General features: G+C 39.4%; 81 protein-coding genes (1 of these 81 only partly in view). 32 read left to right on the plus strand and 49 right to left on the minus strand.

Going from position 1 to position 99,663, the window contains the following annotated elements:
• The 10 genes from ABD676_RS17435 to ABD676_RS17480 all read right to left on the minus strand — a co-directional run.
• Window positions 1–1,717, minus strand: partial view of a DUF3857 domain-containing protein gene (locus ABD676_RS17435; protein ID WP_344675953.1) — the 5' portion only. Its footprint begins 875 nt before the window's first position; the window shows 1,717 of its 2,592 coding nt (coding positions 1–1,717); its start codon is at window positions 1,715–1,717; its stop codon lies off the left edge, out of view.
• 569 nt (window positions 1,718–2,286) lie between these two features.
• Entirely contained in the window at window positions 2,287–3,159 is an 873-nt protein-coding gene (locus ABD676_RS17440; protein WP_344675954.1) for a glycerophosphodiester phosphodiesterase family protein, read from the minus strand.
• A gap of 24 nt (window positions 3,160–3,183) precedes the next feature.
• The gene (locus tag ABD676_RS17445; RefSeq protein WP_344675955.1) at window positions 3,184–3,780 is read right to left on the minus strand and encodes a histidine phosphatase family protein; all 597 of its coding nucleotides are present in this window, start codon (window positions 3,778–3,780) and stop codon (window positions 3,184–3,186) included.
• Window positions 3,777–5,213, minus strand: coding sequence for an FGGY-family carbohydrate kinase (locus ABD676_RS17450; protein WP_344675956.1), 1,437 nt, complete (start codon window positions 5,211–5,213; stop codon window positions 3,777–3,779). Before ABD676_RS17450 ends, ABD676_RS17445 begins: the two co-directional genes overlap by 4 nt.
• A complete protein-coding gene (locus tag ABD676_RS17455; protein WP_344675957.1) occupies window positions 5,214–6,662 on the minus strand; it encodes an FGGY-family carbohydrate kinase in 1,449 nt (482 codons plus the stop codon).
• 1 nt (window position 6,663) lies between these two features.
• Window positions 6,664–7,674, minus strand: coding sequence for an NAD(P)-dependent oxidoreductase (locus ABD676_RS17460; RefSeq protein ID WP_344675958.1), 1,011 nt, complete (start codon window positions 7,672–7,674; stop codon window positions 6,664–6,666).
• 32 nt (window positions 7,675–7,706) lie between these two features.
• A complete protein-coding gene (locus ABD676_RS17465) occupies window positions 7,707–8,951 on the minus strand; it encodes an MFS transporter (protein ID WP_344675959.1) in 1,245 nt (414 codons plus the stop codon).
• A gap of 180 nt (window positions 8,952–9,131) precedes the next feature.
• A complete protein-coding gene (locus ABD676_RS17470) occupies window positions 9,132–10,058 on the minus strand; it encodes an endonuclease/exonuclease/phosphatase family protein (protein WP_344675960.1) in 927 nt (308 codons plus the stop codon).
• 17 nt (window positions 10,059–10,075) lie between these two features.
• Window positions 10,076–11,461 carry an FAD-dependent oxidoreductase gene (locus tag ABD676_RS17475; RefSeq protein WP_344675961.1) on the minus strand — a complete coding sequence of 462 codons (1,386 nt, stop codon included), beginning with the start codon at window positions 11,459–11,461 and terminating at the stop codon, window positions 10,076–10,078.
• A gap of 49 nt (window positions 11,462–11,510) precedes the next feature.
• A complete protein-coding gene (locus ABD676_RS17480) occupies window positions 11,511–12,785 on the minus strand; it encodes an MFS transporter (RefSeq protein ID WP_344675962.1) in 1,275 nt (424 codons plus the stop codon).
• 150 nt (window positions 12,786–12,935) lie between these two features.
• Between ABD676_RS17480 and ABD676_RS17485 the strand changes: the two genes are divergently transcribed.
• Entirely contained in the window at window positions 12,936–13,700 is a 765-nt protein-coding gene (locus ABD676_RS17485; protein ID WP_344675963.1) for a DeoR/GlpR family DNA-binding transcription regulator, read from the plus strand.
• Window positions 13,701–14,305: 605 nt separating this feature from the next.
• Here the strand turns inward: ABD676_RS17485 and rplT are convergent.
• The 4 genes from rplT to thrS form a co-directional block, all read right to left on the minus strand.
• A complete protein-coding gene (gene rplT / locus ABD676_RS17490) occupies window positions 14,306–14,650 on the minus strand; it encodes a 50S ribosomal protein L20 (protein ID WP_344675964.1) in 345 nt (114 codons plus the stop codon).
• Window positions 14,651–14,753: 103 nt separating this feature from the next.
• A complete protein-coding gene (rpmI, locus tag ABD676_RS17495; RefSeq protein ID WP_344675965.1) occupies window positions 14,754–14,954 on the minus strand; it encodes a 50S ribosomal protein L35 in 201 nt (66 codons plus the stop codon).
• A gap of 37 nt (window positions 14,955–14,991) precedes the next feature.
• Window positions 14,992–15,555, minus strand: coding sequence for a translation initiation factor IF-3 (gene infC / locus ABD676_RS17500; RefSeq protein ID WP_344675966.1), 564 nt, complete (start codon window positions 15,553–15,555; stop codon window positions 14,992–14,994).
• Window positions 15,556–15,572: 17 nt separating this feature from the next.
• Entirely contained in the window at window positions 15,573–17,498 is a 1,926-nt protein-coding gene (gene thrS, locus ABD676_RS17505; protein ID WP_344675967.1) for a threonine--tRNA ligase, read from the minus strand.
• A 316-nt stretch (window positions 17,499–17,814) separates the two neighbouring features.
• On the opposite strand from thrS, the gene ABD676_RS17510 reads away from it, so the two are divergent.
• A complete protein-coding gene (locus tag ABD676_RS17510) occupies window positions 17,815–18,438 on the plus strand; it encodes a 7-carboxy-7-deazaguanine synthase QueE (protein WP_344676033.1) in 624 nt (207 codons plus the stop codon).
• Between the two features lie 437 nt (window positions 18,439–18,875).
• On the opposite strand, the gene ABD676_RS17515 is transcribed toward ABD676_RS17510, so the two are convergent.
• The 3 genes from ABD676_RS17515 to ABD676_RS17525 are packed head-to-tail and all read right to left on the minus strand — an operon-like array spanning window position 18,876 to window position 22,628.
• Window positions 18,876–20,276 (minus strand): arylsulfatase, encoded by a 1,401-nt coding sequence (locus tag ABD676_RS17515; RefSeq protein WP_344675968.1) that lies wholly within the window; start codon window positions 20,274–20,276, stop codon window positions 18,876–18,878.
• 2 nt (window positions 20,277–20,278) lie between these two features.
• Window positions 20,279–21,352 carry a Gfo/Idh/MocA family protein gene (locus ABD676_RS17520; protein WP_344675969.1) on the minus strand — a complete coding sequence of 358 codons (1,074 nt, stop codon included), beginning with the start codon at window positions 21,350–21,352 and terminating at the stop codon, window positions 20,279–20,281.
• A 19-nt stretch (window positions 21,353–21,371) separates the two neighbouring features.
• Window positions 21,372–22,628 carry a Gfo/Idh/MocA family protein gene (locus ABD676_RS17525; RefSeq protein ID WP_344675970.1) on the minus strand — a complete coding sequence of 419 codons (1,257 nt, stop codon included), beginning with the start codon at window positions 22,626–22,628 and terminating at the stop codon, window positions 21,372–21,374.
• A gap of 116 nt (window positions 22,629–22,744) precedes the next feature.
• Between ABD676_RS17525 and ABD676_RS17530 the strand changes: the two genes are divergently transcribed.
• Window positions 22,745–24,016 carry a DUF819 family protein gene (locus ABD676_RS17530; RefSeq protein ID WP_344675971.1) on the plus strand — a complete coding sequence of 424 codons (1,272 nt, stop codon included), beginning with the start codon at window positions 22,745–22,747 and terminating at the stop codon, window positions 24,014–24,016.
• A 761-nt stretch (window positions 24,017–24,777) separates the two neighbouring features.
• Here the strand turns inward: ABD676_RS17530 and ABD676_RS17535 are convergent.
• Both ABD676_RS17535 and ABD676_RS17540 read right to left on the minus strand, forming a co-directional pair.
• Window positions 24,778–25,830: a phytase gene (locus tag ABD676_RS17535; RefSeq protein WP_344675972.1), complete on the minus strand. Its 1,053-nt coding sequence runs from the start codon at window positions 25,828–25,830 to the stop codon at window positions 24,778–24,780.
• A gap of 18 nt (window positions 25,831–25,848) precedes the next feature.
• Entirely contained in the window at window positions 25,849–28,641 is a 2,793-nt protein-coding gene (locus tag ABD676_RS17540; protein WP_344675973.1) for a TonB-dependent receptor, read from the minus strand.
• 1,339 nt (window positions 28,642–29,980) lie between these two features.
• On the opposite strand from ABD676_RS17540, the gene ABD676_RS17545 reads away from it, so the two are divergent.
• The 5 genes from ABD676_RS17545 to ABD676_RS17565 all read left to right on the plus strand — a co-directional run bounded on the left by ABD676_RS17545 (window position 29,981) and on the right by ABD676_RS17565 (window position 34,751).
• Window positions 29,981–30,424 carry an acyl-CoA thioesterase gene (locus ABD676_RS17545; protein ID WP_344675974.1) on the plus strand — a complete coding sequence of 148 codons (444 nt, stop codon included), beginning with the start codon at window positions 29,981–29,983 and terminating at the stop codon, window positions 30,422–30,424.
• Window positions 30,425–30,496: 72 nt separating this feature from the next.
• Window positions 30,497–31,162, plus strand: coding sequence for a 16S rRNA (cytidine(1402)-2'-O)-methyltransferase (gene rsmI, locus ABD676_RS17550; RefSeq protein ID WP_344675975.1), 666 nt, complete (start codon window positions 30,497–30,499; stop codon window positions 31,160–31,162).
• A 44-nt stretch (window positions 31,163–31,206) separates the two neighbouring features.
• Window positions 31,207–31,953 (plus strand): PH domain-containing protein, encoded by a 747-nt coding sequence (locus ABD676_RS17555; protein WP_344675976.1) that lies wholly within the window; start codon window positions 31,207–31,209, stop codon window positions 31,951–31,953.
• A gap of 3 nt (window positions 31,954–31,956) precedes the next feature.
• Window positions 31,957–33,588: an apolipoprotein N-acyltransferase gene (gene lnt, locus ABD676_RS17560; protein WP_344675977.1), complete on the plus strand. Its 1,632-nt coding sequence runs from the start codon at window positions 31,957–31,959 to the stop codon at window positions 33,586–33,588.
• Between the two features lie 14 nt (window positions 33,589–33,602).
• On the plus strand, window positions 33,603–34,751 hold the full coding sequence (locus tag ABD676_RS17565; protein WP_344675978.1) for a cysteine desulfurase family protein: 1,149 nt from the start codon (window positions 33,603–33,605) through the stop codon (window positions 34,749–34,751).
• Between the two features lie 218 nt (window positions 34,752–34,969).
• Here ABD676_RS17565 and ABD676_RS17570 read toward each other — a convergent pair whose 3' ends face one another.
• The 4 genes from ABD676_RS17570 to ABD676_RS17585 form a co-directional block, all read right to left on the minus strand.
• Window positions 34,970–35,530 (minus strand): hypothetical protein, encoded by a 561-nt coding sequence (locus ABD676_RS17570; RefSeq protein WP_344675979.1) that lies wholly within the window; start codon window positions 35,528–35,530, stop codon window positions 34,970–34,972.
• Between the two features lie 267 nt (window positions 35,531–35,797).
• Window positions 35,798–36,367, minus strand: a complete 570-nt coding sequence (locus tag ABD676_RS17575) for a hypothetical protein (protein WP_344675980.1) — start codon at window positions 36,365–36,367, stop codon at window positions 35,798–35,800.
• A 142-nt stretch (window positions 36,368–36,509) separates the two neighbouring features.
• Window positions 36,510–36,926, minus strand: coding sequence for a copper resistance protein NlpE (locus tag ABD676_RS17580; RefSeq protein ID WP_344675981.1), 417 nt, complete (start codon window positions 36,924–36,926; stop codon window positions 36,510–36,512).
• Window positions 36,927–36,998: 72 nt separating this feature from the next.
• On the minus strand, window positions 36,999–37,331 hold the full coding sequence (locus ABD676_RS17585; RefSeq protein ID WP_344675982.1) for a tetratricopeptide repeat protein: 333 nt from the start codon (window positions 37,329–37,331) through the stop codon (window positions 36,999–37,001).
• A 292-nt stretch (window positions 37,332–37,623) separates the two neighbouring features.
• On the opposite strand from ABD676_RS17585, the gene ABD676_RS17590 reads away from it, so the two are divergent.
• The 4 genes from ABD676_RS17590 to ABD676_RS17605 all read left to right on the plus strand — a co-directional run bounded on the left by ABD676_RS17590 (window position 37,624) and on the right by ABD676_RS17605 (window position 41,497).
• Complete coding sequence (locus tag ABD676_RS17590) at window positions 37,624–38,355, plus strand: electron transfer flavoprotein subunit beta/FixA family protein (RefSeq protein WP_344675983.1); 732 nt, start codon at window positions 37,624–37,626, stop codon at window positions 38,353–38,355.
• Window positions 38,356–38,377: 22 nt separating this feature from the next.
• The gene (locus tag ABD676_RS17595; RefSeq protein WP_344675984.1) at window positions 38,378–39,352 is read left to right on the plus strand and encodes an electron transfer flavoprotein subunit alpha/FixB family protein; all 975 of its coding nucleotides are present in this window, start codon (window positions 38,378–38,380) and stop codon (window positions 39,350–39,352) included.
• Window positions 39,353–39,456: 104 nt separating this feature from the next.
• Window positions 39,457–40,104: a bifunctional nuclease family protein gene (locus ABD676_RS17600; protein ID WP_344675985.1), complete on the plus strand. Its 648-nt coding sequence runs from the start codon at window positions 39,457–39,459 to the stop codon at window positions 40,102–40,104.
• A 31-nt stretch (window positions 40,105–40,135) separates the two neighbouring features.
• The gene (locus ABD676_RS17605; protein WP_344675986.1) at window positions 40,136–41,497 is read left to right on the plus strand and encodes a nucleoside permease; all 1,362 of its coding nucleotides are present in this window, start codon (window positions 40,136–40,138) and stop codon (window positions 41,495–41,497) included.
• Window positions 41,498–42,058: 561 nt separating this feature from the next.
• Here the strand turns inward: ABD676_RS17605 and ABD676_RS17610 are convergent.
• Together ABD676_RS17610 and ABD676_RS17615 are read right to left on the minus strand one after the other, a co-directional pair.
• Window positions 42,059–43,279, minus strand: coding sequence for a hypothetical protein (locus tag ABD676_RS17610; RefSeq protein ID WP_344675987.1), 1,221 nt, complete (start codon window positions 43,277–43,279; stop codon window positions 42,059–42,061).
• Between the two features lie 72 nt (window positions 43,280–43,351).
• Window positions 43,352–46,066 carry a TonB-dependent receptor gene (locus tag ABD676_RS17615; RefSeq protein ID WP_344675988.1) on the minus strand — a complete coding sequence of 905 codons (2,715 nt, stop codon included), beginning with the start codon at window positions 46,064–46,066 and terminating at the stop codon, window positions 43,352–43,354.
• A gap of 206 nt (window positions 46,067–46,272) precedes the next feature.
• Between ABD676_RS17615 and ABD676_RS17620 the strand changes: the two genes are divergently transcribed.
• From ABD676_RS17620 to ABD676_RS17630, 3 genes are read left to right on the plus strand one after another with little or no spacing between them, the layout of a single operon-like run.
• The gene (locus ABD676_RS17620) at window positions 46,273–46,920 is read left to right on the plus strand and encodes an ABC transporter ATP-binding protein (RefSeq protein ID WP_344675989.1); all 648 of its coding nucleotides are present in this window, start codon (window positions 46,273–46,275) and stop codon (window positions 46,918–46,920) included.
• 1 nt (window position 46,921) lies between these two features.
• A complete protein-coding gene (locus ABD676_RS17625) occupies window positions 46,922–48,418 on the plus strand; it encodes an ABC transporter permease (protein WP_344675990.1) in 1,497 nt (498 codons plus the stop codon).
• Window position 48,419: 1 nt separating this feature from the next.
• Window positions 48,420–48,902 carry a hypothetical protein gene (locus tag ABD676_RS17630; protein ID WP_344675991.1) on the plus strand — a complete coding sequence of 161 codons (483 nt, stop codon included), beginning with the start codon at window positions 48,420–48,422 and terminating at the stop codon, window positions 48,900–48,902.
• Here ABD676_RS17630 and ABD676_RS17635 read toward each other — a convergent pair.
• From ABD676_RS17635 to ABD676_RS17680, 10 genes are all read right to left on the minus strand, one after another.
• Complete coding sequence (locus ABD676_RS17635; RefSeq protein ID WP_344675992.1) at window positions 48,899–49,618, minus strand: 16S rRNA (uracil(1498)-N(3))-methyltransferase; 720 nt, start codon at window positions 49,616–49,618, stop codon at window positions 48,899–48,901. The two genes, ABD676_RS17630 and ABD676_RS17635, sit on opposite strands and share 4 nt — an antisense overlap.
• Window positions 49,619–49,629: 11 nt before the next feature.
• Window positions 49,630–50,943 (minus strand): hemolysin family protein, encoded by a 1,314-nt coding sequence (locus tag ABD676_RS17640; protein WP_344675993.1) that lies wholly within the window; start codon window positions 50,941–50,943, stop codon window positions 49,630–49,632.
• Window positions 50,933–51,499: an inorganic diphosphatase gene (locus ABD676_RS17645; protein WP_344676034.1), complete on the minus strand. Its 567-nt coding sequence runs from the start codon at window positions 51,497–51,499 to the stop codon at window positions 50,933–50,935. The genes ABD676_RS17640 and ABD676_RS17645 overlap by 11 nt, the downstream gene beginning before the upstream one ends.
• Window positions 51,500–51,560: 61 nt before the next feature.
• A complete protein-coding gene (locus tag ABD676_RS17650) occupies window positions 51,561–52,103 on the minus strand; it encodes an inorganic diphosphatase (protein ID WP_344675994.1) in 543 nt (180 codons plus the stop codon).
• A gap of 6 nt (window positions 52,104–52,109) precedes the next feature.
• Window positions 52,110–52,766 (minus strand): DedA family protein, encoded by a 657-nt coding sequence (locus ABD676_RS17655; protein WP_344675995.1) that lies wholly within the window; start codon window positions 52,764–52,766, stop codon window positions 52,110–52,112.
• A 50-nt stretch (window positions 52,767–52,816) separates the two neighbouring features.
• Complete coding sequence (locus tag ABD676_RS17660) at window positions 52,817–53,233, minus strand: HIT family protein (protein WP_344675996.1); 417 nt, start codon at window positions 53,231–53,233, stop codon at window positions 52,817–52,819.
• A gap of 487 nt (window positions 53,234–53,720) precedes the next feature.
• Entirely contained in the window at window positions 53,721–54,194 is a 474-nt protein-coding gene (greA, locus tag ABD676_RS17665) for a transcription elongation factor GreA (protein WP_344675997.1), read from the minus strand.
• Between the two features lie 142 nt (window positions 54,195–54,336).
• Window positions 54,337–55,044, minus strand: coding sequence for a response regulator transcription factor (locus ABD676_RS17670; protein WP_344675998.1), 708 nt, complete (start codon window positions 55,042–55,044; stop codon window positions 54,337–54,339).
• Window positions 55,045–55,066: 22 nt separating this feature from the next.
• Complete coding sequence (locus ABD676_RS17675; protein WP_344675999.1) at window positions 55,067–56,725, minus strand: sensor histidine kinase; 1,659 nt, start codon at window positions 56,723–56,725, stop codon at window positions 55,067–55,069.
• A 7-nt stretch (window positions 56,726–56,732) separates the two neighbouring features.
• Window positions 56,733–58,619 (minus strand): S9 family peptidase, encoded by a 1,887-nt coding sequence (locus ABD676_RS17680; RefSeq protein WP_344676000.1) that lies wholly within the window; start codon window positions 58,617–58,619, stop codon window positions 56,733–56,735.
• A gap of 95 nt (window positions 58,620–58,714) precedes the next feature.
• Between ABD676_RS17680 and ABD676_RS17685 the strand changes: the two genes are divergently transcribed.
• Window positions 58,715–59,008 (plus strand): DUF4286 family protein, encoded by a 294-nt coding sequence (locus tag ABD676_RS17685; protein WP_344676001.1) that lies wholly within the window; start codon window positions 58,715–58,717, stop codon window positions 59,006–59,008.
• Between the two features lie 58 nt (window positions 59,009–59,066).
• Here the strand turns inward: ABD676_RS17685 and ABD676_RS17690 are convergent, their stop codons facing one another.
• The 5 genes from ABD676_RS17690 to ABD676_RS17710 form a co-directional block, all read right to left on the minus strand.
• On the minus strand, window positions 59,067–59,351 hold the full coding sequence (locus ABD676_RS17690; protein WP_344676002.1) for a hypothetical protein: 285 nt from the start codon (window positions 59,349–59,351) through the stop codon (window positions 59,067–59,069).
• Window positions 59,352–59,383: 32 nt separating this feature from the next.
• Window positions 59,384–60,082, minus strand: a complete 699-nt coding sequence (locus tag ABD676_RS17695) for an RluA family pseudouridine synthase (RefSeq protein ID WP_344676003.1) — start codon at window positions 60,080–60,082, stop codon at window positions 59,384–59,386.
• 89 nt (window positions 60,083–60,171) lie between these two features.
• A complete protein-coding gene (locus ABD676_RS17700) occupies window positions 60,172–61,164 on the minus strand; it encodes an MlaD family protein (RefSeq protein WP_344676004.1) in 993 nt (330 codons plus the stop codon).
• An 8-nt stretch (window positions 61,165–61,172) separates the two neighbouring features.
• Complete coding sequence (locus tag ABD676_RS17705; RefSeq protein WP_344676005.1) at window positions 61,173–61,949, minus strand: ABC transporter ATP-binding protein; 777 nt, start codon at window positions 61,947–61,949, stop codon at window positions 61,173–61,175.
• Window positions 61,950–61,952: 3 nt separating this feature from the next.
• Window positions 61,953–62,711 carry an MlaE family ABC transporter permease gene (locus tag ABD676_RS17710; RefSeq protein WP_344676006.1) on the minus strand — a complete coding sequence of 253 codons (759 nt, stop codon included), beginning with the start codon at window positions 62,709–62,711 and terminating at the stop codon, window positions 61,953–61,955.
• Window positions 62,712–62,928: 217 nt separating this feature from the next.
• Between ABD676_RS17710 and ABD676_RS17715 the strand changes: the two genes are divergently transcribed.
• The 4 genes from ABD676_RS17715 to ABD676_RS17730 all read left to right on the plus strand — a co-directional run bounded on the left by ABD676_RS17715 (window position 62,929) and on the right by ABD676_RS17730 (window position 68,739).
• On the plus strand, window positions 62,929–64,455 hold the full coding sequence (locus ABD676_RS17715) for a DUF6600 domain-containing protein (protein ID WP_344676007.1): 1,527 nt from the start codon (window positions 62,929–62,931) through the stop codon (window positions 64,453–64,455).
• 954 nt (window positions 64,456–65,409) lie between these two features.
• Window positions 65,410–66,588 (plus strand): nicotinate phosphoribosyltransferase, encoded by a 1,179-nt coding sequence (gene pncB, locus ABD676_RS17720; RefSeq protein ID WP_344676008.1) that lies wholly within the window; start codon window positions 65,410–65,412, stop codon window positions 66,586–66,588.
• The gene (locus tag ABD676_RS17725) at window positions 66,581–67,282 is read left to right on the plus strand and encodes a class I SAM-dependent methyltransferase (protein ID WP_344676009.1); all 702 of its coding nucleotides are present in this window, start codon (window positions 66,581–66,583) and stop codon (window positions 67,280–67,282) included. Before pncB ends, ABD676_RS17725 begins: the two co-directional genes overlap by 8 nt.
• A 962-nt stretch (window positions 67,283–68,244) precedes the next feature.
• The gene (locus ABD676_RS17730; RefSeq protein ID WP_344676010.1) at window positions 68,245–68,739 is read left to right on the plus strand and encodes a hypothetical protein; all 495 of its coding nucleotides are present in this window, start codon (window positions 68,245–68,247) and stop codon (window positions 68,737–68,739) included.
• Between the two features lie 425 nt (window positions 68,740–69,164).
• On the opposite strand, the gene serS is transcribed toward ABD676_RS17730, so the two are convergent.
• A complete protein-coding gene (gene serS, locus ABD676_RS17735; RefSeq protein ID WP_344676011.1) occupies window positions 69,165–70,436 on the minus strand; it encodes a serine--tRNA ligase in 1,272 nt (423 codons plus the stop codon).
• 118 nt (window positions 70,437–70,554) lie between these two features.
• Here serS and ABD676_RS17740 point away from each other — a divergent pair, with 118 nt between their 5' ends.
• A complete protein-coding gene (locus ABD676_RS17740) occupies window positions 70,555–71,097 on the plus strand; it encodes a hypothetical protein (protein WP_344676012.1) in 543 nt (180 codons plus the stop codon).
• A 3-nt stretch (window positions 71,098–71,100) separates the two neighbouring features.
• On the opposite strand, the gene tamL is transcribed toward ABD676_RS17740, so the two are convergent.
• Complete coding sequence (gene tamL, locus ABD676_RS17745; protein WP_344676013.1) at window positions 71,101–73,404, minus strand: translocation and assembly module lipoprotein TamL; 2,304 nt, start codon at window positions 73,402–73,404, stop codon at window positions 71,101–71,103.
• Between the two features lie 52 nt (window positions 73,405–73,456).
• Between tamL and ABD676_RS17750 the strand changes: the two genes are divergently transcribed.
• The 5 genes from ABD676_RS17750 (at window position 73,457) to ABD676_RS17770 (ending at window position 80,970) form a co-directional block, all read left to right on the plus strand.
• Entirely contained in the window at window positions 73,457–74,218 is a 762-nt protein-coding gene (locus ABD676_RS17750) for a TrmH family RNA methyltransferase (RefSeq protein WP_344676014.1), read from the plus strand.
• The gene (locus tag ABD676_RS17755; protein WP_344676015.1) at window positions 74,211–75,419 is read left to right on the plus strand and encodes an MFS transporter; all 1,209 of its coding nucleotides are present in this window, start codon (window positions 74,211–74,213) and stop codon (window positions 75,417–75,419) included. Before ABD676_RS17750 ends, ABD676_RS17755 begins: the two co-directional genes overlap by 8 nt.
• 6 nt (window positions 75,420–75,425) lie before the next feature.
• Complete coding sequence (locus tag ABD676_RS17760) at window positions 75,426–76,712, plus strand: AI-2E family transporter (protein WP_344676016.1); 1,287 nt, start codon at window positions 75,426–75,428, stop codon at window positions 76,710–76,712.
• A gap of 182 nt (window positions 76,713–76,894) precedes the next feature.
• A complete protein-coding gene (locus tag ABD676_RS17765) occupies window positions 76,895–77,842 on the plus strand; it encodes an endonuclease/exonuclease/phosphatase family protein (RefSeq protein ID WP_344676017.1) in 948 nt (315 codons plus the stop codon).
• A 200-nt stretch (window positions 77,843–78,042) separates the two neighbouring features.
• Window positions 78,043–80,970 carry a DNA polymerase III subunit alpha gene (locus tag ABD676_RS17770; protein ID WP_344676019.1) on the plus strand — a complete coding sequence of 976 codons (2,928 nt, stop codon included), beginning with the start codon at window positions 78,043–78,045 and terminating at the stop codon, window positions 80,968–80,970.
• Between the two features lie 22 nt (window positions 80,971–80,992).
• Here ABD676_RS17770 and ABD676_RS17775 read toward each other — a convergent pair whose 3' ends face one another.
• Window positions 80,993–81,961, minus strand: a complete 969-nt coding sequence (locus ABD676_RS17775) for an endonuclease/exonuclease/phosphatase family protein (RefSeq protein WP_344676020.1) — start codon at window positions 81,959–81,961, stop codon at window positions 80,993–80,995.
• Between the two features lie 205 nt (window positions 81,962–82,166).
• Here ABD676_RS17775 and ABD676_RS17780 point away from each other — a divergent pair, with 205 nt between their 5' ends.
• From ABD676_RS17780 to ABD676_RS17790, 3 genes are read left to right on the plus strand one after another with little or no spacing between them, the layout of a single operon-like run.
• A complete protein-coding gene (locus ABD676_RS17780) occupies window positions 82,167–83,342 on the plus strand; it encodes a glycosyltransferase family 4 protein (protein ID WP_344676021.1) in 1,176 nt (391 codons plus the stop codon).
• Window positions 83,339–84,364: a lysylphosphatidylglycerol synthase transmembrane domain-containing protein gene (locus tag ABD676_RS17785; RefSeq protein ID WP_344676022.1), complete on the plus strand. Its 1,026-nt coding sequence runs from the start codon at window positions 83,339–83,341 to the stop codon at window positions 84,362–84,364. The genes ABD676_RS17780 and ABD676_RS17785 overlap by 4 nt, the downstream gene beginning before the upstream one ends.
• Window positions 84,321–85,577, plus strand: a complete 1,257-nt coding sequence (locus ABD676_RS17790; RefSeq protein WP_344676023.1) for a glycosyltransferase family 4 protein — start codon at window positions 84,321–84,323, stop codon at window positions 85,575–85,577. The genes ABD676_RS17785 and ABD676_RS17790 overlap by 44 nt, the downstream gene beginning before the upstream one ends.
• Here ABD676_RS17790 and dinB read toward each other — a convergent pair.
• Entirely contained in the window at window positions 85,549–86,742 is a 1,194-nt protein-coding gene (gene dinB, locus ABD676_RS17795; protein ID WP_344676024.1) for a DNA polymerase IV, read from the minus strand. The genes ABD676_RS17790 and dinB overlap by 29 nt on opposite strands.
• 299 nt (window positions 86,743–87,041) lie before the next feature.
• On the opposite strand from dinB, the gene ABD676_RS17800 reads away from it, so the two are divergent.
• Window positions 87,042–89,774, plus strand: coding sequence for a DNA gyrase/topoisomerase IV subunit A (locus ABD676_RS17800; RefSeq protein ID WP_344676025.1), 2,733 nt, complete (start codon window positions 87,042–87,044; stop codon window positions 89,772–89,774).
• 76 nt (window positions 89,775–89,850) lie between these two features.
• On the opposite strand, the gene ABD676_RS17805 is transcribed toward ABD676_RS17800, so the two are convergent.
• From ABD676_RS17805 to ABD676_RS17820, 4 genes are all read right to left on the minus strand, one after another.
• Window positions 89,851–91,284 carry a SusD/RagB family nutrient-binding outer membrane lipoprotein gene (locus ABD676_RS17805; RefSeq protein WP_344676026.1) on the minus strand — a complete coding sequence of 478 codons (1,434 nt, stop codon included), beginning with the start codon at window positions 91,282–91,284 and terminating at the stop codon, window positions 89,851–89,853.
• Window positions 91,285–91,296: 12 nt separating this feature from the next.
• Complete coding sequence (locus tag ABD676_RS17810) at window positions 91,297–94,518, minus strand: SusC/RagA family TonB-linked outer membrane protein (RefSeq protein WP_344676027.1); 3,222 nt, start codon at window positions 94,516–94,518, stop codon at window positions 91,297–91,299.
• 401 nt (window positions 94,519–94,919) lie between these two features.
• Window positions 94,920–95,972, minus strand: a complete 1,053-nt coding sequence (locus ABD676_RS17815; protein WP_344676028.1) for a dipeptide epimerase — start codon at window positions 95,970–95,972, stop codon at window positions 94,920–94,922.
• A gap of 5 nt (window positions 95,973–95,977) precedes the next feature.
• Window positions 95,978–97,192 carry a C40 family peptidase gene (locus ABD676_RS17820; protein ID WP_344676029.1) on the minus strand — a complete coding sequence of 405 codons (1,215 nt, stop codon included), beginning with the start codon at window positions 97,190–97,192 and terminating at the stop codon, window positions 95,978–95,980.
• A 172-nt stretch (window positions 97,193–97,364) separates the two neighbouring features.
• On the opposite strand from ABD676_RS17820, the gene ABD676_RS17825 reads away from it, so the two are divergent.
• Together ABD676_RS17825 and msrA are read left to right on the plus strand one after the other, a co-directional pair.
• Window positions 97,365–98,405: a glycosylasparaginase gene (locus ABD676_RS17825; RefSeq protein WP_344676030.1), complete on the plus strand. Its 1,041-nt coding sequence runs from the start codon at window positions 97,365–97,367 to the stop codon at window positions 98,403–98,405.
• A 45-nt stretch (window positions 98,406–98,450) separates the two neighbouring features.
• Window positions 98,451–98,966: a peptide-methionine (S)-S-oxide reductase MsrA gene (msrA, locus tag ABD676_RS17830; RefSeq protein ID WP_344676031.1), complete on the plus strand. Its 516-nt coding sequence runs from the start codon at window positions 98,451–98,453 to the stop codon at window positions 98,964–98,966.
• A 487-nt stretch (window positions 98,967–99,453) separates the two neighbouring features.
• Here msrA and ABD676_RS17835 read toward each other — a convergent pair whose 3' ends face one another.
• Complete coding sequence (locus ABD676_RS17835; protein ID WP_344676032.1) at window positions 99,454–99,594, minus strand: hypothetical protein; 141 nt, start codon at window positions 99,592–99,594, stop codon at window positions 99,454–99,456.
• Window positions 99,595–99,663 lie beyond the last annotated feature (69 nt).

The following is a 99,663-nucleotide window of genomic DNA, read 5'->3' on the forward strand; positions in this document are numbered from 1 at the left end:
TGTCTTTATTCGTTATTTTTATGATATGATCTATCCGCAACGGGTAGTTCAATTGAATTGGGGATAAACGGTTATTATTAATTTCAGGAACCCTATTGATTATTTCTGAACTATAGGCAGGAATAAATTTCTGATTTAATTCATCAGAAAACATGAAATCCTTTAATGTATAGAATTCATAGACTTTGAAAATATTTTCTTCACGATTATCTTCAAACTTGATATCATCTATTCGTTCTACAGATTTGTAAATCTTATTATAAAATTCCTCATAATTTTTTTGGAGTTGATTCTTGGCAGTTTGTTTAAAAGAGGCACGAATCACATCTGCCTCAGCTCCGAAATAGGTGGTTATTACTTTCAACTGCGCTTTTTTATTATCCAAAACAGTAATAAAATCCTCGATAATAATTTCACTTACACTAGCTTCTTCAACAGCCACCAAAGAACCTTCACCTTGGATAGGTAATACTTTGCCATATTTAGGGAAATATCGGTTTTTTACTGTATTTCCTTGGTAACTTATGGTAGGATCTAAAAACTTAAACTCTCCATCAATATGCACCGCTATGACCATATGATTAAATGCCAATGGATTGGCTTGAAATTTCCCAAGAAAGGGATCAGTATAGGTGTTTGCCAGCACCAAGGAATTAGGAATTGCTTGGTGGTTTAACATGGTTGACAAGAGATAGGATTTGTCTTTACAATCTCCAAATCGTTGGGCAAATATTTTCTCAGGATGATGCGGACGGTGAGAATTTTCCCCCATTTCGAAACCGGTATAACGAACTTCATCTTGAACAAAGTCTAAACAATAGCCAATAAATCGCTCTTTATTGCCTTCAGCTTTGTCCCAAAGCTTATCTACAAATTTCGCTAATTCAGATTCTGGCTTCAAATAAACAACTGGACTGAGTCTTCTCGCCCATTTGTTCACTTCAAGCCATGTGGAGAATTCAGAAACTTGAATCCAATCTTCTGTAGAATACCAGGCAGGTAAATAATCCTCATACTCCGTATTGAATTCTGGCGTATAATCCCAGAATAGGTAAGTTAAACCATCCTTCTCCATTCGCTTTTCCACTGGAGTAGAACCGTGTCTCTTAATATTCAGTATACGACCATTAGGAACGATGTAGTTAAGCAAAACTTTCCCGTAAGGCTCTCCTCCATTCAAATAATAATTGCCACTAAATTTTCCTTCAAAAACAGGATTAAAACCAATCAGGGAATAGGAAAATACCAATTTATCACCTTTACGCAGATCATCTACCACATAATGGGCTGAGTAGGTCCCATCATAAATGAAGTTACTCAAGTTGCGCTCTGTTGCTAGAAGCTTAAATTTATTCAAGTCAAGACGGTCTAGTTCCTGCCCATTACGGATAATTTTTAACTCATGAAATTGAAGTTTCTGTATACTAGGATCATAAACAACATAAATCTGACCAGCATTTTCAGTACCAGACTCTTCCGTAATTACGCGAATAGTTTTATAATATGCTGTCTGAAGACCTAAATGAGTTTGATTTTCATATAAATCAATGTAATAGCCATCATTGATATCATCTAGATCAACTTTTTTGGGCTGTACGGTTGACTTATAAAGCCATGCTGGTGTTTCAGACCTTGTAATCCTAGGTGTTGTTTGGGCAAATAGAACTGATAACCCTACAAAAAATAGACTTATCGCTAAAAGTATCTTTAATCTCATAAAAGTATAACCGGTCCTTAAAGTTATTAAATAAATTGGGATGAAAGAGGTAGAATAAAAATTAAAAAAGAATGTTATTATCAAATATTTTGAAGTAAAGAGAAATATTTTGATCATAATATAAACGCCTCACTTTCTCACCGCAGCACTAAGTATTACCTGCGCTAGGCGGATATAAAGCACATAATAGCGAAAGTCAAGGTAGCACCTAAGGTAGGCGCTACTGAGTAAGCTTGAGGGAAGGGGAATTATTCTCGTTGAAAACGAACGGCATGTCCACCCGATTTCTTTAATAACGAACTACCTTACCTCGTAAATATTTTGACTATATAGATTGCTTAGATTGTTTGGCTACATAGGTTGAAGATCATGCACCTTCGATGCATGATGACGTGTTCTGGAGGTGAGAATTGAGACTCCTCGCTTCGCTCTGAGTTGGAAGTGGTGTTATTTCTTAAAATCGGTCGAAGCATGCTTCGACCGTCTATAAAGCTCCATAAAATCTAATCCGCCAATAGGTCTAAATACTCTGTACTAAATACTAAATACTATAAAAAACCGGTCTCCCGCTACTTCACAGCCTGACTCACTTCAATTGGCAAATCTGACTCCAATACAGTAGCACCATCGGCAAATACAGCACGATATTTAGCTGCTCGTTCTTCTTTGCTGGCTAACTTATCGTACGTTGGAGCGGAGGAAATCATACACAATACGCCTTTCTCTTTAAAGAAATTATACATGGCTTGATTGGTCTCTTTGATTTCAGGACCGATGTAAACAATCATTCGGTTGTATGGAAGTCCAGATGCTTTAAATGCTTCTAAGTCCTTTTGGGTTTTGATATGCATGGAAAGATACTGCTTTGGGTTTTTATCCAAATAGAATTTTGCTTGTTCTACATTGTGAACAGTTACCCATACCCAAGCATAAGCATCATGCTTACGGATAATCTCTGCGGTCATTTCCATTGGGAGATCTTTCTTATCTAAGTTTAAGATGGTCTTTCCCTTAGCCCATTTGATCATTTCATCCAGGGTATTGATCTTATATTTTGTCGGCTGACCATGATGATCCTTTAACCGCAGTTTCTTCAACTCCTTGTAGGTGTAATCAATCACTTTACCTTTTCCAGTTGTAGTACGGTCAAGCGTAGCATCATGAACCATAACGGGGATACTATCTTTACTTAATCGGGGATCGATTTCAAATATGGCAACCGTATGCTTTAGTACAGATTTCATAGCAGGAATAGAGTTCTCGGGCATGCCATTCTCTATCGTTCCACGATGACCTGAAATCACCTTTTTTCCTGGAGCATATTGAAAATATTGATACATGGATTCAACCGTAGGAAAATTCAAGGTCTGTAATTTCTGCGCCTGACTGGCAAATGGCAACAGGAAAAAACATAATGCAGCAATACGGATTGATTTATTCATAAGTGTTTAAGTTGATGGTCGAAATTAAGCATTCAGTTTTAATAAATTAAAACCTTTATGTTTATCTAATGTTATCAAAGTCAGTGCAGAGTTCTCCTGAACAATCTTTCGGTAATTTTTTAATGGCATCCCCAATTGGCTTGACATAAACAAGCGGTTTACACCATTATGTCCAACTACTAAGACCGTTTTTCCATCGTATTTATCCATTAACTCATCATAGAAATTATTCAGCCGATTTAATACTTGCTGTCCAGTTTCACCGATATTTCCTGCGCGAAATGCGCTTGGATCAGAAAGCCAATTGAACCAAGAATTCGGATCATCTGCAATAAATTCATCGGAAGTCTTTCCTTCCCATTCTCCAAAATTCACCTCTATAAGTCGATCATCCACTTTTACATCTTCACTTCTTCCTGAGGCAATTTCTGCAGTTGTTTTTGCACGTTGGAGTGGGGAACTGAACACTGCATCAAATTGAAAATCTTTCAACAGTTCTTGCATTCGATTTGCCTGTGCTATTCCCCTTTCTGTTAATGGGATATCTGTTCGTCCACAGTATTTATTCCCTTCTGCATTGTATGCGGTTTCGCCATGTCTCAATAGACAGATTGTGATCATGAAATATAATTTAGTTCTTTTAGTTTAAGTTTGAATTGTTGGTATTGAATCTCATATTGAGCATGCAATTCCGGGTCGGGTAATACTTCCTTTTCCACCTTAGCCATTGCAGCTGCAGCGTCCATAAGGGAAGAATAATAGGTATTGGAGGCGGCCATAATAGCTGCACCAAAAGCCCCACTTGCTTCTTTACACTTGTAGGTAGGCACATTCATCACTGAGGCTCGGATTTTCAACCAAATAGCTGAATTTGCACCACCACCTGCGGAATAAATTGCTGCAACTTTTTCTCCTGACAGCTCCTCAATAATTTCATAAGCCAATCGTTCTATAAAGGCAACTCCTTCTAAATTTGCAGCATATAACATTTCCTGCGATAAGTCACTTGGCGCAAATCCTCTCGCTAGAGGAGCCATTATCGGATATCGCTCACCCTCTTGCTTCAATGGCCAGGCTAACAAACCAGTTGGAATCAAGCCTTCTGCGGCTTTATTCAACATATCTAAATCTGTTGGAAAGTCTAAGGAAATCCAATCGGCTCCGGTATTACTTGCTCCTCCCGGCATCCAATATCCTTGAGGATGTCTATGCGAATACAAGCGACCTAATGGATCCACTAATTTTTTTTTGGTGACTCCTTTGATGACTAAGGTTGTTCCAATTGTGGTATTCCAATCGCCCGGTTTAACTGCTCCTGATGCCATTTGTGTAGCACATCCATCGGTCATTCCTACAACTACATCAATTTGCGGAATCCCCCATTCGATAGCTAATTCTTTATTTAACTTGCCGATAACAGAACCAGAAGGCACTACTTCCTGCATCCAGGATTCTTGTAATCCTAATTCTTCAAATAAGTATTTCGGCCATCGAAAATATGTTAAATCATATCCAGTCTTTAATACATTCGTATAATCTGTGGCATGGTAATTCCCGGAAAGTTTGCCCACTAGGTAATCGGAGGCATGAATCCACTTAGCGATATGCTTGGCATTTTCAGGATAGGTCTCCACAAACCAGAGTATCTTTGAAATACCGCTTGATGCATTAAACCCCGTATAGCCATCTTTAACATGTTTTAAAGCTACTTCACGACATCGCTTACCTTGTTCGGCGGAACGACCATCACTATACATAATAGCGGGGTGTAGCGGCTTATTTTTAGCATCAAGGGGTATGACTGTTCCAGATGTGGAAGTAACTGAAATTGCCCTAATTTGATTTTTATCAATATCGTTTGTTCGCTGTTGGAATAAATTTCTTAGCATTTCATAGCAATCCTTCCACCAGATTGCTGGTGATTGCTCCTCGCGGAAGTGCTCATCCAACATAAACTTGCGTGCATCCGAGGCAATCAGTTCACCATTCTGGTTCACCAAAATTACGCGTGCACCTTGCGTCCCTACATCTAATCCAATAAAATATTGATCCATTTATTGACTAACCTGTTTAAATGTTTTACGGGCATTCTTCCATTCCTGGTATAGTTTCTCAAACTCCTCATGATCCTTTGGATGAACTTCATCCAGTAACTCCGGCGTTTTATTCGCAATCCCTAATGCATCATTACAGATGAACACACCGCCTAAAACCGAAGCTTGACGGAATGTATCGCGAATACGGATACTCTTCCCAAATAGGTTGGCAATAAATTGACGAAGCTTGCGACTCTCCACTCCTCCTCCACAAGCCCATATATAGGATTCAGCATGGGGAGATACGGCGCATAAGAACTTATAATTTTCATAGATACTGCACGCAATATCCCAAAGAATCGCAAAAACAAAACTTCCACGAGTTAATTGATGCGACACTGGCGCATTGAAAATAAAGCCACCTTTGGTTAATGGTTCTTCTTCATCTGCAATTAAAGACCCTAAAGATGCAACACATTGCGAATAAGTTGCATCTTCTAGTTCCTTTTCAATCACCTCATAACCCTCATTGGGATAAAAAATCTCTTTTAAGCGTTGGTAGTTTAAGCCGGTTACTCCAGCGTTGGCTTCTAAGATATAATTATCAGCATCAATATGCCTGCTGGTCCAAGTGCGTTGTTCCTCATCCTTTTCATAGGTAGAAACTATCTTGATAATAGGAGTTGTCGTACCGGAAACAATAACCACATCATTCGCCGAAGGATCCATACTACGAATGGCCAATTGCGTATCCCCTCCTCCTACGACAACGACAGCCTCTGTACTGATACCAAATTCCTTAGCAACATCAGGCTTAACTTGACCTAAAATACTGCCTGAATCATAGACCGGAGGTAATATATCTGTGGATATCTGAAATAATTCTGCTAATTCAGCAGACCATTCTTTCTTCTCCACATCATAGAGCAAGGTCTCTGATGCTTGTGAAGGTTCATAGCATGGCTTTCCGGAAAATTGGTATTGAATCCAATCACTAATACTCATCACGTAAGCAATTTGATTGTATATTTCAGGATACACTTCACGTACTCCAACTAATTTGAAAGCCGAAAAAAGTGATGTCGGGTATCTCCCAGAAAGGTTATAAACCGTATCTTTATCGATTAGATCTTTCTCCCAAGCTCGCCCACGATGGTCAATATTAGGCATTCCCAACAAAGCTTTTCCTTCTTTATTGACTATTACAATTCCTTCGCGCTGACTGGTTGCAGTAATTGCCTTAATATCAATAGCACCCGTTTCTGCCAATGCAGCTTTACTAAGTCTGAGGATTTGTTGCCATAGTTCATCCGGATTAAGATAGATGGAATCTTCATATTGATGGTCTGTTTCATAATGAACATTTTCTCGCTTGATGCTCCAAAGTGCCCCATCAATACCTGCGGTTGCCACGCGTGCATTACCAGTCCCGATATCAACAATTAAATATCCTTCTTTGTGTGCCATATTAGCCTATCGTAATTTTATCCAATACTTGCTTATTGACCAATTGCTTTATGGTCATATTTCCCTTCTTGAAGAATTCTCGAAGGTTGTTATTCATGATAAATGCGTGATGATCTTCTACTTCATGGGTAGCACCAGCGATATGCGGCGTAGCTAAAACCCTTTTATTAAGAATCATCTTATAATCCAACTCGTCAGGTGGTTCATTGTAAAAAACATCAAGAACCGCACCACGGATTTTCTCCTCTTCAATGATTTCTAAAAGGTCCATTTTATTGACAACTACTGCCCTTGCTGTGTTAACAAATATGGCGTCTTCCTTCAGAAGCGAGAGGTATTTTTTGTCGATTAGATTTTCTGTCTCCGGAGTAACTGGCAGATGTATTCCCACAACATCACATTCCTTGAACAGTTCATCCAAGCTTACTTTTTTATAGTCTTTGTTTTCATCGGTATAGTAGGGGTCAAAATAGTAGATTTCAGCAGGGAAATTTTGAAGCATTCGAGCAATATGTTGCCCTACAGCACCAAATCCAACCATGCCTACCTTTTTACCAGCTAGTTCATTCCCCTTAAACTGCAGGTAGGAAGTATGTGCTCCTTCTCCCCAATTTTTGCCTTCCAACCATTGCATTGCTGGCAAGGTATTGCGCATGATGGTGATCACATTGGCAATAAACATCTCAGCAACGGCTTGGGCATTCCTTGCCGGTGTATTAAAAACTGGTATTCCCAATTCTGTTGCTACATCCAGATCGATGTTTGAGGGTGTACCACGGCAAATGCCTACAAACTTTAAATCAGGATGCTGACGTAAAACATCCTCCGTTATTTCATCGTGCTCCGATATTAATGCTTCTGCACCAGTCTCGTTCAACAAGGCACTTATTTCGGTTGGGTTATATGCTCTGCCATGGGGTTTCCATGAACGATAGATTACCTCATCAAATAGCCCCTCCAATTCACGCAAGGCTTTCTCGTTCTCATAAGGTGCAGTTAATAAAACCTTCATATGCTAATTTTACTTTTATGTGTTCAATAAATTTAATTCTCCAGTACAGGTAGCTCCTCTACTTGTTTAGGGATACTGATAAACTTGGTTAATATTGCAGAAATGATATATAAGCCTGCAAGTACCCAGATAACACCTTCTGATCCGATGCTACCGATTAATAAACCTACTATGGCTGGTCCAACAAATACTGGTAATCCTGCTCCAAGGTTTAAAATGGCCATAGCGGCTCCTTTATCCTCTTTTACTAGCGATGGTACCAATGCCGATAATGGAACATAACCTGCTAACAAGGCGCCCCATGCAATACCTGCCGCCATCACTGCCCAATAACTTCCATCAAACCAGATTGGCGAATAATAAAACAATACGGTACTGATGGCACAGCCTACGCCTCCAAACCACATAATGGTATTTTGCCATCCTAAACGATCGCCTACAAAACCGAAAATGAGATTAAATGCTATGTTACTGGTGAAAATAGTACCCCAGATTTGTAGCCATTCTTTGGTATCAAATCCGTGTTCTGCCATGTATAGTGGAAGGAAAACAGGAAAGGCAAATTGAGCGGTTGTATTAATTACCCGTACTATGCCTCCAATTAATACTTTTGGTTCTTTGTTGACAATGGTTAGCCCATTTACTAATTCTTTCACCTTGGACTCCTTAGATGCCTTGGTTTCGAATTTATCCCGGTTCAATACCAAAGCAAAGAATGCCCCGATTAAAACCCATAAAATGGAACTCCATAAAGTGTTCTCATAGCCGTAACGTTCCAATGCCCAGCTGGAATAATAGGCACCAAGAACATTTAATCCGCCAGTAAAGACAAACCAAAACCAACCTACTGCTCGTCCCAACATATTATTCGGCGTTCGGTAGTTAATCCAAACCATAAAGGAATATGCAAATAGTGGGTATCCAAATCCTCGGATGGCATAGAATAGCAACATGGCATTGTAATCAAGCTTAGCCATTCCCATGGAAATAAAACCTATGGTTCCAATAATGTATAAAAGCAAGCCCATAACCATGGATTTCCTTGGACCATAGCTTTCCGCTAATACCCCCGAAAACCAAGATGATATGGCAATTGTAATCCCATAAACGGTGAATAAACTTGCTGACTGTTCTACAGTCATTCCATGTTCAATGAGGTAAGGACTTAACCAACCTTGCTCCACACCATCCCCCATCATGAAGATTAATATACCGAGATATCCCCATGCCAGATTGCTTGGAATTCCAAGCTTGTTGGATAAATTGTCTTGTGCCATATGGATTTATTTTGTTTTAGATTATATAAATTGGTTCTCTAAAATAAATAAAAATTAATAAAATATAACATTTTTAAAGTAATTGTACCTAAAAAAAGAACAGTACTCCGCACTATCCTTATTTTTTAGACAATAAATGCTGTTAACTTGTTATCAATTTTTAATCGAATTCTAACTTGTTTAGGTATAATGCAGCAGGGCATCCACGAAATAATGGTCGCTAGGTTGTATCTGTTTATAGGTATTCTTGATAATTTTTGCAGAACTTGCTTTTATAGGCCCCTTGGTAAAGATGAAATCAATCTTCTTTGCTTTAGCTTGCCGGGGATCATCCAATGGTTTAAATCCGTTTGTTGAACCCTCTGGTTTAACATCTCCATGAACTTGGCTATAGCTATCTGTCCATCCTGCCTGTAGCACATCTTGATAAACCTTGGTATCCATACCTACATTGAAATCTCCAGTCATGATCTGCACAAAATCAGTTTGGTATTGTGCTGCATCCTCCAGGATAACCTGAATTTGTTTCTCTCGAGCCTCATTGCTGATATGATCTAAATGCAAGTTTACAAGTCGAATTTCCTTTTCAGTTTTCTTATCAAGCAGCCTCACCCAAGAGCAATTCCTAGCTCTAGCAGAGCCCCAAGATATGCTGCCCGCTTTTAGGGGTGTTTCAGAAAGCCAATAGCCCCCAGCTGTCAATAATTCAAATCGCGTCTTGGAAAATAGAATTGGGTTCTTGGCAATTCCATGATAGCCTTCTTTAAATTGGTCCATCTCAGGACCATCAAAACCAAATGCTACGTAATCTTTCAGGGAAGACTTTAAATCTAAAAATTGATTTTTAAGTACTTCTTGAAATCCGATAATATCAGCTTTCTGCTGACGTATAACTTGAATACAGGCTTCCTTTCGGTGCTTCCATCCCAGTCCCTTTTCAACATCTTCTGGTAAATCTACTCGGATATTGCAAGTAAGAATTTTCAAGGCTAACGAGGAGCTCACATCAGCCGCATGAATGTCTATCTTGGACAACAAAGGCAATGCAGCTAAAAGTCCTGCTTTCTGTAAAAAAGCTCGTCTATTTGGGGAATTGGAAGATTTCATCTTTTAATTCTTTAGGACTAGTTTAAACCTTCACCTAGATATGCTCCTGAAGCGAGTAATTCAGTACGCAAAGCTTCAACATCTACATCTGCCGGAGAAACTCCTCTACGCACTGCTTGCTTCGCTGCACGACCTGCTGCTTCTCCCATAGCCATACATGGAGCCATTACACGAATAGCAGACATCGCCTCATGAGTAGTGGAAATGGATCTTCCAGCAACCAATAAATTCTTCACTTTCTTAGGCACTAAACTTCGATACGGGATATCGTAGCTATCTCCACACCAAGTCAAAGTACAGCCTCCACCTTCTGGATGATGTATATCCAACGGATAGCTTGCTACTGCAACTGCATCTTCAAATCGACGACAGGACAATATATCATCTGCAGTCATCACATAATTTCCAACGATACGCCTTGTTTCGCGAATGCCTAAGAAAGGTGCCATCTTGGTAAAATGTGCATCTTCAAATCCTGGCACATATTCTTTCAAATATCGCTGTATTTCTTCTACTTGCTTACGGCCTTCAATCTCTCCATAGGTTAAACTCTCTGGGTTAGTTCCATCTACTCCATTGATACGGGACATATTCACCCATACTTCTCCTTCTCGTAATCCAGTAATCAGGATTGTTCGTTCGACGGGCAATTTATAACCTTCAGAACGTGCTTTCTCCATAACACTGCGCAAACCAACTACAATAAACTGATTGTTCTGCCCAAAATATTCGGCTGGGATAAAATCTGTTAAATAAGTTCTAGGCTCCTCAGCTATGGACATGCGTAATTTCTCTGTATCCACTCCTGCCATACAAAACATCAGTGTAGGCGGTTGTGCTCCACCAACTTCATTTCCTTGTTCACATTCCACACCTGCTTTATAGGCTACATCAGCATCTCCTGTGCAGTCTATCACTGTTTTTGCCAGGATAATTTCTCTACCAGATTTACTTTCGATAATGACACCTTTCAACTCATCGCCTTCCATGACAACCCCAGCAGAGAAAACATACAGTAATACCTTGACTCCTGATTCTTCTAAAGACTTTAATCCGATATTCTTCACTGCCTCTGGCTCCACCAAGGTTAAACTCATGTGTAATGGACATGGACGATGTTCTGATGCAGCATCAACTTCTTTTAATCTATCAATAAATTTCTGAGGTAATCCCTTAATAATCTGATTACCTTTTTGTCCTAGAAATCCTAAAATAGGTAGACCAATGGTCATATTTCCTCCAACAAAACTTCGGTTATCAATCAGTGCGACCTTTAAGCCATCAGAGGCAGCCGCCTGAGCAGCTATAATACCAGCTGGTCCTCCTCCTACTACTAATACATCTACCTCCATACGCACTGGAGTTTGACGTGCTGGCTCCATAATGGTTTTCAATTCTGCCATAACGAATCTTCTATTTTGAATTTATATACTTAAGCTTAATTTTTAAATTTTAATTGCCAGCTAAAAGAACGGCTTTTGTTTCCTTTGGTTTTTCTTTTTTCACCATAGTCCATAAAATCAGAACTGCTATAGGATGCATAAATGCCATCGCAATGAAAATTGTTCCTGCACCCAATGAGCCCATCATCTGTCCTACAAAATAATTGAACAAAACTGCCCCTAATGCTCCGCACCCACCCGCTATACCTAATACTGAAGCCACATTCTTTACTGGAAAAGCCTCAGCAATAACCACCGAAATGGTAAACAACCAGGATAAACATGCCACAGCCACTAAAGCAAAGATGAGAATGGTTAAATAGGGATTGTTGACATAGGCTGTCAAGCAACACAGAGGTGCAAGTACTGCAATACTACTCAACATGATTTTCCGAGCCAATAAAGGCTCCTTTCCTCGTCTCACCATTTTATCAGACCAAGCAGAGGTAGCTATAGCTCCTAAATCAGCAACTAAAAAAGGGATCCAACCAAACATACCTATTTGTGCTAAAGTAAGTCCACTTTCCTCTTGTAAGTAACCCGGCAACCAAAACAAGCAGAAATACCAAACGGGATCACTTACAAAACGAATCAACAGAATACCCCATAAGGTTTTAGTATTCCATAATTGCCCCCAAGTAAAACTAGGCTGCTCACCTTCAGCAGCATCTACTCCTACAGCTTCATTTCGAATCTCTGCTGGTGGCTCGGTATAAACTAAGAACCATAACAAGGCAATGATAAGTCCAACTATACCGGCCACAATAAATACCGTATGAAAATCATATTGCATAGCCAACCAAGCAACCAATGGAGGGGCAATGATAGCACCTATACTACTTCCTGCCACACAAAGGCTATTAGCCGTCGCTCGAAGTTTCCCGGAAAACCAAACCGTAATTACTTTTAATTGAGCAGGAAAGTTAGTCGGTTCAGCAGCACCAAGCATTCCACGGAAAAACAAGAAAGACCCAAAGGTTCTGGACAAACCTCCACCCAAACAAGCTGTTGACCAACCAATAATTCCAAACAACATGACCTTGCGCTCACCAAAACGATCCACCAACCAACCGGACACAGGATACATCAAAGCATAAAATATAGTGAAGACATTCAAGACCATAGCATAACCATCATCTCCTAAGTCAAATTCGGCCTTCAGCATAGGCTTAAGGATGGAAACGATCTGCCGATCATAATAATTGAATACAATCGCCAAAAAGATAATAAAGATGATAAACCACCTTCTTCGTTTAGCTGGAATTGGAATGGTAAAGTTCGACATAAAGTAGATATTGGTTAGAGTATCTCGTTGACCTTAGATTCAAATGTATAAAAAAAGAATACAAATAAAAGATTTTTAAATAAAAAAAAACAATTCCAACCTTCGAAAAAGTAAACTATATTTGTTAATATATTAACTTAAAATTTAATTATGATGAATATTACTGATAGACACGAATTCATCCTAAAAAACCTGAAGGAGAAAGGAAAGATAAGTATCGATTGGTTATGTGAAACGATGAAAGTTTCCAGTGTTACTATCCGCAAGGATTTAAAAGTATTAGAAGACAAAAGTCTTTTGTTTCGTGTAAAAGGTGGTGCTTCCATCACAAATCCTTATGCTATTGATCGTCCAATATTAGTCAAGGAATCCATCAATAGCGATGAGAAACAGCGCATTGCACAGGAGGCATTAAAACTTATCAAAAACAATGACTCCATTATCATCGGTTCTGGCACAACGGTCTTTACATTGGCAAAAAACCTGGAATCTAATCACGGATTAACAGTAATTACACCAGCATTAAAAGTTGGTTTGGAGCTCAGCAACAAGATTAATATCGAAGTTTTGCAATTAGGCGGTCTTATTCGTCCGAACTCATCATCTGTGGCTGGACAATACGCCATGAGGATATTAGATGAGATATCCTGTGGCATTTTATTCTTGGGAGCTGATGGAATTGACTTAGACTTTGGAATCTCCATTAGCAATCTGTCAGAGGCCACTTTAAACCAGAAAATGCTATTAAGTGCACAGAAGGTAGCCATCCTTGCAGACAGCTCTAAATTCGGCAAACGAGGCCTAGGAAAGATCTGCGAACTGGTCGATGTAGATTATATAATCACCGACAACAAGGTATCCCCAACTACCGTGAAAGCTATTGAAGATTTAGGAATAAAAATTATCTTAGCATAGCAGTTCAACCTTACACATCTCCTATCTATAGAAAAAGATTTTTAACATATTGATGTTTAAAAATCTTTTTTTTATTTTCGAAGTCGCTTATTGACAAAACATCCTACCGTTGTTTTTCAATGCAAAAAGCTATACAATTATGATTCACCCCTCTTTAACACATTGAATACTTTAAATTCTTATTATATTAATATTACTTAATTAATTTTGAAATGTTTTTAAATTATTTTATACCATATTTTGAATAGGAATCTTAAAGGAATTAGATAGATAAAAAATACATTTAAATGCGCTTTAAAAAATAAACATCAACACAAACTGAACAAAAAAAGCTACCAATTGGTAGCTTTTTTAAATGCCTTAATATCTCCAACACCTTCGCTAATCACCTTCCATAACACTTCTCTCTTACCTCAAACCTTTTCTCTTTCAATCATAATCCTGACCTTCATGCTTTTGCCTAACAGCTAAGCGGTCTCAAATCTAACAGCTAAGCAATCTTATACCTCACATCTAACAGCGAAGCGGTCTCCAAAACCAAAAAGCCACCCCTTTACAGGAGTGGCTTTGAATACCTAACAAATTGACAGCGGTTTAAAAAATCTTTATTTTACTGCGTCTACAACTGCTTTGAAAGCATCTGGGTTATTTAAAGCTAAGTCAGCTAAAACCTTACGGTTCAAACCTACGTTTTTAGCGTTTAATTTACCGATCAACTGAGAATAAGAAATTCCGTGTTGACGAGCTCCAGCGTTAATACGTTGGATCCATAAAGCTCTAAACTCGCGTTTTTTGGTTTTACGGTCGCGGTAAGCGTACTGTAAACCTTTTTCTACTGTATTTTTAGCAATAGTATAAACTTTGCTACGAGATCCGTAATAGCCTTTGGCTAATTTAAGGATTCTTTTACGTCTTCTTCTAGAAGCAACTGCGTTAACCGAACGTGGCATAATTATTAAATTTTAGTTTGGTATAAGGTGTTACGTTTTTCAGCAAGCTTACTACCCGATACCCGGTTAAAAATATTGTTATTTAAAAAAAATTGTATAAAACTTATTTACCGATACCTAGCATACGTTTAACGTTGCCTGTATCACCATCAGAAACATAGCTTGTTTGAGTTAAGTTACGTTTTTGTTTGGTTGTTTTCTTAGTCAAGATGTGGCTTTTGAAAGCATTTTTTCTTGCAATTTTACCGGTTCCAGTCAATTTGAAACGTTTCTTCGCGCTGGAATTGGTTTTAATTTTTGGCATAATACTATAAATTTTATATCAATCTGTTAGATACTACTTATTTTTTAACGGTGGTCTTTGGTGCCAAGGTCAAGAACATACGCTTACCTTCTAATTTAGGTAGCAATTCTACTTTACCATATTCCTCCAATGCCTGTGCAAATCTCAACAACAAGATCTCTCCTTGTTCTTTAAACACGATTGCACGACCTTTGAAGTGCACATAAGCACGCACTTTCTCACCGCTTTCCAAGAAACGCATCGCATGCTTCAATTTGAATTCGAAGTCGTGTTCTGAGGTATTAGGTCCGAAACGGATCTCCTTGATCACGGTCTGCTTTGCGTTAGCCTTGATTTCCTTTTGTTTTTTCTTTTGCTCGTATACGAATTTACTGTAATCGATAATCTTACAAACAGGAGGCGTCGCATTAGGTGAAATTTCCACCAAATCTAATTCCAATTCATCAGCGAGTGCTAAAGCTTGTCTAGTCGGGAATACTCCTTGTTCTACATTGTCTCCTACTAAACGCACTTCGGGAACTCGGATATGCTCGTTTATACGATGCTCAGGTTCCTTTTTTCTGATAGGGCCTCTATTGCCGAAATTGTTACTTTTTGCCAAATGTTTCCTTAATTAAATTAAACAGTTATTTCTTTTATTATTAAATCTTTAAATTCTGTAGCGGACATTGATCCTAAATCTTGACCACCATGTTTACGAACTGAGATCTCTCCGCTTTCCATCTCCTTCTCGCCTACGATCAACATATAAGGGATTTTCTTAACCTCTGCATCACGTATTTTGCGACCTACCTTCTCATCACGCAAGTCAATCAGACCGCGAATATCGGAATTATTTAGGGATTCCAAAAGTTTTTGCGCATATTCTTCATATTTTTCTGACACTGGTAAGACGATAAATTGCTCAGGGGCAAGCCATAATGGGAATTGTCCTCCACAATGTTCGATCAATACTGCAACAAAACGTTCCAATGAACCAAATGGTGCACGGTGAATCATCACTGGACGGTGCTTCATGTTGTCACTACCTGTGTATTCCAACTCAAAACGCTCTGGCAAATTATAGTCTACCTGAATAGTTCCTAATTGCCATTTACGTCCTAAAGCATCCTTCACCATGAAGTCTAGCTTCGGTCCATAAAACGCTGCCTCACCATATTCAACTATAGTTGGCAAGCCTTTTTCGGCAGCAGACTCGATAATAGCTGCTTCTGCTAATGCCCAATTCTCATCAGATCCGATATACTTTGTTTTGTTTTCCGGATCACGAAGTGAAACCTGAGCTGTAAAATCGTTGAAACCCAAAGCTCCAAACACATACAACACCAAGTCAATTACCTTCTTGAATTCCTCTTTTACCTGATCTGGACGACAGAACAAATGCGCATCATCTTGAGTAAACCCACGTACACGAGTCAATCCATGTAACTCACCTGATTGCTCATAACGGTAAACTGTTCCAAACTCCGCAAAACGAACTGGAAGTTCCTTATACGAACGAGGTTTCGTTTTATAAATCTCACAGTGATGTGGACAGTTCATTGGTTTTAACAAGAACTCTTCACCATCAACTGGTGTTTTTATCGGTTGGAAGGAGTCTGCTCCATATTTCTCATAGTGACCAGAAGTGATGTACAATTGCTTATGACCAATATGCGGAGTGATCACTGGTTCATAACCAGCTTTAATCTGCGCACGTTGCAAAAAGTCTTGTAACTTCTGTCTCAAAGCAGTTCCTTTAGGCAACCATAAAGGTAAACCCATTCCTACCTTCTCAGAGAATGCGAACAATTCCAATTCACGACCCAATTTACGGTGATCGCGTTTTTTAGCTTCTTCAATGAACTTCAGATATTCAGTCAATTCCGAAGCTTTAGGGAAAGTAACCCCATAAATACGAGTTAATTGCTTGCGAGTTTCATCACCGCGCCAGTAAGCACCAGCTACATTAGTTAACTTCACAGCTTTAATTACACCTGTATTTGGGATATGTGGTCCACGACATAAGTCAGTGAAATTCCCTTGTGTATAGAAGGTAATTTTTCCATCTTCTAGATCTTTGATTAGATCCAGTTTGTACTCATCACCTTTTTCGGTAAAGTACGCTAAGGCATCAGCTTTAGATACGGCTTTACGTTCGAAAACCTCCTTTTGCTTAGCCAATTCCACCATCTTATCTTCGATTTGTTTAAAATCATCCGAAGAGAATTCACGATCTCCGAAATCTACATCATAGTAGAAACCAGTTTCGATGGCAGGACCAATACCAAATTTAATTCCTGGATACAATGCTTCTAAAGCTTCTGCTAATAAGTGAGCTGAAGAGTGCCAAAAGGTGTTTTTACCTTTATCGTCATTCCAGGTCAACAATTTTACAGAAGAGTCGTTTTCAATTGGACGTGAAGCATCCCATACTTCGCCATTTACCTCAGCTGCCAATACGTTACGCGCTAAACCTTCGGAAATGGACAAGGCTACTTGCATCGCAGAGGTGCCTTTTTCGTACTGACGGACCGAACCGTCAGGTAGTGTAATGTTGATCATACTACAAATTATGATATCATCTTGTTAAAAATTCACGATTCCTTTCAATGTCTACAAGTACCTTGAAAATTGGAATCACCTTAATTAATCGAGGTACAAAAATACGAAATTTTTATGGCAAAATGAAATCGAACACGCTCATAATTCAATTTCCCGAGAACTAGAAGACAAAGCGCAAATCTATTATTTCAATAGGTTAAAGGCCTATTTTATTGGCTAGGAATAAAAGCCAACCATGCACAACAAACAGTCAAAAGTGGAGATGTTACTTAATTATCAAGACTTATCCCTAACTTTGCAGCAAATTATCAATACTATGGCAAATCAAGTTCCAGAAGACGGCAGTTTTCTTCCATTAATGGAGGAGTTTTACACGATACAGGGCGAAGGATATCATACTGGAAAAGCAGCATATTTCATCCGCTTAGGAGGTTGTGATGTAGGTTGCCATTGGTGCGATGTAAAAGAAAGCTGGGATGCCGAACTCCATCCATTGACTTCTGCGGAAGAAATTGTAGAGCATGCAAAACAGCATCCTGCAAAAACAGTGGTGATTACTGGAGGTGAACCCTTATTGTATAATTTAACCTACCTAACCCAAAAGCTTAAGGAAGCAGGGATTAAAATCTTCTTAGAAACCTCAGGTGCTTATCCTTTGTCTGGTTACTGGGATTGGATTTGTCTTTCCCCTAAGAAATTCAAAGGTCCTAGACAAGATGTCCTCAGTGCAGCAGGCGAATTGAAAGTCATCGTCTTCAACAAAAGCGATTTCGAATGGGCAGAAGAACACGCCAAATACGTGAGTGCCAACTGCAAGCTATACCTACAACCAGAATGGTCTAAGGCAGCTGAAATGACGCCACTTATCATCGATTATGTAAAAGATAACCCAAGATGGGAAATCTCCTTGCAAACACATAAGTATTTGAATATACCTTAAGGTAGATATGAGACTGCTTTTTATAGTATTTAGTATTTAGTACGGAGTAGTTAGACCTATTGGCGGGCTAGTTTTTATGAGATTTTATAGGTGCGGTCGAAGCATGCTTCGACCCTACAGTAAGGGACTTAATTGCCAATATTTTCACGAATGCTTGTAAGGGCGATGCATGCATCGCCCGTTATACACCAATCTTCATCCTTTTCTTTACCCTGTAAATCCTTTAAACCATTTTTGTATCGGGCGGACATACCGTTCGTTCTCGTCGGGGATAAATCCCCTTCCCTCAAACTCACTCAGTACCGCCCCTACCTTACGTGCTACCTAGAAAGTAGAAATAATCAATTGATTAAATATTGGAATGCAGTCGAAGCATGCTTCGACCCTACAAAACTCCGTTTTTACACTTCCTATCTAACAGCGGAAGCGGTCTCATCCTACCACTCAAATACCGCGCTTTCTGTTCTACCTTCAGACATGATTTTCTTGGCTTTTTTTACAAGCTCTGGATGTTGAGCAGCAATATCATTCTTCTCAGCAATATCCGATGGTAAATGATATATAGCTATAGGAGCATCAGGATTTCCTTTTGCTTTTAGGCGTATCGCTTTATAGTCACCCATGCGGAGACCTTGCTTACCTCCTCCTTCATGGAATTCCCAATACAAGTACTCATGCTTTTTCTGTTTTCCTTTCCCTAATAAGCTTGGCGCAAAGCTGATACCATCCGTCTGCTTCATGCCTTTGGCACCTGCTAGTTGCAATAAGGTAGGCGCTACATCCCAGAATGCAGCAATATGGTTGCTGCGGGTATCCGCTTTCACTTTCGCTGGCCACTGTATAATCATTGGCGTACGGACTCCGCCCTCATAAACATCGCGCTTATTACCTCGGAAAGGACCTGAACTATTGAAGAATTCCGGATCAGCTCCACCCTCACGGTGTGAACCATTGTCTGAAGTGAATAGAATAATGGTATTATCCAAAATCCCCTCCTCTTTCAATGCATCTACGATTTGTCCAACATGTCTGTCTAGGCGAGTTACCATAGCAGCATAAGTAGCATGCGGCTTGGCTTGGGAAGTATAACCAACACCTGCATTTGGACCATAATCATTGCCCTTGAATGGTTTTTCCTCAAATTTACCGTCATACATTTTAAAGATATCGTCATTTGGAACGATCAATTCTGCATGTGGCAATACCGATGGAACATACATAAAGAATGGACCATCAGGATTATTATGAATAAATTGTAAGGTCTTTTCCTGAATCAAATCCGGAGCATAAATATTGGTATGCGCCAAATCATTCCCCTCAAGTTCAATCCTTTTCTCATCATCCCACAAATGCGTTGGATAGTAGCGGTGCGATTGTCTCTGGCAATTGTAGCCATAGAAGACATCGAATCCTTTTTTTAGCGGATCACCAGTTGTACCGACCATTCCTAAACCCCACTTACCAAAGGCACCGGTTTTATAACCTGCCGCTTTTAGGTTCTGTACAAAGGTTTCAATATTAGCCGCTAATGGCTCCTGTCCCTCAGGCACTATTTCTTTATTTCCACGGATATAAGTATGACCGGTATGTTGTCCCGTCATCAAGGCCGACCTTGAAGGCGCACAAACCGGTGCACCAGCATAAAAGTCTGTATAAAGCTTGCCATTCTTAGCAAGTTCATCAATATTTGGCGTCAAGATTTTCTCTTGACCATAAGCACCAACATCGGCATAACCTAAGTCATCTGCCAGGATAAAAATAATATTAGGTTTCTTGTTTTGGCCATAAACTAGGCAGTTTACCCCTACAAAACAAATTAACAGAAAGCGTTTTAACATAATTATAATTTCATAATTTGACCGGTTTTCACCGATTCATCGCAAGCAATCGCTATCCGAAGACTGTTTAAGGCATCTTGCATAGACTTCGATAAGTCTAAATCTTTCGCTATAGCCTTTAAAAAGAAGCGTTGCTCTCGGTTACATAATTCTTGATGGTCAGGTTCGTCGTTTAGGTCGATCCACTCATCTTTTTTAATAAACTCATTTTCTTGGTTAATGTCTGCAAAATGAACTTTCAACGATTCCGTTTTGGTGTGTGATTCTACGGAATCCGAATTACCGGCTTTTCCCGCATCATTGGCTACAATGGAAACACATCCTTTAGGTCCTATGACATCCTTGATAAAAAAGGCGGTCTCACTGATCATCGGTCCCCAACCCGCTTCATACCAGCCTACACTTCCATCATCAAAACGAATCTGCAATTGACCGTAATTGTAATTGTCTGCCGGAATATCATCAGATAACCTGGCACCTATAGCGGAAACACTGATTGGTTTGGCATCGGTCATCTGACACATCACATCGATATAATGAACACCACAATCAACAATAGGACTTAAGCTCTGCATCAAATTGCGATGCACATCCCACATGTAACCATGACTTTGCTGATTAAGATTCATACGCATCACCAAAGGATAACCTAAAGTTCTGCTCACCTCAATAAACTTGATCCATGATGGATGTTGACGAAGGATGTAGCCAACAACCAATTTCTTGTTCGCCTTATTGGCTGCAGCAATTACCTTTTCAGCACCTAATACCGTATCTGCTAATGGTTTTTCGATGAAAACATGTGCTCCAGCTTCAAAGGCCATGATAGCATAGGCTTCATGCGTATCTGGATAGGTCGAGATACATACCGCATCAGGTTTTGTAGAAGCTAAGGCATCCGCATAATCGGAAAATAAGGCATAATCAGCTCCCAATTGGCTATTTAACTTTTCCTTGCTTGCACCACGGGATACCAACCCCACAATTTCAAACGCATCCATATCGTGGTATGCTTTCGCATGAGAAGCTCCCATGTTGCCACAACCAACCACTAAAATCTTAATTCGTTGACTCATTTTCTAATCTGACAATAACTTAAGTAGCTAATCCTGGTCTAGGAATTAATGCCTTATCAACTGGCATTTCCCAATTGTACTCTTCAATACCTGGACCATATACTTTCGTGGAATTCTCAATCTCATCTAAGCTAATGATTTTTCCAGCATAAGCAGCTTCCCTACCCCAGATAGCTAGTAAAGTAGAATCAGCCATAAAATCCCCATCATTAATTACTTGCTTGTTGCGGATGGCAGCAAACAATTCATTATGTTGAGTTTGATACATATTATCGGTCTTTCCGGCAAACTTCCAAGGGTTCTGTCCAAAAATCTCATAACTACTTAAAATCCCAACTTTCATAGCACCTTTGCTACCAACAGCTTCAACCGTATTTCTAGGCTGCGTACCATTTTGTTGGCGACCAAAGTGGAATCCCTTCACGCCATCTCCGTAATCAAATTCAATAGCAAAATGATCGAAAACATTTCCAAACTTGTCCCAAGGTCTACTTTGACGACCTCCGGTGCCCGATACAAATTTTGGAAGCCCACGGTTCAACATCCAGCTCATGAAGTCAATGCTATGTACCGTTTGTTCAACGATAATATCACCAGAATAACGTTGGTAATAGTACCAATTGTGCAATTGGTAATCCAAATCTGACCAATTTGCCTGTCTAGGCTTTTCAGTCAATTCACCCCCTAAGCGGAAGGTACTAATGGAAAATATATCACCAATGGCACCACCGTGAATTTGTTTTGCCAATTCTCTGTTTGGGTTGGTATAACGAAAACAGAATCCAGAAACTAAATTCAGCTTCTTCTCCTTAGCAAGTTTTACGGCTTCGCGAACTTTATGCACTCCTGGGATATCCACCGCCATAGGTTTTTCACAGAAGACATGCTTGCCTTTTTGAATTGCAAAATTCAATTGATCAGGTCGAAAGCATGGAGGAGTAGCCAACAATACCACATCCACATCGCTGGAAATTAATTTCTTATACGCATCAAAACCCACATACTGTCGTTTCTCTGTTACTTTTACACGATCCTTGTGGGCTTCTTTAAGACTAGCTAAAGCGGTATCCAATTGTGTTTGGAAAATATCCGCCAATGCCACGATTTCTACATCGGGGTCTGCGTTTAAAGCTTGAAAGGCTGCTCCGGTCCCCCGACCACCACAACCCACCAAACCTATTTTGATGGTTTTCTTTGCACCCATTGGTTCGGGCACATCTAAAGTCGTAGCACCTAGAAGGATACCACTACTCTTAATAAAATCTCTACGGTCCATTACGTATTTATTATTGCGATTTAGATTGATCTATTCATTTCCTATTTTGGGTAAAAACGAAAAATAGTCAATGGAAATAGTTATTTTCACAGCAAATTAACAATTATTACATTTTTATGCAAATAACCGAAACCGAAACCCTCCCTTTGGTAAGTAACACTTCTGTTGTACTGGGACTGCTTATGGTCATCCTTGGTTTAGTCTTCTATACCTCGAACTTATCCAATAAATATGTAAAAGGATTTTACAATATTATCCCACCACTATTGTTATGTTATTTTTTACCAGGTGTATTAAATTCATTACATATAATCGATGGTGCAAACTCTCCACTTACGGGTGTTGGCAGTAATTACTTGCTCCCTGCCTGTTTGATTTTGTTTGTATTGAATCTGGATTTAAAGGAAATGTGGGCACTACGAAAACGTGCCGGATTAATGTTTATCACTGGTACCATTGGTATTGTGATTGGTGGTCCTTTAGCTGTTTATCTTACAGCATTAGTCGCACCTGAAGTTGTAGGTGGAGCTGCACCAGATGAGGTATGGAAAGGATTAGGTTCTCTGGCAGGTTCTTGGATTGGCGGAAGTGCCAATCAGGTAGCCTTAAAAGAGATTTTGCAGCCTTCGCCTAAAGTCTTTTCTTCCATTATTGCTGTGGATGTATTTGTAGCTTATATATGGATGGCTTTCCTTTTATATGGAGCTAGTAAGTCTAAGAAATTTGATAAATTCTTCAATGCGGAGTCTTCTGATGTTGAAGCCTTAAAGGAGAAAATGGATGCTAAAGTAAAAGCAAACAGCAGAAATCCAGAAACGAAAGATTTAATGTACATAATAGCTTTAGCTTTTGGGGGTACTGCCTTAGCGGCTATGTTAGCCGGACCATTGGCTGCCTATATGGGAACCAATTTCCCTGAACTTGCCAAATTCTCTTTAACCAGTACCTTCTTCTGGGTGATCTTCTTCGCATCTGTCATCGGAGTTATCCTTTCATTTACACCTGCAAAAAAATTAGAATACGTAGGTGCTTCTAAAGTAGCTACAGTATTCTTATACGTATTGATCACCACCATCGGAATGCAAATGGACATTACCGCCATTCTAGACAATCCGGGCTTATTGGTTGTCGGCTTGATCTGGATGTCAGTACACGCATTACTATTACTAATTGTAGGAAAAATATTCAAAGTACCATTTTTCTACTTTGCTGTGGGAAGTATGGCCAATGTGGGAGGAGTTGCATCTGCTTCGGTTACCTCTGCAGCATTCCATCCATCCCTAATTTCTGTAGGAGTAATCCTTGCGGTATTTGGATACGCCATAGGAACCTATGCTGGTTGGCTAACCGCTATCCTCATGCAGATGGCCTCACCAGGGGCAATGTAATTGAGACCGCTTCGCTGAAAAAGACCGCTGCGCTATTAGACATGAGATATGAGACCGCTGCGCTATTAGATAGGAAGTGTAAAGACCTAAGGTTAAACCTTAGTTCTTTACAGCTTAACGGGTTCTGCTTTCTGACGTTAATAATCTTTTATCTTCAATAAAACGGGCTTTCTAAGCATTTTGCTTTAAACCGACTAATAGTCGCCTAGCGTAGGGCAGTACTAAGCGCAGCAGAATGTCTGCCCGAGATAAAAAACACTATTTAGTCGATAGTAAACCTTTATTCCCCACCAATCACCCTTCATCTTTCACCTTTGGTGAAAGATCTTCAAACTTTGTCAATCCTATTTAATACAAGAATCGAAAACATTTTTTTAAACGGTCGATGCATGCTTCGACCCTACAGTTATGGAGGGTATGGCGGAAAAAATCATCCTGAAATTAACCGTTTTATGTAGGGTCGATGCATGCATCGACCGCTAAAAACCTTCTTTACCAATCCACAAAAATGTCATCTTTCACCTTTGGTGAAAGATCTTCAGACTATACAAAATCCTATTTAACACAAGATTTATTACCATAAAATAAAACGGTCGATGCATACATCGACCGCTAAAAATCATTAAATCATATTCCTAATGGACAAGGGTCTGTCGTCTGTCGTCTATTATCTGTCGTCTGTCGTCTAAAACAAAAAAAGCGGTGCTAAGCACCGCCCGTTTTTTAACATTAATCAAATAACATTATGGTGAGTAAAGTCTTTATTTCTTACTAATACTATCCTGAAAGATCTGCCAGTCATAGTAATGGAATACTCGACCATTACTCATGGCTACCAACATACCTTTAGAGAATTTTGTTCCTATCGGCAAGGAGAGCGCATCAGCACCGTCACATTCGATCGCTGAAACAGGAACTTCTGCTACACGATCATGTTGATGAGGTTTGCCTTGCGCACCTTCTCGTGGATAAATATTAAAAGAATTATTTTGTTGATTCGAGATGACGATATACCCTGTGCTGTCGCTACTTTTGTATAGTGCAATCCCTTCATGATCTGATTTGAAATCCTTCTGACCAAATAGTGCCAATTCCTCATTTCCTTTAGAGGGATCAGCGTAGTACTTGTGAATACCAAAACCTTCATCAGAATAATAGATATAACCAAGTTCATTATCTACTACTATGGCTTCTATTTCCTTGCCTCCTTGGAATTTTCCAAAGGCACGTACTTTCTTTCCTTTTACTTGCCCAGCATCTTCAAAAAGCTCGTATTGGAACAAGTAATTGTCTGGACCAGCAGTTTTACGACCTACTACAGCGAAAATTTTATTGCCAGTAGAATCCTTTTGTGTGTACAAAGCAATCCCCATTGGTGAGCGCTCTGTTTCACCTTCGAAGACTGGAATACCACCATTATCCAATGGTTTCAAATCTGGCAAGCTAAATACGCGAATCATATTAGTTCCACGTTCGGTTAACACAGCGATATCTTGAATCTTACCGCCGACGTTCATGCCATAAGCGATATCCACATTATTCGGGCGATCCAAAGGAGTCACTTTGTTGATGATCTTGCCATCCATATCGAACGCATAGAGACCACCAGTTTTTTCGTGCTTGTCTGTACCGATTACCATCACTTGCGTGCTATCATTTGGATTAACCCAGATGGCTGGATCATCGGTATCATTTGGCACCTGCTCAGTCACAACACTAGGTTTTACAGCATTGTCCGCAACTGGAGCCAGTTTGCTCGTGCAGGCTCCGAATATCAGAGCCGCCGAGCATATGGTCATGAATTGTATTTTCATCTATTGATTTTATTATGCTTACAGGTCAAATTTCAAACCTAAGGTATATCTTGACTTGTAATATTCTAATTGTTTCATACGGGCAACATCACCTTGGTAATAACGTAATGGTTGATCCGTTAAATTGTTCGCCTCAGCAAAAATGCGCAATTGAGGAGTAATCTTGTAACTAGCATTAGCATCTAAAAAGAATTGCTTGTCATAATAAGCATCTGTAAAAGAATCCTCTCCTACTTCATCTAAATATGCTGCTGTATAGTTTGCCGATACACGAGCGGAGAATTTACTGTTTTCCCATGATAAGGAACCATTCAACATGTGTGGTGCAGTTCTAGGTAAACCTAATCCTTCACGCATAACACCATCTGATCCAGCGATACCTTTTGCCTTTGATTTGGTGTAAGTATAGTTCGCATATACACCAAATCCTTGTAAGAATTTTCCAGGTAGGAAATCTAACTGTCTTTGGAATGCAATTTCAGCACCATATAAATCTACTTTATCACCGTTTCTATGTTGAACCATCTGCCAGTTAGCACCTGCAGGGATTGGATTAACCTGTGTAGGGAATTCACGAGCAAAATCAGCAGTGGTATAGTTTAAGTTCGCATAAGAATAGATGAAGTTTTTCAAATTCTTATAGAATAAACCTCCAGAAATCAAACCGATGTTACGGTAGTACTTTTCTAACATAAAGTCGAAATTATGCGAATAAGTAGCCTTTAAATCTGGATTACCTGCTGAAATTTCACTTTTCTCAGAAATAACACTGATGAAAGGAGCTAAAGCATAGTAATTTGGTCTAGCTAAACCTGTTGAATAAGCTCCACGAAGAATAAAATCATCACTGAAGTTATGCTTGATGGAAAGGTTTGGAAGAATGTTGGTATAATTAAACTTGTTGCTAATTGTACCTTTTAAATCTTTCTCATCCAATACGCTATTACCAGTGTAATCAATACGCGTATGCTCTAAACGTGCCCCTAAGATTAAGGTCGTTTTTTCAGACAAATTTTGATCCCAACGGAAATATCCAGCATAAATCTGCTCCTTGGCGTTGTAGTTATTCGCTAAATACTCTTTTCCTACAGGTTCTTCTTTGTATTTTGAAGCATCTTTCAAGTCAAGACCTCCTAAATAAGATTTATCAACGTAGGTCCCAGGTGCATATTTCTCCCCTTGCTCCCATCCTTTGCCATCCCAAGTAACATTTGGTAATGCTGTCATATCTGCAATGGCAGTTGTTGGCTTATATTCATAAAAGATATTCTCTCTTACTTTGGTTTTCAAACGTAATCTACCACCGAAACGGAATCTTCCTTTTTGACCGTCAATAACACTTAAAGGCAAACGGAAATTGAATTTACCACCAATTTCATCCTCGTGGGTATTATTATCGTTTTCAGTAATCTCATGGAATTTATACTTGCTAAGATCAGTATTGGTATTTGTCACAAAAGGCAAATAAGTGTCTGCTAAATCTTGTCCAAGACTTGCATCCTTCATACGGTAGGCAATGTAACGCTCATTAGGACGATCTTCTTCTGCACGTGAATACGATGCTGACCAATCAAAATCCAATTTAGGCGCTAAAATATGCTCCCCTTGCATGGAGAAGTTCATTACACTCTGACGCTCTAAACGTGCATTTTTATTAGTACTGTTGTCAATACCTCCTTTGGTTTGACGGCTGATTTCACCAATATAGGTTTTCTTAGCATCATCCCATTTCATGTCTTTATAACGTAATCTATAACGATTCTCTAAATCGTCACGCCAGTTATACATGGCATTCAATGAAATACGGTTTCTGGAGTTAAAATCATAATCCCAAGCTGCAGAAACACTACGACGGATACGGCTAACATCGTATTTACGAACATCCATCTCTTTCATGAATGTATTTCCGTCTTTTTGGTTCCATACTGCCTCGATATTATTTGAACCAAAGTTCTGCGATTGTAAAGTTCCAGAAAGTACGATACCCATTTTATTATCCATAAAGCGGTTACCATAAATTAATGTTCCATTATAAACTCCTTTTTCACGGATAGGCGCATAACCACCACTTAAGGTAGCAGATATACGTTGTTTGTTAGGAGCTGCACGAGTCACCAAATTTACCGATCCACCGATCGCATCAGCATCCATATCCGGCATTAAGGTTTTGTTTACTTCCACAGATGAAATCATATCCGATGGAATTAAGTCCATTTGCACATTACGATTATCACCTTCAGCTGAAGGGATACGGTCACCGTTTAAGGTTACAGAGTTAAGTTCTGGAGATAGACCACGTACAATGATATTTCTAGCTTCACCTTGATCATTCTGCATAGTAATACCTGGTACACGTTTTAATGCATCACCAATATTCTGATCCGGGAAACGACCCACTTGATCGGAAGAAATAATATTCGTGATGTTACTGTTATTTTTCTGTTGGTTTAATGCTTTGGCTTGTCCCTTAGCTAAATCACCAATTACTTGAACTTCATCTAAAGTACGGGTTGCCGCCTCTAAAAACACCTCAACTGTAGGTTGATTTAAACGAACCTCGATTTTCTGTTCATAATGTTTGTAACCTAAGTAATCTACCGATAAAGTATAGCTACCTGCAGGTAAGTTTAAGAATTCAAAATTTCCATTACCATCAGAAACGGTATAACGATTACCCTCGGTAATTCGTAATGTCGCTCCGGGCATGGAAAATTTGTCGTTATTGTCCATAACTTTCCCCTTTAGAACAGTGTTCTGGGCAAAGCCTAAACAACAAATAAATTGTAATAAAATTAGTAAAGTAAATCTCATATAATACTGGTTTTAAATCCTGGTCAAATTTATATCCTTTAGTTAAAACCATAATTAACCCTATGTTATGATATTGTTAAATAAGCAGGCTCGAAACTTAATATTATCAATCTTAAGTTATTTATAGCGCAAATTTTCACAATATAGTTTAAGTCAATCAATTATTACTAGTTAAGTCTTGCTTGAAATAAAAAAGAGACCGCTGCGCTGTGAGATGTGAGATGTGAGATAGAAAAAGTTTTAGGGAATTTCCAACTCAGAGCGAAGCGAAGAGTCTCCAATCCCCCCACAAGATCGGGTCATTGCGAAGCTGGCTGAGCAAACTATAAACTATTTAGATTTTTTTAGATATTTTTAAGTTTATTTAAGCGGTCGAAGCATGCTTCGACCCTACAGTTAGGGTTTTAATCGCCCTTTTTTTCACGATTGTTTGTAGGGGCGATGCATGCATCGCCCGCATAACATTAATTCTTTCTCCTTTCCCCTTTCCCCTTTATCCTTTTCCCTTTATCCTTTCTCCTCCTCATTTTCCTTTCCAATATCTCACATCTAATAGCGTAGCGGTCTCATATCCCACAATCTAAATCTTTGTCCGTTGTCTAATCGTCTCCAAAAAAAACGGGCAGACATACCGTTCGTTCTCGTCGGGGTTTCACCCCTTCCGTCGAACTCTCTCAGTACCGCCCCTACCTAACGTGCTACCTAATAAGCTCGTTAATATCACTTTAATTGCCACCCAGCGTAGGGGCAGCACTGAGCGCAGCGGAATGTCTGCCCGATTAAAAAAAGTATTAAGTATATTTAGTACAGAGTAGTTAAACCTATTGGCGGATTAGATTTTAAGAGTGTATTTACGGGTGATGCATGCATCGCCCTCAATAGAATATTCTTTCCACAGGCCCTCTTAAGCAATTCTGATTTTCAGACGAATGGTTTCTTTGGCAAGCCTCAGATGAAACTTGTAAATAGCGAAATTATTATCCCGCTCATAGGTCTAATTACTAACTACTTAATACTGGATACTGCCCGTAGGGCAAAGGGGTTTTATTCGACACTTCTTCGGATCTCCTTCGGAACTTGTTCGGATCTCCTTCGGATCTCGTTCGGTTAGAAGCGAACGAGATCCGAACAAGATCCCTATCAGATCCCTAGAAATTCCCTTAGAGTTTCGAAGCAAACTGTAGCTTGATACAAGCTTTAGGCAAGCAACAAACGGAGGAGGTCTAGTTGATGATTCATCTGTAGTAAAATAGTTAGCATGGAAACTATTTTTACCATATTTTGATTACAAGCTCTCGAATATTTCCTATTTTTAGGGATAACAACAAACGAACAGCAAATGGAGAACAATATTTTCTACGAAGGACAGGTTTTGTGGTCTCAAATTGATGCGAATGTACATTTACGACATTCTGCTTATGCCGATTTTTGCGCACAAGCCAGAAGTAATATGCTTAACCAATTGGGCTTATCCTTATCTGAGTTCAACAATAAAAAGATTGGTCCAATTTTATTTCGAGAGGAACTAAATTATCACCGGGAGATTGGTTTGGATGAGCGAATCAAGGTATCAGTTGAAATTAGCAAGTACAATCGCACGAACAATCGTTTTTCATTTCGACATGAGATTTTCAAGGAAAATGGGGTTCGAGCTGCTGTCGTTTTAGTGGATGGGGCATGGATGGATATTGCGGCAAGAAAACTGACCACCATCCCTGAGGAGTGGAAGGAAATTATTGAAAGAATTCCACGAACAGAAGATTATCAAGAGGTTTCCGAATAATAAACGAAAAGTACGGCATAGGAATAAAGAATTTCCAAGTATAACTTTAGGTTTAATACTTATCTTTGACCTATGCTGTATATCGTACCTACGCCCATCGGAAATTTAGAGGATATGACCTTTCGGGCCATACAAACATTGAAAGATGTGGATATAATCTTGGCTGAGGACACCAGAACCTCTGCTCCTATGCTCAAGCATTTTGGCATTGACAAGAAAGTTTTTGCTCACCATCAGCACAATGAACACAAGGCAGTATCGGAGATCATCCGTTTGATGAAGGAAGGGAATAAGATTGCTTTGATTTCAGATGCTGGTACTCCTGCTATTTCAGATCCAGGTTTTCTTCTCGTTCGCGAAAGTATTAAAGAGGGCTTGGAGGTTCAATGTCTTCCTGGTGCTACCGCCTTTGTGCCAGCGCTGGTGAATTCCGGATTACCAAACGATCGTTTCTGCTTTGAAGGATTTCTACCCGTGAAAAAAGGCAGACAGACTCGCCTTAAAGCGTTGGCGGATGAAAAACGAACCATGATATTTTATGAGTCACCGCATCGCATCTTAAAAACCATTGAGGAGCTAATGACCGTATTTGGTGAAGAAAGACAGGCTTCCATATCACGAGAAATCAGTAAATTGTACGAGGAAACGGTGCGAGGCACTTTAGCCGAGCTCAAGGCACATTTTGAATCACACCCGATAAAAGGGGAATTTGTATTCTGTGTGGCCGGATTAGGATAAAGTTGAAATTTTAATTTATTTTAGATCAAGTAAATAACGATAACATGGAAAATTATCAAATCGATAAATACGTTCAAGACGGACAAGATCCAAAAGTTGTGGAAAAGATCCATGGAAAGATCCTGGATATGCTAACTCCTGGTGAGTCCATCAATTATATTGCCCTTCAGAAAAAACCTGCTGTAACCTTGTTGCCCGATAGCATTACGGTGAGTAACAAGCGTATATTCTTGTGCGAATTCACCAAACTGGGTTTGGCTACTAACTTTGAAATTTTCTCTTGGCAGGACATCAAGGACATCGCCTTTAAAGAAGAAATCTTTGGTTCAAAAGTGACTGTCATTCCATTTACTGGAGAAAACCTGACGGTAGATTACATTCCTAAAACACAAGCGAGAAAGCTTTATCAATTGATTAAAGCAGCCTTGGACAATCTACAGAATCAAAAAACAGAGTCGAAAGAAAACAAGATTGTTATAGAGAACAAACCTGTTTATTCGCCACCTGCAGCTCCTGAACCTGTACGGGAAGAGCCAAAGGTGGAAGCACCAAAACCTGTTGAACCGGAGGTACAGAAAGAAGAAGCTAGACCTTTTTCCTCATTTTCACATTCTCCAGCATCAACAGCACCGTCATTTTCTTCAAACAATCCTGTTCAAGAAGATAAACTATCGGAAGAGGAAGATGAAATGACCGCTAAATTGAAAAAACTAAAGAGCTTGTATGATAAACAGTTGATCACACAAGCAGAATATGAAACTAAAAAAGCAGAAATCTTAAGCAAACTGTAATTCATGCGCAATAATTATCTGCTAGCACTCTTGAGTGCATTTATACTCTGGTTGGCTTGGCCACCCATACCCTACTCTTCGGTATTACTTTTCATTGGATTTGTTCCATTATTGGTTGCTATTGAACAAGTAATTCGCGGTGATTACAAGTACAAAGGCCGCAAGGTCTTTGGCTTAGCCTTTCTGACCTGTTTTGTTTGGAACACGGCAAGCATTTATTGGGTTTACAATGCCATGAATGCCTTTTTGGATGCTTTTCCGTCTTTAATGGTCGCTTTAGTACCTTATACCTTAGGTCCTGTATTGATGGCATGCGCTTTCCGTTTATACTATCAGATGCGTAAGCGAAATAATATTCTATTGAGCTTTATGGGCTTAATTTCATTTTGGATAGCATACGAATACCTGCACCAGAGTTGGGAATTAGCTTTTCCTTGGATGAACTTGGGTAATGGATTTGCGAATTTCCATCAAATTATCCAATGGTATAGCTTTACGGGTGTTTATGGCGGGACCTTATGGATTTTGTTAGGCAATATCCTTGCCTTTCTTTGGTTCTGGCAGCGCAAGGAAAAAATGGAAATCTATTCCAATAAACTAATCCTAGGTTTGTTTGCTGGGCTATTGATATTACCTGCTGCAGGTTCTTGGATTGCTTACAGCAATTATGAGGAACATGTCAATCCATCAGAAATCGTTACTGTACAGCCGAATATCGACCCATTCGGAAAATGGGGACCTATTACCCCGGATGAACAATTAAAGGTGTTGACTGACTTATCGCAGAAGGTAGCCAAATTGAATACAGAGTTCTTTATTTGGCCTGAAACAGCTATATCCGATGAACGTTATATCAATGAAGAGGAATTTCGGGAATACAGACAATACCAAACGGTATTGGACTTTTTGGAACCCTATCATAACGGGAATGTTCTGTCTGGGATAGAAAGTTATGTGTTTTACAACGATGACCGCACAGTTACTGCACGACCTTATGGCAATCTATTCATCGATCATTTTAATGCCGGCGTGTTAATTGATGGATCTTCAAAATTGCAGTTTTATCATAAGTCCAAACTGGTACCAGGTGCAGAGAAGATGCCATTTGGAAAAGCCTTATCCTTCTTAAAACCTTTGTTTAAACACTTTGGTGGAAGCACTGGTGGATATGGGAGTCAAGAAGAACCTTCGGTATTCTATTCAGCTAGTGGAATAGGTGCCGCTCCAGTCATCTGTTATGAATCGATTTGGGGAGATTATGTTACGGAATACATTAAAAAGGGCGCTCAGTTCATAGCTGTCATTACCAATGATGGTTGGTGGGGCGATACAGCGGGAAAAGATCAGCACTTGCTTTATGCCAAATTACGCGCAATAGAAAACCGCAGATGGGTTGTTCGCTCCGCGAATACGGGTATTTCTGCCTTTATCAATCAGCGAGGAGATATCGTTCAACGTTCAAGTTGGTGGGTACCAACAGCCCTATCACAAGAAATTAACCTTAATGAAGAGTTGACGTTTTATACCAAAAACGGCGATTTAATCGTATATTTAGCCTTATTAACCGGCTTACTATCAATTGGTTTGATTATCGTCAGAAACAATAAAATTACTAAAAACTCTTCTATCAATTAATTATATTTGTCGCCATGCAAGTTTATTTTGATAATGCCGCGACTACCGCTTTAGACCAAGAAGTCATTGAAGCGATGGTAAAAACCCTAAACGAAAACTTTGGGAACCCTTCTTCCATTCACGCTCACGGCCGTGAAAGTAAGACAATCGTTGAAAAGGCAAGAAGGACAGTTGCAAAATTATTAAATGCCTCGCCGTCGGAGATTTTCTTCACCTCCGGTGGAACTGAAGCTGATAATATGGCTATCGTTCGTGCCATTGAAGGCAACGGCATCAGCCACGCGATTACCTCACCTCTTGAGCACCATGCGGTATTGCATACCTTGGAAGAATTAGCACATGCCGGAAAGATTCATTTGGATCTATTACGTGTAGATTCAAAAGGAAATATCGACCTGAATCATTTGGAGGAACTCTTAGCTAAGAATCCGCGAACATTCGTTTCTATTATGCATGCGAATAATGAGTTGGGTAATTTAACCGACATTAAACGTGTGAGTCTACTTTGCGAACAGTATAATGCGATATTCCACTCGGATACCGTACAGACCATGGGACATTACCCACATGATCTTTCTGATTTGAAAATTGACTTCATCACAGGTGCAGCTCATAAATTCCATGGTCCGAAAGGAGTTGGATTTTTATACATCAATGGTCGTAACAAGATCAAACCGTTGATTTATGGTGGCGCACAGGAACGCAACATGCGCGGTGGTACAGAGAATGTATATGGAATAGTGGGATTGGCAAAAGCACTTGAATTAGCTTATGCCGAAATGGAAGAACACCGCAACTATATACAGTCGCTTAAAGATTATATGAAAGCGAAGTTGGAAGAAAACATTCCTAATGTTCGATTCAATGGTGAAACTGATGCGGATAAATCCTTATATACGGTATTAAACGTATCATTGCCTTGTACTAAAATGGGTGATATGCTGTTATTCAATTTGGATATCAAAGGAGTTTCAGCATCCGGTGGTTCAGCATGTAGCTCAGGATCGGATATTGGCTCACATGTACTTCGTGGTATTGGAGCAGACGGCACAAGACCTTCCGTACGTTTTTCATTCTGCAAATTCAACACGAAAGCTGAAGTAGACTTTGTAGTGGATATTCTTAAAGAAATCTGTACAAGTGAAGAAAAAGTAGAGGCTTAATTGCAGATCATACAGAATTAAAATTTTTATCATAGAAAGGGATGGCAACATCCCTTTTTTTTATTTACCGATTTTACGGCAGCATGTTACGTTTGATAAGTAAGAATATATCAAGGTATTAACTGAATATTAATGTCATAGTTAAAAAAGAAAGAACCCCATTAGATTTTAGATTTCCAACGGGGCTAAATGTTATTTAAGACGTTATACTTTTTGTATTATCCTCTTTTAAATTTGAAGTGGATATATGTTTTTCCATCATCATATTTTATATGCATTTCTTTGGAATTCAGTGTAACGATAGGCAGTTTCCTAGAATCCTCCAGTTTAGTTTCTTCATTATAAAACATAAGGCTTTTCTTGTCGTCGGTAAGTTTCCAGTTGTAAGATTCTACTTGATCTCGCCCATCAATAAAATTCCTTGGGCTACAATCAAATCGAAACCCATATAATTTTAAGTATCCTTTCCTACTAATACGCGCAGTTCCATCAGCGTTTAGTTTAAATTGGAAAATATCGATCTCCTGTTCATATTTACTAATATTATTTGTGCACGGAAGCTCTCGAGTTTCATAGGTAATTGTACCGATTTGGTTTATTTTTTTGAAATCTTTACCTGAGATTTCACCTGGAATATCCATATCGGTATAATATTCGTAGGCATTCCAAGTACCTACAATGTTCCCTTCTTCAACTAAGTCATCGTTGCTATCCTTACAAGCTGATATCGCACACAAAAAAAGGATCGGTAATAAATAGATTAATAATTTTGATTTCATATTATGTTTATTTAGCTAAACAAAAGTATTATACTTTTTAATGCATCAAAACATATAGCTAAATATATTTTACGAAATTTATATAAATCAATAAGAAATTTAACAGATTTAAAACTAAGTTTACATTGGGTAAAGATTAATTTAACAAAGAACTATTAATAGAAGCTACTGTAATAACAAAAAAAGACAGTTATTTTAGAATAACTGCCTTTGAAAAAACAACTTAATGACTTAATATATAAATTTATGGAATGCTATAATGCGATATTATTTTTTTCTTAATTTGAGTAAAGTATAACTATCTCCATCATCATATTGCAGATGCATTTCATTTGAAGTTAGTTTAACAATATCAAAAGTTCCTTCATCTTCATCTTCTTCATCATCAAAAATAGCTAATTGCGCATTTTTACCTATGATTTTCCATTTCATAGTTTCCGTATAATCGAGCGGTTCATTATAATTTTTGGCAAGACAATTCGCATCCCACCCTTCAAATTTATGGTACCCTTTCATAGTATGTTCCGCCTTTCCGCCAGACATTAGTTTAAACTGAAAAAGAGATATGAGGTGCTCATTTTTGGAGATTTTGGTAGTACAAGGATATACTCTGGTTTCAAAATTAATTTTACCAATCTGGTTGATCTTTTTAAAATCCTTTCCAGTTATTTCTGCTTCCCCAATTTCATTGTTATAAAACTCATAGGCTTCCCAAGTACCTACAACAGCTCTTTCTTCAACTTCTCCTTCGATAAGGTCTAATAAACCTTCCTGACAACTGACCACTGTGATCAATAATAATACAGGCATGCATAGAATTAATAGTTTGGCTTTCATTTTTTTATGTTTTTAATTAAACAAATTTACTACAGCCAAAACTTTCCCGAAATACCCCAAACACGGTATTTTTCAAAGAAAACAACATGAATTACGATGAAATTTTTAACAACAAAGGTTAAATACAGATAAATAAAACTGTTTATTTAATTTTTACTAGAACGTATTTTTCGGCAAGATCGCCTTTAATTTCCTTACCGGAGAGATCCAATTGTTGCAATTGGTCGTCGGAAATTTTAAAGTTATAGTCAATATGTTCCAGACTTAGGATATCATTATCCAATTCCCATTTACCCTTATGTTCAAAGACTTCCTCACTCTTACCAACATAAACATAGCGCATGTGGTAGTTTTTGTTATTATCTAAACTAAGCACGGTGGAAATGGTGGTACAATCAGCACAAGGGAGTTTGCCTTCATAGGTACCTACAACGCCCATACCCTTTAAAACATTTCCTTCAGAACCAATCAATTGGTTAACCTTTGTCTTGTTGTTGATACAACTAAAGACAAAAACCAAGAGTACGGCACTGAACAGATATAGGGTAAGCTTGCGCATAAAATGATAAACTACGTTTGCTTAGAATAGACAAAAAAGATACCATTATTTGCGAATTATGAAAATTTAACATTATTCATCTTCATCCAGTAGACCTTCCGCCATTAAGAGTGCATTTTTTAATTCTCCTAAGGCATGAAAATTTCGTTTTGCTTGTGCCACCTGGATTCCTTGTTCATAAATTCCAATAGCACGTTCTTTTTCCATTGCCTTCTCTAGAAATTTGCCAAAGTGATAATAAGTACCTACATAATCTGGATGTTCAGCTATTAGATTTTCAAAACCTACAAGAGCCTGCTCTTCATCACCCAACTTAACGTACTCCATGGTAAGGGCATACTTTAAAAAGGGATCCTGTGGACTTTCTGCTAAAAATTCTTTGAGTTGTTCTAATCTGGATTGCATGCTACAAAGATAAGGAAAAAGGAATGGGAGTCATGGAATTGACTTTCAATAAAAAAATACTATGCTAGCATACAAAATGACAAATTGATGACCTTTACGATTAAGCGGGGTTTTTAAACGAAAATTTAAAAAGACAAGTTGTTAAGGAGGAAAAATTAACACATCCATAAAAATACACGGATTCCACTGAATATTTTGTAATATATTCTAAGAAACAAAATGCTTAAAATGGCTTCAAAAAGGTTTTGAAATGCTTATAAATAAATGTAGGTTTGTGTAAAACGTAAGAATTATGAGAATATTAGTTTGTATCAGTAATGTCCCAGACACTACATCGAAAATAACCTTTACGAATGACAATACGGTATTCAACAGCAACGGCATTCAGTATATAATCAATCCATACGATGAGATTGCCTTAGCAAAGGCTGTAGAATTAGCAGAAGGTGGAAAAGGCACCGTTACGGTGATCAATGTTGGCGACAGCAGCACCGAGCCCACCATCCGTAAGGCATTAGCTATTGGAGCAGATGACGCCGTTCGTGTAAATGCAGCACCCCGTGATGCTTGGTTCGTAGCCAATCAAATCGCAAAATATGCTAAAGAACAAAATTTTGATTTAATACTAACCGGTAGAGAATCCATTGATTATAATGGAGCTCAAGTTGCCGCATTATTAGGTGAATTGTTAAACTTACCTTCAGTTTCTATTGCTAAAAAACTGGATGTACAAGGTACTGAAGCTACTATTGACCGTGAGATTGAAGGTGGTAAAGAAGTTCTTTCTGTTTCCTTACCGGTTGTTGTTGGAACAGCTGAGGGTGTGGCTGAACCGAAGATTCCAAATATGCGTGGAATTATGGGTGCTCGCTCTAAACCACTACAGGTAATTGAGCCTATCGAAGTGGCAAGTCTTTCGAACATCAGCAAATACGAATCTCCTGCTCCTCGTGGTGCTGTGAAATTAGTAGATGAAGTAGATCAACTCGTTCAGTTATTACATAACGAGGCAAAAGTAATTTAACCTTATAAACGCAAGAATTATCATGGCAATATTAGTATATATCGAAAATACAGATGGTACTTTAAAGAAATCGGCATTTGAGGCTGCTTCTTATGCGAAAGCAATAGCAGATCAACTGGGTGATACCGTTACAGCACTATCAATCGGCAATGTAAAAACGGCTGAATTGGAAAAATTAGGCAATTATGGGGTTAGTAAAGTTTTAAATGCGAATCAGGATAACCTGAAAAACTTCGTAAATAAAGCTTATGCATCTATCGTTGCAGCAGCTGCAAAAGAAGAGAATGCCAAGGTGGTTGTTTTATCCAATTCTTTTTCTGGAAAAGGATTAGCACCACGTATCGCAGCTAAATTAGACGCTGGTTTGGCTGATGGAGCCATTAGTTTACCAAACATTAATGGTGATCAAATGGAAATCAAGAAAACGGCATTTTCTAATAAAGCATTTGCAACCGAAGTTATTAGCTCGGCAAACAAAGTAATTGCAGTTAATCCAAATGCTTATGAAGTAAATGCGGTAGGTGGAACAGCACAAGTAATAGACTTCACGCCAACTATCGATGCAGGTGACTTCAGTGTGATGGTTAAGGATATCGTACGTGCTACAGATAAAGTTACCTTGCCAGAGGCAGAGATTGTTGTATCGGCAGGCCGTGGTCTTAAAGGTCCAGAGAACTGGGCAATGATTGAGGAATTAGCAGAGGTATTAGGCGCAGCAACAGCATGTTCTAAACCGGTATCAGACGCTGGTTGGAGACCACACTCTGAGCACGTAGGACAAACTGGAATCGTAGTTAGTCCAAACTTATATATCGCTATTGGAATTTCAGGGGCTATTCAGCATTTAGCTGGTGTAAGTTCATCGAAAACCATCGTGGTAATCAATAAAGATCCAGAAGCACCTTTCTTTAAAGTTGCGGACTATGGAATCGTTGGAGACGCCTTTGAAATCGTCCCTAAGTTGACCCAAGCGATCAAAAACTTGAAAAACAACTAAAACAAACTAAACAATGAACGAGTGGCCTGGCTTAAAAAATCGCTGGGTCACTTTTTTTTTGGCTTTAATATTAGCATCTTTGTAATTCCGTTAACGCGTTATTAATGAAGAAAATCAAGTTAGACATAGTTGGACTTTCCTACAGTCAGACGCAATCTGGCGCTTATGCTTTAGTATTGGGGGAAGTTGGCGGAAATAGGCGGTTGCCAGTCATTATCGGTGGCTTTGAGGCACAATCTATAGCTGTAGAGATCGAGAAAATGACGCCTAGCAGGCCATTGACACATGATTTGTTTAAGACCTTTGCGGAAACCTTTAAGATTAAATTGGAAGAGGTATTGATCTATAACCTGATTGATGGCATCTTCTTCGCCAAGTTAATCTGCACAGATGGAACCACCAAGACGGAGATCGATGCGCGAACATCGGATGCAGTTGCACTAGCCGTTCGTTTTGAATGTCCAATATTCACTTATGATTTCATTATGAATACTGCTGGAATCGTCATTGAAGGCAATGATTTCGCTTTTTTAGAGAACATCGAAAATGTAGGCAACTACAAACAAGAGGAACCTGTAAAAGCAGAGAAAGAAAGTGAACCGACACCTCCTGAGCCCATCAAGAACAAACCTTCGCCTTATGCTTCCCTAACCTTGGAGCAATTAGAAAACACCCTAGAAAAAGCCATTGAAAATGAACAGTATGAAACTGCGGCTAAAATCAGGGATGAAATAGAAAAACGAAAATCATAATTTTCCTGTTTACCTAACATTATCTACTGATATGTCTATCAAACATAGGTTAATTATCATGAACTTCCTGCAATTCTTTGTTTGGGGCGCATGGTTAATTACAATTGCCAATTACTGGTTTGGCACAAAAAATTGGGATGGAACTGAATTTGGCGCTATCTTCTCTACTATGGGGATTGCCTCACTGTTCATGCCAACCATTATGGGGATTATTGCTGACCGCTGGGTTAATGCCGAAAAGCTCTACATTGGATTGCATTTCCTATATGCCATCTGTCTAATAGCTTTAGCACATGTACCTGATCCAAACAGCTTTTTCACAGTTATGCTCTTAGCCATGTGTTGCTATATGCCAACCTTAGCACTATCCAATTCCATTGCTTATACCGCATTAAATCAAGCAAATTACGATCTAATCAAGGCCTTCCCTCCTATCAGGGTATGGGGTACTATTGGCTTTATTGCTGCCATGTGGTTAACTAACCTAACAGGCAGTAAAGCAACGGAGGGTCAATTTTACATTGCAGCCGGAGGTTCTATCCTCCTAGGTATATATTCCATTTTCAATTTACCTAAATGTCCACCACAGCATAATATCAAAGAAAATTCTTCTTTATCGCAAATGCTGGGATTAGAAGCTTTCAAGTTGTTTGGAAATTATAAAATGGCATTATTCTTCATATTCTCCATGTTTTTGGGCGCAGCCTTGCAACTAACGAATGCTTATGGAGATGTGTTCCTCGATGAGTTCAAGTACTTTCCAAAATATGTGGATTCCTTCGTAATCGAGTATTCGACCATTATCATGTCGATTTCGCAGATATCTGAAACGGTATTTATCCTTGCCATTCCATTCTTCTTGAAAAGATTTGGAATCAAACAGGTGATGTTGATCGCGATGGTTGCCTGGGTATTGCGATTTGGTTTATTTGCCTACGGTAATCCTACTTCAGGCTTATGGATGATCATTCTTTCCTGTATTGTTTACGGGATGGCTTTTGACTTCTTTAATATTTCCGGATCGTTATTCGTGGAGACGAATACCAACAATAAGATTCGTTCTTCTGCACAAGGACTGTTCATGATGATGACGAATGGATTTGGAGCGATTCTAGGCTCTCGAGTATCGGGTTGGGCTATTGATAAGTATTACACCAAAACTTTTAACGACAGCAGCTCTTTGGCGTCTTTTCTGGAAACTACACCGGACAACCCTAATCTGTTGAAAGTAATTCAAGAAAAAGGAATACAAGTAACTGACGGTATATTTAATCAGGCCTTGCAGTTTAAAGACTGGCACAACATCTGGATAGCTTTTGCTATCTATACGTTGATTATTGCTATCCTTTTTGCTATTCTGTTTAGACATAAACATGTGAAAGAGGGGTCTTAGAAGTGAGACCGCTTAGCTGTTAGATGTGAGATATGAGATCGCTTCGCTGTTAGATGTGAGACGACAGACATTAAGGCTGAGTATATTATAATAAGATTTAAAAGGTTGTAAATAATATTTACAGCCTTTTTTTGATTTTAAGTGCGGAGGATTGTTTGATTAATTTATATTTCTTGGGAAAGGATTAAGTCTAAAAATCAGACTTATGATGTATTTGAAATCCAAGATACTCAATTCTTACAGGTCATATACATGGATAAATAGATTTAGAGGCAATCTTCTATTCTATTCATTGGAGTTGCTATCAGATTTTTCGATGCTTTTATAGATGACCTTTTTATTTCAATCAGCTCAATAATCTTTTGTATCTGGACATTAAAACGGAGGGTCAAACAATGGCTTACATATTATATTACCAGATTGAATTCCATTTAGAGGACTTTACTTTGGGGCGGTCAAGCAAAAGACAATAGACTAAAAATAGGAGAAAAAGGTATAAAACAAAACCGCCTCCATAAATGGAGACGGCTTATATTATTATTTTTTACCCTAATTTTATTATTAGAACTTGTAACCTGTCCAAGAGAAAGCTGAAGTTGTTGCACCTGTATTGCTAGCACCCGGGGTTAATGGGATGTTAAGCGGGTTAACAATTTTCACTTTATCTAAACCGTTTGCAGGATTGATTGTGTAAGCGATAGTTGTTTTAGTATTGGCACTCTCGTTTACATTGATTTCAGTTGTTGTATTTCCTGCATCATCTTTTTTGTATGCTCCTAAATCAATTAATGCATGAGCAGTAGCACCAGGCCCTAATTTAACATATGCATTGGTGATTGTTGCAGTTGCTAATCTTCTGATTTTGAAAACTTCAGTCATCATTTTTGCAGTAGCAACTCCTTTATCATCAACGATATCTAAAGCGTTGTTTACAATTGTGATTCCGTTGATTTTGAAGTTAGATTGGTTAATGTGAGTTGGTCCTTTACCATCATAGTTACCATCAGCTTCAATACCACGAGGATCAGATGTTATATCAGAATATCCCTTTTCACGAACTCCATAAAGGTTGGTTAAAGTTCCAGAATATCCTTCAGTCATGTCGAACATATCATCAGAACAGTTCTCTACTAATAAGTTTGATGCATCAACAGTACCACCGAAGAATTCAATAGCATCATCACCAGCATATCTAAAGTGAATTTGGTTTAATTTTGTACCTCTACCAACTCCATTTAATGTTAAACCGTTATGTTCTTTTTTTTCATCAATACGAGCACCAGTGTATTCAATCTTTACATATTCAATGATACCTGAATTATCGTTAGCATCAGCACCACCATATTTTACATTGGTATCCATCTCTGCATTGTTTGTTGCAACAACTCCAGCAGGACCTGAAATAGGCGCTTTACCATTTAAGATAATTCCACCCCAGTCTCCTTCTTTAGGAGTAGCTGATGCAGATGTGAAAATGATAGGTTTCTCAGCTGTTCCTTGAGCAATTAATTTAGCACCTGGAAGAACCGCAATAAAGATTCCTGTACCACCATTCTTTGCTTTGATCTTTGTTCCAGCAGGGATCTCTAAGGTAACACCTGCTTTAACTGTTAATTTTCCTACTAAATTGTATTCAAAATTAGGATCTAACTTCATGTTGGCAGTGATTTCACCAGACAAATCCTTATCACCCTTTACTGGGTTTGGGTTTGGATTTTCATCTGTACATGATGTAAAAGCTAAGGCACTAGCCGCTAAAATTGAAAATAGTTTTGTTTTCATAATCTTCTTAATTTCTGACACAAAGTAACCGTAACCAGTTAACCTATGTGTTACCACTATATTAAATTATTATTAAAATTTATAAGAAATCCCCAATGTGTAATCGATTCCACGTTTGTATTGCTCCACCATGATCAAAGAATTGTTAATTGGGATCTTGCGTGATAATTGACGGTCCGGATTTAAGATGTTTTCGATCTTAAGGTTTACTCCTATTTTTTTGTTTACTAATGCTTGAGTAATAAAATCTAGGCGAGGAACTCCCTTTTCCATAATATTCTGGTAATCATTTATTCCATAAGAATAAATCCTATCAGAGAAATAATTAAACACTACCGATGGAGTTAACTCCACATTCTTAGTAAATAATTTATAGGTTACATCTGCATTTACTAATAGTGGAGAAGCACCTTCTAATTGGTCTTTCGCTTTTACAAATTTCTTTCCTTCAAGACTTAATTCTTGAGAAGAATGTAAGTAAGAAACATTAGCACCAGCAGATAGTACATTCTCGCCATAAGATCCTTCAGATTTCCATAAATCCTTTTTCACTTCAACCTCTGCTCCATAGACCATAGCTGCTTTACCAATATTAAAGTAAGACAATGTCGTACCAGCACCACCAGCCTCAATACGCGCAATTGGATCTTGAATGTTTTTGTAGAACACCCCAACAGAGATTAACTCTCCTAAGGTTGGATACATCTCCCATTTCAAGTCCACATTATAGCTTTGAGATGGCTTAAGTAATGGGTTACCTTGGGTAAAGTTGTTATTACCTCTATAACGTACTGGAGCCAATTCGATAAATTGAGGAACAGTATAAGTTTTGGAACCTGCTAAACGCAGAAACATATTGTCAGCCAATGTGTATTTTAAGTTTAGACTAGGTAGGAAGAAGTTCTTAGAAATCTTATTATAGCTTGCAGAAGCAAAGTCGGTTAGATTTGTTTCATAGCTAACAGATTGAAAATAGTTATCTAAACGGAATCCAGCAACCGCAGTTAAGTCAGAAGTAAATTGGTAAGTCAGTGAAGCTAGTCCACTATTCACACGACGCTTACCAGTGTAGTAATATGGCAATAAAGCATCTGATCCTGTTCCACGACTAGTTTCTACTTGATAATATTTACCCGTACCGTTTGCACCTAAAATAGATTCTACATCATCTAAACTAATGGATGGCATGGAAACACTCAATAATTTATGGTTGACCTCCCACCATTTAAACGTACGTTCAGCTACATTTCCAGAATATCCAAAACTGATGTTACGCTCTAAATCTCCACCATTCTTTAAATCATAATTCAAGATAGCTTTACCTACAATACCGGTCTCGTTCATTTTACCGAAATATCTTTCGTTTTCACCAGAACTAGAGCGTGGGTAAACTAAATCACCATTATTACGTTCAATAATTCTATTGATTCGACGATCAGGCTCATTCCCTAATACGTAATTAAATCCAGCAGCTAAATCAGCAGACCATTTAGAGTTAATTGCCAATTTAGAACTTAATTGATTAACAAAAACATGGTTGTCATTTACTTGCTGACGTCTCGTGTGAACCCTATCTCCTGTAAAGTCTGAAATTCCCATATCCATTCCTTGGAATTCATATAAATTCTGTTTTTGGTCATGGATATAAAGGGAATTGAAATTCACATTATTATTTGCCCAGGTATACTTTAAATTTAACATACCAGTTTGAGAAACATGGTAACCGTTATCAATAAAGTTTTGATCTAAAATCAAACCACCGGCTGTATTCGGCTCTTGGATTTTACCTTCCGAGAAACGGTATTTAGAATCCATACTTGCAGTAAAGAATATACTTAATGGATTAGATCCAATCATGATTCTTCTGCTTCCTAATAATTTAAAATCTGTATTAAATAGATTTTTCTGTGCATTTGGATTCCAGCTATTGGTGAAATTATAATCTGTAAGACTTGTCATTTTTGGTTGAGCACCAAAAGGTACTGTTCCAATCCAGTTCGTTCCATCAATACGTTTGAAATTATCCTTCCCAATTGTTTGTGAGTTGACTCCTGAACCAATACCAATCTGAAAACTGTTTCCTGTTGCTTCTTTGGAATAGATATCAACGTTTGCACCAGTTACATCACCTGCAATTTGTGCATTGAAAGTTTTGTTCACATTGATGGATTGGATAATATCAGAACTAAAGAAATCCAAGGAAATATTTTTGAACAAAGGATCTTCTGAAGGTAATGGAAGTCCATTTAAAGAAGTTGAGTTATAACGGTCACCTAATCCACGCACAAATACGTTCTTTGCACCATCTTGTTTAGAAACACCAGCCATTTTAGTTAAAGCTGCTTGTGCGTCAGAAACACCTTTACGTGATAATTCCTGTGCACCGATGGTCTCCAACATCAAGTTCGATTTCTTACGTTCTTCCAGAATAGCTAATTCAGAAGCTTTTTCACGGCGACGAGTCACTACTACCTCTTCAATTACCGCGTCAGCATTCTTTAGAGCAAAGGATACAAACTCTGTATCGTTCTTAGCCAATGAAACTGTCAATTCTTGTCCATCATAGCCCATCAACGTTGCTCTTAATAGGTATTCTGCTGACTTGTCATTTGGTAATGCAAGGAAGAATTCTCCCTTTTCATTGGTTGTTGTTGCCAATTTCGAGTTAGCAACACTAATCGTAACACCTGCTAATGGTTCAAAGGACTGAACATCTACAACAGTACCTTTTACACCGTAAGGTGCTTGTTGCGCATGCAGTACCATAACACTACATAAAAGCAACATAAACGAGATCATTTTCTTAATACAATTCATACTATGTTAATATTATGTTGCAAAAGTATAATCTCGTTGTTACGTTAATATTAACAGTCAATTATGTTAATATTAGCTACTTATTAAGGAATTGTTAAGTCCCTTATAGACCAAAATGTTACGCTGGGTATTGGGATAAGCGCCTAAATAATGCTATTTTGCAACAAAGTTTAATTATGAGCGAAATCGTCCTACAAACAACGGATTTGTCCTTTTCCTACCCGAATTCAACTCGGTTAACTTTTCAGGACATAAAAATCCAGCAACAACAGCATACTTTAATATTAGGTGAATCAGGTTCAGGAAAGTCGACACTTCTCCACTTAATCGGAGGATTTTCTCTACCAGCTACCGGATCTGTAACAATTCAAGGTCAAAATATCTACGACTTGAGAGAAAGTAAGCTAGATCAATTCCGTGCACATCACTTAGGCTTTATTTTTCAAGAGGCACACTTGCTTAAAAACCTTTCGGTGATTGATAACATTAAATTGGCACAGTCATTAGCAGGCTTCTCTACGGATACTCAAGCCATTCAAGAACTTTTAGAAAAACTTCAGTTGGCTAACTTAGGCAACCGTAAGCCAAATGAATTGAGCCGAGGTCAGGTTCAACGTGTGGCAATTGCTCGAGCTCTCATCAATAAACCCGCCATTCTATTGGCAGATGAGCCTACTGCATCCTTAGATGATAAAAACACCTTTCTTGTGATTGAATTGCTTAAATCTCTAGCAAATGAGCAAGGAAGTACACTTCTAATCTCGACACACGACAAAAGATTGAAAGACGAATTCAGCAATAACTATTTATTAAGCGCGCAATAAGATGAATACACTACAATTAGTTTGGAAGAATATTACGCAACAATTGGGATCTACCCTATTGAGCATCATCTTAACAGCTTTTGGGGTGGCCATTCTTGTTAGTATCTATATTACGAGTGACACCTTTGAAAAGCAATTAGACAATAATAGCAAACAGGTAGATTTGGTGGTTGGTGCTAAAGGTTCGCCTTTGCAATTGATCTTATCTGCCCTGTACCATATTGATAATCCTACAGGAAATATCCTACTTTCGGAAGCTGAGAAGCTTCAAGACAACCCGATGATCGATATGGCTGTGCCTATTTCATTGGGGGATAACTTTAAAGGACACCGCATAATAGGTACAGATACCAGTTTTATGACGCTTTATGAGTTAGGCTTGGCATCTGGCAAGATGTGGACCAAAAGCTATGAGGTAGTTATAGGAAGTGAAACTGCTAGAAAGCGTCAGCTTAAATTAGGAGATCAAATTCATTCAGCACATGGATTAGCAGAAAATGCGCATGTTCATGATGAACATCCTTTTACTGTTGTGGGTATTTTAAAACCTTCAGGTACCGTAGTGGATAACTTATTGCTGTGTAATCTGGAATCGGTATGGGATGTACATGGTATCCATCACGATGATCACGATCATGAGCATGACCATGACCATGAAGGTCATGACCACGACCATGCGCATTCCAATGAAAGTAAGGCTACTGAAACAGCTGCTGCACATAATCATGATGACCATGAAGGTCATGACCATGACCACGACCATGCAACAGAAAATACAGCTGCAACAGTTGACAGCACACATGATCATGAAGGACATGACCACGAGCATGACCACGAGCATGAACATGTAACTACAACTACTGCAAGTCCTGCTCAAGAAGATAGCTTAGTTACTGAGCGACCAAGACCAAATGTCTTTGTCAAGAGCATAGCAGATGATATCATCAAAGAACATGGTTTAGAAATTACAGCTTTATTAGTAAAATATCGCACACCAGCAGCTATTGGTGTTATTCCAAAAATGATCAATCAATCGACTAGCATGCAAGCGGCATCTCCTGCACTGGAAACAGCAAGATTGTTCTCTTTGTTAGGAGTTGGGATTGATTCCTTGGAAATCCTAGCATATGTGATTATGATTATTGCTGGTTTAAGTGTTTTTATCAGCTTATACAATGCCTTGAAAGATCGCAAATATGACCTTGCCATCATGCGCACCATGGGTGCCAGCAAGATTAAACTATTCAGTATGCTGATTGTCGAAGGATTGGTAATAACCAGTATTGGAGGATTGATCGGATTGGCATTGGGACATTTGGGTCTTTACTTTATCAGTACTCAAACTGGTCAAAGTGCAGATATCATCCAAGCATTTAAAATATATAGTAAAGAATGGTTAATTTTGTTGATAGCCTGTTTGATCGGCGTAGTTGCATCAGTAATCCCAGCAATCAAGGCATACAACACAACCATTTCAACAATTTTAGGAAATAAGTAATATGAAAAAGATAGTATTTGCGGTTTGTTTAATGTTTTTAGGTGTTTCCTTTGCAAAGGCACAGATCGGTAATTATAATGAAGCTCAAGTTCCCGATCATACGCCAATGATGAACAAAACTTGGGAAGCAATCGACAAAATGATGTATAAGGTATCTACTCAAGGGAACAAGAAAGTTTATACGCCAAGTTATCCACCTGCTTTGAAAAAATTAGAAAATACGGTCGTTGATCTTCCTGGATATATGGTTCCTTTGGTGAGTGGTAGAAATCACAGCACCTTTATGCTGTCGGTATTACCTATTGCGCAATGTCAATTTTGTGGTACCAATGGAATTCCTCCAATGGTAGAAATCTTCATGAAGAAAGGAACAGTTAAGTTTACGGATGAACCCATCAAGATAAAAGGTAAAATGGTATTCAACCCAGAGCCTTTAAAAGGGAATGCGGAAATTCAAATTGTGGATGCCGTAATTATTAACTAACGATTTAAGAGAGCTATCTCAGCACAAGCATATAAAGCAGCCGTTTCTGTTCGCAATCTAGCTTCTCCTAAAGAGACTGGAATAAAGCCTGCAGAAAGGGCTGTTTCTATTTCTCGACTAGAGAAATCGCCTTCTGGGCCTATCAAGATTAAGTAGTTAGCACCTTGTGGGAATTCCTTATTCAGGTACTTCTTAGCTTGATCTTCCTCGCAGTGTGCTATGGCTTTTAAAAGACCCTCTTCATTAGCCAGCTTTTGTAAGAATACATCCAAGCTCACAGCTTCGTTTATTTGAGGCATATAGGCTTTCAGGGACTGTTTCATTGCAGAGATGACCACTTTGTTCAGTCGATCTATTTTTACTTCTTTACGCTCAGAATGCTCACTAATTATGGGAGTTATTTCTTGAATACCAATTTCAGTTGCCTTTTCCAAGAACCATTCGATACGATCGATATTCTTAGTGGGTGCAACAGCAATATGCAAATGGTAAGTCGGTTTTTGAAAATCAGCCGTACAGGAAATGATAGTTAACTGCGTACGCTTAGGATGGGCGTCACTAATCTCCGCCTCATACCATCCACCTCTGCCATCTATTAATTGAACTTTATCCCCAACATTCATTCGTAATACTCGAACAGCATGCTTGCTCTCCTCTTCAGAAAGTTGATAATGTTTTTGTTCCGCTTGAATGTCTGGTGTAAAAAATAAATGCACGATCGATTAGATTAATCCTCGTCTTCGTCATTTGCTGTCTCGACAAGGTCTAGTTTAACAAATTCTATGTTCTGCTGAGTCTTTTTGATAATGGTAAAGCGATAACCTAATTCTTCGGTGCTATCTCCAACATCGGGGATCTTCTCAAATAAATGACTAACTAAACCAGCTATGGTATCATAATCTGAGCTTTCAGGAAGTTCCAATGGCAAATAGCCATTCGCATCATGAACACTTGCTCCAGCATCAACCATAAACTCCGTTTCAGAAATTTGCTCTACTACTGGTGTTTCCTCATCATACTCATCCTGGATCTCTCCTACCAACTCTTCAACAATATCTTCCAAAGTCACCATACCAGCCGTTCCACCAAACTCATCCAATACAAATGCAATCTGAATGCGCTTCAACTGAAACTCGGTCATCAAGTCATTGATCTTTTTCGTTTCAGGAATGAAATAGGGCTTACGCATAATATCACGTAAAACCACATCTTTCCCTTTAACAATCAATGGCAAAATATCCTTTGTATGCACAACACCGATAATCTGGTCTATATTATCATCATAGATTGGAATACGGGAATAGCCTTCTTCCGTCACGGTATTGATAAAGTCTTCAGCAGAATCATGTTGTTCAACAGCAACAATCTTTGTTCTGGGAACCATGATGTTCTTTACGATACGCTCATTAAAATCAAATACATTCTTAATAAGCTCATGCTCCGCATTATTCAAAGCACCACTTTCTTTTCCCTTTTCCAAAAGATATTGAAGCTCTTCGGAGGAGTGGCTAGCCTCATGCGCCGTTACATGAATACCTATTAAGCGCAATAAGAAATTCGCAAATCCATTTAAACACCAGATAATAGGTCTAAAAACGAAATAAAAGAATTGCAAAGGAAGAGCAACCTTCATGGTTGTTGCCACTGGTTTTTGAATAGCAATTGACTTCGGTGCTAACTCTCCGAATACAATATGTAAGAAGGTGATGATACTGAAGGCTAGGACATGTCCTAGGTTAGTAGCCAATTTACCAGTAAGTTCAACGTTAAAGAATCCGAAAATTTGATGAACGATTTGAGTCATTACAGCTTCACCCACCCAACCTAAGGCAAGGGAAGCAAGGGTTATTCCCAACTGCGTTGCAGCAAGGTATCCATCCAAATGTTCAGTAATATTTTTAGCCATCTGAGCTACCTTAGAGCCAGATTTAGCTTGTAATTCTATCTGAGAAGCACGGACTTTGACAATAGCAAATTCGGCAGCAACGAAGAATCCGTTAGCCAATACTAGAAATATTGTCCAAAATATATCAATTGCCATGATTTAGGTTTTTAACACCAAACTCTTTCTTATATAGTTCCAAGCTCTCTAATATAATAGTTTGAGCGGTATCACGCCCACTAATTTTTTCAATTTTAACAGATTTACCATCCAAACCTTTATAGTTTTGAAAGAAATGAACAATCTCTTTCATGAAATGTTCGGGTAAATCTTTCAGATCTTGATAATGATTTACTTCACTATCGTTTTTGGCCACAGCGATGATCTTATCATCCTGTTCACCGTTGTCAGTCATACGCATAACTCCGATTACTTGCGCATCTACCAGGCTCGCTGGTTGCAATTTCTCGGAACAGATTACTAAAATATCTAATGGATCTTTATCACCACAATAGGATTGTGGAATGAAGCCATAATTGGTTGGGTATACCATACTGGTTTTCAAAACACGATCCAGTTTTAATATGCCCGTTTCTTTATCAATCTCATATTTCGTTTTGCTGTCTTTTGCAATTTCAATCACAGCTGTCACGAAACGAGGAACATCCTTGCCAGGGGAAACCCTGTGCCAAGGATGTTGCTGTGCATATGAAATCCCCACGCTACTGGACCATATGAGGCATATTGCCCATAATAGGTTAAGATTCATCTAATGCTTATTTGTTTCTAATCTCGTTGTCGTAGAGCTCTACGCTATCCATGATAACTTTTTGCGCATAAGAACGACCATAAAGATTTTCAATAGTCACATTCTTACCTTCTAACAATTTGTAATCTTGGAAGAAACGAACGATTTCCTTCATCGTGTGTGGAGGAAGTTCAGAAAGATCGTTAATATGGTTAACAGACATATCGTTCTTAGCAACAGCGATGATTTTATCATCCTGCTCACCATTATCAATCATGTGCATTACACCAATAACTTTAGCTTCGATAATACTCATAGGATACACATCCACAGAGCATAAAACTAAAATATCCAACGGGTCTTTATCATCACAGTATGTTTGTGGGATAAATCCGTAGTTTGCCGGATACATGACAGAGGAGAAAAGGACACGGTCCAATTTAATTAAACCACTGTCTTTGTCGATTTCGTATTTCGCTTTTGAACCTTTTGGAATTTCAATAATGGCATTTACGGAATTTGGCAAGTCCTCACCAGGCGACACTTGATGCCAAGGATGTTGTGTACTCATTAAGATCTACTGTTTGTTTATTTCGTCTTTTGTTTTTCTATTCTTCAGCCATTTTTTCAATAGTGCAATTGCGATTGGCAAGAAAGCGATTGCGATCAACCCTACGATAATATATTCAACATAGTTGATAATATTAGGGAATCTTATGCCCAAGTAGTAACCTGTCAAGGTCAATAAGCTTACCCATAAAAGTGCCCCAAGCACATTATAGATAACGAATTTCCTAAAATTCAGCTGTACTACTCCAGCAAATATCGGGGCAAATGTACGAATTATAGGTACAAAACGTCCAATAATTAACGCGGTTCCACCATATTTCTGAAAAAACTCCTCCGCCATAATCACATATTTGCGCTTGAAGAGGAAGCTATCCTTTCGTTTAAAGAGCATGGGTCCCGTTCGATGACCGAACCAATAGCCAGCGAAATTACCGAGGATCCCCGACCCCAGGATCCCAAAATATAAGGTTACAATGTCAACGTCGATTTTATGTAAGGCACAAAATAGGCCCGCTAGGAATAGCAAATAATCACCAGGTAGGAAGAACCCAAAAAAAAGTCCCGTCTCTGCAAATACTATAAGACATACGATGTAGAATCCACCGTGACTTAATAAATACTCAGCATCTAGCAATTGTTGAAAAGACAACAAATATTCTTGCATACGTTCTAATATATTCTTTATTTAATGACAATACCTTGAAAGGTCATCGATTAAACCGTTGGATTGGTTATCGATGAAATTGCCTCACGAATATTCTCTGCAATGTCTGCCATTAACTGGTCTTCCAGTTTTAATTTCGGCTTCTCAAAATTCATATCATGAACATTGTTCAAAGGGATTAAATGTATATGCGCATGAGCAACCTCTAGCCCAACCACCGCAACACCAACCTTTTTACATGGAAATGCCTTCTTAATACCTTGGGCAACAATCTTCGCAAAAACCCACATCCCCATATAATCCTCATCATCGATATCAAAGATATAATCAGTCTCCTTTTTAGGGATAACCAATACATGTCCTTCAGTTAGTGGATTCACATCTAGAAACGCTAGATAATCATTGCTCTCTGCTACTTTATAAGCCGGAATTTCGCCTGATATAATTTTTGAAAATATTGTAGACATAAACTACTCGTTTTTCGTGAAAAACAAAGATAGTAAATCTTTGAATAGTATTTGTATTAAGTTTTGGGGAAGAGAGACAACAGATGGCAGACAACAGATGAACAGACATTGCCAACAGACTTTGAAATCAAAGAGTCAGTTCAGCAACCTTATAACATTTCCAACTCAGAGCGAAGAGAAGAGTCTCATTTCTCCACCACAAGACCTCGTCCTTGTGAGGCTTGCCGAACAAACTTTGAACTATAAACATTTTTTTATTGTGTTATAGGCGGTCGATGCATCACCCCTACAAACAATCGTGATTTTATTATTCCCAACCACCATAACCGTAGGGTAAAAGCATGCTTCGGCCGTTAGCCCCTTTTCTTTCACACATCTCATATCTAATAGCGAAGCGGTCTAAAAAACAAATCCCCACTCTTTTCAGAATGGGGATTCAATAACAGTTCCTATGCGGTTATGGCAAACCGCACATAACCTCAATATGTTATCTTGAAATCTCTAAAACTTCAAGCTCCATCTGACCAGCAGGAACAGCAACTGTTGCTACATCTCCTACCTGCAGACCTAATAATCCTTGTGCAATTGGCGATTTCACGGAAATCTTACCTGCTTTTAGGTCAGCTTCCGTCTCTGAAACCAATTGATAGGACATCACTGCCCCAGTTTTCTTGTTCTTTATCTTTACATACGAAAGTGCCAGTACTTTCGAGGTATCCAAATTAGACTCATCAATAATACGTGCTGAAGCTAAAACTTCCTCCAATTTAGCAATCTTTGCTTCATGTAGGCCCTGTGCTTCTTTTGCTGCATCGTATTCCGCATTCTCAGACAAGTCACCCTTGTCACGAGCTTCAGCAATTGCTTTAGCGATATTTGATCTTCCTTCGGTTTTTAAGTATTGAAGCTCTTCCTTTAACTTGGTAAGACCCTCTTCGGTGTAATACGTTACTTCTGCCATAATATTAACCTTTTACGTTATCTTTTTATTTTTAAACTATTTTAATTAACAAAAAAAAGACAAGACCACACTATCCAAAAAAGGACAACATGGTCTTGCTCTTCTGACGAAGATATATAATTATTTTTATAAAAACAAATTATTAAGCCGGATTCTCAGCCTCGTCATTTATGAATTTATACCCCAAACCACGCACGGTTTGCAAGTAATATGGTTTATCTGGATTTGTCTCAATTTTCTTCCTCAAACGGACTACGTGCATATCCAAGGTCCTAGTATTCACGTTAGAACTATAGCCCCAAACGACTTCCATCAACTCCTCACGAGTAATGTCTCTTCCCTTGTTCTGTAGAAAATGAAGTAATATACGGTTCTCTAAAATTGTCAGCTCAATCTTCTTACCATCACGCATCAACGAGTGCACATTTGGATGGTGCTCTGTCTGCCCAAAATGGTAAATTTCGTTCTGTGTCTTTGGCACAAAGAATCTCACCTTATTTTCAATCATGGCAACTAACACATCCATATTGAAAGGCTTGGTAATATAATCTGTTACCCCAAAGCTGTAGGCATCGATCTTATCGATATCCTGGGATTTTGCCGTCATCATGATAATGATATTTTCAAAACCAGCCTTACGGACAGATTCACAAACATCAATACCCTCTTTTCCCGGAAGCATCCAATCCAACAAGACGATATCAGGAGTCTCCTCCAGGATGATCTTCTCCGCATCCACACCATTGCTGCACTGGATCACTTGAAAATTCTCTGTCTGAAGGCGATGACTTACTAAAAATCGTAAATTGTCATCATCCTCTACTACTGCAATTTTTATGTCTTTGTTCATAGTAATCTAAGTAATCTAGGAATTATTTCGGAAATACCAAAGTAAACGTTGTGCCCTCTCCTTGTACACTGCTCACTCGAATCTCTCCACCCATAAATTCCGTAATTTCTTTACAAAATGCTAAACCCAATCCTACGCTACCACCCTGATTAAATTGGTTCTGCACCCTGTAAAACTTCTTAAATATATTCTTTAATTCATTCTTATCAATTCCAATACCTTTATCCGAAAAACGGATCACAAAGCTCTTCTTGATTTGTTCAACACTAATATCCATAAATTTTCTTGAAACTTCGGAATATTTATAGGCATTATCAATCAAATTTTGAAATACCGAATTTAATAACACCGGGTCAGTATACATCTGATTCTCAACTTGAATTTCAGAAGTCAAATTCAAATCCGGATATTTTAATCTCGTTGCTTCAAATATCTCCTCGCAAAAACTGTTCAAATCCACGTATTCTCCCTTAAATTTAAGCGATTTATTTTCTATCTGCGTGAATGACAGCAATTTATTCATTAAATTATTTAGCTTGTCCGCTTCCTGATCCAATATTTTACCATACATGTGTCGCTCTTGGTCAGAAATTTTCTCTGCACTTTTGATGTTATTCCCAGCAATCTTTATTACACTGACTGGGGTTTTAAATTCATGTGTTAAATTATTGATGAAATCATATTGCAATTGAAACAACCGGCTATTTATTGCAATATTCCTATAAATTAAATAGATAATCAACAATAAAATAAAATATACTAGAGAAACTCCGAGTACAACAGGAAAAAATCGTCTATTTATTTCTCCACGTAAATGTTGTTCAGAGGAATCAAATTGAAGTTTATAATCCGATAAAGCACCTGGCAAAGGCATATCTGTCGTCAAGAATGCGGGTTCTTCCGTCAAGTTAGGATTGGCGACAGGTAAAATCCGAACCTTCTCATATAATCTCTCCTGCGTATTCACGATGGTGATTTTCTGTGGATTGATTTTATAAACAAACATATCCTGATCATAGGCTACAGAAATACCCGTGGTGTCTTCCATTAACACACGATAAGCCTTCAGCGCATTGACTCGAGGAATATTTAAAAAGGTTATTTTCCCTGGAACTGTATTATAGAATATTCGGTAAATGTCATTTTCTGTAAGAGAGGTAGAGTCATCTAATACTTCCAGAAAGTTCACCATCTTGATCGCCATGTTATTAAAATCATCCGAAGACTGACGACCTGTATTTTGGGATACCCGATTTTTTAATAGTCGGTTCTCCTCATCCAACTTAAAAGAAAAGATGGAACGCGGAAAGATAAGTAGGTTCTTAAACCGGACCCCTCGAATACCATCATTTTGATTGGTAAACAAGACATCATAAAACATCACCTCATCCACAAAGGGATTCCGGCGAAGAATTTTCTCCGCATAAGTGACTGCATGAACAGAATCTAAGTACCCTTGGTAACTGGATACTTCTGAAATCTCGTTATTAAAAAAATTGTTGAAAGGTTTTAAGCTACTGTCGAAGACATCAGCTTTGCGGTTATAAAATTCGGATTCTACGAAATTGGACATCATATTCCGGGCAAGAAACACAGAAATAATATACAAAATCGTAAGAAAGGAGAAAAAGGCAATTAATAGACCTATGTTCTTCCGATATTTACTGGACCGCTGTACCATGATGCTATTAACGCAAGTTCTCTGCCAAGAATCGTTCTATCTCCTGGTAATATTCCACTACATTCTCCTCATTACGGAAGCGTTTGCCCTCATCCTTCTTGAAAATATAGCGAACCGGAACATTATTACTCTTCAATTTACCGACAAATTGGTTAGCATCAGTTACACTACTGTACTTATCCTTTCCGCCTTGAAAAAACAGAATAGGAATTCTAACCTTATCGGCGTGAAAGATAGGTGATATCGCTTGAAATAATTCAGACTCTTTCTCCGGATTACCGATAATACGGTAATACAACTGTACATAGTGTTGCATATGCGGTGGAATCTCTCGGAAATAAGTAAACAAATTACTGTAACCTGAAGATGAAATAGCACATTTATAGAGCGAAGGATTAAATGCCGCAGCATATAAAGCAGAATATCCTCCAAAACCTGAGCCCATAATGGCTATTCTGTCCTTGTCAGCTATTCCCTGATGAATTAACCAAGTCACTCCATCTGAGATATCCGATTGAATTTTCCCACCCCACTCTTTAAATCCCGCAGTCCAGAAAGACTTGCCATAGCCTAAGGAGCCACGGTAATTGACTTGAAATACTGCATAACCCCTATTAGTTAAGAACTGTACCTCTTGATCGAAACCCCAATCATTACGACGGTTTGGACCATCATGGACCAAAACCACCACAGGCACATTCTTCTTCTTACCTCCTGGATAAGTGATATAAGCGTGAATTTCTTTATTATCTCGAGATAGGAAGCTTAATTCTTCCATCTTATTGAATTCCTTATCCTTCAGTTTCGGACTGTCCTCATTTAATAACTTCAGTTCCTTACTCAGTCGGTTATAATAGTAAACTTGTCCTGGATGAACATCACTATATACGCGCACTAGGAAACCTTCCAGCTTTAAATCCGTATCAATAAATCCAATTTCCGAGTCTGAAAACTTCTTTTTCAATTTGTTATAAACCTCCTTATAAAAAGGATTGAACATGTTTTTCTCGTACCGGTTCACAAATGATGAAACATAGGCCATTTCCTGAATGGCATTCGAATACCCGTCAATGGCTAAATCACCCTTTTTTTCTTCGTATAGAACAGCCGTTTCTTTCCCTTGGCTAACATCGTATTCCACCAGAGACAACATATCCCTATTTTGATTAGAAAGTGCAAAAAGCGAATTAAGGGACCCTTTCTTAAAACCTAATGGAATGAAGATTGTCTCAAAATTATTCTTCATTACTTCTCGAAATGCTTCTTGAGAATTATTTCTATACAATACCGATTCTTGCACACTATCACTAGTCATCGCCATACGAACCTCTCCATCTGGAGAACCAAGCCAACTGACAATATTACCCGGATTCTTATGGATCAATTCTTCTTTTCGGCCATCTAGAAAAATACGGTATAAATCGAATTTCGAGGAATCCCTTTTATTCATGGTCACCAGCATCGATCCATTATTTTCTTTGATCGGATAAACCCATCGTAATTTTGCTTTTTGTGCTGGCAATAACGGCTGACGTTTTTCAGTCTTTACATCAATGAAAAACAAACGAAGGCTATCTGTTGGCGATTGAGAATTCGAGAATATAATTTGTTGGTCATTTAACCACAGGAAACTCGATACATTCAGATTTTCTTGATAAGTTAACTGCTTGGAAGAATCGGGATTTATGAGATCTAAAATAAAGATGTTTTTGCAATGGTCATGTACATCGAGGTAGCCGATTTTAGAACCATCAGGCGATAGTTTGAAAGAACCCTTGGTTGGTTTTTCAAAGAAATCCTCGATAGGAATTTTCGGCAGGTTCTTGTCCGCTTGTTTACACCCATTCAGGATGAAAAGCAACATCAAACCATAAAACAAAATATTCCCTTTCATACTTCTATATTAGCCCTTTTCCAAATATTAAAAAAAAATATCGTAAAGTTTCTTTTGCAACCTTAATTTTACAGCGAAAATCAAATCCCAAAAATATGTTTTTATACAACGTATCAATCATCATGGAAGACACTGCACATGATTCACTTCTCAGCTGGATAAAAGGCCATATTCAACGTCACGAAGCCCATGATATCAAGCTTTTGAAGATGTTGGACACACCACATGAAGGACAAACGTATTGTCTTCAGGTATTGGTATCTAACCAAGACGAAATCGTGAAATTTCAACAGGAGGTTTTGCAAGAGATTCAAACTTTATTGGGTGCTGAATATGCTGAAAAAGCATTTATCTTTGATAGCACCATGCAATATATTGATCAAGTTTAATCGATAAATGTCAGTTTTCCAAAGACTATTCTTTGGAAAACCGACTGTATCATGAAGGCTATTTTAGCCCTTCTGTCATTTTAAATCCAGTCTTTTCTGATGGAGTACGGTATTTCTTATACCAAAGAATACCCATGCCTGCACCAAATAAAAAAGGCATTGCTAACAAGAATAAAATTCCCGCATTCAGACCTTTCCCTTGGGTGTTACCATCCTGGGTACTATTTTCAGCATTCAATGAACACATCGCACATTGCGCTTTTGAAACTTGAGGTTGGAATGATAGGGCTATCCCTAACAAGAACGTAAAAATTCCAACTTTTAAGGCATGCAATTTCTTCATGGTTCAAAGTTAAGCATTAATCTTTATTTTATTTACAAATCACCTTTCAATAAGACGTTAAACTTTTCCCAAAATCCATCTTTTGGTAAAGGCGCCTTGATGATCATCTCTTCTTCTTTCACAGGATGTTGGAATGCCAAGGATCTAGAATGAAGGCAGATGGTTCTATCCATACTCCCTCTTGGGTATCCATACTTATTGTCACCGACAATAGGACAACCCATATAGGCTAATTGACTTCGGATCTGATGTGTTCTTCCAGTAAGCGGATTAATTTTTAAAAGATAAAATCCATCCAATACTCCCACTACCTCATAATCCAGTTCAGCATAACTTCCGTTTTTAACCTCCCTGTTATAGGCTTTTGTTACCATCTTCTTCCGATCGCGCAACAACCAATTCTTCAAAGTACCTTTCATGGCTTCCGGTTTCTCACGCACTACCGCTAAATAGGTTTTTTGAACCTTACGATCATGAAACTGTCGATTCATTCGGTCTAGTCCTTTACTGGTTTTCGCAAATAATATCATCCCAGAAACCGGCCTATCTAAACGATGAATTACACCTACAAATGCATCATTTGGCTTGTTGTATTTTTTAGCTAGAAACACCTTCAACATGTCTTCCATGGATTGATCACCCGTGTTATCCACCTGTACGATGTCCCCACCTCGCTTATTTATCGCAATTAAATGGTTGTCTTCGAATAATATATCGTTTTCCGTAATCATGTTATGAAGCTATATTAGTAAAAAGAGCGACCCTATTGGACCACTCTTCTATATTATATTCTTTGCAAGAAAGCAATTGATAATCCAATTTATTTGACCGAGTCCGTAGCTGCGGCAGCTTCTTCCTTCGCTTTTTTCTTGAAGAATCCACGAAGTAAGAAATTACTTTGTAATGCCTCCATATTCTGATCCAATTTCTCGGTACTCATATTCAGATTTTTCAAAATCTGTTTGATTTCATTCGCAGCATCTGGATCATTGGTCAACACACCAATGGCATTGTCTTTTTGATTTAAGCGTGCAGTAGTCGCATTTAAATTAGCCATCAATGCAGATGCTGTCTGTGTTACACCTTGTAACTGTGCAGCAGACTGACGTAGGCTTGCAAACAGCGCAGTATCTGTAGAAAGGTCATGAATTAAACCTTGATTGCTGTTTAATTTATGAGTTAGGGTTACTAGATTATTCACCGCTTGATTCGCACTGCTCATCGTACCGTTTAAGGTAGTTAGTGATTGACGTAAGCTATTTGCAATTGCATCATCGGTCATTAATGCTCCAATTGTTCCTTTTCCATCTAAGATCTGTTTCGATAATTGCGCAAAATTCTTAGTGATTTCCAATATGTTCTCGTTATTGGTTTGTAGAGTTGCTAACATGGCATCCATCCCTCCGGATACGCCGGATTTAATGACGTCCTTATCTTCCACCTGCGGAAAAGTTTCCGAACCACCCACTAAACTAATAATGGCATTACCAATCAATCCATCCGAACTCAATGTTGCAATAACATCTTTACGGATAAATTTACTCGATTTCTCCTCCACACTCATCACAACCTTTACATTCTCTACACTCTCGAAACTGATTTCTTTGATAATACCCACTTTAACCCCAGAAAACCAAACATTATTACCCACTTTCAAGCCTTTTACATCCTTGAAATAAGTGGTAAGTGCCAAGTTTTTGCTGAACTTATTCTGTTGAGTTCCCAAAACCAAAATCCCAGCTACTAAAATGATCAATCCAATAAAGGTAAACAAACCAACGATAATCGATCGTTTTCTATCTGTTGTTGCCATATATTCTGTTATACAATAAAATTATAATCATGGAAAGGTTTTACCCTTTCATCATCTGTGTCAAAAATCTCCTCAAAAGTACCTACGCGTTCAAAGCGTCCATCCAATAGCATAGCTACTCGATCGCCAACCATTTTTGCACAGGCCAAATCATGTGTGATGATAATCGAAGAGGTCTTATAACGCTCTTGAACCTCATTAATCAGGGAATTAATATCCAAACATGTGATTGGATCTAATCCTGCTGTCGGTTCATCATACATCATGATATCCGGACGTAAAATCAAAGTCCTAGCAATACCAATACGCTTACGCTGACCTCCAGAAAGTTCCGAAGGCATCTGATTTATCGTACGAAGTAAGCCTACGCCATCCAAAACATCCTCTACCTCACGATCAATCTCTGCACGTGTCAAGTTTCTTTTATTTCGAACCAAAGGGAATTCCAAATTCTCACGTACAGTCATACTATCGTACAACGCACTATTCTGAAATGAAAAACCTATACGAAGACGTAATTCACGAAGATCACGCTCTTTTAATTCATTCACGACCTCACCCAAGACATTGATATTTCCTGAATCTGGTTTCAAAAGTCCAGAAATCAGCTTTATTAATACTGATTTCCCAGTACCTGATCGGCCCAATACAACCAGGTTTTCCCCGTTGTAGAGCTTCAAGTCCACATTCCTTAAAACATGAAGATCCCCAAAGGATTTACTTACCTGATCCACATGAATCACGACGTCATTATAATCGATATTTACTGGTTGTTTCCTTTCCATAGTTTATCCGATTAAAGCTAAAATTTGAACAATCAGCAATTCTTCAATGAAGACAATAAACATAGAGGCTACTACCGCTGCATTCGCTGCTTTACCTACTCCTTCTGTTCCTTTCGTTGAATAATAACCAACATAGGTACTCACAAACCCAATGGTAAATCCGAATGCAATGGCGCGAAACACCATGGCAAAAATATCTTTAGGGGCTATAGCCTCAAAAACTTGCGAAATAAAACTCAGGATACTTAACTGGTCCTTGGAGATGATGCTTAGGTAACCTCCAGCCAAACCTATACCTGCTACATAAAAACACAGAATAGGAATCATGATCGTTGTAGCAATAATTCTACTGACAATCAAAAACTTGAAGGGATTAGTACCAGAAACTTCCATGGCATCGATCTGTTCTGTAACATTCATGGAGGATAACTCTGCCCCAATCTGCGAACCTACCTTACCTGAAGCAATTAATGCGGTCACCAAGGGTGCTAAAGCACGAACAATAGCAATGGATATCAATGCAGGCAACCAAGAGGTGGCTCCAAACTCCTCTAAGGAAGGTCGAGATTGCTTTGTAAATACAAATCCAACAATAAAACCAGTCAAACTGATCAAAGGAAAAGACTTCCATCCTACCTCATAACATTGCCTGATAATTTCCTTAAACTCATAAGGGGGACTTACCAATTCACGAAAGAATCGCATCAAAAAACGATGCAAACTCGCAAATTCCAGTAGTAAGGACTCTATTTTTTTTGCCATTAATTAACCGATATAGTCTTGACTTTATTCTTCCAGCTTTGTCAATAGTGCTCGCAAATGTACGAATTTATTTTTTTTCCACGTTTCAGCAGGACAATTATCCAATATACATCAATTGAATCAAAAAAGTTTGACAAAAAAATTATACAATTAAACCTTTACGTTTCATCTGCGGTCATAAAGACAAAATAAGCGTAAAACTTAATTTGGTTGGCATATGAAAAATTTAAAGACATCTACACTATTCGCAACATGTTTATTCATGATTTTTAGTGTTTTTACCGTGAAGAATGTCGCTGCCCAAGGATATTATGATGATGATTTGGAATTTGATGATTTTTACGAAGAGTTAAGCCCTTATGGCGATTGGGACCGAGACTATGAATATGGTGATGTATGGTATCCTAATGCTGGCCGTGACTTCCGTCCTTATGGTACCAATGGTTACTGGACTATGACGGAATATGGTAATACTTGGGTATCTAACTACGATTGGGGGTGGGCTCCATTCCATTATGGTCGTTGGATTCACCGTGGTCACCGTGGATGGGCTTGGGTACCTGGTTATGAATGGGGACCGGCTTGGGTAGATTGGCGTAACGGTGGTGGATACTATGGATGGGCTCCTATGTCACCTGGTATATCCGTAAATGTTAGCATTGGCCTTCCAATCAACTTATGGATCTTTATACCTACTAGAAATATCTATGATAATTATATGCCACGTTACTGGTCGTACGGAAACCGTAACATCTATAACAGAACCACGATTATCAACAATACATATATTGTAAATAACAACCATTACTACGGTGGACCATCACGTCGTGATATTGAGCGCAACATTGGTCGCAATGTCAATGTACGCAATGTATCGTTCAGTCGTGACCGTGCAGGAAGTCGTGTAGATAGAAACAGTGTTTCCATTTACCGTCCAGACAGAAACTCTTCTCGTGCTAACCGCTCTGAAAGAATTGGTGTTGGACGTGGAAATAACGACCGTGGTACGATCTCTCGTTCAGAATCAGGACGTGGATCATCTAGTCGTACAAACGACCGTGGAACGATATCACGCTTTGAATCAGTAAGAGGGTCTGCAAGCAGCCGTTCTACAGGAGCAACTTCTCGTTCGTCTAGTGGAAGATCAGAAGGAAGCTCACGTTCTGACAGAGGCTATAATATCACGAGAGATGCAAACGGACAACGTGTAATGCGCATCGGTAATTCAAACGACAATAGCAGTCGCTCTAATGCGACCACTCGTACGGAAAGAGCAGATAGATCTTCGTCATCTAGCCGTAGCTCTCGCAGTCAAGCAGAAAGCCGTGGAAATACCACTAGTAACCGTTCTTATGATTTCAGAGGATCGAGTTCACGCGGAAACGAAAGTGTGGGTAGTAACAGATCTAGCAGTTCACGCAGTGGCCGTATGGAAACACCGCAACGTTCGTCACAGCCAAGCCGTACAGAATCAATGAGCAGAGGTCAACAAAGACAATCTAGCCCTAAACAATCTGCACCGGTACAATCGGCTCCAAGACAAGAACGTCAGCAACGTCAACCAGCAGCTAGACAGAGCCAACCTAGCCGTGTGTTCCAAACAAACAACAGCTCTAGCCGCTCACAAAGCAGCAGACCAGCAGTTGAACGCAGTTCTAGCTCTTCTCGCTCCTCAGGTACAGTAAACCGTGGAGCATCTAGCAGCCGCAGCGAACGTGGTAACTCTGGTAGAGGCATAAGATAGTAGTTAGTATTAAGTAGTTAGTATTTAGACCTTTGACGGCAAACTGATTACAAAAAAATAGAGTTGAAACAAAAGTAAATATAGGACAAGATTAAGATAGTAGTTAGTATTAAGTAGTTAGTATTTAGACCTTTGACGGCAAACTAATTACAAAAAAAAATAGAGTTGAAACAAAAGTAAATATAGGACAGGATTTAGATTGTTGAGTGTAATAGTGGGATAGAAATCTAAAACCTGCCAAGTAAAAGGGATAAGCAAATGCTTGTCCCTTTTGTTGTTTGAGAGATGTCAGATAGCAGATCAGAAAACCTACTAAGTTTAAGAGGATTAATGTTATTCGGTCGAAGCATGCTTCGACCCTACATACAACCGTAAAAATACTGTCCGTCCCTGAATAGAGTTGACCACAAATCTCATATCTCACATCTAGTAGCGCAGCGGTCCTGTCAAGTAGGGGATCCATCTCCAACGAAAACGAACGGAATGTCCGCTCGCTTTCAACAGAACATTCAATGCGTTCATTAAAACAAACAAATTTTTAAATCCATATACTTAATACTTAATTATCCTTTATTATGTCACGATGGTATGTTGTCGATGCATGCATAGACCGCTTATTTTAGACCACTTCCAACTCATAGCGAAGCGAAGAGACTTTGTTTCTCTCCAGATCTTGTCATTGCGAAGCTGGATGAGCAAATTTCAAACTATTTCAATCAATATTACCTAATGGTTTGATAAAGGTAGTCTAGCTTTTGCGCGGTCGAAGCATGCTTCGACCCTACAGTTATAGTGATTAGGAATATTAAAATCACGATCGTTTTTAGTCCTTATTAATTCATTATTAAATTAAGTTTCAATGTACCGCCCATCTAATCATTCCACCCCCAAATGACACATTCTCCTAACTTTTTCTTAATTTCATTGTTTTGCAATAGCACAACAAATTAGGATATGGCGAGATTAACATCCATACTAGACAACGATTTTTACAAGTTCACCATGCAATATGCTGTGGTTAAACTATTTCCGAAGGCGAAAGCACGGTACCAGTTTATTAACCGTGGAAAGCATCAATTCCCTGAAGGCTTTGCTGCTCGTTTTCGAGAGGCCGTTGACCATATGGCAACCCTGCAATTAACTAAAGCCGAAAAACATTTTTTCTCAAAAACTTGCCCTTATATTGATCCTACTTACTTCGATTTCCTTCAAGGGTATCATTATGATCCGGAGGAAGTGCAAATCATCCAAGTAGGAGGCGATCTAACCGTCAAAATTGAAGGATACTGGTATCGAACCATCCTTTGGGAGGTGCCATTGATGTCCCTAATATGCGAGCTTTATTACGAAATGACAGGACAGAAACGTGTCGATGATGAAGAAGTCATGAAGATTGTACATGATAAGATGTACAAATACGATAAATTGAATATCACCATCGCCGACTTTGGAACCAGACGCCGACATTCCTTAGCAGTACATGACCTGGTAATCAAAGCCTTGAAAGAACACCCTTCAAATACCTTTATTGGAACCAGCAATGTGCACTTTGCCATGAAATATCATACCAAGCCTATTGGTACCCATGCACATGAATGGTTCATGTTCCATGCTGCTAAATACGGCTATAAGATGGCAAATCTTGTAGGATTGGAAAATTGGTCCAACGTATACCGTGGTGACTTAGGAATAGCCCTATCCGACACTTATACAACAGAAGTATTCTTCAAGCAATTCGATAAAAAACTCAGCAAATTATTCGATGGGGTTCGCCACGACAGTGGTGATCCAATTGAATTTGCGCAAATGACTATCGATCATTATTTAAGTAAAGGCATTAATCCCCTAACTAAAACCATCATTTTTTCCGATGGATTAGATTATGAAAAAGTGGTGAAGATTGTTGAATTTGCTAAAGACAAAATCGGATTCTCTTTTGGTATAGGTACTGACTTCACCAATGATGTAGGATTGGATCGCATGAATATTGTACTCAAAATGACTGAGGCATTCCCTGACGAAGGTGAATGGACTCCTGTCATTAAACTATCTGATGAACCTAAAAAACATACCGGGAACCCTGAAGAAATCAATATGGCCATCCGCTTCTTAAACATTCACCAGCATGGCTAGAGACGTATATGGCGAAGCTTTGTATGATTACAAGGAAAAAGGCGAATTAACACATCCTTTACTACTTCATAGTAGCTATGGGGACATTGAAGAAATGCCCGTCGAAGTATTTTACAGAGAGGAAGATGATATTCCTGAATTGGAATACATCGCATTATCCTTATGCGACGGTAAGGTATTGGATGTAGGCGCCGGAACAGGCGTACATGCACTTTATTTACAAGAAAAAGGATTTGATGTAACCGCATTGGAAATATCAGAGATTGCTTGCAATATCATGCGAGAACGTGGTGTTCAACATGTTGTAAACCAAGATTTCTTTCAGCTAAAAGACCAAACTTTCGACACCCTCCTATTTCTAATGAATGGCATCGGAATCGCCGGTACACTAGAAGGCTTTAAAAACCTACTTCATCATGCAAAAGCACTTCTTAGTGACCGTGGCCAATTGCTATTTGATAGTTCCGACATATCCTATCTTTATGAAGAATACAAGATAAAACGACCTGAATATTATTTTGGAGAGATCAACTTCCAATACGAATACAAAGACCAAAAAGGAGAACCCTTTAAATGGCTCTACATCGATCAGCAGACTCTCATCAAAATTGCCCATGAACTAGGCTGGGTCGTACAAGTTCTCTTTGAGGACGATAATGACCAATATTTGGTAAGAATGGAACCGAGGAATTGAGTAGTATTTAGTAGTAAGTATTTAGTATTTAGACCTATTGGCGTGTTAAACCTTTAATTTTTAAGCATTATATGTAGGGGCAATGCATGCATCGCCCTCTTTAAAAAACTACAGCACTTACAACTCAGAGCGAAGCGAAGAGTCTCTATTCCTCCCCCACAAGAACGTGTCATCTTGAGGCTTGCCGAAAGAACTTTATACTATACATAGTGGTAATAGTTAATTGGTTGATTATTGGAAAGCGGTCGAAGCATGCATCGCCCGCATAAAATAGAATCAAAATAATCCTTATGGCACTAATTAATTAAAAAACGGGCGGACATTCCGTTCGCTTTCATACGGGATAAATCCCTTTTCTTCAAGCTCTCTCAGTACCGCCCCTACCTAACGTAATACCTAGATAGCTTGTTGCTAGTGATCTAATAGCCGGGCCGACAAAGGCTCAGACTCTTCGCGTTGTTCTGAGTGCTAAGTTCCAAATTTAATATCCCGCTATTAGGTCTAAATTCACATCGGATATACATTCAGAACCTTAACTCTTAAAGACTTAACACGCCATAGGTCTAACTACTAACTACTCCATACTAAATACTATAAGACAAAGGGGTTTCCTTCGCCACTTCTTCGGATCTCCTTCGGAACTTGTTCGGAACTCCTTCGGATCTCGTTCGGTTAGAAGCGAACGAGATCCGAATAAGATCCGTACTATATCCCTAGAAAATCCTTATGAGGATCAAAGCATTCCTAATCAAAACTCATCCTCAACTTTTCCTAATTACAGACCATCTGCAACGATAACTGATCCCTACTACACTTCATTAAAAATTTAACCTAACATCACTAATTTTGGTTAATAATATTTATATTCACGTTACTAACTATCAATAAAAGTAAAAGATTTGAAAGCAACCGTAAAAACAAGCTTAATCAGGAGATGTATTCTTCTGACAGCTGTATTCGTTATGGGTTTTATAAGTTTCAGTTATGCCCAAAAATTGGAAGAGGTTAAACGAGAGCGTTATGCCAAGCCACAAACAGACAGTATTTTAACGGCAAACAAATGGTACATTGACCTTTCGGTATTGAGCGATGACCGTATTTTCTTTTATAAAGAAGACAAACTTCCGAGCTACATTAGTTTCACTAAAGATGGAAAATTTCTGCTCGTATTAAACGAAAAGGATTGTAAGGGAAAATGGACCGGTAAGCACGATATTGTTAATCTGAATATTAAAAAGAAACCAGATCCGGATGCGAAAACGCAAGTAGTTGAGGTGGAACTTGTTTCTCTTGGTAATCAGCAGATTGTTTTTGATGACACGAAAAATAGATTGAAATGCTTTAGCGCCATCCAGCAATTATTAGAATCAGGATTTTTATCCTTTAAGTTGGATCATCAGCATAAAACCCTGATAGCAGAGAAACAGGAAATAATGGCTCCAAATGGTCCTATGTAAGATCAGAAAATAAAATTAAATCATATATGTCATCCACTATCGCTAAGCGTTGGACTATCGGGTTGATCTTTTTAATTCTACCCATTATTTTAATCACCAGTTGGTTTCAATACGATGATGATATTAGCTATGGTTATGGGTTTTTCTATTTTTGGGTCACAACTTTAGGGTATCTCATGTTGTTTGAATTGGCTTGGTTCATAAAAAGCTTAATTCGGAAAAATAATAACCTAGACACTAAGGTTGAGAATCGATTGCTATTTATAGGGTTTGTTTTATTCTTAATTGGCGCATTTTATTTTATCGCAAATTTTAATTGAGCCGATAAACGAAAAGAAATAACGTTTTAAACAACAACAGCGAATAAACTTGCTAATCAAGTTTATTCGCTGTTGTGTATTATAAGAAGCTTAATAAGGCTATCTTTAGTCGATATATTCGAAACCTACGTAAGGAACTAATACCTCAGGAATTTTAATTCCTTTTTCAGTTTGATTATTTTCCAATAAAGTAGCTACGATACGTGGTAATGCCAAGGCAGAACCATTTAATGTATGCGCCAAAGTAGTTTTACCATCTTCATTTTTGAAACGTACTTTTAAGCGGTTTGCTTGATAAGTTTCAAAATTAGATACTGAAGACACTTCTAACCAGCGCTGTTGTGCTGCAGAATATGTTTCCATATCGTAAGTCATAGCAGAAGTAAAGCTCATATCACCACCACAAAGACGTAATACACGGTACGGTAATCCTAGCTTTTGCAATAGGGATTGTACATAGGCACTCATTTCCTCCAATGTATCATAAGAATGATTAGGATGAACGATTTGTACCAATTCAACCTTATCAAACTGGTGTAAACGATTTAAGCCACGAACATGTGCTCCATAAGAACCAGCTTCACGGCGGAAACATGGCGTATATCCACAATGTTTGATTGGAAAATCTTCGCTTTTCACAATGACATCACGGTAGATATTCGTAATTGGCACCTCAGCTGTAGGAATTAAATAAAGATCGTCGTTCGTAACATGGTACATCTGCCCTTCCTTATCGGGTAATTGCCCTGTAGCATAAGCAGAAGCTTCATTTACCACGATAGGCACTTGTACCTCACGGTATCCCATTTTTGCAGCTTCGTCCAAAAAGAAATTGATCAGACCACGTTGCAAACGAGCACCCTTTCCTTTATACACTGGAAATCCAGCACCAGTAACCTTAGTACCTAGCTCGAAGTCGATAATATCATATTTTGCAGCAAGTTCCCAATGTGGCAAAGCATCAGCAGCTAGAGAAGGAACATCTCCGTTGGTTAATACCACTTCATTCTCCTCTGGGGTTAATCCCTTTGGCACCAACTTATAAGGCAAGTTAGGCAGGGATAACAACTTTTGGTTTAAATCCTTTTCTACCTGCTCTAGCGTATCTTGTAATTGTTTGATTTGCTCTTTATATGTTGCGGACTTGGATTTGATGGCTTCGGCTTCTTCTTTTTTACCTTGACGCATCAGGTCTCCAATTTGCTTTGCCGATGAGTTTGCTTCAGCTGCAATGGAGTCGGATTCGTTTTGCACCTTACGACGTTGCTCGTCTAGGGCAATGATCTGATCTACCAATTCTACATCGTTGAAATTCTTTACGGCAAGCCTTTCAACTACTTCATTCCTGTTTTCACGGATGTAATTTAATTGCAACATAAAATTTTGCTTTTAATTTTTTTAATGTGAGCAAAGATAAGAAGACATTGGGAATTAATAAAAAGAGAATTGGCAGAAGAGCATTTTTAGAATCCCATCTATTTTGTATCATTGCAAGATGAAAAACAGCTGGATAATCGGCTTATTACTTGCCTTGATTGGTTTACTTCCCTTAGCATCTACCGCTCAACAGGTGGCGATATCGGATTTTATGGTCAAAGAAAACCTTTCCCAGAATGGCAAACTCGCAATCATTGCAACAGACTCACTCGAAAAAACAAACAATACCATCCAAGGAAATTACCGTTTTACCATCAATGGTTTTGAACAGGATTTGAAGTTTTCCGATGGTGTGGCTGTTACATCCAACCCCATTGCCTCCTCTACCTTCGTTTATTTTAAACATAAATCAGGACAGAAAGATATTGGAAAATTATTTTTCCTGCGCGTAACGGAAAAAGGTATCACACCTTATAAAATCTCCGGAATGCTCCTCTTGATTATTCCACTTTTGATCCTGTACATAGCCTATAAATTCAAAAGATTCCTCATTACTTTATTGATTTTGGCGATCATTTACTTCTACCTGAATTACAGCAAAGGATTAGACGTTCGAGAATTGATCGAAAGCAGCATCTTAGGGATTAAGAACTTGATTTAAGGATTAGAAAGGCATCCCTACTCCAAAATTGTACTGAATAAAATTGTAGCGATCAGGAGAATTGGTCAATGCATATTGATTTTTAAAGTCTTTGGCATTGAATAAGTGCTGAATCACCCATTGATTGGAACCACGGAATTGTGGATCTTTCACTTTTAGACCTGCATCCAGGCGGATTGTAAAATAATCCATATCCACACGTAGGCCAAATCCTGTACCGATGGCAATCTGTGATAAGAAGCGGTTTCCATTGAATTCCCCATCAATATTGAAGTCATCTTTCCGCAATCGCCAAATATTCCCTGCATCGATAAAAGTCGCCCCATTCAGTTTGGCACCAAAGAAATTATTTAGCATACGGAACCTATATTCGGCATTCGTTTCTATCTTCACCTCTCCTAATTGATCCAGGTTGCGAAGGTTAAGGCGGATATTCTCTGGCTTTGTAGAGCGGTTATAGCCTCCAGGACCCAAGGTTCTAGCCTGCCAGGCACGGATGCCATTCATACCTCCTGAGAAGAAGCTCTTCTCGAAGATGATTAAAGTAGAATTATTGCCATAAGGGACAATAACACCCGAGTTAAAGCGAAAGACAAATTGCTTATTGCCTCCTAGATATTTATAAAGTCGATAATCAACCTCGCCCTTTACATATTGCAAATAAGGGACTCCAAATAACATTTTCTCCCCCTTATCATTTACCTTCAGGTTCAAGGCATTTCCTAGTAAACCCAACAGGTTTCCACTGATATCTGCTGCCCCACGGAAATAATGAAAAGATTCTTTGCTCGTTAATTTTGGTGCATTATAGGTAAAGGCGTATTGAGAGCCTAAGCCAAAATAGCGTCGGTTATTGCTTCGTACATACAACTCATATCCTTGGTCAATAAGGTTTTGCATGAAGTTGTCATTTAACCGACCATCGCGATACTCAATTACCACAGGTGTAAAACTATGCTGTTTATTCGTCGCTTCGTACCACAGGTAGTTTAAGCTATTGATAAAATAACGATTGGCATAGGTCTGGTCTTGGAAAAACAGCTGTAAGCTGGAGGAGAATGTCGTTCTAGGTAAACCATATCTTCCGACACTACGTACCCGAAAAGGTGTCATTAAGCGTGGAAAGGATAAATTAACCCCAATTTGAAAATCGTTGTTAAAGATTTTATCCGATAAACTTCCTGGTAACCTGGAATCAAACAATACCCCATAGCGCATTTTAACCTCAATAGTTTCTGAACCACCAAAAACATTACGGTGCGAAAAAGTATTACCAACGTTAAAACCACTCATTCCCGAGCTGAAGGTAAATTCACCTTCCATCTGATTACTCATTGCTGCACGTGGAATCAACACATATTGTACGTCCAGTTTGGCCGAGTCCTTCTTGTTATAATTGATTTTCACTGAACGGAAACCATTCATTTCATACAGACGGTCATAGGAGAGTTCTTCGTTCAAACTGCTATACTTTTGTCCTCTGCGCAAATAGGCATAGCGGGATAGAGGTGATAGTTTGAACTTTCCCGTTTCATCCGTATAAACAATCTGGCGTAGGGTATCAAAATTCGATTTACTATTCTTTCTTAAGGCATCTTCTGCTGCCTCAATTTTAAAATAGACACTATCGATGGTATAGACTTGATGCCTAGCGGAACTGTCCGGATTGGATACCTGAATACCCAAATTGGTCTGGTAGTTTAACCCAATGGTATCCACCGCAACACGCATGTATTGACGCAGGTAATCGTAATAACCTTGTTCGCGCATACGGTTATACAATTGCTCACGTTCAAAGAATAAATCGGCAGCATCGTATTGCTTACCACTTTTCAAGGTGCTATGTGGAATAACATCTTTTTGGTAAATACTATCTACATTAGGATCGGCTACCGTTCTATTAATCTCTTTCACGAGGTATGGTGCTCCTGGGTTTGCCTGAAAAGCAATTCTAGCTTTTTTGTTCTTAATTTCAACCTGAGGTTTTACCAGTGCATTAAAATATCCTTTCGTTTGGAGGAATCGTTGAATTTGATTGGAAGAAAGTTCGACTAATGCAGAGTCTAAAACATGTGGGGCTTCACCAACATTTTTAATCCCATCGGTTTTATATCGGCCATTACGGGTATTAAAGATGTTATAAATACTCAAATAAAGGGGAGAATTTGGGCGAATTTCATTGGCTACATAAGTGCCGGCACTCTCTTTTAATTGTGGACTGAGCCCATTAATATCGATATCGGTCACCAATACCTGATCATCTTCGAGGTATTTTGCAGACCTACATGCTGCAAAAAATAGCAACAAAAACGTTATACTTGCAAAAAATAGTAAACTTCTTTCTTTAGTCATTCGCCCTATGTTGTCAAAAGCACAAATCAGTTTAATTACGTCATTGCAGCATAAAAAATTTCGCTCCCAGCATCAATTATTTGTGGTAGAAGGGATCAAATCTGTTAAAGAATTTATCAACTCCTCTTACAAGACACAAAAGATCTGGGCTACAGCAGATGCCGTTGCAAAAGTGGGGAAAATACCTCAAAATATAAAACTCGAAGAAGTAACAGTTCAAGAATTTGGAAAGATCAGCAGCTTAAAGAACCCTCAAGGGGCATTAGCGCTGGTAGAGCTTCCAAAATCGGACGATTTAAACCTCGCCGACCTACAAAACACGCATAGCTTAGTGCTGGATGATGTGCAGGATCCAGGGAATTTAGGTACCATTATCCGTACAGCGGAATGGTTTGGTATGGAAAATATCATTTGTTCCATAGGTACCGTTGATGCTTACAATCCAAAAGTGGTACAGGCAACCATGGGTTCCCTTTCGCGAATAAAAATCCATTATGTGGATCTCCTTCAGTTTTTCAATCAATGTGACCTACCAAGTTTTGGTGCCCTATTGGATGGAGACTCCATTTATGAAACGGATTTTGCTGATGCAGGATTGATTATCATGGGAAATGAAGGAAATGGAATTTCCGAGGAGATAATTTCAAAGATTCAGAAAAGAGTGACCATTCCGCGGATTGGACATGCTGAATCCTTAAATGTAGCAGTGGCGACAACCATCTTTTGTTCGGAAATATGCCGACAAAAATTGACACGTGAAAATGGATAATACGAAACAGGGAAGTACCATAGAAGATCAGAGACCGCTATATACCTTACAATTTGGCTTGCTATGCTTGAGTTCATTACTCTTCTCGGCAAGCTTTAACATGATTATCCCAGAATTGCCCAATTACCTGAGTTCTTTGGGCGGTGCTGAGCATAAAGGATTAATCATTGGTTTATTCACACTTACTGCCGGCATATCCAGACCCTTTAGTGGTCGGCTAACGGATAAATGGGGTCGTGTACCCGTGATGGCCATAGGCTCTACTGTATGTGTACTCTGTGGATTCCTCTACCCTATCCTGACTACCGTAGCTGGCTTCTTTATGCTCCGACTGGTGCACGGTTTTTCTACCGGTTTTAAACCTACTGCCACATCCGCTTATATTGCTGATATTATCCCTTCCAACCGATGGGGAGAAGCACTGGGGATGCATGGCTTATGCTTTAGTATCGGTGGTGCATTAGGTCCCGCTGTAGGAAGTTATATCGCCATGCTATTTGGTTTGCAAACCATGTTTTACAGCTCCTCTGCCTTTGCATTTCTATCCATCATCATCGTGATGAATATGAAAGAAACCTTGGCAAACAAAGAACGTTTTCACTACCGCATGCTTCGTATTTCCCGCCGAGATATCATTGAGGTACGTGTGATTCCTGCGGCTATAGTAACATTATTCTCTTATACAGCTTATGGCGTGATTTTGACCTTGATTCCGGACTGGAGTGAGCATTTGGGCATACAAAACAAAGGTCTTTTCTTTACCGCCTATACCTTAGCCTCCATTGGCATAAGGATGGTGTCTGGTAAAGTTGCTGACCGCTATGGTCGGATCTCTGTGATGAAGGTTGGCTTATTGGTGGTCACCTTATCTGCCCTTTACATCGGTTATAGCGACAGTATTTTCCACCTTGTGGTTGGTGCCTGTATCTATGGGATAGGAACGGGTATTTTCTCACCTGCTGTGAACGCCTGGACGATTGATCTTTCATTACCACAATACCGTGGAAAGGCGATGGCGACCATGTATATTGCCTTAGAAGCAGGGATAGGCGCTGGCGCAGTATTTGCAGGCTACATTTATCACGATCACATCAGCAGAATACCTGGAATCATGTATGGAAATGCAGTCATCATATTTTTAGCATTTTTATATGTAATTTTCTGGGAGCGGAAAAACAAAAAAATATCAAACACGTTTTAAGACCATATGGAAAATAAGCAAACCAAAAGACCCTACTCGATGGAGCTAGCGGCAACCCTACTCGCTATGGCACTCATCATAGCATTTATGATTGTGAGCCAAGGCGTATTGTTACCCCTACTTTTTTCCATCCTGATCTCTATTTCACTTTTTCCATTAGCACGATTCTTTGAACGACTACATTTAGGCAGGGCATTCTCTTCGATTCTGGCGGTTATTGTTGCAATTGCAGTAATATCAGGGTTAATTTGGTTTATTGTTCACGAGAGTATCATTATCGGAAAAGATGCCACGGCAATTACCGACAAAGTATTATCTGTATTGGAGCGTGGGCAGAAATGGTTGCAAGACCAATTCGGCATTGAGAAAACAGAGGTTATGGACAAGTTAAGGGAGCAAGGAAACAAATCCTTGGAGAATGCAGGAGGTATGTTAGGATCGACCTTTGGGTCAATCGGGAATATGCTAGCCAGCGCGATCTTAGTTCCCCTATTTAGCTTTTTCTTGTTGTATTACCGTGACTTCTTTCGGGAATTCTTCTTTAAGGCTTTTAAATCTTCCGCTCAGCACAAGGTAAATGAAGTTTTGAATAAGATTTATGAAGTGGTACAGAGTTATCTGGTTGGTTTGATTACCGTAATGGGTATTGTAGCGGTATTGAATACGGTAGGTTTGATGGCGATGGGCATTGATTATGCTTGGTTTTTTGGTTCCTTGGCGTCATTACTTATGTTACTGCCTTACATCGGTATTGCCATTGGATCTATTCTACCGGCATTATTTGCCTTGGCAACCAAGGATAGTGCCTGGTATGCCCTGGGAGTGGTGGCTTGGTTTCAGGTCGTACAATTCCTCGAAGGAAATATCATTACCCCTAATATCGTGGGAAGTAAAGTGAGCATCAACCCATTGATGGCGATCATCGGTATCTTAATAGGTGGTATGCTCTTCGGATTAGCCGGTTTAATCCTTGCCTTACCAATGATTGCTACCTTGAAAGTTATCTTTGATGCCTCTCCGGGTATGGAAGCATTCGGGTTCTTAATTGGCGAACCTGAAAAAGAGCACCTAAAACGCAATGCGACACAGGAACTGCTCATGAAATGGGGAATCGTCCGACTACCGAAGAATAAAAAGAAGATTGAGATGGATGTGCATGTAACAATGGACAAGCCCGATGAAGAACCCAAGACCGAGGTCACCTATAAAGAAGTCAATGAATCAGAAGAGAACCCCTATGAGAACTTGAAAGATTCAGAAGATGAAAATGGAAAAGACTCCGATAAAAAATAAAATAACAAGACTTAATCTTCGGATTAGGTCTTTTTTTATGGCAAGTCTAAACAGATACTTACCATTTCATGTTATTCATTAAAGATTTTAGAAAATCAACGGTGGAAATAAGGATAACTTAACATAGAATAAAGATTAAGGTAATCATTACGATTTATCTTTATTGGCATAATAGTTTATTAATGGTTGTAGTTTATATTCTTGTAGTTGTGATCATAGTGGTCCTATTGATCTTCAAAAAACTGAGACGTAAGTTAATTTTAGTAGAATTATTTCCCAAGGATGTTCCCGAAGAACATGATAGTCGAGGATCCTTGAAATTATTAACCTATAATATCGCTGGCCTACCCCAGGGCATATCGGCAGCCAAGCTACCTCGGCGGATAAGTATTGCCGAGATTGGGGAAAAGGTCTTAGGTTATGACATTGTGAATGTCCAAGAAGACTTCAATTACAATACGGCCTTCTACTCATTGAACAAGCATCCCTATCGCACCGATCATAAAGGTAAGATTCCGATTGGAGATGGCTTAAATACCCTGTCTAATTATCCTATTGTCTCCTATCGCCGTATTCCTTGGCGCCATTGCAGTGGTCCTGATTGTTGGACAGTAAAGGGCTTCACGTATGCACAGATTCAAGTTGATCAGCATGTCATCATCGATATCTATAATGTGCATGCCAATTCCAGTGATGTCGCCCGTGCAGCACGCGCAAGACGGGAAAATCTACGTCAATTGGCTAATTATATCTTGGAGAATTCTGCAGACCGACCTATTATCGTCATGGGTGACTTCAATGCGCATTATGCGTATAAACGGGATAATCTGCACGAGTTCCTATTGACAACCGGTCTTTCTGATGGATGGGTACAGTTTCTGCAAAAGGGTGTATTCCCAGAGATTAAGCCCAAGTTTGTTGCCTTGCACATGCTGAGCCTCACTAATGAAACTGAAAGTTTGGATAAAATCTTTTTCCGTGGGAATAAACAATTGCGCTTCACCCCCTCGGCTTATGAGGTGGAAATAGAACATTTCACGAATACAACAGGACAAGCATTATCCGATCACCTTGCCGTATCCCTGACATTAGATTGGGAATGGACAGGTGCTGAGGTTCCTTCGGTATAATTTAGCATCGCTGAATAAAACTTTTTCCTTTTTTGCACCTTCAATCGGGCTGGACTTTAGTTCAGCCCTTGGTCATTAAGACCTTTACGAAAAATACACAAGCTATAAATTTTGAATTATTTATTCTGCTAACTAACAGCTACATATATTTTATATTGCTAATATTTTTAGTATTTAAGTATTAGATTTCGTAATCTTGTATGATGTATTTGAATTGTAAAACATGGTTTAGTTTCCATTATGGGACTTTTGCGCCGAAGGATTTGATAGAGCGGGCACAGCGTATGGGTATTACATCCATGGCTTTGACGAATATCAACAGTACGGCCGATTGTTGGGATTTTGTATTGAAGTGTCAGGAGGCAGGAATAAAGCCATTATTAGGAACGGAAGTCCGCAATGAAAATACATTTTGTTATATACTAATCGCCAAGAATAACGACGGTATCCTGGCTATTCATAATTTTTTATCCTTTCATAAGCGTCGTAAGTTAGATTTCCCTGCACGTCCTAACTTCAACATCGAAGATGTATGGGTTATCTATCGTTTTGGAGGACATCCGCCATTGGAAGAGCTTCAGCCTCAAGAGGTCGTTGGACTGTCCATGGATGACCTCAGTAAACTGAGTTGGCAAGAGGCCATCGATCGAGATTGTTGGGTGGTCTTGCATCCTGTGACTTATCAGGATAAGACGCACTATCATGTACACCGCATTCTGCGTGCTATTGCTAAGAATACCCTCCTATCAAAACTTAGCCCCGAAGATATTGCAGGCCCGAACGAGATGCTCATCGAGGAGGAGGAATTAGTGGCTGCCTTTGCGCGCTTCCCTACGGTGATCAGCAAGACTATGCAGCTTATCAAGAGTTGTTCAATCAGCATGGAATTTCATGTGGATAAGAATAAAAAGCACTTTACGGCTTCAGAAGAAGGCGATCAGGAACTGCTAAGGAAGTTGGCAATCGAGGGTTGTAAAATACGCTATGGTGCCAACAATAAGGCAGCTTTAGAACGCGTAGAAAAAGAATTGGCCATTATCTATAAATCGAGGTTCTGTTCTTATTTCCTGATTGTTTGGGATATGCTGCGCTATGCCAATGAGCAGAAGTTTTATCATGTGGGTCGTGGTAGTGGAGCCAATTCGGTGGTTGCTTATTGCCTACGGATTACGGATGTGGATCCCATTAAATTAGACTTATATTTCGAGCGCTTTTTGAATCCAAATCGTAGCTCTCCACCCGACTTTGATATTGACTTCAGTTGGAAGGATCGAGATGCCATATTTGAGTATTTATTCATGCGCTATGGGCGACAGCATGTTTCCTTACTGGGCATGTACAACACTTTTCAGCGAAGGGCTATTGTAAGGGAGCTTGGTAAGGTCTTCGGATTACCAAAAGAGGAGATCGATGAGCTTGCGCATAAACGCGAATGGAGTCCTGAGGATAAGATTCAACGTTGGATACAGAAGTATGGAGCCTTGCTGGTCAACTTCCCGACCAACATCAGTGTACATGCCGGAGGGGTGTTGATCAGTGAAAAGCCCCTAGCGCAGTATGCCGTATTGGAGATGCCACCCAAGGGCTTTTTGACCCTGCATATGGATATGTTCGAGGCTGATCGTGTGGGTTTATTTAAGTTTGATATTCTGAGCCAACGCGGATTAGGCCACATTAAGGATGCTTTGGAATTGGTGCAGCAGAACCAGGGCAAGCATATCGATATCCATAACGTCGAGCGTTTCTTTAATGATCCCAACTTGGCAGATATGATACAGAAGGCGGATACAATTGGTTGTTTTTATATAGAAAGTCCGGCCATGCGGCAATTACTGGGCAAGCTAAAGTGCTCGGATTACTTGACCTTAGTTGCTGCAAGTTCGATTATTCGCCCTGGGGTCGCTCAATCGGGAATGATGAAACAGTATATCGAGCGGTATCATGATAAGGATAAAATCGAATACTTACATCCCAAGATGCAGGAATTACTAGCCGAAACCTACGGTGTGATGGTGTATCAGGAGGATGTTATTAAAGTGGCTCACCATTTCGGAGGCATCTCTTTAGAGGAAGCTGATATTTTACGCCGAGCCATGAGTGGCAAGTATCGTTCGGAGAATAAGTTCGAGTTGATGCGAAAGAAGTTCTTTGCTAATTGTAAGGAATTGGGGCATGATCCCGCTGTCAGCGCCGAAGTGTGGCGACAGATGGAAAGCTTCGGTGGCTATTCCTTTGCTAAAGGACACTCGGCTTCTTTTGCCGTGGAAAGTTATCAAAGCTTATTTCTGAAGACCTACTATCCGCGGGAGTTTTATGTGGCGGTGATTAATAATTTCGGAGGTTTTTACCGCACCGAATTTTATTTCCATGAGCTACGTCGGAATGGAGGAATTGTCGAACTCCCCTGCCTCAATCACAGCGATTACCTCAGCAATATACAGGGCAAACAGGTCTATGTGGGATTTATCCACTTACAGGGATTGGAACAGGAATTTGGATTACAGATTGTGGAAGAGCGCCTGCGGAATGGTCCATACCTCAGTCTTCATGATGTACTACAACGTCTGCAACCTGCTCCTGAGCAGCTCAACATCCTGATTCGTATTGGGGCTTTACGCTTTACCGGATTGGATAAGAAAACCTTGCTCTGGGAGGCGAACTTCCGCAATAAACGAGTAGAGAAAGCTGTTACGGTCAATCTTTTTGAAACAGAGGAGGTACAATTCAGCTTACCAGCCTTTGAGCTGGACCGAATGGAAGATCTGAAAGATGAATTGGACCTGCTGGGCTTTGTTGTTGGGGATTTCTTTGAATTACTGGACAACCGACAATTACAAGGTACTATCCGCGCTGATAAACTACCCAATTACTTGGGGCAACAGATTAAGATTATTGGTCGCCTGGTGACTATCAAGGAAACCCGAACCATCAACGGAGATCGTATGTGCTTTGGAACATTCTTGGATGTGGATGGCAATTGGTTGGATACCGTGCATTTCCCGCCGGTATTACGGCAATATCCATTCCTAGGTAGTGGTTTTTATGAGCTACATGGACGGGTAATGGAAGAATTCGAAATCTATAGTGTAGAAGTCTTAAGCATGCGGAAGTTAGGTTATACGCTATAACCTAACACCCAATCCCAATTTGCTACTGCAGTTCCCAAGCCATTTTCATGGACACCGCACAATGATCAGATAGAGGTGTCCCCTCAGGAGTAGAAAACAGATCGCGTTCAATCTTATACTCACTTGGCTGAAATTGCAGACGACTGCTATTTCGGAAAAAGATTTTATCAATGCTTTCACAATGCTCGGTAACCTCTAAAGCATGTAAGGCTTTAAAATCCTTAATATGCTTTGGTAAAAGTCCCTTATTTTGCAATAGCACCCAGCTATCCGATAAGCCCAATTGCTCTTGAAAATCATGAAGCTTATCTTCGGAAAAAGCATAATGTGCATTGAAATCACCCATTACCAAGATTGCCTGCGAAGCAGACTTCTTCTGAATATATTTAGTCAATTGTAAGATATTCTTTCTTCTGGCAGCTACCGCTTCAGCATTGTCCTGTGCCGTGGCATGCACATTATACACATCTATAAATACATCCTTTGCCAGCTGTACACGCTGATAGCTGAATCCTTTGGGTGTAAAACAATCTGCTCCACTGCAATCTTCCCAAGCAATACGTTCGGTTTCTAAAATAGGATATTTTGAAAGGGTACTCAAGCCGTCTCCAAAAGGAACACCTCCCATGGTCTCTGTACGATAGGGATGAGCATTGTCAGCATACAATTGTCGGTTATAATTAAAATCCTCTTGTACATTGACCAAATCAAATCGGTTCAACTGTCGGCCAATCTCTCGTATACTAGAAGCTCGCGGAGTTTCTGCACTGGAAATCAATTGAGGTAAGCCTGCGACATTATAGGTCAAAAGAGAAAGTTCGCCTTTTTGGGCTTCCTCCATAACTGGACTAAGCAAACTGGACTTCCCATTCGAATCCTCCACCCGACTGAAGCTGAGCATAAAACCTAATAAAACAAAAAGGGCTAAAAGACCAACCAAACCGATGTGTTTGGATTTAGGTCTCGATGGATAAGGTAATTGTATTAGCATCCAATGAAATACTGATCTATTACAAAACTAAATAAGCAATGTAACCTCAATTTTTAGAATTCATTAAATGATTGTTTTCTAAGTATTTACTAATCTTTAAGAAAGGCAAAAACAAGGCTAAATCTTCATAATTAATTAACACGCCCTTTTTATTAAGTAAACATATGGATGATACTTTTATCGATACAGACAATTTTATTTCTCCATGAAGAAAGTTGCTTTTTTTTCAGAAATTCTTTTTGAGGATTTCGATGGTGCATCGCGTACGATGTATCAGATAATCAATCGTATAGATCCCAATTCTTTTTCTTATTTATTTATCTACGGGAAAGGACCAAGTCAAATTGCGGGATGCCAATCTTATCAAGTTCCAACATTTAAGATCCCAATAAATGACGATTACAGTTTTGCGGTCCCTCAATTGGCTAAAGGAAAACTGGAAGAGATTCTACAGGAATTTCAACCCGATGTGATCCATATTGCCACACCTTCCCTATTGGGATTCTATGCTCTTAAATATGCAAAGCGCAAGGGCATCCCTGTCATTAGTATTTACCACACACACTTCATCTCCTATATCGCGTATTACTTCCGCAATTTCACTTCTTTGATTAAACCTGCCGAGAATTGGATGCGCAAGGCTATGCTTAAGTTCTATAACAATTGCCAAAAGGTCTATGTACCTGCCAATAATATCATCAAGGAACTGGAAGATATCGGAATACAGTCCGAGCGATTAACCCTTTGGCAACGAGGAATTGATGTTAAGTTATTCAACCCTAGAAAACGATGTGAAACTTATATACAAGCTATCAGTGGAAATAAACGCAAAAATATTCTATTTGCGAGTAGGTTGGTTTGGGAGAAAAATATACAGACATTAATTGAGATCTATAAGCAATTGGAAGCTGAAGGGTTGGAATACAACCTTATTGTTGCCGGGGATGGAACGGCCAAAGAAGAAGCGATGCAACTTATGCCAAAAGCTATTTTTCTTGGCAAACTAGATCATACAGAGCTATCTCGACTATATGCATCCGCGGACGCATTTGTGTTCACATCAACCTCAGAGACTTATGGCAATGTGGTTATTGAAGCTATGGCATCTGGGCTTCCATGTGTTATTGCCAATGGTGGTGGCAGTGCAAGCTTAGTGGAACATGGACATACCGGATTCAAATGTATGCCTAATAATGCCAAAGAATACGTGTATTTTCTTCATAAGATACTATCTGATGACAAGCTACACGAGCAGATCCGTGCTGCAGGAATGGATTACATCAAACAACTGGATTGGTCAGCCCTTGCGGATACTTATTTTGAGGATGTTTATGAACTGGCAGAAGAACCAATCTATGATCTCGCTTTGGTAGCACAATGAGAATCCAAAAAAAGCAAATTAAAACACTACTATTCCTCAGTATACTGATCTTTATCGGGATATTCCTCTGGAATACGGATTTCCAGGCCGTATGGAAAGAGCTTCATAACATCGGCTACCGCTTTCTTTATTTGATGGGAATAACCTATTTGGCTTATCTCATCGGGACATGGTCTTGGCATGTATGCTTGGGTTCTGATCGAGATAAAATATCGGTATTCCGATTATTCTCGCTCCGACAAGTCGGAGAAACCGTAGGGCAATACAACCCAACGAGCATTGTTGGTGGCGATATGTTAAAAGTGGAGCTCCTGAAACCCTATGGTATTGGCACAAGCAATGCCGCCAATTCGGTTGTCACATCGCGGATAACAGCTGTATTATCACAAATCCTATTATTTCTAATTGCTTGTATCTGGTTATTGTCAAGTCCATCAGGGCAATTTATCATCGATAAATTTGGCACCTTGTTTTATGGACTCGTCGCGGTACTTGCTTTAGCAAAAAGCACCTTATTCTTTTGGTTAGGCCGTAAAACAAAGCAGGCGAAGCCTGCTAAGCCAACTGAAGGACAGTCTTTTTGGAGACGCCTTTCCTTACGTATCCAAGATTTACTGTGGGATATCAGGACATTTTACCAGAATCACCCACGTATGTTTTGGTATTCTTATCTTTTAGCTGCCTTACATTGGGTGGTAGGAAGCTTGGAATTCTATTTGATATTACGCTTCCTAGGCTATGATGTCCGTCCGATGCACGGTTTACTATTGGACATGAGCGTCATTGTATTCAAGAGCTTAGGAGCCTTTATTCCGGGACAATTGGGGGTTGAGGAATTGGGAAACAAGATGATGCTTGCTGCCATAGGAATCTCCACAGCTTCCTTATGGATCACTGTATCCATACTCCGCAGAGCACGTCAGCTCTGTTGGATTGCCATAGGATTTATACTCTATCTATTCATTAAAAAATCTGATTATGTCTCAAGCCACGAAATGGGAAGTCTTATTCGTAAGTCATAAGTATCCACCGGCTACTGGTGGAATGGAAAAACAGAGTTATGAATTAATACATGGCGTCAGTCATTTTACCAAGGTTCATAAATTGGTCTACCGTAAAGGATCAGGCTCTATCTTGTCCTTTTTCTTTCACTTAAACCATAGGATTTTAAAGATTTTAAAAGAGAACCCCAATATCAAGTTGATTCATTTCAATGATGGACTCATTGCTTCCTTGGCTTTATTTCACAAAGGTTATTCGAACTATCGTAAGGTAGTTACGCTACATGGCTTGGATGTGGTCTTTCCTTGGGCATACTTTCAAAAGAAAATCTTGCCTCGTTTTAATCAATTTTACGATAAGATTATTACCGTGAGTCATGCCACAGCCAAGGCTGCCATTGATCGCGGGATTTATCCGGATTTAATTCGCGTAATTCAAAACGGAGTAGATTTAGATTTAGCACAGTCTGCTCTTCCTAATCGGGAAGAATTACACAAACGCTATCCGGAAATATCACCCGATCAGCCTTATATGTTGACCTTAGGTCGCCCTGTAAAGCGCAAAGGTTTTTCTTGGTTACTTCAGGAAGTCGTACCACTTATGCCCAATGATTTTAAGCTATATATGATTGGTCCTTTTAACCCAAAGGCCAGTTTTGCTGAACGTTGCATGAGCTTATTACCTAAGAAATTTCGGCATCTACTGAATCTTTTTCTTGGTTACCCAAGTGATGAAGCGGCTATTCGGAAATTATTAAAACGTCCAGATATCGCTAATAAGGTGCAGCATCTAGGAAAAGTTCCTTTTTCTGATCTTAAGCTACTCTTGGCAAACTCTTCGGCTTTCCTAATGCCCAATATTGAGGTACCTGGAGATATGGAAGGATTTGGTTTAGTTTGTTTAGAAGCCTCCCTTTTGGGTAGTTTAGTTTTAGCTTCGGGGATTGAAGGGATAACGGATGCCATCCGCCATCAACAGAATGGCCTATTATTACCATCAAAAGATGTTTCATTCTGGAAACAACAACTTACGGATGTATTGCAGAAAGAATTGCCGTATCAAATCATGGCTAAGAAATTTCAAGAGGCCTCCAAGAAGCTCTACAGTTGGGAAAAGATGTCCACGGCATATTTTGAGGTATTTCATTCCTTAGTACAGGATGAGGGTCCACATACGGCCTCTTCGGATGCATTATTAGCCGAGCTTACACGCGGTAAGGACTCCGCTTTTTAGGATCAATCACCGGTGCAGATATGGCACGTTTAATAGCTTCATCGCCAAATCGCGCACGCATGGCGTCCATAGCCTGATAAAGTCGTACAGCCTCTTCGGTATCTTCAAAGAGATTAATCTGCTGTGATCCTTGAACCAGGTGACTAAACCGCACGCCGATCAGGCGTACTAACATACGTCGGTCATAGAGCTTAGTGAACAACTCCTTGGCCTTCTTCAGCAATACCGCATCAGAAGCCGTATAGGGAATAACCATCTGCTTACTCACCGTATCAAAATTAGCATAGCGTAGTTTCACAGTCACACAGCCGGTCAAGCGCTCCTGCTTACGTAATTGAAAGGTCAAACGCTCCGTCATACGGATCAATTCGCTGTTCAGAAACACCATATCAATCGTGTCCTGCTGAAAAGTCTCTTCCGTACCGATACTCTTCTGCTCCGAATAGGGCACAATAGGCGAAGGGTCAATACCATTGGCTTTCCTGGAAAGATCAATACCATTCTTCCCTAAGAGATTCTGCATCATAGGGACAGGAATCTCACTTAATATCTTAATCGTTCGCACGCCCATCTGCTGCAAGAGAGTTCCCGTTTTTTGCCCAATTCCGGGCATACGCTCAATCTTTAAGGGAGCTAAGTAATCTTTCTCCAAACCATGTAGAATCTCCTTTTTACCATCGGGTTTCGCATCATCTGTCGCCACCTTACTCACCAGTTTATTGGAAGCTAAAGCATAACTAATGGGCAGACCACTCTCCTTCTTAATCTTTTCTTTTAGCTCGGACATAAACTGACTGCAACCAAAGAAACGATCGACACCTGTCAAATCCACATAGAACTCATCCACACTCGCCTTCTCCATCACTGGCACAGTATCTCGCACCACATCGGTCACCACCCGCGAATAATAACTGTAGCTGTCCATATCACCACGCAGCACAATAGCATGTGGACATAGGCGCAAGGCCAATTTCATCGGCATAGCCGAATGCACCCCAAACTTACGCGTCTCATAACTGCAAGCTGCCACTACCGCCCGATCGCTCAACCCACCGACAATTAAAGGCTTCCCAATAAATTGGCTGTTCTTCAAACGCTCGACACTTACAAAAAAAGTATCCAAATCCAAATGAGCAACAAAACGCTTATTATCAAATAATTCCATAGAAAAACCGATTATTATTCACTCAAAAATACTAAAAATATTAGTAAATAATACAGGTGTGAATAAATATTCTTTGGCTGATGAAAGAACCATAATGGATTGATAGGAGAAGAAATTCATGCACTATTTACTGAGAATCAAAACATAAATTCCATGCAATAATTCCTATAGAATAAAAATATAAGAAGTAAGTCTCCACATGGCTAGGACAACTCTCCAAGAGTTAAAGGAATTTTGTATTTTTACAAGGTTTGCAGTTTAACAACCTGCCAGGCCAACAAAAATAGATGAAATAGTACATGAGCGACGACATCAACAACATCGACGATAACAACGAACAATTACCATCCCAAGATCAGCAAAGCAATACCATTCCCCTTTCCGGGTTATATGAGAATTGGTTTTTAGATTACGCGTCTTACGTGATCTTGGATCGTGCTGTTCCACATATCAATGATGGCTTCAAGCCCGTACAGCGCCGGATATTGCATTCCTTGAAGGAAATGGACGACGGCCGATTCAATAAAGCAGCCAACGTCATTGGAAACACCATGAAGTATCACCCCCATGGGGATGCTTCCATTGGAGACGCCATGGTACAGCTAGGACAGAAGGACCTCCTAATTGACTGTCAAGGAAACTGGGGAGACCCTATTACGGGAGACTCCGCAGCGGCAGCCCGTTATATCGAGGGTAGATTGTCCAAATTTGCCAATGAGGTCGTTTTCAACCCCGATACTACCGAATGGCAATTGAGTTACGATGGCCGTAATAAAGAGCCCATCACCCTTCCAGTAAAATTCCCTTTATTGCTAGCACAGGGGGCTGAAGGTATTGCTGTCGGATTGGCAACCAAGATTATGCCGCATAACTTTATCGAGCTAATCGATGGTTCCATACAAGTCCTTCAAGGCGAACGCCCAAGCATCTATCCTGACTTCCCTACCGGAGGAATGGCCGATGTGTCTGCATATAACGAAGGAATGCGCGGAGGTAAAATACGCGTTCGTGCTAAAATTGAAGAACGCGACAAGAAGACACTCGCCATTACGGAAATCCCTTTTGGAACAACTACAGGCAGCTTAATCGACTCTATCGTTACTGCGAATGAAAAGGGAAAGATTAAAATCAAGAAAATTGAAGATAACACGGCAGAATTTGTAGAAATCCTCGTGCACTTAGCTCCGGGAATCTCTCCAGATGTGACCATCGATGCCCTATATGCATTCACCGGATGTGAAACGTCCATCTCCCCAAACACCTGTGTGATTAAGAACAACAAACCTCTCTTCATGAGTGTCAATGATGTCTTAATCGAAAACACCAAGCAGACCAAAAGTCTTCTTAAACTGGAGTTGGAAATCCGCCTGAATGAGCTTCAAGAAAAAATATTCTTCAGTACCTTATTGAAAATCTTCATCCAAGAAGGGATGTATAAGCATAAGGACTACGAGAATTCCGGTGATTTTGATACGGTAGTTGTGGTATTGGATAAATTATTCGAGCCATTCTTCGATCAATTCTACCGCGCTATTACGCCTGAAGACTACAAACGACTTATTGATAAACCAATGAGTAGCATCACCCGTTTTGACGTGAAGAAAGCAGATGAACAGATGCGTGCGCTAGAGGAAGAAATCAAGGAAGTCAAGAAGAACCTTCGTAATCTAACGGAATATGCGATCAAATGGTTTGAGCACATCCGCTCCAAATACAGCAAAGGTCGCGAGCGTAAAACCGAATTACGCATCTTCGATAAGGTTGAAGCTACCCAAGTAGCCTTAGCCAATGCAAAACTCTACGTGAACCGTGAGGAAGGCTTTATCGGTACCAACATGAAGAAAGACGAGTTGGTTGGCGACTGTTCTGATATTGATGATATCATTGTTTTCCGCAGCGACGGTAAATACAATGTGGTAAAAATCCAAGACAAGGTATTTGTCGGCAAGGATATTATCCATGTTGCGGTATTCAAAAAAGGCGATGAAAGAACCATCTATAACGCCATCTACAAGGATGGTGCTACCGGTACTTCCTACATCAAGCGCTTTGCTGTAACAGGTGTTACCAGAGATAAAGATTACGATATTGGTAAAGGAAGTAAGGGAACCAAAATCTTATACTTTACAGCTAATTCTAATGGTGAGGCAGAAATTGTCAATGTGCAGTTGAAACCCCATACCAAACTGCGTAAGCTTACCTTTGATTTAGACTTTGCCGAAGTAGCCATCAAAGGTCGTGCATCACAGGGTAATATTGTAAGCAAATACCCAGTGAAGAAAATCGCTTTCAAGAGTGCGGGTATTTCCACCTTGGCAGGTCGTAAGATTTGGTATGACGATATCTTAAAACGTCTTAACGCCGATGATCGCGGTAAATTCTTAGGTGAATTTGATGGAGACGATAAGATCCTAATGACACTTGCTGATGGATCCTATGAACTGTGCAATTTTGATTTAAACAACCACTTTGACGAGAAGATGGTTCGCTTAGAGAAGTTCATTCCAGAGCAAGTCTATACAGCAATCCACCAAGATACCAAGACTGGCACCTATTATGTGAAAAGATTCAACTTCGATGACACTCAAGTAGGCAAACGAGGTCGCTTTATTGCGGAGGAAAGCAAATTAATCTTCTTGACCAATAACGATGAACCAGTCGTTCAACTGGATCTTCTAAAAGGCAAGTCGCAAACCCCAGAAAGCTTGGAACAGCAGCTTACAGAGATTGTAGATGTCAAAGGTATGAAGGCTCAAGGCAACCGATTATCTTTCCACACCGTTAAGAAAATCAAGCTTCTGAGCGAGGAGAAAGATCTCTCTCAAACCGTGGAAGAAAGCAAACCAGTTACGGAAGTAGAAAGCCCTGAAACTGCTGTAGAGGAAAAAGCAAGCACAGAAAGTGCCGCTAAAACTACGCTGAAGGCGGAAAAACCGGCAGCATCTTCAGAAGACATCTCTTTTGAAATCACCAATCCAGATGATATCCAATTGGATCTATTTGGCGGAGCAAAAGACCCTGAAGACGAATAATTCGAAACAATACTCCATAAAAAAAGCAGCTATCCCGAATACAGGATAGCTGCTTTTTTATATGCTTGTATGGGGTTTAAGGTTTATCCCACCATACTCGACTATTCAAGTCATCGGCTCCACCATACGGAAATCCTGCAACCGCAGCTTCATAATTTGCTTTGTTGTTTGCAGCTTCACTAGTTGGATAACCATCACGTCTTGGTAATTTACCACCATTGATATCGGCAGCAACCGATAGTGCCGGATAGCCCGTTCTACGCCATTCTGCCCAACCCTCATAGCCGTAAGGGAAAACATGAATATAACGCTGGGTAGCAATTTGCTCAAAACCCTTAGCCGGATTGTATACAACATTGGCATTTAGTAGGTAGGCAGCTGCTGTAGCATCAGATCCTGTCCATTGTTTAATGGACTGCTTAATACCCTCATCGTAGAAAGTTTTCGCTTGCGCATCTCCGCCGGCTATCCATCCTAATTTAGCAGCTTCTGCTTTTGCAAATAAAAGCTGTGCATAAGTCACTAAAGGTACCGGCGAATCTTGCTTTCTAATATTCGCTCCTAATAAGGAAACCTTAGGAATATCAACATCCGGATTTGGAACAGCCTTACCAAAGGTAAGACCTGCGTAGTCTCCTGCAGCATTTTTATCGCCATAAACCGCTAAACGTGGATCATCATTTGGCAACATTAAATTCACCAATGCCTCCGATAGAGCATACCATTTACGACCTAATGCCGTGAAGGAATTATACCAGAAGTTTTGATGCGCTGCTTGTGCCAAATGTGGATAAGCTAGGTTATCTGTATTCGCGGTCATTTCACCATTCGCCAAAGCTTTGGTAAACTCCGCCTTCCCCAGGTTCGCATCGACTTTAGACAAGCGCAATGCCATCAGCATGTGGATACTGTTTCCTAATTTCTTCCATTTAGCCATATCACCTTTGAAAACGATATCGTTTTTAATGGTTCCATTGGTCAAGACAATCTCAGCATTCGCTTCATCAAGCAACTTGAATAAAGCTTTATAGATATCCGCTTGCTTATCATATTTCGGATTTGGTAAATCCGTTCCTTTGAAGGCATCTGTATACGGCACATCTCCCCATCTATCTGTCACATTCCACATAAAGAATGCTTTCAAAATCTTGGCAACCGCTACTTGATTGGCGATAGGCCCTTCGTTTGCACTTAATCCGTCTTGCTTGGTCAACACTTCTTCCAAGTTCATTAAGGGACCTACATACCAGGTCTCAAAGTCGAAGTTCTGTGTTGTAAAACGCGTATTATCCGTATAGGTTGTTAAACTCAAGTATTGCGGATAATGCACCCCATAAGCACTGGAACTTAAACTCGGCAGAAAGAACTCTGCATTCGCGATTAACTGTGTTCCCGAAGCCTTACTTGGTTTATTTGGATTCTCGTAATAAGAATCGTCAAATTTGGTACAAGAAACCACCGCTAGGGGTGTTAGGGCTAATAATATATATTTTAAAAATTGCTTTTTCATGATTTCCGAGGCTTAAAATTTAACACTTAAATTAAATCCATACGAACGAACTGTCTGTAGCTCACCCTTCTCAATCCAGCTAATGGACGCACTACCTGCTGACAATTCCGATGGATCCAATCCTTTCGGAGCCTTTTGCCAAATCATCCATGGATTACGTGCAATTAGAGCAACACGGATAGATTTGAATGGCGAAGTACCCAATTGGTTCTGATTAAAGGTATATCCTAAGCTTACTTCACGCAATTTCACATAAGAGGCATCGAATAACCACTCTTCATAAATACGTGTTCCAATGTTATTTCTGAAGTAAGAACGTGCATCTACAAATGCGGTTACCTCTTGGCCAGTAGCTTGAGAAATACCATTGATCTCATAACCTCCACCATCTGCCAATGGATCACGAACATTTTTACCATTGCTATTGATTGCGGCAGTCTCTTCTGCTTGTCCAGACTTCACCGCTAACATTTTAGACCAACTGAAAAATTGACCTCCAGATTGGAAATCAATCATCGCATTAATATCCAAGTTCTTGTAACGGAAGCTGTTGATAAATCCACCAGTGAAATCAGGGATTACCGAACCAAAATTCTTGTTCATCTCCTGAATCGGTAAGTTCGCATTATCCAATAACATTTTACCCGTAGCTTCATCACGCTTGTACCCTGGCCCTACTAATGAACCAAATGCCTGATTTTTATTCGCATACAAATAAACCGTTTGGCTGGAATAGGTATTGTAATCCAACTCGTACGAATCAATTCCTTCAATCAATTTGTGAATCTTACTGTTGTTGCGCGCACCGTTTAAGGTGGTTGTCCATTCAAAATCCGCAGACTTAACTGGAGTAGCGGTTAAGGAAAGCTCAATACCGTTATTCTCAATATCCCCAGCATTTACCGTAGCTTTTGAGAAACCAGTTCCTGATGAAGTAGACAAACTGATTACCTGATCCTTATTACGTTGATTGTAGTAGGTAAAATCAATTCCTAAACGGTTATTGAAGAATTTCAAATCCGTACCAAACTCATAGGAGTGCGCAAATGATGGTCTTAAATATGGGTTATTCAAGATATCCGGAATCGATAAGGTATTTACCGTTAAATTATCTGTCGCATAAACGCTTCCTACATTATAATTCATTAAGATGTCAAATGGATCTACGTCTGCTCCTGCCACCGCATAGGATGCTCTCAATTTACCAAAGCTTAGTGCAGATGGACCTAACAGATTACTGAACACAAAAGATCCAGAAATCGAAGGGTACCAATACGCATTATTATTCTTTGGCAAGGTTGATGAAATATCCTGACGGATGGATGCGTCCAAGAAATACGTGTCTTTATAGCCTAAGGAAGCCATCGCATAAACGGAACGAATCTGCTTTTTCAACTGATAGGAAGAGTTGACAGGTCTATCAATAGATGCCTCTATATTATAGAATGCCGGCGAACTTAATCCACCTTGTGTTCTTTGAGAAAGGTAATCGTATTTACGGTTGTAAATATTTCCACCCAGGTTGGCATTTAAGGAAATATCATCCCATACCTTATCATAAGTAGCTAAGAATTCATAATTGGTCTCATCATTTTGGTATTTACCAACCGAATATCCCGAGTTACCCATGAAAGTTCCAGCTCCAGACTCATTACGTCCACCAACTGCCAATCGACGATTGGTATTTTGTGTGAACATATCCTTACGGATAAAACCCGAAAGTTTTAAGGAAGGAAGTACTTTATAAGTCAATCCAACATCTCCGAAAACACGGTCACGGTTGTCCTTATTGACATTTTCAAATGCATCAAAGAATGGGTTATTCCAATCTGAAGGCGTATTATTCAACATCAACTCTTGGGTGGTGTTAGGATTCACATTCCAATTTAAGATGGTACCATCGGCATATTGGTAGTTTCTTAGACGGTTGATATCAATATTACGTTGAAACCATTGTGTTGCACCAGTAAAGGAACCTTGGTATCCCATCACCGGACGTTGACCATTGTTATTGGCGTAATTAATATTAGCCGATGCGGTTAAATTATCCAGGATATCCAATGAACCGTTTAGTGCAAAGTTATTCCGCTTCAAAAAGGTATTTGGGTAAGTACCTTTGATGTAGGTGTTGTTGTAAGAGAAACGAACAGCAGAATTCTCCGAACCTCCAGAGATGGTTACACCATTATTCGTATTCATCCCTGTCTGGAAGAAATCTTTAATGTTATTCGGTTGAGGTGAGAAAGGGGTAGCTTTTCCATAATCTGCATCCTGTTTATAGAAGCTATAAAACATGCGGACAGGTGTGCCATCCATTTTAGGACCCCAAGACTCATCATTACCATTGACATAAAACTCGCCAGAAGCTAATTTCAAGAATGTCTGGTTATTTCCTACACCATAGGTATTCTGCAAAGGCATGAAGTTACCTACCTGCTCAAAAGAGGTGGCTGAATTGACTTCAACATTCACGGTCTTAGGTCCTCTTTTCCCTTTTTTGGTGGTAATCATAATTACCCCATATTGTCCACGAAGACCATATAAGGCAGAAGCTGTAGGACCTTTCAATACGTTAATGGATTCAATATCCTCCGGATTGATATCCTGTCCCACGTTTCCTAAATCCACTCCGTTTCCAGAGGAGGAACTGAAGTTTGCATTGGAGATTGGTGTTCCATCGATAACCATGAGTGGTTGACCACCACCTGTTACCGAGTTAATTCCTCTGATTTTGATCTTCTGGGTACCGCCCAAACTCGCTCCTGAAGAGCCAGTCACTTGTGCACCAGCAACCTTACCTGCCAAAGCACCAAGGACATTGGTTTCTTTGGTAAAGGTCAAGTCATCCCCTTGGATCTTTTGTGTAGAATAACCCAAGGATTTTTCACTTCGCTGTATGCCTAAGGCTGTAACTACAACCTCATCAATATCAGTTCCCGCTGCATCTTCTAGGGTAATCTGTAAATTCGTTCGACCACTTATGGATACTTCTTTTGTAGCATATCCTAAAGCTTTTATACTTAATATACTATTCGCGGAAGCATTGATCGTAAATAGTCCGTTTTCATTGCTGGAGGTCCCTTGTTGAGTTCCTTTCACAAATACCGAAGCACCAACTATGGGCTGCCCCTTGGCATTTGTAATCTTTCCAGCTATCGATTGTTGTTGTGCGGCCAACATTTGCATCGAGCAAACGGATGCTACCGCAATGGAAATAATGGTAGGTAGTTTCATCTTTAGCTTGATTGGTTATTTATTTAAACGAATATAACGGAATCATGAGAAACTCCGTAAGAAATTCGCAAAAAAATGCACTTTATAAAGAAAATATACCAATGGTTTAACCTTCTTTCTTAAAGATTAGCAAATAAAATAAAATTTAGAATAAAATATTCTGAATAATAATTAATCTAAAGAATAACCTATCTCGGATTTTATTGAAAAAATACGGCTATCGATCCCATTTAGAAGCATTCTAAAGAAACAAGCATAAATCCGCATAATAAAAAAGGGTCAAACCCTATAATCCTTTACTTTTTTATCCTTCAAAAAATATAACAGCATCTAAACATAAAAAAGCCTGTTCATCTCTTGACAAACAGGCTTTTCTATGATTAATTATTCCCTTAAAAAAATTATCTTTTGATCACGCCAATTCCTGGTCTGTCAGGAAGAAAACATTTTCCATTTTCTACATACATACCGTCATAAAGGTCATTCCCGATTAATAGCGCACCATCCAAATCTGCCCAATCCACCAATGGTGCTAATTGAGCTGCTGCGGATATCGCACAAGATGTTTCCGTCATACAACCCAACATCACTTTCATATCCAATGCACGAGCCAATTCAGCCATTTGCTTCGCTTCACGCATTCCTGTACATTTCATCAATTTGATGTTAATCCCAGTATACACACCTTTTAAGGCAGGTACATCTGCCAATCGTTGACATCCTTCATCGGCGATAGTCGGGATTGGTGAACGCTCCGTTAACCAGGCATTTTCATCCAACATCTCCTTCGGCATGGGTTGCTCCAAGAAAACAACATTACGCTCTTTTAGCCAATGCGCCATCTCCAAAGCCTCTTCCTTATTTTTCCAACCCTGATTTACATCAGCACACAAAGGAACATCCGTTACAGAACGAATGGTATCAATAATCATCTTATCGGTATCCAAACCTAATTTTACCTTTAGAATTTGGAACTGACCAGCTTCCTCAACCTTCTTGCGAATCATCTCCTCTGTATCAATCCCTATGGTATAGGAGGTCGGTGGAATCAAATCCGGTTTTAAGCCCCAGATTTTGTAATAAGGTTGTCCCATCAACTTGCCTAGCAAATCATGTAATGCAATATCTAATGCTGCTTTTGCAGCTGTATTCTTCTGATCAACCGAATCAACATAGCTCAGAATCTCCTGCGTTTGAAAAGGCGATTGAAAATTAGATAAATCTAACTTGGCTAAGAAGCTCATCACACTTTCTTGCGATTCACCCAAGTAAGGGGGCATACTCGCTTCACCATAGCCGACCACACCTTCGTACTCTAGTTCGGTCAAAACAACAGGTGTTGTCGAACGACTGAATGAAGCAACGGTAAACACATGGCGTAATTCTAATGTATAAGGTCTAAAGCGTAAGGTAAATTTTCCCATTTGCTTTGTTTGCCATTCCACGTTATTCATAGGTATTACTTTTTATAGTAGGCGTTATCTTTTACAGCTTGAATCTGTGTATCTTTTGCTCCAATGTAGCGACGTGCAGCAACAACGGTTCTCGTTTGGAAATCATCGTAATTTTGCGCATTTTTCAACATGGAATTAATACGCACGGTACCTGCCGCATGTATAAATTCTCCGTTGCCAATGTACAAGGCTACGTGCGTAACACGCGCATTCGGATTGCTGTTTTTACCTGATGCAAAAAACAACAAATCTGCAGGTTTCAAATTCTTTAATGCTTTCTCCGAATCAAAATGACCATCCTTATCCAGGATATCAATCTTATCCCCTGCCAACACTTGCTGGGAAGCATCTCGAGGTATAACAACCCCATTCATGTAATAGGCGGTCTTGGTAAAACCCGAACAATCCACTCCTTTTACCGATGTTCCTCCCCATAAATAAGGCAATCCCATCATGGTTTTCGCACTTGCCAACACATTTTCAGAGGTCAAATCACGAGAGGATAACCATTGTTCAAAGGTCAAAGCTTCCTCTTTTGGAATAAATGCCTGACGTTTATCAGGGTATTCTACCTGATAAAAAGCTGCCGATTCCCCCTTTAAAGCTAAGATATCGCCATATACCAAGTCGGAAACACGCATGCTTTTCTGATCAGCCTGCGAATATGACTTTCCAAATTCCTGGGTATAAATCAATTTCTTATTGGCTTTCCAATCGGCAATTTCCTGCTTATTCATGGCAACGACAGAAGATGCTGGAACATAAGAAATATAACCTTCTGGTGTTCTCACACGATATTCTCCACGATCTTTCTGCAATATATCCACCTGAGTTCCCAATAAGGATTGGGTAGCCATTTCAGAAGCATTACCAGGCTGCGTACGCATATTGGCAACAGACAGGTTAATGACACCATAAATCTTATCTGAAACCGATGTGTCGGGAAGATTTTTGATGTTGACCTTGGCTTTCAGACCTTTCAATTGTTTGATCAAGAATTGACTTGCCTCAGCCTCGGTCGATTCAATGACATATTGATTATTCTTGGCATCTGCCTGTACCAATGCAACAATTTTAGTACGTTTATCGGGTGCATATTTTTGCTTAGCTTCCGAAACGATTTTTTCCACTTTTTTATACAGTGTGGAGTCCGTTTGTGCCTGACTAACTTGTTGTATGCCTAGCATGAAACAAAATAATGCGGTAATTTTTAAGTTCATTTTTACTGTTTTGAATGTCCTAAATTAGGTAAAGATGCATAAAGATGCTGGCTATCCCACGCAAGTAAGCATTTTTTTACCGTTTTTCAAATTAGATTACGCAAAATCACGCACACAAGCTATTCTTAGGCTTTTTGAAAAAGCGTTATCTATTACTAATATTGCAAATACTATGCATTCAAGACGAAAATTTATCAAACAAAGTATTGTAGGTGCGGCAAGCATCTCGGCACTTAGCACGGCTATTTCTTGTGACAACAAGAATACAAGCAAGGGTCCTATCCGCAAACCGATTGTCATTTCTACATGGGATTTTGGTGTAGCTGCAAATCAAGCAGCTTGGGAAATTTTGGGTAAAAACGGTCGATCTTTGGATGCTGTAGAGAAGGGTGTGAAAGTAGCCGAAGCAGACCTGAGCAATCCTACAGTTGGAAAAGGTGGCTATCCGGATCGAGATGGTCATGTCACTTTGGATGCCTGTATCATGGATGAATTAGGGAATTGTGGTTCTGTGGCTGCCATGGAAAACATTGCCCACCCCATCTCCGTAGCACGCTTGGTTATGGAACGTACGCCTCATGTGATGCTAGTTGGTGAAGGTGCTAAACAATTCGCCTTGGAAAATGGCTTTAAAGCTGAAAACCTGCTCATTGAATCGTCTGAAAAAGCATGGAAAGAATGGCTTAAGGAGAAGAATTATAAGCCAGTAATGAATATTGAAAACAAATCATTTGCTACGGAAAAACTTCCTGGCAACCAATATAACCACGATACGATCGGTATGCTTGCCCTGGATGCCAATGGCAACCTTTCAGGTGCCTGTACCACCAGTGGAATGGCTTTTAAAATGCATGGTCGTGTTGGTGACAGCCCGATTATCGGTGCTGGACTTTATGTGGACAATGAGGTAGGCGGAGCAACATCTACCGGCGTTGGTGAGGAGGTTATTCGTACCGTAGGGAGTTTCCTAGTAGTCGAACTTATGCGTCAGGGTTATAGTCCGGAGGATGCCTGTAAGGAGGCGGTTTTGCGCATCGTCAAAAAGAAGCCGGATATTGCCAAAGATATACAAGTAGGTTTCCTAGCCTTGAACAAAGATGGACAATATGGTTCTTATGCACTTCAAGATGGATTTACCTTTGCCGTATGTCATACCGATAAACAGGATCTTATCGAAAAAGGGAAATTCCATTACCCAGTGAAGAAAGGCTAAAATTTTTTCTTCGTAAATTTGCAGTAAACAAGAACAGTAAAATAGATGAAAGCAACATTCGGTGGAGGTTGCTTCTGGTGTACAGAAGTAATCTTTCAACATACTAAAGGCGTAGAGAAGGTGATTCCTGGTTATATGGGTGGACAACGTGAAAACCCAACCTATGAGCAAGTTTGCTCCGGTGCGACTGGACATGTGGAAGTGATCGATATTTATTACGATGAAACACAAGTAACTTTCCAAGACTTATTGGAAGTGTTTTTCAAGACGCATGACCCGACCACACTAAACCGTCAGGGAGCCGACGTAGGGACTCAATACCGCTCTGTGGTATTCTACCATAGCGAAGAGCAAAAACAGGAAACAGAGGCCTTTATTCAGGCCTTAGAAGAAGCAAAAGTATATGACAGCCCTATAGTAACTGCAGTAGAACCTGCTGTGACTTTCTGGGAAGCGGAAGGATATCATCATGACTATTTCAATCTAAATCCACAAAATCAATTCTGCCAAGTAGTCATCGCCCCTAAACTGCAGAAATTCTTGAAGATGTACCAAAAATAGGGAACCTCCTATTTGAAAATATAATTATTCAAAAGCCTAGTTTCTATCGTCCAAAATAGAAACTAGGCTTTTTATTTTTTAAAAGATCCCTTACTTAGCCAAACCATTATAATGGACCTTCTAATCTCCATATTTCCTTCGTATCATCCCTTCATCAAGCTCCATATTGCTTCGAGACTCTAATGGAATTTCTTAGGATTTCAAAAGGATCTTGTTCGGATCTCGTTCGGTCGGAACCGAACGAGATCCGAAGGAGTTCCGAACAAGATCCGAAGGAGATCCGAAAGAGTATCGAAGGAATCCCCTTTTTTATAGTATTTAGTATGGAGTAGTTAGTAGTTAGACCTGTGGCGGGTTAAGTCTTTAAGAGTTAAGGTTCTGAATGTATATTCGATGTGAATTTAGACCTAATAGTGGGATATTAAATTTGGCACTTAGCACTCAGAACAACGCGAAGAGTCTATGTTTCCTCTCTCTCAAGTCCACGTCATTCTTTATCGAAGATAAAGAAACTCAAAACTGTATAGGTAATACCACCTGTTTTAAGGTAAAGGTGGAAGGTGGAAAGACATAAAGTTAGGTATTGAACGGGCGATGCATGCATCGCCCCTTCTATGTTGTATTCCAAGCTTTTTCTTGATTATTTGTTTCTAGATGTTGATTTTACGTTTTTGATCCTTTCCTTAAGGCCAAAAAC

This window comes from Sphingobacterium kyonggiense (genome assembly GCF_039536825.1).
In the GTDB taxonomy this organism is placed as follows: Bacteria; Bacteroidota; Bacteroidia; order Sphingobacteriales; family Sphingobacteriaceae; genus Sphingobacterium; species Sphingobacterium kyonggiense.

Coding starts and splice junctions, on each gene's coding strand:
- ABD676_RS17515 (WP_344675968.1), bottom strand. CDS start 20,276: ATGTTAAAACGCTTTCTGTTAATTTGTTTTGTAGGGGTAAACTGCCTA.
- ABD676_RS17575 (WP_344675980.1), bottom strand. CDS start 36,367: ATGAAAGCCAAACTATTAATTCTATGCATGCCTGTATTATTATTGATC.
- ABD676_RS17590 (WP_344675983.1), top strand. CDS start 37,624: ATGAGAATATTAGTTTGTATCAGTAATGTCCCAGACACTACATCGAAA.
- ABD676_RS17470 (WP_344675960.1), bottom strand. CDS start 10,058: ATGAAATCTTCCAATTCCCCAAATAGACGAGCTTTTTTACAGAAAGCA.
- ABD676_RS17650 (WP_344675994.1), bottom strand. CDS start 52,103: ATGAGTACACAACATCCTTGGCATCAAGTGTCGCCTGGTGAGGACTTG.
- ABD676_RS17715 (WP_344676007.1), top strand. CDS start 62,929: ATGAAAAATTTAAAGACATCTACACTATTCGCAACATGTTTATTCATG.
- ABD676_RS17740 (WP_344676012.1), top strand. CDS start 70,555: ATGAAAAACAGCTGGATAATCGGCTTATTACTTGCCTTGATTGGTTTA.
- ABD676_RS17775 (WP_344676020.1), bottom strand. CDS start 81,961: ATGCTAATACAATTACCTTATCCATCGAGACCTAAATCCAAACACATC.
- ABD676_RS17755 (WP_344676015.1), top strand. CDS start 74,211: ATGGATAATACGAAACAGGGAAGTACCATAGAAGATCAGAGACCGCTA.
- ABD676_RS17595 (WP_344675984.1), top strand. CDS start 38,378: ATGGCAATATTAGTATATATCGAAAATACAGATGGTACTTTAAAGAAA.
- ABD676_RS17520 (WP_344675969.1), bottom strand. CDS start 21,352: ATGAGTCAACGAATTAAGATTTTAGTGGTTGGTTGTGGCAACATGGGA.
- ABD676_RS17620 (WP_344675989.1), top strand. CDS start 46,273: ATGAGCGAAATCGTCCTACAAACAACGGATTTGTCCTTTTCCTACCCG.
- ABD676_RS17765 (WP_344676017.1), top strand. CDS start 76,895: ATGGTTGTAGTTTATATTCTTGTAGTTGTGATCATAGTGGTCCTATTG.
- ABD676_RS17485 (WP_344675963.1), top strand. CDS start 12,936: ATGATGAATATTACTGATAGACACGAATTCATCCTAAAAAACCTGAAG.
- dinB (WP_344676024.1), bottom strand. CDS start 86,742: ATGGAATTATTTGATAATAAGCGTTTTGTTGCTCATTTGGATTTGGAT.
- ABD676_RS17750 (WP_344676014.1), top strand. CDS start 73,457: ATGTTGTCAAAAGCACAAATCAGTTTAATTACGTCATTGCAGCATAAA.
- ABD676_RS17680 (WP_344676000.1), bottom strand. CDS start 58,619: ATGAAAGGGAATATTTTGTTTTATGGTTTGATGTTGCTTTTCATCCTG.
- ABD676_RS17670 (WP_344675998.1), bottom strand. CDS start 55,044: ATGAACAAAGACATAAAAATTGCAGTAGTAGAGGATGATGACAATTTA.
- rsmI (WP_344675975.1), top strand. CDS start 30,497: ATGCTGTATATCGTACCTACGCCCATCGGAAATTTAGAGGATATGACC.
- ABD676_RS17530 (WP_344675971.1), top strand. CDS start 22,745: ATGCAAATAACCGAAACCGAAACCCTCCCTTTGGTAAGTAACACTTCT.
- ABD676_RS17545 (WP_344675974.1), top strand. CDS start 29,981: ATGGAGAACAATATTTTCTACGAAGGACAGGTTTTGTGGTCTCAAATT.
- ABD676_RS17725 (WP_344676009.1), top strand. CDS start 66,581: ATGGCTAGAGACGTATATGGCGAAGCTTTGTATGATTACAAGGAAAAA.
- ABD676_RS17690 (WP_344676002.1), bottom strand. CDS start 59,351: ATGAAGAAATTGCATGCCTTAAAAGTTGGAATTTTTACGTTCTTGTTA.
- ABD676_RS17660 (WP_344675996.1), bottom strand. CDS start 53,233: ATGTCTACAATATTTTCAAAAATTATATCAGGCGAAATTCCGGCTTAT.
- ABD676_RS17445 (WP_344675955.1), bottom strand. CDS start 3,780: ATGATCACAATCTGTCTATTGAGACATGGCGAAACCGCATACAATGCA.
- ABD676_RS17785 (WP_344676022.1), top strand. CDS start 83,339: ATGAGAATCCAAAAAAAGCAAATTAAAACACTACTATTCCTCAGTATA.
- ABD676_RS17580 (WP_344675981.1), bottom strand. CDS start 36,926: ATGCGCAAGCTTACCCTATATCTGTTCAGTGCCGTACTCTTGGTTTTT.
- msrA (WP_344676031.1), top strand. CDS start 98,451: ATGAAAGCAACATTCGGTGGAGGTTGCTTCTGGTGTACAGAAGTAATC.
- ABD676_RS17605 (WP_344675986.1), top strand. CDS start 40,136: ATGTCTATCAAACATAGGTTAATTATCATGAACTTCCTGCAATTCTTT.
- ABD676_RS17730 (WP_344676010.1), top strand. CDS start 68,245: ATGGGTTTTATAAGTTTCAGTTATGCCCAAAAATTGGAAGAGGTTAAA.
- serS (WP_344676011.1), bottom strand. CDS start 70,436: ATGTTGCAATTAAATTACATCCGTGAAAACAGGAATGAAGTAGTTGAA.
- ABD676_RS17475 (WP_344675961.1), bottom strand. CDS start 11,461: ATGGCAGAATTGAAAACCATTATGGAGCCAGCACGTCAAACTCCAGTG.
- ABD676_RS17480 (WP_344675962.1), bottom strand. CDS start 12,785: ATGTCGAACTTTACCATTCCAATTCCAGCTAAACGAAGAAGGTGGTTT.
- ABD676_RS17695 (WP_344676003.1), bottom strand. CDS start 60,082: ATGATTACGGAAAACGATATATTATTCGAAGACAACCATTTAATTGCG.
- ABD676_RS17615 (WP_344675988.1), bottom strand. CDS start 46,066: ATGTTGCTTTTATGTAGTGTTATGGTACTGCATGCGCAACAAGCACCT.
- thrS (WP_344675967.1), bottom strand. CDS start 17,498: ATGATCAACATTACACTACCTGACGGTTCGGTCCGTCAGTACGAAAAA.
- ABD676_RS17800 (WP_344676025.1), top strand. CDS start 87,042: ATGAGCGACGACATCAACAACATCGACGATAACAACGAACAATTACCA.
- ABD676_RS17630 (WP_344675991.1), top strand. CDS start 48,420: ATGAAAAAGATAGTATTTGCGGTTTGTTTAATGTTTTTAGGTGTTTCC.
- ABD676_RS17610 (WP_344675987.1), bottom strand. CDS start 43,279: ATGAAAACAAAACTATTTTCAATTTTAGCGGCTAGTGCCTTAGCTTTT.
- ABD676_RS17460 (WP_344675958.1), bottom strand. CDS start 7,674: ATGAAGGTTTTATTAACTGCACCTTATGAGAACGAGAAAGCCTTGCGT.
- ABD676_RS17820 (WP_344676029.1), bottom strand. CDS start 97,192: ATGAACTTAAAAATTACCGCATTATTTTGTTTCATGCTAGGCATACAA.
- ABD676_RS17600 (WP_344675985.1), top strand. CDS start 39,457: ATGAAGAAAATCAAGTTAGACATAGTTGGACTTTCCTACAGTCAGACG.
- pncB (WP_344676008.1), top strand. CDS start 65,410: ATGGCGAGATTAACATCCATACTAGACAACGATTTTTACAAGTTCACC.
- greA (WP_344675997.1), bottom strand. CDS start 54,194: ATGGCAGAAGTAACGTATTACACCGAAGAGGGTCTTACCAAGTTAAAG.
- rpmI (WP_344675965.1), bottom strand. CDS start 14,954: ATGCCAAAAATTAAAACCAATTCCAGCGCGAAGAAACGTTTCAAATTG.
- ABD676_RS17790 (WP_344676023.1), top strand. CDS start 84,321: ATGTCTCAAGCCACGAAATGGGAAGTCTTATTCGTAAGTCATAAGTAT.
- ABD676_RS17770 (WP_344676019.1), top strand. CDS start 78,043: ATGATGTATTTGAATTGTAAAACATGGTTTAGTTTCCATTATGGGACT.
- ABD676_RS17655 (WP_344675995.1), bottom strand. CDS start 52,766: ATGCAAGAATATTTGTTGTCTTTTCAACAATTGCTAGATGCTGAGTAT.
- ABD676_RS17440 (WP_344675954.1), bottom strand. CDS start 3,159: ATGAATAAATCAATCCGTATTGCTGCATTATGTTTTTTCCTGTTGCCA.
- ABD676_RS17760 (WP_344676016.1), top strand. CDS start 75,426: ATGGAAAATAAGCAAACCAAAAGACCCTACTCGATGGAGCTAGCGGCA.
- ABD676_RS17465 (WP_344675959.1), bottom strand. CDS start 8,951: ATGGCACAAGACAATTTATCCAACAAGCTTGGAATTCCAAGCAATCTG.
- ABD676_RS17570 (WP_344675979.1), bottom strand. CDS start 35,530: ATGAAATCAAAATTATTAATCTATTTATTACCGATCCTTTTTTTGTGT.
- ABD676_RS17625 (WP_344675990.1), top strand. CDS start 46,922: ATGAATACACTACAATTAGTTTGGAAGAATATTACGCAACAATTGGGA.
- ABD676_RS17815 (WP_344676028.1), bottom strand. CDS start 95,972: ATGAATAACGTGGAATGGCAAACAAAGCAAATGGGAAAATTTACCTTA.
- ABD676_RS17540 (WP_344675973.1), bottom strand. CDS start 28,641: ATGAGATTTACTTTACTAATTTTATTACAATTTATTTGTTGTTTAGGC.
- rplT (WP_344675964.1), bottom strand. CDS start 14,650: ATGCCACGTTCGGTTAACGCAGTTGCTTCTAGAAGAAGACGTAAAAGA.
- ABD676_RS17555 (WP_344675976.1), top strand. CDS start 31,207: ATGGAAAATTATCAAATCGATAAATACGTTCAAGACGGACAAGATCCA.
- lnt (WP_344675977.1), top strand. CDS start 31,957: ATGCGCAATAATTATCTGCTAGCACTCTTGAGTGCATTTATACTCTGG.
- ABD676_RS17805 (WP_344676026.1), bottom strand. CDS start 91,284: ATGAAAAAGCAATTTTTAAAATATATATTATTAGCCCTAACACCCCTA.
- ABD676_RS17450 (WP_344675956.1), bottom strand. CDS start 5,213: ATGGATCAATATTTTATTGGATTAGATGTAGGGACGCAAGGTGCACGC.
- ABD676_RS17510 (WP_344676033.1), top strand. CDS start 17,815: ATGGCAAATCAAGTTCCAGAAGACGGCAGTTTTCTTCCATTAATGGAG.
- ABD676_RS17825 (WP_344676030.1), top strand. CDS start 97,365: ATGCATTCAAGACGAAAATTTATCAAACAAAGTATTGTAGGTGCGGCA.
- ABD676_RS17565 (WP_344675978.1), top strand. CDS start 33,603: ATGCAAGTTTATTTTGATAATGCCGCGACTACCGCTTTAGACCAAGAA.
- ABD676_RS17810 (WP_344676027.1), bottom strand. CDS start 94,518: ATGAAACTACCTACCATTATTTCCATTGCGGTAGCATCCGTTTGCTCG.
- ABD676_RS17710 (WP_344676006.1), bottom strand. CDS start 62,711: ATGGCAAAAAAAATAGAGTCCTTACTACTGGAATTTGCGAGTTTGCAT.
- ABD676_RS17700 (WP_344676004.1), bottom strand. CDS start 61,164: ATGGCAACAACAGATAGAAAACGATCGATTATCGTTGGTTTGTTTACC.
- ABD676_RS17685 (WP_344676001.1), top strand. CDS start 58,715: ATGTTTTTATACAACGTATCAATCATCATGGAAGACACTGCACATGAT.
- ABD676_RS17455 (WP_344675957.1), bottom strand. CDS start 6,662: ATGGCACACAAAGAAGGATATTTAATTGTTGATATCGGGACTGGTAAT.
- ABD676_RS17675 (WP_344675999.1), bottom strand. CDS start 56,725: ATGGTACAGCGGTCCAGTAAATATCGGAAGAACATAGGTCTATTAATT.
- ABD676_RS17535 (WP_344675972.1), bottom strand. CDS start 25,830: ATGAAAATACAATTCATGACCATATGCTCGGCGGCTCTGATATTCGGA.
- ABD676_RS17780 (WP_344676021.1), top strand. CDS start 82,167: ATGAAGAAAGTTGCTTTTTTTTCAGAAATTCTTTTTGAGGATTTCGAT.
- ABD676_RS17525 (WP_344675970.1), bottom strand. CDS start 22,628: ATGGACCGTAGAGATTTTATTAAGAGTAGTGGTATCCTTCTAGGTGCT.
- ABD676_RS17705 (WP_344676005.1), bottom strand. CDS start 61,949: ATGGAAAGGAAACAACCAGTAAATATCGATTATAATGACGTCGTGATT.
- ABD676_RS17640 (WP_344675993.1), bottom strand. CDS start 50,943: ATGGCAATTGATATATTTTGGACAATATTTCTAGTATTGGCTAACGGA.
- ABD676_RS17585 (WP_344675982.1), bottom strand. CDS start 37,331: ATGCAATCCAGATTAGAACAACTCAAAGAATTTTTAGCAGAAAGTCCA.